General features: G+C 59.5%; 103 protein-coding genes, 3 tRNA genes and 1 riboswitch (2 of these 107 cut by a window edge). Of the genes, 50 read left to right on the forward strand and 56 right to left on the reverse strand.

What is annotated here, in order from left to right:
- The 6 genes from hutX to mscL form a co-directional block, all read right to left on the reverse strand.
- Positions 1 to 425 carry the 5' portion of a heme utilization cystosolic carrier protein HutX gene (hutX, locus tag ACI3K0_RS10480; RefSeq protein ID WP_183823389.1) on the reverse strand. Its footprint begins 106 nt before the window's first position, so the window shows 425 of its 531 coding nt (coding positions 1-425); its start codon is at positions 423 to 425; its stop codon lies beyond the left edge, outside the window.
- Between the two features lie 27 nt (positions 426 to 452).
- Positions 453 to 1808, reverse strand: a complete 1356-nt coding sequence (gene hutW, locus ACI3K0_RS10485) for a heme anaerobic degradation radical SAM methyltransferase ChuW/HutW (protein ID WP_183823391.1) — start codon at positions 1806 to 1808, stop codon at positions 453 to 455.
- A gap of 147 nt (positions 1809 to 1955) precedes the next feature.
- Positions 1956 to 2768, reverse strand: coding sequence for a polysaccharide deacetylase family protein (locus tag ACI3K0_RS10490; protein ID WP_183823393.1), 813 nt, complete (start codon positions 2766 to 2768; stop codon positions 1956 to 1958).
- A 98-nt stretch (positions 2769 to 2866) separates the two neighbouring features.
- Entirely contained in the window at positions 2867 to 3901 is a 1035-nt protein-coding gene (gene galE / locus ACI3K0_RS10495; RefSeq protein WP_183823395.1) for a UDP-glucose 4-epimerase GalE, read from the reverse strand.
- 155 nt (positions 3902 to 4056) lie between these two features.
- Positions 4057 to 5232 (reverse strand): pyridoxal phosphate-dependent aminotransferase, encoded by a 1176-nt coding sequence (locus ACI3K0_RS10500; protein ID WP_404945308.1) that lies wholly within the window; start codon positions 5230 to 5232, stop codon positions 4057 to 4059.
- Positions 5233 to 5347: 115 nt separating this feature from the next.
- Entirely contained in the window at positions 5348 to 5779 is a 432-nt protein-coding gene (gene mscL / locus ACI3K0_RS10505) for a large conductance mechanosensitive channel protein MscL (protein WP_148144440.1), read from the reverse strand.
- Between the two features lie 209 nt (positions 5780 to 5988).
- Here mscL and ACI3K0_RS10510 point away from each other — a divergent pair, with 209 nt between their 5' ends.
- Complete coding sequence (locus ACI3K0_RS10510) at positions 5989 to 9501, forward strand: PAS-domain containing protein (RefSeq protein WP_404945309.1); 3513 nt, start codon at positions 5989 to 5991, stop codon at positions 9499 to 9501.
- 208 nt (positions 9502 to 9709) lie between these two features.
- On the forward strand, positions 9710 to 10951 hold the full coding sequence (locus ACI3K0_RS10515; protein WP_148144442.1) for an OpgC domain-containing protein: 1242 nt from the start codon (positions 9710 to 9712) through the stop codon (positions 10949 to 10951).
- 74 nt (positions 10952 to 11025) lie between these two features.
- On the opposite strand, the gene ACI3K0_RS10520 is transcribed toward ACI3K0_RS10515, so the two are convergent.
- The 4 genes from ACI3K0_RS10520 to ACI3K0_RS10535 form a co-directional block, all read right to left on the reverse strand.
- On the reverse strand, positions 11026 to 11994 hold the full coding sequence (locus ACI3K0_RS10520) for a bile acid:sodium symporter family protein (protein WP_404945310.1): 969 nt from the start codon (positions 11992 to 11994) through the stop codon (positions 11026 to 11028).
- A 116-nt stretch (positions 11995 to 12110) separates the two neighbouring features.
- Positions 12111 to 12884 (reverse strand): amino acid ABC transporter ATP-binding protein, encoded by a 774-nt coding sequence (locus ACI3K0_RS10525; RefSeq protein WP_404945311.1) that lies wholly within the window; start codon positions 12882 to 12884, stop codon positions 12111 to 12113.
- Entirely contained in the window at positions 12881 to 13561 is a 681-nt protein-coding gene (locus ACI3K0_RS10530) for an amino acid ABC transporter permease (RefSeq protein WP_404945312.1), read from the reverse strand. The genes ACI3K0_RS10525 and ACI3K0_RS10530 overlap by 4 nt, the downstream gene beginning before the upstream one ends.
- A 142-nt stretch (positions 13562 to 13703) precedes the next feature.
- The gene (locus ACI3K0_RS10535) at positions 13704 to 14489 is read right to left on the reverse strand and encodes an amino acid ABC transporter substrate-binding protein (RefSeq protein ID WP_206825069.1); all 786 of its coding nucleotides are present in this window, start codon (positions 14487 to 14489) and stop codon (positions 13704 to 13706) included.
- Positions 14490 to 14869: 380 nt separating this feature from the next.
- Here ACI3K0_RS10535 and ACI3K0_RS10540 point away from each other — a divergent pair, with 380 nt between their 5' ends.
- From ACI3K0_RS10540 to ACI3K0_RS10560, 5 genes are all read left to right on the forward strand, one after another.
- Positions 14870 to 15181 (forward strand): AAA family ATPase, encoded by a 312-nt coding sequence (locus ACI3K0_RS10540; RefSeq protein WP_404945313.1) that lies wholly within the window; start codon positions 14870 to 14872, stop codon positions 15179 to 15181.
- A gap of 44 nt (positions 15182 to 15225) precedes the next feature.
- Positions 15226 to 16155 (forward strand): AAA family ATPase, encoded by a 930-nt coding sequence (locus tag ACI3K0_RS10545; protein WP_404945314.1) that lies wholly within the window; start codon positions 15226 to 15228, stop codon positions 16153 to 16155.
- Positions 16155 to 16805 carry a DUF4276 family protein gene (locus ACI3K0_RS10550; protein WP_404945315.1) on the forward strand — a complete coding sequence of 217 codons (651 nt, stop codon included), beginning with the start codon at positions 16155 to 16157 and terminating at the stop codon, positions 16803 to 16805. The genes ACI3K0_RS10545 and ACI3K0_RS10550 overlap by 1 nt, the downstream gene beginning before the upstream one ends.
- A 332-nt stretch (positions 16806 to 17137) precedes the next feature.
- Positions 17138 to 17686 (forward strand): ATP-binding cassette domain-containing protein, encoded by a 549-nt coding sequence (locus ACI3K0_RS10555; protein ID WP_404945316.1) that lies wholly within the window; start codon positions 17138 to 17140, stop codon positions 17684 to 17686.
- Positions 17683 to 18486, forward strand: coding sequence for an ABC transporter permease (locus tag ACI3K0_RS10560; RefSeq protein WP_404945317.1), 804 nt, complete (start codon positions 17683 to 17685; stop codon positions 18484 to 18486). Before ACI3K0_RS10555 ends, ACI3K0_RS10560 begins: the two co-directional genes overlap by 4 nt.
- Before the next feature lie 137 nt (positions 18487 to 18623).
- Here the strand turns inward: ACI3K0_RS10560 and ACI3K0_RS10565 are convergent, their stop codons facing one another.
- From ACI3K0_RS10565 to ACI3K0_RS10575, 3 genes are all read right to left on the reverse strand, one after another.
- The gene (locus ACI3K0_RS10565) at positions 18624 to 20840 is read right to left on the reverse strand and encodes an FAD-dependent oxidoreductase (RefSeq protein ID WP_404945318.1); all 2217 of its coding nucleotides are present in this window, start codon (positions 20838 to 20840) and stop codon (positions 18624 to 18626) included.
- A gap of 154 nt (positions 20841 to 20994) precedes the next feature.
- Positions 20995 to 22203 carry an acetyl-CoA C-acetyltransferase gene (locus ACI3K0_RS10570; protein ID WP_183823411.1) on the reverse strand — a complete coding sequence of 403 codons (1209 nt, stop codon included), beginning with the start codon at positions 22201 to 22203 and terminating at the stop codon, positions 20995 to 20997.
- 65 nt (positions 22204 to 22268) lie between these two features.
- Complete coding sequence (locus tag ACI3K0_RS10575; RefSeq protein WP_183823413.1) at positions 22269 to 24062, reverse strand: acyl-CoA dehydrogenase C-terminal domain-containing protein; 1794 nt, start codon at positions 24060 to 24062, stop codon at positions 22269 to 22271.
- Between the two features lie 459 nt (positions 24063 to 24521).
- Between ACI3K0_RS10575 and ACI3K0_RS10580 the strand changes: the two genes are divergently transcribed.
- The 4 genes from ACI3K0_RS10580 (at position 24522) to ACI3K0_RS10595 (ending at position 32352) form a co-directional block, all read left to right on the forward strand.
- A complete protein-coding gene (locus tag ACI3K0_RS10580; RefSeq protein ID WP_404945319.1) occupies positions 24522 to 28406 on the forward strand; it encodes a peptidoglycan-binding protein in 3885 nt (1294 codons plus the stop codon).
- A 331-nt stretch (positions 28407 to 28737) separates the two neighbouring features.
- Entirely contained in the window at positions 28738 to 29664 is a 927-nt protein-coding gene (locus ACI3K0_RS10585; RefSeq protein ID WP_148148286.1) for a sulfite exporter TauE/SafE family protein, read from the forward strand.
- Positions 29664 to 30464: a TIGR02186 family protein gene (locus ACI3K0_RS10590; RefSeq protein WP_183823417.1), complete on the forward strand. Its 801-nt coding sequence runs from the start codon at positions 29664 to 29666 to the stop codon at positions 30462 to 30464. Before ACI3K0_RS10585 ends, ACI3K0_RS10590 begins: the two co-directional genes overlap by 1 nt.
- An 85-nt stretch (positions 30465 to 30549) precedes the next feature.
- Positions 30550 to 32352: a chloride channel protein gene (locus tag ACI3K0_RS10595; protein WP_183823419.1), complete on the forward strand. Its 1803-nt coding sequence runs from the start codon at positions 30550 to 30552 to the stop codon at positions 32350 to 32352.
- 48 nt (positions 32353 to 32400) lie between these two features.
- On the opposite strand, the gene ACI3K0_RS10600 is transcribed toward ACI3K0_RS10595, so the two are convergent.
- On the reverse strand, positions 32401 to 33189 hold the full coding sequence (locus ACI3K0_RS10600; protein WP_183823421.1) for a DUF4394 domain-containing protein: 789 nt from the start codon (positions 33187 to 33189) through the stop codon (positions 32401 to 32403).
- 287 nt (positions 33190 to 33476) lie between these two features.
- On the opposite strand from ACI3K0_RS10600, the gene ACI3K0_RS10605 reads away from it, so the two are divergent.
- The 4 genes from ACI3K0_RS10605 to ACI3K0_RS10620 all read left to right on the forward strand — a co-directional run bounded on the left by ACI3K0_RS10605 (position 33477) and on the right by ACI3K0_RS10620 (position 36283).
- Complete coding sequence (locus tag ACI3K0_RS10605; RefSeq protein ID WP_343062449.1) at positions 33477 to 34028, forward strand: sigma-70 family RNA polymerase sigma factor; 552 nt, start codon at positions 33477 to 33479, stop codon at positions 34026 to 34028.
- Entirely contained in the window at positions 34025 to 34750 is a 726-nt protein-coding gene (locus tag ACI3K0_RS10610; RefSeq protein WP_183823423.1) for an anti-sigma factor domain-containing protein, read from the forward strand. The genes ACI3K0_RS10605 and ACI3K0_RS10610 overlap by 4 nt, the downstream gene beginning before the upstream one ends.
- A gap of 102 nt (positions 34751 to 34852) precedes the next feature.
- The gene (locus ACI3K0_RS10615; protein ID WP_183823425.1) at positions 34853 to 35770 is read left to right on the forward strand and encodes an alpha/beta fold hydrolase; all 918 of its coding nucleotides are present in this window, start codon (positions 34853 to 34855) and stop codon (positions 35768 to 35770) included.
- Positions 35771 to 35845: 75 nt separating this feature from the next.
- Positions 35846 to 36283 (forward strand): universal stress protein, encoded by a 438-nt coding sequence (locus ACI3K0_RS10620; RefSeq protein WP_183823428.1) that lies wholly within the window; start codon positions 35846 to 35848, stop codon positions 36281 to 36283.
- Here ACI3K0_RS10620 and ACI3K0_RS10625 read toward each other — a convergent pair.
- The 3 genes from ACI3K0_RS10625 to ACI3K0_RS10635 all read right to left on the reverse strand — a co-directional run bounded on the left by ACI3K0_RS10625 (position 36274) and on the right by ACI3K0_RS10635 (position 40110).
- Positions 36274 to 36609 (reverse strand): hypothetical protein, encoded by a 336-nt coding sequence (locus tag ACI3K0_RS10625; RefSeq protein ID WP_183823430.1) that lies wholly within the window; start codon positions 36607 to 36609, stop codon positions 36274 to 36276. The genes ACI3K0_RS10620 and ACI3K0_RS10625 overlap by 10 nt on opposite strands.
- Positions 36610 to 36658: 49 nt before the next feature.
- On the reverse strand, positions 36659 to 37390 hold the full coding sequence (gene pdeM / locus ACI3K0_RS10630; protein WP_394353665.1) for a ligase-associated DNA damage response endonuclease PdeM: 732 nt from the start codon (positions 37388 to 37390) through the stop codon (positions 36659 to 36661).
- 164 nt (positions 37391 to 37554) lie between these two features.
- Entirely contained in the window at positions 37555 to 40110 is a 2556-nt protein-coding gene (locus ACI3K0_RS10635; protein ID WP_183823432.1) for a ligase-associated DNA damage response DEXH box helicase, read from the reverse strand.
- Between the two features lie 95 nt (positions 40111 to 40205).
- On the opposite strand from ACI3K0_RS10635, the gene ACI3K0_RS10640 reads away from it, so the two are divergent.
- Both ACI3K0_RS10640 and ACI3K0_RS10645 read left to right on the forward strand, forming a co-directional pair.
- Positions 40206 to 40709: an Rrf2 family transcriptional regulator gene (locus ACI3K0_RS10640; protein WP_183823434.1), complete on the forward strand. Its 504-nt coding sequence runs from the start codon at positions 40206 to 40208 to the stop codon at positions 40707 to 40709.
- 28 nt (positions 40710 to 40737) lie between these two features.
- Positions 40738 to 41199 (forward strand): carboxymuconolactone decarboxylase family protein, encoded by a 462-nt coding sequence (locus ACI3K0_RS10645; protein WP_183823436.1) that lies wholly within the window; start codon positions 40738 to 40740, stop codon positions 41197 to 41199.
- A gap of 10 nt (positions 41200 to 41209) precedes the next feature.
- Here the strand turns inward: ACI3K0_RS10645 and ACI3K0_RS10650 are convergent, their stop codons facing one another.
- From ACI3K0_RS10650 to ACI3K0_RS10660, 3 genes are all read right to left on the reverse strand, one after another.
- The gene (locus ACI3K0_RS10650; protein WP_183823439.1) at positions 41210 to 41854 is read right to left on the reverse strand and encodes a YitT family protein; all 645 of its coding nucleotides are present in this window, start codon (positions 41852 to 41854) and stop codon (positions 41210 to 41212) included.
- Position 41855: 1 nt separating this feature from the next.
- A complete protein-coding gene (locus tag ACI3K0_RS10655; RefSeq protein ID WP_246436058.1) occupies positions 41856 to 42434 on the reverse strand; it encodes a YitT family protein in 579 nt (192 codons plus the stop codon).
- Between the two features lie 200 nt (positions 42435 to 42634).
- Complete coding sequence (locus ACI3K0_RS10660; RefSeq protein WP_404945376.1) at positions 42635 to 43564, reverse strand: methyltransferase; 930 nt, start codon at positions 43562 to 43564, stop codon at positions 42635 to 42637.
- Between the two features lie 142 nt (positions 43565 to 43706).
- On the opposite strand from ACI3K0_RS10660, the gene ACI3K0_RS10665 reads away from it, so the two are divergent.
- Together ACI3K0_RS10665 and ACI3K0_RS10670 are read left to right on the forward strand one after the other, a co-directional pair.
- Complete coding sequence (locus ACI3K0_RS10665; RefSeq protein WP_183823443.1) at positions 43707 to 43973, forward strand: DUF6460 domain-containing protein; 267 nt, start codon at positions 43707 to 43709, stop codon at positions 43971 to 43973.
- Positions 43973 to 44458, forward strand: coding sequence for a CAP domain-containing protein (locus ACI3K0_RS10670; protein ID WP_183823445.1), 486 nt, complete (start codon positions 43973 to 43975; stop codon positions 44456 to 44458). The genes ACI3K0_RS10665 and ACI3K0_RS10670 overlap by 1 nt, the downstream gene beginning before the upstream one ends.
- On the opposite strand, the gene ACI3K0_RS10675 is transcribed toward ACI3K0_RS10670, so the two are convergent.
- On the reverse strand, positions 44459 to 45550 hold the full coding sequence (locus ACI3K0_RS10675; RefSeq protein WP_183823447.1) for a quinone-dependent dihydroorotate dehydrogenase: 1092 nt from the start codon (positions 45548 to 45550) through the stop codon (positions 44459 to 44461).
- Positions 45547 to 45894, reverse strand: coding sequence for a DUF952 domain-containing protein (locus ACI3K0_RS10680; protein ID WP_183823450.1), 348 nt, complete (start codon positions 45892 to 45894; stop codon positions 45547 to 45549). Before ACI3K0_RS10680 ends, ACI3K0_RS10675 begins: the two co-directional genes overlap by 4 nt.
- 131 nt (positions 45895 to 46025) lie before the next feature.
- On the opposite strand from ACI3K0_RS10680, the gene ACI3K0_RS10685 reads away from it, so the two are divergent.
- The 3 genes from ACI3K0_RS10685 (at position 46026) to ACI3K0_RS10695 (ending at position 48143) form a co-directional block, all read left to right on the forward strand.
- Entirely contained in the window at positions 46026 to 46436 is a 411-nt protein-coding gene (locus tag ACI3K0_RS10685; protein ID WP_183823452.1) for a hypothetical protein, read from the forward strand.
- Between the two features lie 197 nt (positions 46437 to 46633).
- Positions 46634 to 47281, forward strand: a complete 648-nt coding sequence (locus ACI3K0_RS10690; RefSeq protein WP_183823454.1) for a response regulator transcription factor — start codon at positions 46634 to 46636, stop codon at positions 47279 to 47281.
- 199 nt (positions 47282 to 47480) lie between these two features.
- Positions 47481 to 48143, forward strand: a complete 663-nt coding sequence (locus ACI3K0_RS10695) for a helix-turn-helix transcriptional regulator (protein WP_183823456.1) — start codon at positions 47481 to 47483, stop codon at positions 48141 to 48143.
- 45 nt (positions 48144 to 48188) lie between these two features.
- On the opposite strand, the gene ACI3K0_RS10700 is transcribed toward ACI3K0_RS10695, so the two are convergent.
- Positions 48189 to 49076, reverse strand: a complete 888-nt coding sequence (locus ACI3K0_RS10700; RefSeq protein WP_404945320.1) for a transporter substrate-binding domain-containing protein — start codon at positions 49074 to 49076, stop codon at positions 48189 to 48191.
- Between the two features lie 68 nt (positions 49077 to 49144).
- Here ACI3K0_RS10700 and ACI3K0_RS10705 point away from each other — a divergent pair, with 68 nt between their 5' ends.
- The gene (locus ACI3K0_RS10705; RefSeq protein WP_183823458.1) at positions 49145 to 51094 is read left to right on the forward strand and encodes a glycosyltransferase family 2 protein; all 1950 of its coding nucleotides are present in this window, start codon (positions 49145 to 49147) and stop codon (positions 51092 to 51094) included.
- A gap of 50 nt (positions 51095 to 51144) precedes the next feature.
- Here ACI3K0_RS10705 and ACI3K0_RS10710 read toward each other — a convergent pair whose 3' ends face one another.
- Positions 51145 to 52197, reverse strand: a complete 1053-nt coding sequence (locus ACI3K0_RS10710) for a glycoside hydrolase family 5 protein (protein WP_183823460.1) — start codon at positions 52195 to 52197, stop codon at positions 51145 to 51147.
- A 341-nt stretch (positions 52198 to 52538) separates the two neighbouring features.
- On the opposite strand from ACI3K0_RS10710, the gene ACI3K0_RS10715 reads away from it, so the two are divergent.
- Complete coding sequence (locus ACI3K0_RS10715) at positions 52539 to 52739, forward strand: KTSC domain-containing protein (protein WP_183823462.1); 201 nt, start codon at positions 52539 to 52541, stop codon at positions 52737 to 52739.
- A 216-nt stretch (positions 52740 to 52955) separates the two neighbouring features.
- Here the strand turns inward: ACI3K0_RS10715 and ACI3K0_RS10720 are convergent.
- A tRNA-Gly gene (locus ACI3K0_RS10720) sits at positions 52956 to 53029 on the reverse strand.
- Between the two features lie 120 nt (positions 53030 to 53149).
- Positions 53150 to 54241 carry a 2'-deoxycytidine 5'-triphosphate deaminase gene (locus tag ACI3K0_RS10725; RefSeq protein WP_183823464.1) on the reverse strand — a complete coding sequence of 364 codons (1092 nt, stop codon included), beginning with the start codon at positions 54239 to 54241 and terminating at the stop codon, positions 53150 to 53152.
- Between the two features lie 77 nt (positions 54242 to 54318).
- Positions 54319 to 54396: riboswitch (SAM riboswitch) on the forward strand.
- 47 nt (positions 54397 to 54443) lie between these two features.
- On the opposite strand from ACI3K0_RS10725, the gene ACI3K0_RS10730 reads away from it, so the two are divergent.
- Positions 54444 to 55622, forward strand: a complete 1179-nt coding sequence (locus tag ACI3K0_RS10730; RefSeq protein ID WP_183823466.1) for an O-succinylhomoserine sulfhydrylase — start codon at positions 54444 to 54446, stop codon at positions 55620 to 55622.
- A 219-nt stretch (positions 55623 to 55841) separates the two neighbouring features.
- Positions 55842 to 56234, forward strand: coding sequence for a Co2+/Mg2+ efflux protein ApaG (gene apaG, locus ACI3K0_RS10735; protein ID WP_112458352.1), 393 nt, complete (start codon positions 55842 to 55844; stop codon positions 56232 to 56234).
- 10 nt (positions 56235 to 56244) lie between these two features.
- On the opposite strand, the gene ACI3K0_RS10740 is transcribed toward apaG, so the two are convergent.
- From ACI3K0_RS10740 to ACI3K0_RS10750, 3 genes are all read right to left on the reverse strand, one after another.
- Complete coding sequence (locus ACI3K0_RS10740) at positions 56245 to 57231, reverse strand: Hsp33 family molecular chaperone (protein ID WP_183823468.1); 987 nt, start codon at positions 57229 to 57231, stop codon at positions 56245 to 56247.
- A 191-nt stretch (positions 57232 to 57422) separates the two neighbouring features.
- On the reverse strand, positions 57423 to 58340 hold the full coding sequence (argF, locus tag ACI3K0_RS10745; protein ID WP_183823470.1) for an ornithine carbamoyltransferase: 918 nt from the start codon (positions 58338 to 58340) through the stop codon (positions 57423 to 57425).
- A 50-nt stretch (positions 58341 to 58390) separates the two neighbouring features.
- The gene (locus ACI3K0_RS10750; RefSeq protein WP_404945321.1) at positions 58391 to 59587 is read right to left on the reverse strand and encodes an aspartate aminotransferase family protein; all 1197 of its coding nucleotides are present in this window, start codon (positions 59585 to 59587) and stop codon (positions 58391 to 58393) included.
- A 404-nt stretch (positions 59588 to 59991) separates the two neighbouring features.
- Here ACI3K0_RS10750 and ACI3K0_RS10755 point away from each other — a divergent pair, with 404 nt between their 5' ends.
- Both ACI3K0_RS10755 and ACI3K0_RS10760 read left to right on the forward strand, forming a co-directional pair.
- Positions 59992 to 60531 (forward strand): GcrA family cell cycle regulator, encoded by a 540-nt coding sequence (locus ACI3K0_RS10755; protein WP_148148312.1) that lies wholly within the window; start codon positions 59992 to 59994, stop codon positions 60529 to 60531.
- 199 nt (positions 60532 to 60730) lie between these two features.
- Complete coding sequence (locus ACI3K0_RS10760) at positions 60731 to 61165, forward strand: PACE efflux transporter (RefSeq protein ID WP_183823474.1); 435 nt, start codon at positions 60731 to 60733, stop codon at positions 61163 to 61165.
- 70 nt (positions 61166 to 61235) lie between these two features.
- Here ACI3K0_RS10760 and phoB read toward each other — a convergent pair whose 3' ends face one another.
- From phoB to phoR, 7 genes are all read right to left on the reverse strand, one after another.
- A complete protein-coding gene (phoB, locus tag ACI3K0_RS10765; RefSeq protein ID WP_112458346.1) occupies positions 61236 to 61919 on the reverse strand; it encodes a phosphate regulon transcriptional regulator PhoB in 684 nt (227 codons plus the stop codon).
- A 29-nt stretch (positions 61920 to 61948) separates the two neighbouring features.
- Positions 61949 to 62662: a phosphate signaling complex protein PhoU gene (gene phoU, locus ACI3K0_RS10770; RefSeq protein ID WP_148148314.1), complete on the reverse strand. Its 714-nt coding sequence runs from the start codon at positions 62660 to 62662 to the stop codon at positions 61949 to 61951.
- Between the two features lie 47 nt (positions 62663 to 62709).
- Positions 62710 to 63525, reverse strand: coding sequence for a phosphate ABC transporter ATP-binding protein PstB (gene pstB / locus ACI3K0_RS10775; protein ID WP_148148315.1), 816 nt, complete (start codon positions 63523 to 63525; stop codon positions 62710 to 62712).
- A gap of 12 nt (positions 63526 to 63537) precedes the next feature.
- On the reverse strand, positions 63538 to 64854 hold the full coding sequence (pstA, locus tag ACI3K0_RS10780) for a phosphate ABC transporter permease PstA (RefSeq protein ID WP_148148316.1): 1317 nt from the start codon (positions 64852 to 64854) through the stop codon (positions 63538 to 63540).
- Positions 64851 to 66335: a phosphate ABC transporter permease subunit PstC gene (pstC, locus tag ACI3K0_RS10785; protein ID WP_148148317.1), complete on the reverse strand. Its 1485-nt coding sequence runs from the start codon at positions 66333 to 66335 to the stop codon at positions 64851 to 64853. The genes pstA and pstC overlap by 4 nt, the downstream gene beginning before the upstream one ends.
- Positions 66336 to 66499: 164 nt before the next feature.
- Complete coding sequence (locus ACI3K0_RS10790; RefSeq protein ID WP_148148318.1) at positions 66500 to 67534, reverse strand: substrate-binding domain-containing protein; 1035 nt, start codon at positions 67532 to 67534, stop codon at positions 66500 to 66502.
- A 192-nt stretch (positions 67535 to 67726) separates the two neighbouring features.
- Positions 67727 to 68980, reverse strand: coding sequence for a phosphate regulon sensor histidine kinase PhoR (gene phoR / locus ACI3K0_RS10795; RefSeq protein ID WP_210303630.1), 1254 nt, complete (start codon positions 68978 to 68980; stop codon positions 67727 to 67729).
- Between the two features lie 193 nt (positions 68981 to 69173).
- Between phoR and ppk2 the strand changes: the two genes are divergently transcribed.
- Positions 69174 to 70052: a polyphosphate kinase 2 gene (gene ppk2 / locus ACI3K0_RS10800; RefSeq protein WP_148148319.1), complete on the forward strand. Its 879-nt coding sequence runs from the start codon at positions 69174 to 69176 to the stop codon at positions 70050 to 70052.
- 28 nt (positions 70053 to 70080) lie between these two features.
- On the opposite strand, the gene ACI3K0_RS10805 is transcribed toward ppk2, so the two are convergent.
- Entirely contained in the window at positions 70081 to 71316 is a 1236-nt protein-coding gene (locus ACI3K0_RS10805; RefSeq protein ID WP_183823476.1) for a hypothetical protein, read from the reverse strand.
- A 247-nt stretch (positions 71317 to 71563) separates the two neighbouring features.
- On the opposite strand from ACI3K0_RS10805, the gene ACI3K0_RS10810 reads away from it, so the two are divergent.
- Positions 71564 to 72520, forward strand: coding sequence for a nitronate monooxygenase family protein (locus tag ACI3K0_RS10810; protein ID WP_183823478.1), 957 nt, complete (start codon positions 71564 to 71566; stop codon positions 72518 to 72520).
- Between the two features lie 115 nt (positions 72521 to 72635).
- Positions 72636 to 72711, forward strand: a tRNA-Thr gene (locus tag ACI3K0_RS10815).
- 77 nt (positions 72712 to 72788) lie between these two features.
- On the opposite strand, the gene ACI3K0_RS10820 is transcribed toward ACI3K0_RS10815, so the two are convergent.
- The 3 genes from ACI3K0_RS10820 to ACI3K0_RS10830 form a co-directional block, all read right to left on the reverse strand.
- Positions 72789 to 74609 (reverse strand): hypothetical protein, encoded by a 1821-nt coding sequence (locus tag ACI3K0_RS10820; protein ID WP_183823480.1) that lies wholly within the window; start codon positions 74607 to 74609, stop codon positions 72789 to 72791.
- 97 nt (positions 74610 to 74706) lie between these two features.
- Positions 74707 to 75858, reverse strand: a complete 1152-nt coding sequence (locus tag ACI3K0_RS10825) for a ceramide glucosyltransferase (RefSeq protein ID WP_404945322.1) — start codon at positions 75856 to 75858, stop codon at positions 74707 to 74709.
- A 157-nt stretch (positions 75859 to 76015) separates the two neighbouring features.
- On the reverse strand, positions 76016 to 77131 hold the full coding sequence (locus ACI3K0_RS10830; protein WP_404945323.1) for an NAD(P)/FAD-dependent oxidoreductase: 1116 nt from the start codon (positions 77129 to 77131) through the stop codon (positions 76016 to 76018).
- Positions 77132 to 77363: 232 nt separating this feature from the next.
- On the opposite strand from ACI3K0_RS10830, the gene ACI3K0_RS10835 reads away from it, so the two are divergent.
- From ACI3K0_RS10835 to nadE, 4 genes are all read left to right on the forward strand, one after another.
- Positions 77364 to 78317, forward strand: coding sequence for a D-2-hydroxyacid dehydrogenase (locus tag ACI3K0_RS10835; protein WP_404945324.1), 954 nt, complete (start codon positions 77364 to 77366; stop codon positions 78315 to 78317).
- Between the two features lie 154 nt (positions 78318 to 78471).
- Positions 78472 to 78732: an acyl carrier protein gene (locus ACI3K0_RS10840; RefSeq protein ID WP_148148326.1), complete on the forward strand. Its 261-nt coding sequence runs from the start codon at positions 78472 to 78474 to the stop codon at positions 78730 to 78732.
- Between the two features lie 16 nt (positions 78733 to 78748).
- Positions 78749 to 80302, forward strand: coding sequence for a class I adenylate-forming enzyme family protein (locus tag ACI3K0_RS10845; protein WP_183823490.1), 1554 nt, complete (start codon positions 78749 to 78751; stop codon positions 80300 to 80302).
- A complete protein-coding gene (nadE, locus tag ACI3K0_RS10850) occupies positions 80299 to 81297 on the forward strand; it encodes an NAD(+) synthase (RefSeq protein ID WP_183823492.1) in 999 nt (332 codons plus the stop codon). Before ACI3K0_RS10845 ends, nadE begins: the two co-directional genes overlap by 4 nt.
- Before the next feature lie 12 nt (positions 81298 to 81309).
- On the opposite strand, the gene ACI3K0_RS10855 is transcribed toward nadE, so the two are convergent.
- Positions 81310 to 82419, reverse strand: coding sequence for a hypothetical protein (locus ACI3K0_RS10855; protein WP_183823494.1), 1110 nt, complete (start codon positions 82417 to 82419; stop codon positions 81310 to 81312).
- 108 nt (positions 82420 to 82527) lie between these two features.
- On the reverse strand, positions 82528 to 82920 hold the full coding sequence (locus ACI3K0_RS10860; protein WP_183823496.1) for a PRC-barrel domain-containing protein: 393 nt from the start codon (positions 82918 to 82920) through the stop codon (positions 82528 to 82530).
- A gap of 231 nt (positions 82921 to 83151) precedes the next feature.
- Here ACI3K0_RS10860 and ACI3K0_RS10865 point away from each other — a divergent pair, with 231 nt between their 5' ends.
- The 3 genes from ACI3K0_RS10865 (at position 83152) to pgi (ending at position 88027) form a co-directional block, all read left to right on the forward strand.
- The gene (locus tag ACI3K0_RS10865; RefSeq protein WP_183823498.1) at positions 83152 to 84846 is read left to right on the forward strand and encodes a long-chain fatty acid--CoA ligase; all 1695 of its coding nucleotides are present in this window, start codon (positions 83152 to 83154) and stop codon (positions 84844 to 84846) included.
- A 199-nt stretch (positions 84847 to 85045) separates the two neighbouring features.
- Positions 85046 to 86293, forward strand: a complete 1248-nt coding sequence (locus ACI3K0_RS10870; RefSeq protein ID WP_148148332.1) for an alpha/beta hydrolase — start codon at positions 85046 to 85048, stop codon at positions 86291 to 86293.
- Positions 86294 to 86401: 108 nt separating this feature from the next.
- Entirely contained in the window at positions 86402 to 88027 is a 1626-nt protein-coding gene (gene pgi, locus ACI3K0_RS10875) for a glucose-6-phosphate isomerase (protein WP_183823500.1), read from the forward strand.
- A gap of 75 nt (positions 88028 to 88102) precedes the next feature.
- Here pgi and ACI3K0_RS10880 read toward each other — a convergent pair whose 3' ends face one another.
- The 4 genes from ACI3K0_RS10880 to pyrC form a co-directional block, all read right to left on the reverse strand.
- Complete coding sequence (locus ACI3K0_RS10880; protein WP_183823502.1) at positions 88103 to 89029, reverse strand: carbohydrate kinase; 927 nt, start codon at positions 89027 to 89029, stop codon at positions 88103 to 88105.
- 57 nt (positions 89030 to 89086) lie between these two features.
- A complete protein-coding gene (locus ACI3K0_RS10885) occupies positions 89087 to 89782 on the reverse strand; it encodes an orotate phosphoribosyltransferase (RefSeq protein ID WP_183823504.1) in 696 nt (231 codons plus the stop codon).
- 147 nt (positions 89783 to 89929) lie between these two features.
- Positions 89930 to 91111: a GGDEF domain-containing protein gene (locus ACI3K0_RS10890; RefSeq protein WP_183823506.1), complete on the reverse strand. Its 1182-nt coding sequence runs from the start codon at positions 91109 to 91111 to the stop codon at positions 89930 to 89932.
- Between the two features lie 127 nt (positions 91112 to 91238).
- Positions 91239 to 92279: a dihydroorotase gene (gene pyrC / locus ACI3K0_RS10895; RefSeq protein WP_183823508.1), complete on the reverse strand. Its 1041-nt coding sequence runs from the start codon at positions 92277 to 92279 to the stop codon at positions 91239 to 91241.
- A gap of 248 nt (positions 92280 to 92527) precedes the next feature.
- Between pyrC and ACI3K0_RS10900 the strand changes: the two genes are divergently transcribed.
- Positions 92528 to 93451: a tetratricopeptide repeat protein gene (locus tag ACI3K0_RS10900; protein WP_183823510.1), complete on the forward strand. Its 924-nt coding sequence runs from the start codon at positions 92528 to 92530 to the stop codon at positions 93449 to 93451.
- 4 nt (positions 93452 to 93455) lie between these two features.
- Here the strand turns inward: ACI3K0_RS10900 and ACI3K0_RS10905 are convergent, their stop codons facing one another.
- The 4 genes from ACI3K0_RS10905 to ACI3K0_RS10920 form a co-directional block, all read right to left on the reverse strand.
- Positions 93456 to 94496 carry a 4-hydroxyproline epimerase gene (locus ACI3K0_RS10905; RefSeq protein WP_183823512.1) on the reverse strand — a complete coding sequence of 347 codons (1041 nt, stop codon included), beginning with the start codon at positions 94494 to 94496 and terminating at the stop codon, positions 93456 to 93458.
- Positions 94497 to 94703: 207 nt separating this feature from the next.
- Positions 94704 to 94780 (reverse strand) — tRNA-Arg (locus tag ACI3K0_RS10910).
- 135 nt (positions 94781 to 94915) lie between these two features.
- Positions 94916 to 96412 (reverse strand): HAMP domain-containing sensor histidine kinase, encoded by a 1497-nt coding sequence (locus ACI3K0_RS10915; protein ID WP_183823514.1) that lies wholly within the window; start codon positions 96410 to 96412, stop codon positions 94916 to 94918.
- Positions 96413 to 96561: 149 nt separating this feature from the next.
- Positions 96562 to 98574, reverse strand: coding sequence for a methyl-accepting chemotaxis protein (locus tag ACI3K0_RS10920; protein ID WP_404945325.1), 2013 nt, complete (start codon positions 98572 to 98574; stop codon positions 96562 to 96564).
- 476 nt (positions 98575 to 99050) lie between these two features.
- Between ACI3K0_RS10920 and rpmH the strand changes: the two genes are divergently transcribed.
- From rpmH to yihA, 4 genes are all read left to right on the forward strand, one after another.
- Complete coding sequence (gene rpmH, locus ACI3K0_RS10925; protein WP_112458319.1) at positions 99051 to 99185, forward strand: 50S ribosomal protein L34; 135 nt, start codon at positions 99051 to 99053, stop codon at positions 99183 to 99185.
- 24 nt (positions 99186 to 99209) lie between these two features.
- Complete coding sequence (rnpA, locus tag ACI3K0_RS10930; RefSeq protein ID WP_148148342.1) at positions 99210 to 99602, forward strand: ribonuclease P protein component; 393 nt, start codon at positions 99210 to 99212, stop codon at positions 99600 to 99602.
- Positions 99602 to 101407, forward strand: coding sequence for a membrane protein insertase YidC (gene yidC, locus ACI3K0_RS10935; RefSeq protein ID WP_404945326.1), 1806 nt, complete (start codon positions 99602 to 99604; stop codon positions 101405 to 101407). The genes rnpA and yidC overlap by 1 nt, the downstream gene beginning before the upstream one ends.
- Positions 101408 to 101541: 134 nt before the next feature.
- A complete protein-coding gene (gene yihA, locus ACI3K0_RS10940; protein ID WP_210297746.1) occupies positions 101542 to 102189 on the forward strand; it encodes a ribosome biogenesis GTP-binding protein YihA/YsxC in 648 nt (215 codons plus the stop codon).
- 16 nt (positions 102190 to 102205) lie between these two features.
- Here yihA and ACI3K0_RS10945 read toward each other — a convergent pair whose 3' ends face one another.
- Positions 102206 to 102643: a hypothetical protein gene (locus ACI3K0_RS10945; RefSeq protein ID WP_206825025.1), complete on the reverse strand. Its 438-nt coding sequence runs from the start codon at positions 102641 to 102643 to the stop codon at positions 102206 to 102208.
- 203 nt (positions 102644 to 102846) lie between these two features.
- Here ACI3K0_RS10945 and argB point away from each other — a divergent pair, with 203 nt between their 5' ends.
- Positions 102847 to 103734: an acetylglutamate kinase gene (gene argB, locus ACI3K0_RS10950; protein ID WP_148148346.1), complete on the forward strand. Its 888-nt coding sequence runs from the start codon at positions 102847 to 102849 to the stop codon at positions 103732 to 103734.
- 49 nt (positions 103735 to 103783) lie between these two features.
- On the opposite strand, the gene ACI3K0_RS10955 is transcribed toward argB, so the two are convergent.
- On the reverse strand, positions 103784 to 104686 hold the full coding sequence (locus ACI3K0_RS10955; RefSeq protein ID WP_183823522.1) for a DMT family transporter: 903 nt from the start codon (positions 104684 to 104686) through the stop codon (positions 103784 to 103786).
- Positions 104687 to 104791: 105 nt separating this feature from the next.
- Between ACI3K0_RS10955 and ACI3K0_RS10960 the strand changes: the two genes are divergently transcribed.
- A complete protein-coding gene (locus tag ACI3K0_RS10960) occupies positions 104792 to 105505 on the forward strand; it encodes a pyrimidine 5'-nucleotidase (RefSeq protein ID WP_183823524.1) in 714 nt (237 codons plus the stop codon).
- Between the two features lie 120 nt (positions 105506 to 105625).
- Positions 105626 to 106261, forward strand: a complete 636-nt coding sequence (locus ACI3K0_RS10965) for a hypothetical protein (protein ID WP_183823527.1) — start codon at positions 105626 to 105628, stop codon at positions 106259 to 106261.
- 83 nt (positions 106262 to 106344) lie between these two features.
- Here the strand turns inward: ACI3K0_RS10965 and ACI3K0_RS10970 are convergent, their stop codons facing one another.
- Complete coding sequence (locus ACI3K0_RS10970; RefSeq protein WP_183823529.1) at positions 106345 to 107205, reverse strand: LOG family protein; 861 nt, start codon at positions 107203 to 107205, stop codon at positions 106345 to 106347.
- Between the two features lie 138 nt (positions 107206 to 107343).
- Between ACI3K0_RS10970 and dapD the strand changes: the two genes are divergently transcribed.
- From dapD to ACI3K0_RS10985, 3 genes are read left to right on the forward strand one after another with little or no spacing between them, the layout of a single operon-like run.
- On the forward strand, positions 107344 to 108204 hold the full coding sequence (gene dapD, locus ACI3K0_RS10975) for a 2,3,4,5-tetrahydropyridine-2,6-dicarboxylate N-succinyltransferase (RefSeq protein ID WP_183823531.1): 861 nt from the start codon (positions 107344 to 107346) through the stop codon (positions 108202 to 108204).
- Between the two features lie 14 nt (positions 108205 to 108218).
- The gene (gene dapE / locus ACI3K0_RS10980) at positions 108219 to 109415 is read left to right on the forward strand and encodes a succinyl-diaminopimelate desuccinylase (RefSeq protein ID WP_183823533.1); all 1197 of its coding nucleotides are present in this window, start codon (positions 108219 to 108221) and stop codon (positions 109413 to 109415) included.
- Positions 109399 to 109995, forward strand: coding sequence for a hypothetical protein (locus ACI3K0_RS10985; RefSeq protein WP_183823535.1), 597 nt, complete (start codon positions 109399 to 109401; stop codon positions 109993 to 109995). Before dapE ends, ACI3K0_RS10985 begins: the two co-directional genes overlap by 17 nt.
- A gap of 56 nt (positions 109996 to 110051) precedes the next feature.
- On the opposite strand, the gene truA is transcribed toward ACI3K0_RS10985, so the two are convergent.
- From truA to def, 3 genes are read right to left on the reverse strand one after another with little or no spacing between them, the layout of a single operon-like run.
- A complete protein-coding gene (gene truA, locus ACI3K0_RS10990) occupies positions 110052 to 110807 on the reverse strand; it encodes a tRNA pseudouridine(38-40) synthase TruA (RefSeq protein WP_183823537.1) in 756 nt (251 codons plus the stop codon).
- Entirely contained in the window at positions 110807 to 111754 is a 948-nt protein-coding gene (gene fmt, locus ACI3K0_RS10995) for a methionyl-tRNA formyltransferase (protein WP_183823539.1), read from the reverse strand. Before fmt ends, truA begins: the two co-directional genes overlap by 1 nt.
- A gap of 56 nt (positions 111755 to 111810) precedes the next feature.
- Entirely contained in the window at positions 111811 to 112326 is a 516-nt protein-coding gene (def, locus tag ACI3K0_RS11000) for a peptide deformylase (protein ID WP_148145961.1), read from the reverse strand.
- Between the two features lie 112 nt (positions 112327 to 112438).
- Here def and ACI3K0_RS11005 point away from each other — a divergent pair, with 112 nt between their 5' ends.
- Positions 112439 to 113412, forward strand: the 5' portion of a protein-coding gene (locus ACI3K0_RS11005) for a DNA recombination protein RmuC (RefSeq protein WP_183823541.1). The gene runs 229 nt beyond the window's last position; 974 of the gene's 1203 nt are visible here — the first part of the coding sequence; its start codon is at positions 112439 to 112441; the stop codon falls past the right edge of the window.

The raw sequence follows: 113412 nt of genomic DNA on the forward strand, positions 1-113412 counted from the left end.
AAGATGGTCTCGCCTTCGGCATTGAAGAACTGGATCGACCTGGTTTCCATGCCCATGAAGAGGCGGCGGACAAAGAAGATCGCGGCGCAGTTTTCCGGGCGCAGATGGCCGGAAAGGCCGCCCGGTCCGCCGTGCAGATTATACATGCCGTGGCCCATCTCTCCCTTGGGCACAGGGCCGGAAAACTCGATGATGGCGTCTTTCGAATGGCAGATGAACATGACGTCGCCCCAGTTGGCGATATCCGTCAGCACATCGATGAAATGGTGTCCGTCGATGCGGGTCACGCCTTCCGGCAGGCATTCGAGCACCGTCTGAAACGGGACGCCATATTGCGCCGAAAGCGCTTCCAGCACGCCGTCCGGCTTTTCGGCGATGGCCTGTTTGATCTTGATGATGGCTTCGGCTTGGTCGAGATCGGACATGTCCCTGCTCCGTTTCAATGAGTTCGTTCAGGCCGCATCCCGTGAAGGGCCCAGTTCAAGGGTTAAAATGTCGTGGAGGGCGGCAATCAGGTTCGAGTACCAGAAGCGGCCTGCGGTGGTGAGTTCGACGATACCGCCCGCAAACGACAGGAGGCCCGCCCCCTGCCACTGGGCGATAAGCGGCTCCAGTACCGGCGTCATGGCGCGACCGGAAGTCCGGTCCAGCTGGCCGAGATCGAGATGCCCGACCTCGAAACCTGCCGTCACCAGCGTGCGCAGGGCGGAAAGCTCGTCGGAAATCATCATCATGCCGAGCGATTTGCGGCCTGCCCTCATGTCGTCGCCATAAACCGCCAGATCTCCGCTCAGGCCGTAACCGACCGGACCGATGGAACCGCCGGCGCCGGAACCGAAGGCGATGCAATCGGCGCCCTGCTTGATCAACAGGTTATAGAGATTTCTCTCGCGCGTGGTGCGGGCCCAGTGGTTGTTACTGATCTGACGCCAGTTCCTGCGCCGGAAGAAATCGGCTCCGGTTCGGTAGAACGCGCCGATCTGGTTCAGGCTCGGCGTTGCCGGAAACTTTCCTGCCTCGATCGCCTTGAAGAGCGGCGTGGTCGGAATGAGATTCAATCCATAAAGATCAAGCCCATCGGGACCGATATCGACGGCCGTCTCCAGATCCCGCTGCCACACATCCAGCGTCTGCCCCGGCAGCCCGTAGATGAGGTCGATCACCACAGCGGCGCGATCCTGGTCGCGCAGATATTCGAGGAAGCGGACGGCCTCTTCGCGGCTGGAGCGACGTCCCTGCCGCTTCCTCACATCCGTATCGAAGGTCTGGACGCCGATCGAGAACCGGTTCGCCCCGGCCTCCAGGCAGGCATCGATCTTGTCCGGGGTGAAATGGATGATCCGGCCCTCAACGGTGATCTCGCAATCGGGCGCGAGCGGCAGCTCGGTGCGGACAGTCGTGATGATCCGCGACAGTTCCTCCGCGCTCAACGCCGTCGGGGTGCCGCCGCCGAGATAGACGGCGTGGATCGGGTTGTGGCGCAGGGCAGTGGTTTGCGCCTCACGCCTGATTTCCTCGATCACCAGTTCGGTATAATCCGCCCCTATCTGCGGCACGTAGGCATTGCGGTAAAAGCCGCAGAACAGGCAGTGGTTGGCGCAGAAAGGGACGTGGATATAGGCGAGCCGCTTGCCCGGTTTAGCCGGCTGAGACTGGAGCTCAAGCCAGACATCCTGCATCTCTTCCGGCGGCAGACGCCGCTTGCCGCGAAACGGCATCACCGCCCCCCGCCGGCTGAATGCCTCACTGAGCGGATCGAGCCCGGTTCCGGCCGCAAAATAGCGTGCCAAGTCCTCACTCGATGCCATGCCCAAACTTCTCCGCTGATTACCGATCGTCAATATGACGGCAATCTAGAGGCTGGAGACATGGGGCCACTTGCTGCAGATCAAGTGACTTGAGGATTTAACTCATGTTTTAGAATCGGGTGCGATGGCGCAGCAGATGCGAACCGCTCAAAACAGGCCGGGGCGCTGCCCGGTCGTATCGTTGTCGCCGATAGTTTCGACATCGGCGAGCCGGACGAATTCAACGCCGCGGGCCTTGAGCTTCAAAATAGCATTGGCGACACCCTGCCCTGCCGCATGGGTCGGCTGGTTGATGTGGGAGATGATGACATCCCCGTCCTTGGCTGCCGCAATGCGCTTCTCGGCGGCGCCTGCGCCAAGCAGCGAACCGTCATCGCCGTTCAGCGAATAACCGGCGACGCGATAGCCCATCTTGCGGATCTCATCGATCGAGCTCGCATCGTATTTCGCCGTCGCCCCCCGGAACCAGCGGGGCGCCGAAAAGCCCGCAGCAATCACCGCTTCCGCCCCCTTGCCGACTTCCCGCGATACGGCTTGTGGTGATCCGGCGGACGGGATGCCATAGACGGGCACGGCGACATCGATCGCCGGAATGTGGTTCTCGCCGTGGTTCTCGATCTCGAACAGGTCCGGATTGGCGAGAAAGACCGCAACTGTCTGCGGATTCTTTCTGAGCCAGCGGGCGGTGACGAAGATCGTGGACGGGATACGCTCGCTGATCAGCGTCGACAGGATGCGCTCATCGACGGCACCCATGCATGCGTCGAAGGTCAGAGCGACACGCGACTTGGCGCCGGCCTCACCCTTGGCAAGATGCAGGCGCGGCTCAACCAGTTTTACCTTTGGCAAAACGGCTGACGGCGATTGTGCGGCGGCCTTGGGGATATCCGAGGCATAGGCCGGCAAGGCGGCAATACCGCAGAAAAGAAGAACGAGACCGGCTGTCAAAGAGAGGCGCATGATATCCGTCGGATCAGATTGTTTGCGCTTCCCTTACTCCTCAAGCAATCGCTTATCCATAATCATTTCGGCATGACACCCCTGTCGTTGATCGCGCATCAGAAGCGCACGGCGGCCAGACGCTGGTGGAGCGAGCGGAGATCTTCCACCCGGCGACCGGCCAATTGCCCTTCCCAGGCGATCGCGGTCTCGACGATCAGGTCGAGATCGTCATGGCGCGGCTGCCATTCGAGAAGCCTGCGGGCGAGCGTCGAATTGGCGACGACGCTTGCGGCATCGCCCGGTCGGCGCGGACCGTAATGAACCTCGAAGGACTGGCCGCTGACACGCTTGACCGCGTTCAGCACTTCCAGAACCGAATACCCCCGGCCGTAACCGCAATTGGCAATCAGCGGCTCGCCACCGCGGCGCAGATAGCTCAGGGCCTTCAGATGCGCCTCGACGAGATCGGTGACGTGAATATAGTCGCGCACGCCGGTGCCATCGGGTGTGGGATAGTCGGTGCCGTAGATATCGACGCCAGGCCGCTCGCCAAGGGCTGCTTCACAGGCGAGCTTGATCAGATGCGTTGCACCGACGGTGGAAAGACCGGTGCGACCGAGCGGATCCGCACCGGCGACGTTGAAATAGCGCAGGGCGACGAAGCGGAAATCATAAGCCGCAGCGGCATCGCGCAGCATCAGTTCCGACATCAGCTTGGACTGGCCATAGGGGTTTTTCGGCAACGTCATCGCGCTTTCCAGAACCGGCGTGTCGTCCTTCTGGTCGCCATAGACGGCAGCGGTGGAGGAAAAGACGAAATGCCTGATGCCGGCCTCGATCGCGGCAGCGGCGAGAAGCCGGGTCTTGCTGGTATTGTTTTCATAATAATCGAGCGGATGGGCGACGGACTGCGGCACGACGATCGAGCCGGCGAAATGCATGATCGCCTCGATCTGGTTTTCCGCGAAGACCTGGGCTAGCAGGGCCTGATCGCCGACATCGCCGAGATAAAAGCGCGCCGCATCCGGAACCGCCCAGCGGAAGCCGGTCGAAAGCCGGTCAAGCACGACAACGTCTTCCCCGGCATCCAGCAACGCCCAGGCCATATGGCTGCCTATATACCCCGCACCGCCTGTTACCAGCACTGCCATGAACAACTTCCCTGCCTTTTGTTTTTTGCAGGAAAGCATTGCGGCGCTTGATCACCGGTTACTTATGAAGGGGTGACCCAACTATATCCGATGACGTGGATAAGGGAGGTTTTCGGGGATATTTCGAATTTTATCGAATAGCCCCGGCAACTGTCTCAGAGCGCCTTGATATAACCCGCGAGCCGGTCGGCGGCCTCTTCGACATGCTTGGGATTGCGCAGGAAGCAGGCGCGGAGAAAATTCTCGCCGCCCTTGCCGAAGGCCGATCCCGGTGCGAGTGCCACGCCGATCTTGTCGAGGATATCGAGTGCCGCCGCGCGGCTGTCAGTGATGCCATCCACTTTCAGGAACGCATAAATCGCCCCTTCGGGCTTCAGCGTCTGGACACGGTTGGTGGCGATCAGCCTGTCGCAGAGAATGTCGCGAGAAACGCGGGCGCGCTCGATATTTTCCTCAACGAAAGCATCCCCTTCATTCAGCGCCACGACGGCGCCACGCTGCATGAACTGGGCGACACCGGAATTCGAATACTGGATGAGGTTCTCGATGACCTGCCCCAATTCCGGCGGGGCGACCAGCCAACCGACGCGCCAGCCGGTCATCGACCAGTTCTTCGAGAACGAGTTCGCATAGATGATGCGGTCGTTCGGCTCCGCGATATCGAGGAAGGACGGAGCCCTCACCGCGCCGCCGTAATAATAGCGGGAATAGATTTCGTCGGCGATGATCCACAGGCCGTGTTTACGCGCAAGCCCGAGGATGCTGGCCAAGTCTTTCTTCGTCGCGGTCCAGCCGGTCGGGTTGGACGGCGTGTTGACGAACAGGCCCTTGGTCTTCGGCGTGATCATTGCTTCGAGCCTATTCAGGTCGAGCGACCATTTACCACCGGTGAACTCAAGCGGCAGGCCGGTAGCGACAGCGCCGGAAAGCTCGATTGCGGAAACGATGTTCGGCCAGGTGGGCGACAGATAGATCATCTCGTCGCCCGGTCCGCAGATCGCCTGCACGGCCATCATGATGGCATGCATGCCGGAACCGGTGACGTAAAAATGCTCGGGCGGCAGCGAAACCGCGAAATGGCGAGTGTAATAATCGGCAAGCGCCTGTCGCAGCTCGGGAATGCCGCGCTGCCAGGTATAGAAGGTCTCACCACCCAGAAGCGCGTCGGATGCTGCGCGGTTGATGAAATCCGGGCTTGGCAGATCGCCCTCACCCGCCCAAAGCGGGATCAGATCGTCACGGCCGCCGATGCGGGCATGGGTAATGATCTCGACAATGCCGCTTTCAGGAGCAGCAAGAGCGCGGGAACTGAGGGAGCCAAGCAGAGACATGCGGATTTCCTGTTTTTCGTGTGCCTTTCATAGCGCAGAAAAGTCCGGAAATCCCATGAGTTTCCTTGAGCCTGCAATTCATTGTTCTGATGAGTTGCAGGCTCAAGGCGTCTCGTTACTTCGTCTTCAAGATATCGCGGATTTCCGAAAGAAGCTGGATATCGGCCGGCGGCGGTGCAGGCTTTTCATCGACCGGCTTCTTTTCTTCCATGGCGCGCAGCTTGTTCACACCCTTGACCATCAGGAAGATGATGAAGGCGAGAATGACGAAATTGATCATAACAGTGATGAAGCTGCCATAAGCGAAGACAGCGCCCTGCTTGCGCGCCTCTTCCAGCGACGGAGCCGTGACGGCGCTCGACAGCGCGATGAAGTAATTGGAGAAATCGAAACCGCCGCCGGTGATCGCGCCGACGACCGGCATGACGATATCATTGACAAGCGATGTAACGATGCCGGTAAAGGCGCCGCCAATGATGATACCGACTGCCAAATCGATAACATTGCCCTTTGCAATAAATGAACGAAACTCGCTGACTACAGACATGACTTGACCCCTCTCTCGGTTGCCGTCGTGCTTAACATAGCGTTTCATCAGATACTGAAAAGATGCAAAAAGCCAAGGGTTTAAACCTGACAGATCCTCAGAGAAGCTTCGACCGCATTGAACTTTTTGACGAGGCTTCGCCGATTTCCAACGCTTCGTCTTTCGCTTAATCTCATCTCCTGTCCGCACGTGCCTGCGGGGGAGGAAACATGCTTCAAGGCTGGGTCATTCTTGTCTCGGCATTCGCCTATATTCTGCTGCTTTTTGCGGTGGCGAGTTACGGCGACAGAAAGAGCCGGCTTTCGGGTGTTCCCAAAGGCGGGCGACCGCTGGTCTATGCCTTGAGCCTTGCTGTTTACTGCACCTCCTGGACCTATTTCGGCGGTGTCGGCCTTGCTTCCCAGCGCGGGCTGGAATTCGCCGCGATCTATATCGGGCCGATCCTGGCGTTCACGCTCGGCATGCCGATCATTCGCCGCATCGTCGAACTGGCCAAGGCGGAAAAACTCACCTCGATCGCCGATTTCATTGCCGCCCGTTACGGCAAGAACGCCACGGTAGCAGCGATCGTCGCCGTGCTCGCGCTGGTCGGCACTGTGCCCTATATCGCGCTGCAGCTGAAAGCAGTGTCCAGCTCCGTCGCGGTGATGGTCAATCCATCCGATTTCGGCATCGGCAGCGGCAACCTGCATTTCATCGATCTCGCGCTGATCGTTACCCTGCTGATGGCCTGTTTCGCCGTCGTCTTCGGCACTCGCCATACGGATGCGACAGAACATCAGGACGGGCTGATCCTGGCTGTCGCCATGGAGTCCCTCGTGAAGCTGGTCGCCTTCGCGACAGTCGGGATCGCCGTCGTGTTCTTCATGTTCGACGGATGGTCGGATCTTGCGGCCAGGGCATCAGAAAGCCTGCTGGTTGCATCCGCTGCATCCTATGAAACGCCGGTCAGCCGATGGGTGCTGGTCATTCTTTTGTCGGCGTTCGCAATCGTCATACTGCCGCGGCAGTTCCATGTCACGGTGGTGGAGAACCGAACACCGCGGGAACGCCGTGCCGCCGCTTTCCTGCTGCCGGTCTATCTCATCGCCATCAATATCTTCGTGATCCCGGTGGCGGCAGCCGGGCTGATCACGTTCGGCGGCATGGGCGATGCCGACCTGTATGTTCTGACGCTGCCGCTCGAAGCCGGGCTTCCCTTCGTCACGCTGATGACCTTCATCGGCGGTTTTTCGGCAGCAACGGCAATGGTGATCGTGGAATCGGTGGCGCTGTCGATCATGATATCCAACGATATCGTGCTGCCGCTTTTCCTGCGTCGCAAGCTCGCCTCGCATGCCGGCGCAAGCCAGGACCTCACCCGCACGCTTCTCAATATCCGCCGTGCGGCGATCTTTGCCGTGATGCTGCTCGGCTACGGTTATTACCGGATGGCCGACAGCCAGTCGGGGCTGGCGTCGATCGGCCTGCTCGCGTTTGCCGCCATTGCGCAGATCGCCCCTGCCCTTCTCGGCGGGCTGATCTGGCGGCGGGCCAATGCGCGCGGCGCCATTTTAGGCCTTTCCTTCGGCTTCCTGTCCTGGGCCTATCTCCTGTTCTTGCCGAGCCTTGGCGGACCGGACAACTCCCATATCGCGGCGGCCGTGCTGAATTTCATCTTTCCCGGCGCTGCGATCTTTTCCGGGCGGGAGATCGATCCTTTCGTCACGACGACGATATTCAGCCTCGCGCTCAACACGATTGCATTCGTGCTCGGTTCGCTGTCGCGAAATCCACGCCCGGTGGAGCGATTGCAGGCGGGGATTTTCGTCAAGCGCCAGCCGCGGTCACAATTTGCCACGCGCGGCTGGAAGACCCGCATCAGCGTAGGTGACCTAAAGACCGTGATCGCCCGCTATCTTGGCGAGGAGCGGATGCTGCGCTCCTTTTCCAATTACGAGAAGACTGCCGGGCGCCGTTTCCGCGACGACCAGCAGGCAGATATGGCGATGATCCATTTTTCCGAACAGTTACTTGGAAGCGCAATCGGCTCGTCTTCGGCGCGGCTTGTGCTTTCTCTTCTGCTGCAGAAGGTGGAGGACACCAATTCCGACACGGCCTGGCTGCTCGATCAGGCAAGCGAAGCGCTGCAATATAACCAGGACATGATGCAGACGGCGCTTTCCCACATGGACCAGGGGATTGCCGTGTTCGACAGTTCCGACCGGCTGACGGTGTGGAACCGGCGGTTCCGCCAGTTGCTGGATCTTCCCGAACAGGCTGGACAGGTAGGCTTCGAGCTTTCCGATATCGTCGCGCTTTTGGCCGAACGCGGCGATGTGAGCGAGAAGGACAAGCAGGCTATTACCAGCCAGTTCAAGGATCTCGGAACGACCTTCTCGCTGATGGTGCATGGCGGTGAGCGGATCATCGAAGTGCGCAGCAATCCCATGCCGGATGCGGGTTTCGTTGCAACCTTTACCGACATTACCGCGCGTGTTGCTGCGGATCAGGCGCTGAAACAGGCAAACGAGACGCTGGAGCAGCGGGTCGGGGAGCGAACTGCGGAGCTTACCCGCGTCAACCGCGCACTCGGCGAGGCTCGGGCTTCGGCCGACGAGGCGAATGTCAGCAAGACCCGCTTCTTTGCCGCCGCCGGTCATGACATTCTGCAGCCGCTCAATGCCGCCCGGCTTTATTCCTCGACGCTGGTCGAACGACTGGCTGGCGCGGACAAGAATGCGGCAATCGCCCGCAATATCGACAGTTCGCTGGAATCGGTCGAAACAATCCTTGGCGCCGTACTGGACATTTCGCGGCTCGACACCGGCACGATGAAGCCCCGTTTCAGCTCGATAGAGCTGGACGATCTGTTCAAGCGGATCGACACGGACTTTTCGCCGATGGCGCGGGAGAAGGATCTCAAATTCGTCGTCATGCCGACCTCGCTGAAAGTGGTTTCCGACGCCAACCTGCTGCGGCGACTGGTGCAGAACCTCGTTTCCAACGCGATCAAGTACACGGTCTCGGGCAAGGTAATCGTCGGCGCGCGTCGGCGTGGCGACAAGGTAATCATCGAGGTGCTGGATTCAGGCATCGGCATTCCGTCATCAAAATTCCGCACCGTGTTCAAGGAATTCGCCCGGCTGGAGGATGGCGCGCGGACTGCAAGCGGATTGGGGCTGGGGCTTTCCATCGTCGACCGGCTGTCGCGGATGCTGAGCCATCCGGTACAGCTTGCCTCGCAGCCCGGCCGCGGCACGAGCTTCCGCGTCGAGATCCCGCGAGACCTTGCTGCGCCGAACGCTGCTTCGGCCAGAGTTCGACGCGAGCGTGCAAAACCCGCCAATGTGTTGAATGGATTGCGGGTGCTCTGCGTCGACAACGAACCGCAGATCCTCGAAGGCATGAGCCTTCTGATCACCGGCTGGGGCTGCACGGTCGGCCAGGCCCGCTCGCTTGCCGAGATCGATACGATCATCAAGGGCCGCGAACCGCCGCCGGATGTCATCATCGCCGACTACCATCTCGACGACGGTTATGGGATCGAGGCAATCCTTGCGCTGAGGTCCCATTATCAGACCGCAATACCGGCGATGCTGATCACGGCCGACCGGACACCGGAGGTTCGGGCAGAGGCCGAGCGGCATGGCATTGCCGTGCAGCACAAGCCAGTAAAGCCTGCGGCAATCCGCGCTTATCTGACGCAAAGCGCCGGTTTGCGCCGGGTCGCCGCCGAATAGTTTTCCACATCCACTGACAAATGCCGTTCATGTGACAGTCATCACGGACTGTTTACGGTTGAAATGTCTGAACGTCGGCTAATACCGATTCTTGCCGGAACTCTCCGGCTTCTCGCGACGTTTAGGCGCGTGACTTCCTGGCCCGCAGAGGCCTTACGGACCGAGGGGCTGGCACCATCGGAACCGGCAGAGACGGAGACCGCGACCGATGAAGCGCTTTGAAATCATTGACGGAATGCGAGGGTACTTCCTCGTGTTCATGGTACTCAACCACCTTATCTTTGCTGGTGGATACCTGCTTGTAAAAATCAATCACAACCAGCTCGCCTTCGTGGAGGACGCTCAGGGTTTCGTATTCCTTTCCGGCCTGATGATCGGCATGGTTTACGCCCGCAAGATGATGAAGGCCGGATATGCGGCTGGTCGTTCGGCGATCTATAGCCGCGCGTTCGAGCTTTATCGTTATGCGATGGGCATCGTGATCGCGGTCATGGTGGCGCAGATGGTGCTGCCGGGCGCCTATTCGATCTGGTTCAACTGGTTGGGCTACACGACCTTCGACGATCCGCTGCGTCTCGCCGCGATCGCGACCTTCCTGTACCAGCCGACCTTCATGGACATTCTGCCGCAATACATCATCTACATGCTGTTTGCGCCAATGCTGATCAAGCTCGTGCTGGAAGACAAATGGCACTATGTGGTGGCCGCATCGATCATGCTGTGGATGGCCGGCCAGCTTGGCCTGCACCAGTTGCTCACCATCCCGCTCAACGAGCTGGTCATGGGTGCCGATGATCAGGGGCTGCGCGTTTCGTTCAACCTGTTCGGCTGGCAGATCGTGTTCTTCTCGGGTCTGGTGCTCGGCGCGCTGACGTCTTCGGGCAAGATCAACTGGGGTAATGTGCTGTCGCCCGACAACACCTTCATCCCCAAGGTGGCGCTGGTGCTGGTGCTGTTCTTCCTGCCGCTGCGCCTGATTACCGCCAATGAGCTGATGCCGCCGCACATGATCGGCAAGTTCGCCTCGATGGAAATCCGTGCAGATTTCGGTCCGGTCTATCTGTTGAACTTTGCGGCGATGGGTCTGCTCGTCACCTGGCTGATCGTTGCCGGCCCGAAGCACAAGGCGGCATGGGTTCGCGCGATTGCCTCGGCACTGACCTGGGTGTTCACTCTGCGTTTCCTGCGCCTGCTCGGCCGCCATTCGCTTTATGTCTATGTCTGGCACGTCGCCATCGTTTACTTCGTCTATTATTTCGACGGCCGTTCGCCGGAGCTGGACGAACTGACAAAAACGGCGATTGCGGTCGTTGCGGTTGGACTTCTTGCAATCCCGGCCGTCTGGCGGGAACGCGACAAGTATCTCGGCACCGCGGAGCCGGCACCGGCCAAGACCCGCGACCCGAAACCCGCCGCTTCCACCGGCCAGCAGCAGATGGTCGTGCGGTAAAGCTAAGCGCATGGAAAAATTGAAAAGGGCGGCCCGGGAGCCGCCCTTTTTTTATGGAAAGCGTTCCGCCTTCTTCAATGCGGAATAACCACCCGGTTGGTTGCCGCATCTGCATCGGCATCTTCCTTGCCGGCAAACCAGTTAGCGAGAAGCGCGCCGGAAATGTTGTGCCAGACGGAGAAGATGGCGCTCGGGACTGCGGCGAGCGGCGAGAAGTAGGCGGTGGCAAGGGCTGCACCCAGGCCGGAATTCTGCATGCCGACTTCGATTGCGAGCGCCTTGCGCTTGTAGAAATTGAGGCCGAGCGCCTTGGCGCCGAAATAACCAAGCAGATAACCTAGGCCGTTATGCAGCATGACGACGGCGAAGATCAGCAGGCCGGACTGGGCGATCGCGCCCTTCGATGCGCCGACAACAGCCGCGACGATCAGAATGATGCCGACGACGCTGACCAGCGGCAGAACCGGGATCGCGGCACGCACGAGGCCCGGGATCAGCTTCTGCGCCAGGAAACCGAGCGCCAGCGGCAGGATGATGACTTCGAGAATGCTGACGAACATCGCCCAGGCATCGACCGGCAGGTACTGGCTGGCAAACATCCAGACCAGAAACGGCGTGACAATGGGGGCCGCCAGCGTGGTGACGCTGGTGCAGGCAACTGACAGCGCGACATCGCCACGAGCAAGATAGGTCATGACGTTGGACGAGGTGCCGCCCGGGCAGCAGCCGACGAGGATGACGCCGGCGGCGACTTCCGGCGGCATCGGGATGATCTTCGTCAGCAGCAGCGCAAGTGCCGGCATGATGGCGAAATGGGCAACGACACCGATCGCCACTTCATAGGGGCGGCGGGCCAGTTCGCGGAAATCATCGACCGAGATGGTGAGGCCCATGCCGAACATGATGATGCCGAGAAGGGCGACGATCCACGGCGCCACTAGCTTGAATGTATCGGGAAAAAAGAAGCCGAGGACGGCGAAGAGGATGACCCAGATTGCGAAGGTCTTGCCAACGAAAGCTGAGAAGGTTGCCAAGGATTTCAAGAATGCACTCCCGAACGAAACAAAGTGTCCGCGGTCTAGTTCTCTCAAGCCCGGCGTCAAGGCCGATTTGACGAATATCAGTTCCCCATCCGTCCGTTTCGGCCCCGATTACCCGATCAGATCCCCTCCCCGTAGCCCGATTGCACGGCAGCGCTGATGGAGGAAACGAAGCGGCGGGTGCGCTCGTGTTCCGGTGCGCCGAAAACGCGATCGGCCGCCCCTTGTTCGACGACCTTGCCGGCTTCGAGGAAGACTGCATGATCGGCGACGCGGGAGGCGAGGCGCAGGTCGTGGGTGGCAATGACCATGGTCGTGCCTTCGGCTGCAAGCTTGCTGAGGACCTCGACGACTTCCGTCGCCAGTTCCGGATCAAGCGCCGAGGTGGGTTCGTCACAGAGCAGCACGCGCGGCGACATGGCGAGCGCGCGGGCGATCGCCACGCGCTGCTGCTGGCCGCCGGAAAGGGTCGAGGGCCATGAGTCGACCTTATGCGCCATGCCGACCTTGGTGAGCAGTTCACGCGCCCGGGCTTCTGCCCTCTCACGCGGCCATTTCAGCACCGTGACCAGGCCTTCCATGACGTTTTCGAGCGCCGTGCGGTGGGGGAAAAGCTGGAAGTTCTGGAACACCATGCCGGTCTGGCGGCGGATTTTTTGAACTGCATCCCAGCCGACCTTTTTGCCGGGAGCGAACTCGATTACCGCATCACCTAGGCGGATCGTGCCGGAGGTCGGGATTTCAAGCAGGTTGATGCAGCGGAGCAGGGTGCTCTTGCCGCCGCCGGACGGGCCGACGAGTGCGGTGACGCTGCCCTCGGCGACGTTGAGGCTGACATCGTCGATGACCTGCAGATCGCCAAAGTTCTTCTTGATATGGGAGAGCTCGATCATCGGTTGGCCTCCAGCATGCCGCCATATCTCGAAAAGCGCCTTTCCAATCTCACCTGCAGGGCCGACAGGACGGAGCTGAGCGCCAGATAGATGATGGCGGCCTGGATATAGAGGATCAGCGGTTCATAGGTGGTGGCGACGATGCGCTGGGCTGCCTGAAACAGTTCCGGCACGGTGATGGCGGCGGCAAGCGACGTATCCTTGACCAGCGAGATGAAGGTGTTGGAGAGCGGCGGCACGGCAACGCGGGCGGCCTGTGGCAGGATGGTGCGGGCCATGGCCTGACGCCAGTTCATGCCGATCGAATAGGCCGCTTCCCACTGGCCCTTGGGTACCGAGGCGATGACGGCACGGATGATTTCGGACGAATAGGCGCCGATATTGAGCGTGAAGCCGATCAGCGCCGCCGGGAAGGCATCGAGCAGGATGCCGACGCTGGGCAGGCCGTAAAAGATGACGAAAAGCTGGACGAGCAGCGGCGTGCCGCGAATGACCCAGACGTAGAACCTTGCGATCAGCACCAGCGGCTTCGGGCCGAACAGGCGGGTAACGGCGGTGATGAGACCGAGCGTCAGGCCGAAGGCGAAGGAGAGCAAGGTCAGCGGCACGGTGAATTTCACACCGGCCCAAAGCAGGGTCGGAAATGAATCCATCATCAGTTGAAGCCAATGCGGCACGGGCGAAGTCCTTACTCTCTAACGCTCTATGATCATTAACACGAAAACGCCCGGCCAAGGCCGGACGTTCGGGGTCAGCTTTCGCCAAATCCTAGCACGGTTCAAGTGCAGGAGGATCGGACGAATATCTCTCGCATATCTCTTACTTGGAGACGTCCTGACCGAAATATTTCTCGGAGATCGTCTTGTAGGTGCCGTCGGCCTTGATATCGGCCAGCGCCTTGTTGACCTCGGCCACCAGTTCGTCGTCACCCTTGCGCAGCAGGACGCCGGAATAGCTGGCTTCAGCCTGTTCGGCGACGATCTTGACCGGTGCGTCGGCCTTCTGCTTCTTGAAATCGAAGAAGGAAAGGCTGTCGTTCAGCGTCGCATCGGCCCGGCGGGTAAGAACCAGCTGGATCGACTGATCGAAACCATCGGTGCCGACGAGTTCGGCGCCTGCGGCCTCGGCCATCTTGCCGTAATTGCTGGTGAGCGACTGGGCGGCCTTCTTGCCCTTGAGGTCGGCAAAACCCTTGATATCGGTGTTGTCGTCACGGACGATCAGCACGGCCTTGGAGGCGATATAGGGTTCGGAGAAGGCGTATTTCTGCTTGCGGGCATCGGTGATGCCGACCTGGTTGATGACGGCGTCGTAACGATCCGCATCGATACCGGCGATCAGGCCATCCCACTTACCTTCGACGAACTGCGCCTTCACGCCGAGCTTCTTGGCAACCGCTTCGCCGATCTCGACATCGAAGCCCACGAGCTTGTTCGATGCGTCGTGGAAGGTGAAGGGGGCGTAGGTGCCTTCCGTGCCGATGCGGATGACGCCGGCCTTTTTGATCTTGTCGAGGTTTTCGCCGGCAAAGACCGGAGCGGCAAAAGCAGCCTGCACGAGCAGGGCGGCGGCAACAGCCTTGAGAGTGGTTTTGACGAGGTTCATTTCGGTATTCTCCAACGAATGAGTTGCCGTGGTGATCGCAGAAAATAGGCGCGTTGTGAGGAAAGAAAACCGCCGCCGAAAGCGGCAAATGCGAATATTTTTTGCGTCCTCCACGGGCGAATGCTCGAAATGCGGATTTGTCGCAGGGATTCAGGTGGCTCCATCAGGTGCGGTTGGGCTGTCGGTAGGAAGTCAGATTTTGGCGTCGGGTGCCTTGGGTGCTGGCTCATGAGACACTTATGTAACTCAAGCAGGATTTAACTGCCGCGCAATACCTCAACCCGAAAGCGTAAATAACTGAAACTCCCAATTTCTCATACTTTTATTTTGTCTTTCAGCAGGTTAAAACTTGATGATGATGTGATTGCAGGTGATAAGCGATGGCGCGAATAGAAGGCTTCCGTGTCCGAAATTATAAGGCGCTGCGGGATGTTACACTGGGCAGATTGTGGAACCAAAGAAATGAGGAGCCCTTAAGCCCACTTACAGCGGTTATTGGTCGAAACGGCGTTGGCAAAAGCACACTTTTTGATTCGTTTGGCTTTCTCTCCGACTGCTTGCGCCTTGGCGTGGAAGAGGCATGCGATGCGAGGGGACGAGGTGGATTTGAACGTATCCGCTCTCAGGGCGTCACAGAGCCGATTGAATTCAATATCTACTATAAGGAAGACAACCTCTATCCAGACCTATAACCTATGAGGTAGCGATCGATCTCGATAAAAACCGACGGCCGTATGTGGCACGCGAAAGGCTTCGCCAGCGTCGTCGGGGACAATCGTCAGGTTGGCCTTTCTCGTTTCTCATCCTTAACTCTGGAAGAGGACTTGCTTGGAAAGGCGAAAATCTGGGAGTTCAAGAGTCAGATCAAGAATATACTCTTGATGATCTGTTGGGATTGATTGACGATGATAGCTCAGAAGAAAAGGCTGAAACCGAGCTTGTTGAGCTTGATGATATAAGGCGCCTTGGAGTGGCAACGCTCGGCTCCTTAAAGCAACATCCACGAATTTCGGCTTTCCGCCGTTTCATTGAGGGCTGGCATCTTAGTTACTTTACGCCGGATGCCGCGAGAGGCTTGCCTATGGCCGGTCCACAGCGACATCTGAATGTTCATGGCGACAATTTAGGTAATGTTGTCCAATTTATGGAAAGGGAACACCCGCGCCTTTTCAAAGACGTTTTGAATAGAATTTCGTCAAAAATACCTGGAATAAAAAGGATCGACACCCACAAAACGGAAGACGGAAGATTATTACTTCGCTTCAATGATCAAGGCTTTAAAGATCCGTTTTTTGCTCACCAAATGTCTGACGGAACACTCAAGATATTCGCATATTTGCTGTTGCTGGAAGATCCCGAGCCGCCGCCATTTTTGTGTATCGAGGAGCCTGAAAATGGACTGTATCACAAATTACTCAGTGCATTGGCTTACGAATTTCGCGAACATGCAACAGGCAGAAAAAATAGCTCTCAGCTGTTTGTAACAACTCATCAACCTTATTTTGTCGATGCGCTTTCCCCACAAGAAGTGTGGGTAATGCGCAAAGGAACAGATGGGTTTTCCAACATCAACCGCGCAAGTCACAATAATATCGTGCGTAGCATGGTGAATGAAGGCCTTCCTTTGGGTGGGCTTTGGTACAGTGACTACTTGGACGCTCAGTGATGAAGCATTTTGAGTTTATGGTCGAAGACTCATCAGGAAAAGTGGCGCTAGAGAAAATTCTACCAAAACTTATTTCCCATGATACCACTTACAATATTCATTTTTATAAGGGCATTGGTAGAATCCCTTCCGGCCTTTCCGCATCCAGCGACCCGCAAAAGCGCATACTTCTTGATCAACTCCCTAGGATATTAAGAGGCTTAGGAAATGCATTCTCCAACGATCCGCCAGACTATAGGCGCTTCGCAGTAATAATCTGTGATCTTGACAATCGAGATTTAAAAGAATTCGAGAGCGAGCTGATTACCCTCGTAAACGCCTGCACCCCCAAGCCAACCACACTACTTTGCCTTGCTATAGAAGAGGGCGAAGCTTGGCTTCTAGGCGATCCAGATGCTGTCATGGAAGCCTACCCCAACGTAAACAGAGGCGAATTGATGCGTTACGAGCCTGATTCCATATGTGGGACTTGGGAATTCTTGGCTGATCTGACGATCAAGGGTGGCGCGCGGGCACTGAAGTCACTGGGCTATCAAGAGATCGGCAAAGCGAAGCACTCATGGGCAGAAAACATTGCCCCGCACATAGACGCAAACCGAAATAGATCGCCAAGTTTTCGTGATTTCGTTGCGAAGATTTCCGGTATCTAAATATGTCGAAGAGCTGCACACCACCTGCCCGTGTTTTACGGATCGCCCCTTAAAATCTCGCGTCCTTCTCCGTTTTTTTGGCAGCTGGCTTGATGGCGCCACACAGTTTCGCCAACGCGCGGAATCCCTTGTTCTTGCTTAGCAGAAGAAAGATAGTGCCTACCCTCGATATAGTAAAGTAAAAGATCAGATGATTTTGGTCCGCCGACCACTTCCTTTCCACCACATCAAACCGACGTCACGACATATTGCGCCCCCACGCTTCCGGTGCCATTACCAAACCCATGCAAAACCCCGCGATAAGACTGACGGCCAGGGGGCTGAAATTCCAATTGGTTGGACCGATCGAGCTTGAAGTCTCTGCGGGGCGGTGTCTCGCGGTAAGCGGGCCTTCGGGGGCGGGAAAGAGCCTGACATTGCGGATGATTGCCGATCTGGTGCCGCATGAGGGGGAGTGTTTTGTCGATGGGCTGGCGGCTTCTTCCATGACCGGGCCGGCATGGCGGCGGATGGTGCGGTATGTTTCTTCCGAACCCGGCTGGTGGGCGGCAACGGTTGGCGAGCATTTTGCCGATGCCAAGGCGCAGGCCGACGGCATGAAGCGGCTTTTTCTCGATGCCTCGCTGCTAGAGGCGCCGCCGGAGCGGCTTTCGACCGGGGAGCGGCAGCGGATGGCATTTTTGCGCGCGATCGAGGACCTGCCGAAAGTGCTTTTGCTGGACGAGCCGACTTCGGCGCTGGACCCGGCTTCCGTGAAGGCGGTGGAAGAGATCGTCAAAGAGTTGATGGCCGATGGATGCGCCGTGGTGCTGACCTCGCATGATCCGGAACAGGTGGAGCGGCTGGCCGACCATGTGATGACGCTTGCGAGGCCGCAATGAACGGTCTCGTCTTCGGCCCTTTCGAGCTGGCATTTGCGGCGTTGCTGGTTCTGGTCAACGCGGTGTTGTCAGTGGCTTTCAGCCTCGGCATTCACCGGTCCATCCTGATCGCGGCGCTGCGAATGGTGGCGCAGCTTCTGCTGGTCGGTTTCGTGCTGGGTTTCATCTTTACCAGCGCCGACCATTGGCTGAGCCTTCTGGTTCTTTTCGCGATGCTGGTGGCAGCGACTTTCGAAGTGGGGTCACGGCAGCGCAAGAAGCTGATCGGCTTCTGGCATTACGGGCTTTCCGGCATTGCGGTCTCCGGCGGCACGATGCTGATCGCGGCCTTTGCGCTGATGACGGTGGCGGGATCGGAAGACTGGACTGCACCAAGGATCGTCATTCCGATCTTCGGCATCATTTTAGGCTCGGCGATGAGCGCCAGCAGCATCGCGCTCAACAACATTTTCGAAGGCGTGTCTTCCCAGCGGGCAGCCATCGAGGCGCAGCTTTCGCTCGGGCGCACGCGCCGAGAGGCGATGGCGCCGTTGATGCAGCGGGCGATCTATGCCGGCACGCTGCCGGTGCTGAACCAGATGGCGGGCGCCGGGCTGATCACGCTGCCCGGCATCATGAGCGGGCAGATATTGGCCGGGGCCAATCCGCTAATTGCGGCGCAATCTCAGATCTTTCTGATGCTGCTCCTCTGCGCCGCCTCGACGGCCAGCGTGGTGACTGCGGTCTGGCTCGCCGCCAAAAGCCTGAGCGACGAGCGGGAGCGGCTGAGGCTCGACCGGTTCAGGGTGAAGAAGGGCTGAACCTCGCATCAGGAGCGGCCTTGAGGCACGATCAGGTCTCGGCACTTCACGTGAATTGAAGGGTCTTTCCAGCCCAATGGCTTGGGCTGGCTGGATTCCTGTGACAGGCACAGGAGTGAGGGAAGAGGCCCGTGGCCTCAAGCCGCCTTGCCGACTTCGGCATAGGGGGTGAAGCGCTCGTAGAAGGTTTCGCTCCTGGCGGCCATGTCCTTCAGGAGCGGGGTCGGGGCGAAGTGATCGCCGTATTGTGACGCCAGTTTTTCGGCCAGCGCGACGAAGGTTTTTACGCCCATGCCGTCTATATAGCTCAGCGTGCCGCCCGTGTAAGGCGCGAAGCCGAAGCCGAGGATCGAGCCGACATCGGCTTCTCTGGGGTCGGTGACGATACCTTCTTCCACTGTGCGGGCGGCTTCCAGGGCTATCGTGACGAGGAACCGCTGCTTGAGGGTTTCAACGTCGATTTCTGATGCCGGTTTCTGGGGATAGAGGTCCTTGAGGCCGGGCCAGAGGGACTTTTTGGCCGGTTTGGCCGGGTAATCGTAAAAACCCTGGCCGTTCTTGCGGCCGCGGCGATCCAGCACGTCGACCATCTTGTCGATCAGGTCCATATGCTCGGGCTTGACCGAGTTAGGGCCGAGATCGGCGATCGAGGCCTTCATGATCTTCTGGGAGAGATCGACGGCGACTTCGTCGTTGAGCGAGAGCGGGCCGACCGGCATGCCGGCCATCTTGGCAGCATTCTCGATCATTGCGGCCGGCACGCCCTCAGTGAGCATGTCATAGGCCTCGTTGATATAACGGAAGACGCAGCGGTTGACGAAGAAGCCGCGGGTATCGTTGACGACGATCGGGGTCTTCTTGATTTTCGCGACGAAATCCAGCGCGACCGCCAGCGCCTTGTCGCCGGTGTCTTTGCCGAGGATGACTTCCGTGAGCATCATCTTTTCCACCGGCGAGAAGAAATGCACGCCGATGAACTGGTCCGGGCGTTTCGAATTTTCCGCAAGGCCGGTGATCGGCAGGGTGGAGGTGTTGGAGGCGAAGACGGTGGTGGCGGGGATGACGGCCTCGATCTGTTCGATGACGGCCTTCTTCACCGCACGATCTTCGAAGACGGCTTCGATGACGAGGTCGGCATCCGAGAGGGTTGCGTAATCGGGCGTGGGGGTGACGAGCGAGAGGAGCTTTTCGCCCTCCTCCTTCGTCATGCGGCCCTTGGCAATGCTGTCTGCCACCAGTTTTTCCGAGACGGACTTGCCCTTGTCGGCTGCGGCCTGATCGCGATCGATGAGGACGACAGGGATGCCGGCGGCGGCGGTGACATAGGCGATCGAGGCGCCCATGAAGCCGGCGCCGACGACGCCGACCTTTCTGAACTCGCTCTTTTCCACACCGGCCGGGCGGCGGGCGCCCTTGCCGAGTTCCTGCATGGAGATGAACAGCGAACGGATCATCGAGAAGGCTTCGGTGGTCTGCAGAACTTGCGTGAAATAGCGCTGCTCGACCTTCAGGGCCGTATCGAAGGGAAGCTGCAGGCCTTCATAGACGCATTTGAGGATGGCGAGCGCGCCGGGATAATTGCCGGCGGTTTCGCGGCGCAGGATTGCCGGGGCTGCGGGCCAGAGCTGGGCAGCCTGGGGTGTCCAGACGCCGCCGCCGGGGGCCTTGAAGCCTTTTTCGTCCCAGGGGGCGACGGGCTTGAGGCCGTCCTTGATCATCTGTTTTGCGGCGGTGATCAGCTGATCGGGTTCGACCACCTGATGGACGAGGCCCATGGCCTTGGCGCGCGCAGGCGCAAGCGACTGGCCTGTCGTCATCATCTGCAGGGCGGACTGGGCATCGGTGAGGCGCGACACGCGCTGGGTGCCACCGGCGCCGGGGAAAATGCCGACCTTGACTTCGGGCAGCGCCAGCTTGACCGATTTCGAATTGGAGACGACGCGGCCGTGGCAGGCGAGCGACAGTTCCAACGCGCCGCCCATGCAGGTGCCGTTGATGGCGGAGACCCAGGGCTTGCCGCTGGTTTCGATGGCGCGGAACAACCAGCTCATGCGGCCGGCGGCATCGAAGAGTTTTTGGGCGGCGGCCTGCGGGTCTCTGGCGCGCTCGTCCTGAAGCATGGAGAACATGCCGCGGATCATGGTCAGGTCCGCGCCGCCGGAGAAGGTGGACTTTCCGGAAGTGAAGACGACGCCCTTGATGGCAGCGTCCTCGACGGTCTGTTTGAGGATCGCCTCGAGTTCGTCCATGACTTCGACGGTGAAGACGTTCATCGACTTGCCGGGCATGTCCCAAGTGATGAGGGCGATGCCATCTGCGTCGGTTTCGACGGTGAAATTGGTGTAGGTGCTCATGGTGGGATTTCCTCTTCCCTGAAATCTGGCCTGAAATTCTGGCGGTTGGGCCCCTCCCCCTTGTGGGGAGGGGTTGGGGAGGGGATCTTCATTGTCGTGAGACCCCTCCCGCCTGCCGGCCACCCTCCCCACAAGGGGGAGGGTTAAGACCCTCTCAAACCCGCTCGATCACCGTCGCCGTGCCCATGCCGGCGCCGATGCAGAGGGTGACCAGTGCGGTGTTCAGGTCGCGGCGTTCCAGTTCGTCGAGAACGGTGCCGAGGATCATCGCGCCGGTGGCGCCGAGGGGGTGGCCCATGGCGATGGCGCCGCCGTTGACGTTCATGATGTCGTGGCTGATATCGAAAGCCTGCATGTAGCGCAGGACCACGGCGGCGAAGGCTTCGTTGAGTTCGAACAGATCGATATCGGAAATCTTCATGCCGGTGCGGGCGAGAAGCTTTTCGGTGACGTCAACCGGGCCGGTCAGCATCAAAGCCGGGTCGGAGCCGATATTGGCGAAAGCGCGGATACGGGCACGCGGCTTGATGCCCATGCTCTCGCCACCCGCTTTCGAGCCGATCAGGACGGCAGCAGCGCCATCGACTATGCCCGACGAGTTGCCGGCATGGTGGACATAGTTGATCTTCTCGATTTCCGGATGGGCCTGAATGCCGACGGCTTCGAAGCCGCCCATTTCGCCCGGCATCTGGAAGGAGGCGTTGAGGGAAGCGAGCGCCTGCATGTCGGTTCCCGGACGCATGTGCTCATCGCGGTCGAGGATGATCAGGCCGTTCTGGTCTTTTACGGGAATGACGGAGTTGTTGAAGTAGCCGGCATCCCAAGCTTTTCCGGCGCGTCTCTGGCTTTCGACGGCATAGGCATCGACGTCATCGCGGGAAAAACCGTATTTGGTAGCGATCAGATCGGCCGAGACGCCCTGGGGCATGAAATAAGCCGGGAAGTTGACCGAAGGATCCATGTACCAGGCGCCGCCGGACATGCCCATGCCGACGCGGGACATCGATTCGATACCACCGGCGATGACGATGTCGTCCGAACCGGCGGCGATCTTGCCGGCGCCGAAATTGATGGCGTCGAGGCCCGAGGCGCAGAAACGGGAGATCTGCATGCCGGGGGCTTTGGTCGAATATCCGGCCTCGAAAGCGGCGGCCTTGGGGATGACGGCGCCACTATCCATCACCGGATCGACGCAGCCCATAATAATATCGTCGACGGTTGCCGTATCGAGATTGTTCCGGTCGCGGATGGCTTCCAGCGTTTTGGCGGCGAGGCGGACGGAGGGGACCTCGTGCAGGCTGCCATCCTTCTTGCCGCGACCGCGCGGCGTGCGCACGTGATCGTAAATGAAGACTTCGGTCATGGTGTTGTCTCTCCCGTTTTCCCTTTCAGGGCGGCACTTCGGAGCGCCTTGTCCTTAGAAATGGTTCAGAATGCTTCCGCAGCCAGTTCCATCACACTGTCGCTGCCCGCCTCGATGCGCACCTTGCGCAACGCAGTTTCCGGCATGATCTTTTCCATATAGAAACGCGCGGTCACCAGCTTGTTCTTCAGATACTCCTCGCGCGGGTCACCACTACCAAGCTTTTCCTGAGCGGTTTTTGCCATCCTGGCCCACATATAGCCCAAGGTCACGAGGCCGAAGAGGTGCATGTAATCGGTAGAGCCAGCGCCGGCATTGTCCGGCTTGGCCATGGCGTTCTGCATGAACCACATGGTTGCGGCCTGCAGGTCGTTGAGGCCCTTCTTCAACGCCTTGGTATAGGGAGCCATCGTTTCGTCGGCGCGGTTTTCCTCGCAGAAATCGCCGATTTCCTTGAACATGGCCATAACGGCGCGGCCGCCGTTTAAGGCCAGTTTGCGGCCAACCAGGTCGAGCGCCTGGATGCCGTTCGCGCCTTCGTAGATCATGGTGATACGGGCATCGCGGACATACTGGCTCATGCCGTGTTCCTCGATGTAGCCGTGACCGCCGAAAACCTGCTGGGCCATGACGGCGTGGTCGAAACCCTTGTCGGTCAGCACGCCTTTGAGGATCGGCGTGGCGAGGCCGAGAAGGTCGTCGGCGTTCTGGCGTTCGGCCTCATCCGGCGAGCGGTGGGCGATGTCGGATTTCAGCGCCGTCCAGAGCAGGAAGGCGCGGCCGGCTTCGTTGAACGACCTGATCGTCATCAGCGAACGGCGGATATCCGGGTGGACGATGATCGGATCGGCCTTCTTGTCCGGGGCCTTGGCGCCGGAGAGCGAACGGCCCTGGATGCGCTCGTTGGCGTAAGCCACGGCGTTCTGGTAGGCGGTCTCGGCGATCGACAGGCCCTGCAGGCCGACGCCGAGGCGGGCCTCGTTCATCATCACGAACATGGCCGACAGGCCCTTGTTCTCCGCGCCGATCAGGTAACCGGTGGCATCATCATAGTTCATGACGCAGGTGGAATTGCCGTGGATGCCCATCTTTTCTTCGAGTGCGCCACAGGTGACGCCGTTGCGGGCGCCGAGCGAACCGTCTTCGCCGACCATGAATTTCGGCACGATGAACAGCGAGATGCCTTTGGTTCCTTCCGGTGCGCCTTCGATGCGGGCGAGAACCAGATGGATGATGTTGTCGGTCATGCCGTGTTCGCCGGCGGAGATGAAGATCTTCTGGCCGGAGATCCTGTAGGAACCATCACCCTGCGGCACGGCCTTGGTACGCAGAAGACCGAGATCGGTGCCGCAATGGGGTTCGGTGAGGTTCATGGTGCCAGACCATGTGCCCTCGACCATTTTCGGCAGATAGGTGGCCTTCTGCTCATCCGAACCATGGACAAGGATGGCGGCGATCGCGCCCTGGGTCAGGCCCGGATACATCATCAGCGACATGTTGGCCGACGACATGTATTCGCCGACAGCGGCGTGCAGCGTATAGGGAAGCCCCTGCCCTCCGAATTCTTCCGGCACGGCCAGACCGATCCAGCCGCCCTGGCAATATTGATCGTATGCTTGCTTGAAACCCTTCGGTACGGTGACCGAGCCATCATCCCTTCGGCTGCAGCCTTCCTGATCGCCTGACAGATTGAGCGGAAACAGTGCTTCCTCAGCCACCTTTGCCGCTTCACCGAGGATCGCCTCGATCATGTCCGGCGAGGCATCGGCGAAACCGGGCAGGTTGCCATAGCGCTCAAGGCCCAGAACATCGTTGAGAATAAAAAGCGTATCAGTGGTCGGGGCCTTATAGATTGGCATCGATGAGCATCCTCCCTGTCATCTTCATCGGCAGCACCACTCCTTCTGCGCTTCGTTTCCGAAAGCGTCCCGATCAAGGGCCGCTGCGCTGACACTGCCAATTCTTGCATTCGTCATTTAATTGACGTGCGCGTAAACGTCAATTGGTACTCACACGCAATTTATGAGGCACAGGCTCCGAGATAGGGCGGGCAGGTGCGAAGTCAGCCGCGGCATAAATATTAGAATGTTGTGAAATAATTAAAATCTGGAGCACCTTTAACGGGTTGTTTACCATGTTTGCAGAGATAGTAGGCGATCTGACGGTTCGGTGCGTTTGCTTCGAAAAGCGTTCAAACCGTCACAATGGCAAGTCTTGCGTAAGGTTTCTCTAATATTCAGTTTTACTCATGGAGGAATACCTCCGGGGGAAACGTTCAGAGTCGGACCGGCAGGATCAACGTCGAAACGAGCGAGCACATGAACGGATCACGATCGGCACATCCCCGTCACGGCGACCGAGACCGCTCGTCGCTGGATGCGCTGAGCCGCACAATCGAGGGACTGGAAGCACGCATCCAGGGCCTGATGGCGGGTGGACGCGCGCCATCGCAGACACCGATCCAAGCACAGGTAGTCGCACCGCAAAGAGCCATTGACGACAATCGACAGCCGCGTATGCCGGCCGGGCCTGATCCGCGTGCGAAGGCGAGCCCCGTCGATGCGGGCTACGCGGAGCGTGCGCGCGACCCGCTGGCGGAAATCCGCGAGCGGCAGCGCATGCTCGAACAGGCAGGCCAGAGCAGCCGCCGTTTTGAAAACAGTGCAGCAATGCCTGCAGCACCCGCTCGCACCGAACAGCGCACCGGCACCCGCCGCGAAGACATTCGCCAGCCGGCGGTTGCCACGCGCGTGGCCGAGGCCAACCAGCGCCGCGCCGACATTCGTGAATTTACCGAGACGCTTTCCGGCCTGAGGCATGATCTCAAGCGCGACATTTCCGAAGGCGTATCGCACGAGATGCGGGCGCTGAAGGATGAAGTGCGTGCGATCCGCGCCCAGGCAGAGGACTCGCGTTTCACGCAGGATGTGCAGGCGGACCTTGCACGGCTGGCCCAGGGCATCGACCAGCTTGCGATGCAATCCGCTCCAGGCGCTTCGGGCTTGCGTTCCGAATTCGAGGATTTGCGGACCGTCATGGACGGGCTTGCCCGGCAGGAATCGCTGCGGCAGATGCAGGACCAGTGGGTAGGGCTGGAAGAACGCCTTCAGGACGCCGACACGAGTGCGCTGCGCGAAGAACTGGTGGCGCTTGCCTACCGGGTCGACGAAATTCGCAACCAGCTCGGCGTGATGGCGGACAGCCCGACCATTCGCGCGCTGGAACAGAAGCTGCTGGCGCTTGCCGGCATGATGGAACAGCTCGGCTCTCGCATGAAGCCGAATGACGCGGCGATCACCGAACAGTTCAGCCAGTTGGACCACAGGCTGGACGAGATCAGCCGCGCAATTGCCGCCAATTCCCGAGCCAGCGCTGCCAATGCGCAGGACGAGCTTGCGATGCAGCGGCTGCAAGACCGGCTTGAAGACCGGCTGGCCGGGCTGATGGAACAGGTGGAAACGATCGGCCGCTATACTGCCGACCAGAGCGCCACCGACGGTCTTTCCATGCGGATCGAGCTGCTCGCCGGCAAAATCGAAGACATGGCCGAGGAGCAGGCAACGGCACAGCTGCAGGAGCGTATCGAACAGCTTTCGGTGCTGGTGCAGCAGATGCATGTTCCCGGCCAGCAGGAAGACGTCACCAACTACCTTTCCGACATTTCGCGCAAGATCGATGCGCTGGACACGAGTTTTGGCGCCGAGGGGCTTGGCGAGCGGCTCGATTATCTGTCGCACCGGGTTGAGGAGATGGAACAGCAGCCGCGGCCCCTGCATGCCGATGACGGCGCTTTCGTGCGGATCGAGGACAGGCTTAGCGCGATTGCAGCGCAACTGGACGAGGCAACATCCGCTCCACGCAATGACGACGAGGCGCTGCGCGGGCTGGAAGCCCAGATTGCCAATCTTTCGACGCTGATTTCGCAGCCGAGCAGTACGCCCGCCGCATGGCCGCCGGAATTCGACAGCCGCATGGCGGCGATCGAAGGCTATATGGCGACCAATGACGAATATATCGTCGAGGCCGCCCGGCAGGCGGCCGAAGCGGTGGTCGAGGCCTATTCACGTAATCTGAGTGCCGGCGCGCCCGGCACAAGCGGAGACATGGCGGCACTTGCAGCCCTTGCCGACGACCTGAAGCATCTCGAAGAGCTGACGCGCGGTTCCGAAAGCCGGACACACCAGACGTTCGAGGCACTGCACGGCACGCTGGTGCAGATCGCCGAACGGCTGGACCAGCTGGAAGGCCAGTTTGCGACTGCGCCTGCCGTGTCCTATCGAAACGAAGAGCCTGTTCGCCAGCCGGCCTTTGCGGCTGCGCCGATCCAGCGCGACATGCCGGTGGCGCGCGAGGCGGCACCCGTTGCGATGCCGCCCGTTTCAGCCGAAGCGGATCGTGAACTGGCCAACCTCGACATGCCGCGCACGGAAGCCCGGTTGAGAGAGACCAGCGCGATCGGTTCCACCATGGCCGATCATGTTCCGGCGATGCTCTTGCCGGTCGATGCCGAGACGGACATTGAGGACGAAGAAAAGCCTGCGAAGAAGAGCCTGCTCGGCGGGCTGGCCAAGCGCCTTCTCCCCGGCTCGAAGCAGGACAAGCCTGCCAAGGCACGCACCTTCGTCGACCCGACGCCATCGATCGATCCTTCGGCAGACGATGCCGTGGTTGCCGGCGACATGCTGGAGAGCGAAGGCGAAAACGACCTTCTGGAGCCGGGTTCAGGTGCACCAGACGTTCGCAAGATCCTCGAGCGGGTGAGAGCCAGCCAGGCAGCGGGAGAATTCGGCAGCGAGCGGGGTGGCGATCGCACAGGCGACCGCGCCGACTATATTGCTGCTGCCCGCCGGGCCGCAAAGGCCGCCGCGCAGGAGGCCGATCCTTCCCAGATGGGCTCGCTTGCAAAGGCCAAACCCGCCAAGGCGAAGCCTGATATCGGCAAGGCAGAGAAGGAAAAGGGCGCATCGGCCTTTTCGCGCCATCGCCGGCCGATCCTGATGGCAGTCGGCGCCGTGCTTCTGGCGCTGATGGCAATGCCGCTGATCAAGACCGTGACGAGCGGCAGCCCGGCACCGCAGGTAGCTTCGGTCGAGCAGCCGGTGATTGCGGCCGCTCCCGAGGCAAGCGCGCCGACGCCTGCCGCTCTGGTTCCGCAGACGCCGGCGGCTTCCGAGGCTCCGGTCTTACCGCAGAGCGCTGCGCCCGAGATAACTGCTCCGCCGGTGGAGCAAATGGCAAATACACCCGAGGCTGCAGCGCCGCAGGCAAGCGATTCGGATGTGGTTGCGGAAGCTCCGGCGGAAGACCTGCCGGCGGCACCGATCGCACCGGTCGAACACGCCTCGATCGCCGTGCCTGCCGGTATCGAGCCACAATCGATGGCCGATGCGGCAGCGGCCGGTGACGCCAATGCGCTGTTTGAAATCGGTGCACGCTTCAGCGACGGCCGCGGAGTTACGACCGATCTCGGCGAAGCCGCCAAGTGGTACAAGCTTGCAGCCGATCGCGGTCTTGCGCCGGCTCAGTATCGGATGGGCAACCTTCTGGAGAAGGGAACCGGCGTCGAGCGCAATCTCGGCGAGGCGATTTCCTATTATCGTCAGGCGGCGCAGGCGGGTAATGCCAGCGCGATGCACAATCTCGCGGTTCTTTACGCTTCGGGGGCTGCCGGCCAGCCGGACTATGCGGCGGCCGTCGAGTGGTTCCGCAAGGCAAGCGAGCACGGCGTTGCCGATAGCCAGTTCAACCTCGCGATCCTCTATGCCCGCGGCAACGGCGTGCGCCAAGATCTCGAAGAGAGCTACAAGTGGTTCGGCGTAGCTGCCAGGGGTGGCGATACGGACGCTGCCGCCAAGCAGGAAGAGGTGGGCAAGGCGATGCGCAAGGAGCAGCTGGAAAGCGCTCGCGCCAAGCTGAATGCCTGGACCGCCAAGCCGCTCGACCCGAATGCCAATGCAGTTAACATTCCGGACGAATGGGTTTCCGGCAAGAAACTGACCACTGCATCGATCGACATGACCAAGGCGATCCGCAACATCCAGGCCATTCTCAACAAGAACGGTTTCGATGCCGGCACGCCGGACGGCAAGATGGGCGCCAAGACGGTTGCGGCGATCAAGGCGTTCCAGAGTTCGATCGGCCAGGAGCCGACCGGCAAGGTGGACGACGCGATGGTGCGTGAACTTCTCAAGCGGAATGGATAAGCTCCAGTCGCCGGACCGGAGACGGCATGTCCGTTTTCGGTCCGGCTTTTTTGGTGCGCCCACGCATATCTCCAATCACGACTAAAACGACCGGGTTTGCGGTGACGCGGCATATTCGCCACGCCGCTGAGAAAACGGCCGAATCAAAGGCTTGCGATACCCTGACGCGCCCATGCGGGTTTGACAGCCTGACGCCTGCGCAGGCATGTGGAGCAGACATCTTCATGCCTTGTTCACCCGGCATGTGAGACACTTTCCCACCACCTCATCAGACAAGCGAGAAATCGCCTGCTGGACGAGGTTGTTCTGTTTCGCCTTGTCGGGGTCAACCGTGACGATCTACCTGCCCATAGCAGAGCTTTCGGTGAATATTTTCATCATCCTCGGCATGGGTGCGGCCGTCGGTTTCCTGTCCGGCATGTTCGGCGTCGGCGGCGGGTTTCTGATCACGCCGCTCCTGATCTTCTACAATATTCCGCCCGTCGTTGCGGTCGCGACCGGGGCGAACCAGGTGGTCGCGTCCTCGGTTTCCGGCGCGATCACGCATTTCCGGCGCGGCACGCTGGACATGAAGCTCGGCACGGTGCTGCTTGTCGGCGGTCTTGTCGGGGCGACGGTCGGCGTGTGGATCTTCTCGTGGCTGCGCAGCATCGGCCAGCTCGACCTGTTCATCTCGCTTCTCTACGTCGTGCTTCTGACGACGATCGGCCTTTTGATGCTGCAGGAAAGCCTGCGCGCCATGCGAAAGGCGAAGCTCAACCAGCCGCTTCCCTTGAAGCGTCCCGGCCAGCATAACTGGGTGCACCGGCTGCCGCTGAAGATGCGGTTCAAGAAGTCGAGGATCTATCTTTCGGCCATTCCGGTGGTGACGCTCGGTTTCCTGATCGGCATCCTCACCTCGATCATGGGTGTCGGCGGTGGCTTCATCATGGTGCCGGCGATGATCTATCTGTTGCGCATCCCGACCAATGTCGTTGTCGGGACGTCGCTGTTTCAGATCATCTTCGTCACCGCCTATACGACCATGGTGCAGGCGGCGACCAACTATTCCGTCGATATCGTGCTTGCCTTCATCCTGATGGTGGCGGGTGTTATCGGCGCACAGTACGGCGTACGCGTCGGGCAGAAGCTGCGCGGCGAACAGCTGCGCGCTCTTCTGGCGCTGCTGGTTCTGGCGGTCGGCATCCGACTTGCCGTCGGCCTGTTCATCCGCCCGCAGGATCTCTATTCGGTTGCAGTCGGAGGGATCGGTTACTGATGTTTTGCCGTCTCGCCCTCCTCTTCTCGCTGCTGCTGATCCCTGCGACCAACGGATTTGCGCAAATCCCGATGGGCGAGGCTTCGACCGCCAAGGAAGGGCTCGATATCGGGGTTTCGACCAACGAGATCGCGATCGCCTCGGATTTTCGCGGGGCCGACCTAACCGTGTTCGGGGCGATGACAAATCCGGACGAACTACTGCTCGCGATCGGCAGCTATGACATCATCGTCACGCTTGAAGGCCCGCGCGACTATGCCACCGTGCGCAAGAAGGAGCGCATCTTCGGCGTCTGGGTGAACACGGATTCGATGATCTTCGAGCAGGTGCCGGAAAGCTATTCGATCGCCAGCACCCGCCAGCTCGACGACCCCACACAATTGCCGCCGATCAATACGGCGGGTGTCGGCATCGAACATCTGGCGCTCAATCCGATCGGCTATATCCGCGATGTCGGCGAGCTTTCCGATTTCCGCGAGGCTTATCGACGACTGAAGCTGGCTGGAGGCCTTTACCAGAAGGAAGCGAGCGGCGTTCGTTTCGTCTCATCCAGTCTGTTCCGCGCCTCGCTCAGGCTGCCGGCCAATGTTCCGGACGGGGTGCATATCGTGCGCGCCTATCTGTTCAAGAGCGGTACGCTGCTGACCCAGCGCGAAATTCCGCTCCGGGTGGTCAAGACCGGCCTCGAACAGGCGATCACCGACACCGCTCATAACCAGCCGTTTGCCTATGGCCTGCTCTGCGTGCTGATTGCGCTGGTAACCGGCTGGGGTGCCAGCATCGTCTTCCGCAAGGATTGATCACCTCCGACCTGTTGCCGCCGTCTTTGCTTCGGCGAAACCTACACTAGTTAGCGATCGATATCGCAAACCCAGACTGCCCAAGATGTTGAAACGCCTCCTCGACCGCCTGCCAGATCGATTGCCCGATTGGCGCCACCTGCTGCATCCGACCCAATTGCGCATATTGATCAGGCGCAGCGAATTCGGCCTGATCGCGATGGCGGCTGTGGTCGGCGTGCTTGCCGGGCTTGCGGTGGCGGCGATGAGTTTCATCGCCCATGAGGTCCAGGTGCTGATCTTCGGGATCGGTCCCGACGAGAGGCTTAGCGCGGCAACCTCGCTCGATCCGATGGTGGTGCTCTGGGCACCGGCCGCAGGCGGCGTGGTGATGGGGATCGTGTTCCTGATCCTAAAGAAGTGGCGCAAAAAGCCGATGGTCGACCCGATCGAGGCCAACGCGCTGCATGGTGGCCGGTTGTCGCTGACGGACAGTATCGTGGTTGCGGTACAGAACCTGATCTCCAACGGTTTTGGCGCCTCGATAGGACTGGAGGCAGGCTATACGCAGCTTTCGTCCGGTATCGCCTCGAAGATCGGTCTCATTTTGCAATTGCGCCGCTCGGACATGCGCATTCTCGTTGGCTGCGGGGCGGCAGGCGCAATCGCTTCGGCGTTCAACGCACCACTGACGGGCTCTTTCTACGCTTTCGAGCTGATCATCGGCACCTATACGATTGTCAGCCTTGCGCCGGTGGTCGTCGCGGCACTGGCCGCGACCTTCGTGACACGGCTTTTCGTCGGCGACGAATTCATGATCGATATCGGCGAGATCGGCACGGTCGTTCCGGCAGACTATCTTCCAGCCGTCATGCTCGGGATTGTGTGTGCGGGCTGCGGCATCCTGCTGATGAAAGGTGTCTCGAAGGTTGAGGAGCAGGCGCGCAAAAGCTCGATCTCCCCCGTCTTCCGTCCCGCGCTCGGAGGACTGATCGTGGGGCTGCTGGCGCTGATCGATACGCGGGTGCTTTCGGCCGGACACGGCGCGCTGCACGAAAGCCTCAACCAGCACATGGCGATCGGGGCGGTGATCGGACTTCTGCTGCTCAAGTCCGTTGCATCGGCAATCACCATCGGCGCCGGCTTCCGTGGCGGCCTGTTCTTCGCCTCGCTGTTTTTAGGCGCGCTTATCGGAAAACTGTTTGCCTATTCGACGCCGTTCCTGTTTGCCCATGCAACGCTGACGCCGGTCATCTATGCGGTGGTCGGCATGAGCGCGATGGCAGTGGCGGTGATCGGCGGACCGCTGACGATGACGTTTCTGGCGCTGGAAGTGACCGGCGACTTTCCTATCACCGCGCTGGCGCTTGCGGCGGTCATCACGTCATCGGTCGTTGTGCGCACCAGCTTCGGCTACTCGTTCGCGACGTGGCGTTTTCACCTGCGCGGCGAAGGAATCAGAAGCGCGCATGATATCGGCTGGATCCGCAACCTGACGGTGGACAAGCTGATGCGCTCCGATGTGAAGACGGCGCAGGCGGGAATGACGCTCGACGAGTTCCGCAAGGATTTTCCGATCGGTTCAACCCAGCGCGTGATCGTAATCGACGAGACCGAAAAATATGTCGGGATCATTCTTACCCCGGAAGTCTATTCGGCAGCGACCGAGGGCGGCGAGGAGAAACCAGAGCTCTCCTCTTTCATCCGCTACAAGAACGACGTGCTGCTTCGAAGCATGAATGCCAAGCAGGCGGCTGCAATGTTCGACCGGACGGAGGCGGAAGCGCTGGCGGTGGTGAACAACCAGATCGAGCGCAAGGTGGTCGGGCAGCTTTCCGAAAGCCACACGCTGCGGCGTTATACGGAAGAGCTGGACCGGCGGCGGCGCGAAATGTCAGGCGAGATTTAGAGGCAGGCTGAAGCGAAGCCGGAACTCCGCCCCAACCTTTGCACATGATTACATGGCCGGGAGGATGACGATGTCGCGCACCTCGTTTTCGGTGCCGGTGATCGGGCCGATTTCGGTGGCCGCACCGGTCTCAAGATTGACGGTATAGAGCGTCTTGTTTGCGGCCAGATAAGCAGTATTCTTGCCGCCGTCCTCACCGTGGATGTCGAAGGCGTATGTTGCCGGCATCTGCTTGATGCCCAGCTTGCCGATCGCCTTCAGGGTGCCGTCATTCGGCTTGGTCTGTTGGATCAATGCGCCGATGGTGGCATCGATATTGTACATCGCCGTCTTTTCGGGTTTGCCGATCGAATTGGTGTAGGACGCCGCGACGATGTTCGGGGTTTCGCCCTTGTGCATATCGCCCTCTTCAAAAGCCAGAGCACGATCGACCGTGACTGCTCCGGTATCCGGGTGGACACGATGGTTGGTGGTGCCGGTCATGAAGCGCAGACGGTCGGCCATCGGGTTGAAGTCGACGACGACCGGCGCTTGCGTCATGGCCAGCATCTTGTCCATCTTGGCGACTTCCGTGGCCGCGCCGGTTTCAAGGTTGATCGAGACGATCGCGTGATCGGGCGTGACGCCGATGACCGTCTTGTTGCCGGGGCGGAAATCGATGCCGACCAGCTTGTCGACGCCGGTGACATCCATGGTCTTGGTCACTTCCGGCTTTGCGGTGTCGAACATGACGAGCGTCTTGTCACCGGTGAGGCCGAGGACCGGGGCCGCCATTGCAGCGGCAGCAGACGCGGCAAGCATGGTGGACGCGACGAGCGCGGTGCGAAGGGTTTTCATTTTGTCTCTCCCGTTGTGTTTCCAGCATGATGAAGAGCGGTAGGGCACACGGCCTCTGAAGCACTCCCGATGTGTAGACACATGGCGGGACGCCTTTGGATGCAGCCGTTGAAAATATTTATTTGCCGCGCATCCATTTCCGCATCGGGCGTGTCTTCCATATGCAGTCTCAGGATGACTGCGGGAAACGTGAAACTCTGGACGAGCGCATGTCCGTCGCTAAAACTGCAGAGATGGAATATTCGCAACTGCGCGATTATTCGGGGAGAGAGGACAGCCTGGCCTTGGTGACAGACCAATCGACGGACTTCAAGGCGGCGCTTGCCGCCTGCGCCAAGGGCGACCGGCGCGGGTTGCGCGACATATTCGATGCAGAGGCCGGCCGGCTGGTGACGGTGGCACAGCGGATCGTCAAACGCCGTGAGCTTGCCGAAGAAGTCGTGCAGGAAGCGTTCATTCGCATCTGGACACATGCGCATCAGTACAGGCCAGAGCAAGGGTCGGCGCGCGGCTGGATCTACGCGATCGTGCGCAACCGGGCGCTCAACATGCTGAGAGACGGGAGCCGGGAAGACCTGATCACGGAAGATCAACTGGAGACCATTCAGGACGCCGAGCAACTGGAACAGATCATGGCGGCGTGGCACAGGCTCGACCATAACAGCCGGCTGAAAGAGTGCCTTGGCCGCCTGGAAGAGACGAGACGGCGCGGCATATTGATGGCCTATGTGAGCGGATATACCCACGGGGAAATTGCCGGTCGGCTGAAACTTCCGCTCGGCACGGCGAAGTCTTGGATAAGGCGCGGACTCCTGACGCTGCGGGAGTGCATGGCATGAAGTTCGCTACCGAAAATGTTGCCCATATCGCCGACGAATATGTGCTTGGTCTGCTGAGCGAAACAGACGTGGCGGAGGTGGAAAACGAGATCGAGCGCAATGCCACGCTTGCCACAGCCGTTGCGGAAGCGCGCGAGCGATTTTTGCCACTCGACACCAATGTCGATCCGGCCGCCGTGTCTCCGGTTCTGTGGCAAGCCATCGAGGCCCGGCTGCCGGAACAGGCCGCGGTGGAGGTGCCATCCATCGCCTCCGTTTCGCCGAGAGTTCCGACAGCGGGTAATGACAATGTTCGCTCCGGCTGGCGGTCGGCGGCGATTTCAGCGATTGCCGCCTCGCTGATCCTGGCCGTGGGTCTGGTGTGGAGCGTGACGCGCACGATCGAGCCGCTGGTCGTAGCAGTGCTTGTCAACGAGGCCGGCGAGGTTCAGGCGGTGGTCGAGGATTTCGGAAACGATACGGCCAGCATCCGGCTTCTGGCGGATTTCAGTGTGCCCGAGGACAAGACGATGCAGGTCTGGACGCTTCCTTCGCGTGAGATGGGGCCAATGTCGCTCGGCCTGCTGGAAGATGCTCATTCCGCACGGCTGAGCGGGTCGACGCTGCCGAAGCCGCAGGATGCGCAGCTTTACGAAATCACGCTGGAACAGGCCGGGGGATCGCCGACCGGGCGACCGACCGGGCCCATCCTAGCCAAGGGGTTTGCCAAGCTGGCGCGTTGACACCGTGCTGCCGGAAAGGCGCAACCCCTGCCTTGGGATAATTGCGTGGTCGATTTGCCCGACTATTCTCCGCCTTGCGGGGAAGTCAGCCGGGAGGATCGCATGGCCGAAATCGCGCAATCGACATCCCGCCCAACCGGGATTTCGACAAGCCTGACCTGCCGGGACGGCGTGCCACTGAACGGTCATATCTGGCCAGCGCGAGGAAGGCCCATCGCTCGCGTGATCATCAACGCCGCCACCGGCGTGCTTGCCCGTTATTATCACTATTACGCGGACTTCCTTGCCGGCGAAGGGTTCGATGTATTGACCTATGACTATCGCGGCATCGGTCTGTCGCGGCCGGAAACCCTGCGCGGCTGCGGGTATCGCTGGCGGGACTGGGGCGAGCAGGATTTCGATGCGGCGCTGCGGTTCATGACCAAAAGAGCGCCGGAACTTCCGTTGATGGTAGTGGGGCACAGTATCGGTGGTTACCTGCCGGGGCTTTCTACCGAAGCGCACCGGATAGACCGGATGCTGACGATGGGGGCGCAATATGCCTGGTGGGGAGATTATGCGGCAGGGCATCGATCGAGGTTGTTCTGGCGCTGGCACATGGTGATGCCTGCCTTGACCGCGATCTACGGGTATTTTCCCGGCAGGAAGCTCGGCTGGCTGGAAGATCTTCCGGCTGGTGTCGCCAATGAATGGAGCTTTCGCGGGCCGCGAATGGAGCGGACGCATCCGAAGCATGAACGCGAGGCTGTGCTTTCGCGATTTGCCGCCGTCACCGCGCCGATCCTGGCGATCTGCGTGACCGATGATGATATAGGTTCGGCCGCGGCGATCCGGCGGACGCTTTCCTATTATTGCAATGCCGAGCGGATCGAAGCCAGTCTATCGCCATCGCATTACGGGCTCGATGCAATCGGGCATTTCAGCCTTTTCCACTCCCGCCATGCCGGCGGTTTCTGGAAGGATACGCTCTCGTGGCTGAAGGATGGCGTGAACCCCTTTGGGAGCAGCGCTTCGGTTTGAGACAGGTCAATGTGCGACAATCGGCCGGTGCCAAGATGATCTCGACCAGGGAGGTCACCCAAGGAGGTCAACAAAATGTTCAAACATATCCTCATCCCGACCGACGGTTCGCCGCTATCGACCCAGGCACTGGAAAAGGCGCTCGATTTTGCGCGCGAAAGCAATGCGAAGGTGACGGTGCTGGCGGTGATCGAGCCGCTACAGGTGTTTACCGTCTATCCCGTCGGCATGGACATCGCCTATGCCGAATACGAGCAGCGCGCGAACGAACAGGCAGACGGCATTCTGGCCGATGCGAAAGCGGCCGCCGCACAGCGCGATCTGACCTGCGAAGCGATAAAGCTCCAGAGCGTCGATCCGGCCGGATGCATCGTCAAGACAGCAGAAAAATATGGCTGCGACGCGATCGTGATGGCATCGCACGGACGTTCGGGCTTCAAGGCATTCATGCTCGGTAGCGTGACGATGAAGGTGCTTGCCGGATCGAAACTGCCGGTGCTTGTTTACAGGTAAGAGAACAGACGTTCGGCTACATCCAGCGGCAAGAAAAGAATGATAGTGGAGGTTCCGCTGTCATCAAATCGACAGTCGGTTATGGCGACGCTCACATATTGGAGCGCACCTCCCTCAAGATAGCCAGCGTGGACATGCCGACCGTCGTTGCATTCCAAACTGAACTCGGCTTCTCCATCCTCGGCGCGGATGAATGCCCATGTCCGCCCGCTGCCGGGTGGGAGCTGGAGGAGGCTGTCCCATACCGATAGCCGGCCACCCAAGAAATCTTCTCGGTTGACCCGCAGGATGATCAGATTGGACCGATATCCGACTGCAGCGATCAACACTAGAACCGCACAGAGGAGGGCCACTACCTTCGCCGTTTGATTCATATCAGCCCATCAGGCTGCCGTAGCGCACCGAATAGATGCGATCGCGGCCGAGGAGATGGGCGACAAGCGTTTCCTGCTTGAACAGGCCCTGCATGGCCCGATGGCGGAGATCGAGGCCGCCGGTGAGAACGCCGAAGGCCGGCATGAGCAGGCGGTGGCCGTCGCTGGCGAAACACGGGCGACGAACCGACTTTTCGCGGCGCCGGACGGTAGCGGCGGGATGGAGGTGCCCGGCAATCTCGCCCTTTGCCGAAATCAGGCTGGGTTCGTGGCGAAAAACCAGCCCCCCATAAAGAAGTTCGTCGCTCGAGATGCCCGGCAGGTCTGTGGTTCCGTCGGGATCGTGGTTGCCGTTGATCCAGATCCAGTCGCGGCCGCGCGCCATGTCCGTGATCATTTTTCTCAGGTCCGCAGGCAGGTGTTCAGAGCCGCTGCGATCATGGAAATTGTCGCCGAGCGAGACGACGAGTTTCGGCTCATAGCGGGCAATAACGGCGTTGAGGATATTAAGCGTGGCGATCGTGTCATAGGGCGGCAGCATCATGCCGCGGCGGGCGAAGGCCGCGCCCTTTTCCAGATGCAGGTCGGAGACGACGAGGGTCTGCGTTTCCGGCAGGTAAAGGCCGCCCAGCGGATCGCAGACGGCGGCGATGCCGTGGACAAGGATTTCCTCGGCGCCGGTGGGTTGGCCTGTTACGATGGTGCGGGGGCTAAGCCCGAGGCGGTGCATCAAGGTCGTTTCGTCTTTCCTGTCAATGTCGAGGGCTGCCCCTCACCCGCCCTGCCGGGCACCTTCTCCCCGTACTGACGGGGAGAAGGAGACTTGTGGCACCCGTACAGCCCCGATCCGCTACACCGAGCAGGGCAAGTCCCCTCGCCCCGCTTGCGGGGAGAGGGTTAGGGTGAGGGGCGATCGCCAACCGAAACGGTGGACAATCCAGCCTCCGCAATCAATTCATCCGCCGCCTCCTGCAGCACCGCATCCTGCGCCTCGCCCGGTACCTGCTCCTTGCCGATCTCCAGCATGATCGGCACCGCCAGCGGCGAGACGCGATCGAGGTCACGGTGGGTGATATGCCCCTTGATTCGGGACAGCATATCGCCGAGACGACCGATATCCAGAAGCCCGGAAGCGGCATCGCGGCGTGTCGCCTCCAAAAGCACGTGGTCCGGCTCGTGGGAGCGCAGCACGTCGTAGATCAGGTCGGTCGAGACCGTGACCTGACGGCCGGTCTTTTCCTTGCCCGGATGACGACGTTCGATCAAACCGGAAATCACGGCGCAATTGCGGAAGGTGCGCTTGAGCATGTAACTTTCGTCGAGCCAGGCTTCGAGATCGTCTCCCAACATGTCCTCATCGAAGAGGTCGGAGAGGCTCAGGGAGCCATCGGCGATCATCGCGCCGAGATCGTTCAAGCCCCAGATGGCGAGCGAATAATCGGTGGCGACGAAGCCGAGCGGGCGGGCGCCGAGGCGTTCGAGACGGCGGGTGAGCAGCATGCCGAGCGTCTGGTGCGCCAGGCGGCCCTCAAAGCAGTAAGCGATGAGGAAGAAGCGTTTGCCGCGCGGAAAGGTCTCGATCAGCAGCTCGTCCTGTTTCGGCAGCATGGAGCGTTCGAGCTGGATATTCAGCCAGTCGCGGACCTGGTCGGGTAGGCTGACGCGGCGATCCGGATCGGCCAGCATGGCGCGGACCTGGTCGGCCAGATAGGTGGTGAGCGGAAACTTGCCGCCGGCATAGGCGGGGATTTTCGGATCGAGCGAGAAGGCGTTGGAGACGAGGCATTCGTTTTCGCGGATGCCTTCGAAGCGCAGGACTTTACCGGCAAACAGGAACGTGTCGCCCTGGACCAGCTGTTCGAGAAAATATTCCTCGACCTTGCCGAGCGACATGCCTCCCCTGCCTAAAGTTCCCTTGGCATTGCGTTTGACGAGACGGACATTGAGTTCAGCGGCTTCGACGATCGTACCGAGGTTCATGCGGTACTGCTGGGCGATCTGCGGATTGGAGACGCGCCAGCGGCCGTCCTCTTGTCTGCGTATCCTTGCATAACGCTCGTAGGAGCGCAGGGCGTAACCGCCGGTGGCGACGAAATCGACGATGCGCTCGAACATTTCCCAGGAGAGGTTCGCATAGGGCGAGGCGGAGGTGATCTCATCGTAAAGTTCGACCGGATCGAAAGGTTCGGCACAGGCCATGCCAAGCACATGCTGGGCCAGAACATCGAGAGCACCCTCGCCTACCGGCGGCGTATCCTGCGCGCCGAGATAGTTGGCATCAAGGGCTGCCTGGCACTCCATGACTTCGAAACGGTTGGCGGGGACGAGTATCGCCTTCGACGGTTCGTCCATGCGGTGGTTGGCGCGGCCGATGCGCTGGGCAAGCCGCGAGGCGCCCTTCGGCGCGCCGACATGGACGACCAGATCGACATCGCCCCAGTCCAGCCCCATGTCGAGCGTCGAGGTGGCGACGACAGCGCGCAATCTGTTGTCGGCCATCGCCGCCTCCACCCTTCGGCGCTGGCTGGCATCGAGCGAACCGTGGTGGAGGGCGATCGGCAGATTGTCCTCGTTGATGGTCCAGAGCGACTGGAAGAGAAGTTCCGCCTGGAAGCGGGTGTTGACGAAGATCAGCGTGGTCTTGTGGCGCTTGATCTCCTCGTAGACCTCCGGGATGGCGTAGGTGGAGACGTGGCCGGACCAGGGGATGCGGGTTTCAGTGCCTAAAATGGTGATGTCGGGGGCGGCACCGCCGGTGACATGGACGAGGCCGGCGGGAGGTGCCGGATGCTCTCCCTGAGGGACCAGCCAGCGCTGCAGGTCCATCGGGTCGGCGACGGTGGCGGAAAGGCCGATCGTCTGCATTTCTGGCGCGTGCTTGCGGAGACGCGCGAGGCCGAGCGAGAGGAGATGGCCGCGCTTGGAGGTGACGAGTGAATGAAGCTCGTCGAGCACGACATATTTCAGGTCCTTGAAGAAACGTCCGGCTTCCTTGTTGGCAAGCAGAAGCGCCACCTGCTCCGGTGTGGTCAGCAGAATATCGGGCGGGGTGAGCTTCTGGCGCTGGCGCTTGGATTGCGGCGTATCGCCGGTGCGGTTTTCGACGGTAACCGAGAGGCCCATTTCGGTGACGGGCTTCATCAGGTTGCGCTCGATATCGACGGTCAGCGCCTTCAAGGGCGAGATGTAAAGCGTGTGGATGCCGGTGAAGGCGGAACCGGGCGGGATATTTCCGCGGGTGACGAGATCGGTAAGCGAGGGCAGGAAACCGGCAAGCGTCTTGCCGGCACCGGTCGGCGCGATCAGCAGCATGTTCTCGCCGCCCTGCGCGCGGGCCAGAAGTTCCAGCTGGTGCGCGCGCGGTTGCCAGCCCTTTTCACCGAACCATTTGAGGAACGGCGTGGGCAGGGTCGCGGCCTGATTGCCGGAGGGTTTGGTTTCGACGAGATCCACGGAATGAAAGATAAGCTTTCATCAGCGGAAATGAAGGCCTATTGACACGGCCCCGACGATCATGGATAAATTTTATCCGTGATAAGGAGATGGAAATGAAACTGAGTGACGGCGTCGAACAGGCAATCCACTGTGTGGGCATGCTCTCCGGCCTTTCGGAAGGTGGGGTTCTGTCTGCGGCGGCGCTTGCCGAATTTCACGGCGTTTCGACCAGCTATCTCCTGAAGCACCTGCAGGCGCTTTCCGGCGCCGGTATCGTTGCCACCATGCCCGGTCCGAAAGGCGGCTACCGGCTGGCGAAAACACCGGACCGGATCAGCCTGCTCGACATCGTGCTGGCCGTGGAAGGGCCGGCACCGGCGTTTCGCTGCGCGGAGATCCGCCAGCGTGGGCCGAACCCGCTGCCGGGGCGGTATTTTACGAAACCCTGCGGAATCAATGCGGCGATGCTGAAGGCCGAAAAGGCCTATCGCGCCGAACTTGCCAAGGTGACGATGGCATCGATCCTGGCGGAGCTTGCAGCGGACGATGACGGCGGGATCGCCGCCCGTGGCTGCGCCTTCATGGAAATCAACGAACGCAAATCGGCCCGTGGATAGGGCCCGAAACCCTCTAGGAGACACGATCATGCACCCGCGCTTCAACTTTTTCAAAGCCTCGCCCGACGCCTACAAGGCGGTGATGGATATCGAGAACTACGTGCAGGCTTCCGGCCTTGAGCGCCGTTTCATTCACCTGATCAAGCTTCGCGCCTCGATCATCAACGGCTGCGCCTTCTGTGTCGATATGCATGTGAAGGAAAGCCGCCATGACGGGCTATCCGAACAATGGATCAACCTGATGAGCGTGTGGTGGGAATCGCCCGTTTATGACGACAAGGAACGCGCCCTGCTCGGTTGGGTCGACTCGGTCACGAAGATTGCCGAGACCGGTATTCCGGACAGCACCTATGAGCCGCTGAAGGCGCATTTTACCGAAGAGGAGATGGTCAAGATCACCGTGGCGATCGGCGCAATCAACATCTGGAACCGGCTGGCCGTCGGCTTCCGCTCGCAGCATCCGATCGACAAGGTGGCCAACGCCGCCTGAGGCCCGTGGATCAGCGGACGATATATCTATCGGTGCGGTGGTTGATGGCGAGCGTCAGGTTGAGCGTCACCGCCGCAACGATGGAACAAGCAATGACGAACGGGCTTGCGACGAAGAAGGACAGGAAGAGCACGACGCAATCCAGCCCGAGTTGCACGAAGCCGGCCCGCCAGCCCAGCCTGTCCTGCAGATAGAGCGCCAGAATGCCGAAACCGCCGAGCGAGGCGCGGTGGCGGAAAAGAACGAGCATGCCGCAGCCGATCAGAAGGCCGCCGAAAAGGGCGGCGGTGATGGGCTCGATGCTGTCGAAGGTGATAAGTTTCGGCAGGATGCCGGTGAGCACGGAGGTGAGTGCGACGGCGGCGAAAGTCTTGACCGTGAAGGCGAGGCCGAGGCGCTTATAGGCCAACCAGTAGAAAGGCAGGTTCAGCAGGAAGAAGGCCGTGCCGAAGCTGATATCGACGGAATAACGCAGGAGGAAACCGAGGCCGGCCGTGCCGCCGATCAACAGATGGGCTGCCGCAAGCATGGTGACGCCGAGCGCCGCCAGCATGGAGCCGGCAACGACGCCCTGAATATCCTCGATGATCGAGTGCTTTTCCGTTGACGAGGCCCAGAAGCCGATCGGGCTTTTCTTGTCCGCCGCATCCGCCATGTCAGCGCACCGCGATATACCGGTCGGACCGGTGATTGATGGTCAGAAGCAGGTTCAAGACGACAGCGCTCAGAAGCGACCAGAGGACCGTCATCGGGCTGACGACAAAGAAGGCGGCGGCCATGACGCAGAGATCGAAACCGAGCTGGACAAGGCCTGCCGGGATCTTGAAACGGTCCTGGATATAGATGGCGAGAATGCCGATGCCGCCAAGCGAGGCGCGGTGGCGATAAAGACCGAGCAGGCCGAAGCCGATCAGGATGCCGCCGAGAAGGGCCGCCCAGAACGGATCGAGATGCTGGATGACGATGAATTTCCGCTCAAGCTCGGTGATGAAGGAGACCATCAGGATGGCAATGAAGGTCTTGAAGGAAAAGCCGAGGCCGAGGCGTTTGAACGAGAGATAGTAGAAGGGCAGATTGACGACGAAGAACAGGACGCCGAAGGGGATATCGAAAGCATAGTGCAAAAGGAAGGCGACACCTGCGGTGCCGCTCGTCAAGAACCCCGCCTGGCTCAGGAAATAAAGTCCAAGGGCCGCGACCATGGCGCTGATGAACAGGCCCTGCGCATCCTCCATCTTCGTGTGGCGGGCCGGATCTAGGCTATAAAAGCCCAGCCGGCGCTTCTGCGCGCTCTGTTGGTCGGCCAAATTGTTCCCCTTAATCCGTTCCGGGTTTCGCGCCGGTTTTTCAGCAATTGTGCATTGCGATAGCGGCTTCATCAAGCGTCATCAACAACGCGTGAGCGCTCCAGGCAAAATCGCAAGAAAACGCCGGTTCAGGCGGCTTTGCGCGACAGAAACAATATGCCCCTGACCGGTTTTCCGGCATCCATGCGAATGGTGGTGCGCTCGATCTCCAGAAGCTCCAGCCGATGATGGGCGAGCAGCAGCCGGATATGGGCTTCGGAATGGGCGTAACGAAGGCTGTCGCGCAGCACGAAGCCCTCCTCTTCGCCGGCATCCTCCACCGAGAAGGCGAACAGGCCTCGGGGTGCGAGCAGATCGGCGACCAGCGGGAAGACGGTTTCCAGCGAGCCGAGATACATCAGAACGTCGGCGGCAGATACGAGATCGGCGCGATGTTTTGGGAGATCCGGGCCGAACAGGCCGCTTTCTTCGGCCGAAAGGCTGAGGTCGGATTGGCCGAGATGATCGTAAAGCGCTTTTTCCTCGGCCTTGGCGAGCATGTTGGTGGAGAGGTCAAAACCCTCCAGACGTGCCGTATGCTCTTTGATCTCCGCGCCGAAAAGCCCTGTGCCGCAGCCAAGATCGACCGTCAGGGCGAAGGGTGCATGGGGAAGCACGAGTGCGGCGAGCTTGCCGGGGACGGAATAATCGAGCTTTTCGACCAGGGCTGTGTCGAAGCGCTCGGCATATTCATCGAACAGACTTTCGACATAGCGGCTCGGTGGTTGATCCGGCGCTTCCTCGGCGCCGATGACAGCCAGTTTCAACGTTGCGCCGAACACGTCTTCGGGTTCGAGTTCCAGCGCGCGACGATAGGCGTCTTCCGCCGTCTCCAGCTCCGCCTTCTCGCGATATTCACCCAAACGGAACCAGCCTGCGGCCCAGCCGGGCGCCAGTTCCAGCGCCTGTTCCATCAGTTCGGCAGCGGCAGCGAAGTCGCGACCTTCCGCCAGCATGCGAGCGTAATCGGCACGACGGTCGGCGATCACATCGCCGGAAGAGAACTGGCTCATCGATATTGTCCTGAAATCATGCCGCTCATCGCCGAAGCCACAAAAAAACTCAAGTTCTATTTGAGAGGCGAAGATGAATGCTTATCTGACGGTTGCAGGCGCTTGTCGCCGCAGCTATGGCATTTTGAAGCAACGGAGACGGTCAAGAATGGCGGATGGTGTGAACAGGTTTCTCGGCGACTCGATCGGCCGGACGATCATCAAGCTGATCGTGGTCTGCCTGATCGTCGGTTTCGTGCTCGCCTTTTTCGGCTACACGCCGAACAATATCATCGGCAGCCTGCGCTACCATTTCTACGATATCCTGCATAACGGATTCGATGCGCTGGGCGACATCGGCAATTACCTGCTTCTCGGCGCGATCGTGGTCATCCCGGTTTTCGTCGTTCTTCGCCTGATAAGCTATCGCCGCTAATGACTGTTTCGCTCAACACTTCGCGACGGGGCTTTCTCGTTCTCTCCGGCATGAGCCTCGCGCTGGCCGGCTGTTCCACCACCGCTGTGATGACGCCGACGCCCGGCTCGCAGGATGACACGGTTGCAGCGCTGCCCATGGTCAACAAGCTGCGCGCCGCCAAAGGACTTTCGGCACTTTCGCTCGATACATCGGCTCGCAAGGCAGCAGGTATCCAGGCGATCCGGATGGCGAAGGCCGAAGAGATGAAGCACCTGATCGGCTTCGGCGACGATTTCGGCGCACGGATGAAAAAGAGCGACGTGGCGCTGCCGGCAGCTGAAAACATCGCGGCCGGGCAGAGATCGGTGGAAGCCGCCGTGCAGGCCTGGATCGACAGTCCCAAGCATCTGGAAAACATGCTCGGGAACTATCGCGGGCTGGGCGTCGCCATGGCGCCGTCCAAGGACGGCAGGCCCTATTGGGCCATGGTCCTTTCCGGCTGATCAGATCGGCTGCGAGGCCCAGTGATCGACGCGGGTATCGCGCAGATCCCGTATCGAAGCGATGCCGTCGCGATCGAGCAATTTCGATAGACCGCGGTTGATATCGCCCGGAAGAGCCGGACCCTCATAGACCATGCAGGAATAGACCTGCACCAGATCGGCACCGGCGCGGATCTTTTCCGCTGCATTCTCGGCGCTTCCCACACCACCGACACCGATGATCGGCATATCCGGACCGATGCGCTTGCGTATGCGGGCAAGCACCGCCGTCGACTTGGCGAATAGCGGAGCACCGGACATGCCGCCGGCCTGTTTCGCCTGATCCTGATCCTTCAGGCCTTCGCGCGAAAGCGTGGTATTCGAGACGATCAGGCCGTCAAGATCATGAGCCAGCGCTTCGGCGGCTACATCATCGAGACCTTCTTCTGTCAGGTCCGGGGCGATCTTCAGGAAGACCGGCAGGCGTTTTCCGGCACGGTCCGCCTCTTCATTGCGGGCAGCAAGCACGGCGGAAAGAAGCGCCGCCAGGCTTTCACGCGCCTGCAGGTCACGCAGGCCGGGTGTATTGGGCGAGGAAATGTTGACGGTGAAGTAGGTCGCCAGCGAATAGAAACGCCGGATGCCCAGAACGTAATCGGCGATGCGATCGGCGCTGTCCTTGTTGGCGCCGATATTGACCCCAACGATGCCCTTTGCGTTGCCACGGGCGCTGAGGCGCGCGAAAACTGCGTCATGGCCCCGATTGTTGAAGCCGAAGCGGTTGATAACGGCGCGATCCTCGACCAGGCGGAAGAGCCGCGGCTTGTCGTTACCCGCCTGCGGCTTCGGCGTCAGCGTTCCAACCTCGGTAAAACCGAAGCCGATCTTCAAAAGCGCATCCGGCACTTCGGCATTCTTGTCATATCCGGCGGCAAGACCGACCGGGTTTTCGAAGCGGATGCCGGCAACCGTCTGCGCCAGACGCGGATCGGGCTTTGGCGGACAGACCGGCGAGATGCCGCTCTTCAGCGCGGTGATCGACAGGTTGTGGGCGATTTCAGGATCGAAAACGAAAAGGCTACGGGAGGCAATTCCCGCCAGGCGGCCGATCATGGCATTTTCTCCGGAAAGGCATGCTGGCCGTCAACGCCGATCAGGAGTGGCATCTCCCAGATCACCGCCGAAAGCGGCAGGCTGCCATAAAGGTGAGGGAAAAGATCGCCGCCACGGGACGGCTCGAATTTCAGGTCTTCGCCAAGAGGCCGCGAATCCACCGCGACCAGCATCAACCCGGTCACGCCGGCGAAATGCAGTCTTGCCGTTTCGCGCGCCTGGGTGCCGGTGGAAAAATGGATATAACCGTCACGGTGGTCGATCTCGGCCCCTTCGAAGACACCCCTCGCCTTGGCTTCCCGCCAGATGGTTTCGGGCACGATCTTGTAAACGGTATCCGTCATCACACATCTCCATTGAGATTTAGGGCTTGTGAGAACTTTGAGGCCTGCGAACCCGTTAGAGCAGATAAGCGGCGTTGCGGATCGTTTGCCGCAAAGGCGGCGAAAAGTCCATTACTATCGGAGGAGACAAAATGCGCATTTCGGCAATCAGCATTGCCGCCGCTTCTCTGACCGGCGCCTTGCTCGTTTCAACAGGGGCAGAGGCACAGCAGAGGTTCCAGCTGGAGCAGACGGACCAGGGCATCGTGCGGCTGGACACGGAGACCGGGGCGATCACCACCTGCACACAGGAAAACAACGAGTTGACCTGCCGGATGGCACCGGACGAGCGCGCGGCCTATGAGAAGGAACTCGACCTCCTGGAAAAACGCGTAACGGCGCTCGAGGAACGTATCAGCCAGACACCGCCCGGACGATTGCCGAGCGACGCGGAAGTCGATCGGTCGCTATCGATCATGGAGCGCTTCATGCGAACGTTCATGGGTATCGTGCGCGAATTTACCGGAGAGCCGAACCCCGCGCCGCAACCGGACAGGACCTGACGTGCATCACTGCGCGACATGGTGGGTTGTCGCATAATCGATACAGATCCGTTGGCCTTCTACTCGCGGAAGATGTGCAGCAGTCAAAGGCCACTCTTGTTTCGGCTCATCAACAGCGTTACAAATTGACGCAGGCCTTGAGGAGGGCCCGGGATTTCAATCTCAGCACAACTATGCCTTTGGGAGGAGGCGTGGGAATGCAGACACTCAAAATCATCATCGCAGACGATCATCCCCTGTTTCGCGGCGCGCTCGTGCAGACGCTTCAGGCCATGGCGGAGGATGTAACCATCATCGAATGCGGCGAGTTTTCCGCCGCGCTCAAGGCAGCAGACGAACATCCGGATGCCGACCTGATGCTGCTTGACCTCGCCATGCCAGGGGTCAGCGGGTTTTCGGGGCTGATGACATTGAGGGCGCAGTTTTCGGCGCTTCCTATCGTCATCGTTTCGGCAACGGACGACAGCGGCACCGTGCGCCGGTCGATAGAGCTGGGAGCATCCGGCTTCATTCCGAAGTCATCCGGACTCGACGACATCCGCATGGCGGTAAAGACCGTGCTCGACGGCGGGATATTCTCACCCGGCAGCGACACCAGCCAGCCGGAGGACGATCCGATGCTGATCGAAATTCTCGACCGGCTGAAGACGCTGACACCACAGCAGAACAGGGTGCTGACCATGCTTGCCGAAGGCCTGCTCAACAAGCAGATCGCCTATGAACTTGGCGTCTCGGAAGCGACGATCAAGGCGCATGTCTCGGCAATCCTTCTGAAGCTCAATGTCGACAGCCGGACCCAGGCTGTGATCAAGCTCGGCAAGATCAACATGGCCATGGTGGCGTAAGGAGAAAAAGGATTTTATTCCTCTTCGAGCTTTACGTGCAGGTGACCTTCGGCTAAAATCAGGCGTGCCGGAGACGCTCTTTGGCATTGACGCAGAAGCCGGGATCGGTGAGCGCGTCACCTCTGATTGAAGGCTGCATGGCGCCCCTCTTCAAGCGGTCGCGGACTGGAGCCTTGTAAAGGCCGGGGCACGGGCGAAAATGCTGTCACATGACGCCATATGGAACGCGATCGACAGGCTTGCCGAACGTCATCAACTGACGCCATCCGGGCTTGCGAGGCGGGCTGGACTGGATCCTACCTCGTTCAATCGTTCAAAGCGTCTGGGGCCTGACGGGCGGCTGCGCTGGCCTTCGACGGAATCGATCTCGAAAGTACTCGATGCAACCGGGGCCACGATCGACCAATTCATGAGCTATCTGCCCGCTGGCGGCCGCAACCAGATACCCGAGGGTAATTTTCCGCCGCAGGCCGGCAATATTCCGCTGCTTGGCTTTGCCCAAGCGGGAGCAGGCGGCTTTTTCGACGATGGTGGATTTCCGGCCGGACAGGGCTGGGATGTCGTCGAGTTTCCCGTAGATCCGTCACGCAGGGTGGGCGTCTATGCGCTCGAAGTGCAGGGGGAATCGATGATGCCGCTCTATCGCGACGGTGACGTGCTGATTGTCGAGCCGGGGGCGCAGGTGAGACGCGGTGACCGCGTCGTGTTGAAAACCAAGGAGGGTGAAGTGATGGCCAAGGTGCTGGCACGCCAGAGCCCGAAAAGCGTCGAAGTGATGTCGCTCAACCCGGAGCATCCCAACCGGACCTTTGATCTTGCCGATGTGGAGTGGATGGCCCGCATAATCTGGGCGAGCCAGTGAGGTCCCTGCTTTCTCGGTTACGGGAGACAGGAACAAATTCCCAGCTCAATATAACCCGTTTGGAAAATAGCGCAGATAAAGATCCTGCAGCCTGCCGTTACGGGACAGCTCGGCGAGTGCCTGATCGAAGGCCGAGACCAGAAGCGGGTCGGTGCGACGCACCATGACGGACAGGCCCTCGCCCAGGAATTTTTCCGAAAGATAAGGGCCGTCGAAAAGCATGCAGCATTTTTCAGAAGCGTCGCTGGCGACCCAGAAGGGCAATCTCAATCCATCGGAAAAAACGGCGTCGATCTTTTTTTCCTTCAAGGCCGTAGTCATTGCCTCACCGGTTTCGAACGGCACGGCGATGATGCCTGGAAAAAATGCCTTGAGCATCGCCTCATGTGCGGTTTCCTTGACTACGCCGACACGACGCCCGGCGAGTGCTGCAGCAGTGTCGCCCGGTACGTCGGCCGAGCGGCTTTTGGCAAAACGCGCCGGGATGCCGATATAGGAGCGGGAGAACAAAAAACGCTCCCGCCGGTCCTGATTGACCGCGATGCCCGCCATCACCGCCTCACCGCCATTGGCCTCCAACGTCCTTTCCAGTTCGTCGAACGGTATGGACTGGATTTGGCATTTGGCCTCGAGCTTCAGTTCAGCGCAGATTTCGCGGGCAAGATCGACGTTGAAACCGGATAGGCGTCCCGTCTGGTCGGTGAAGTTGAAAGGCGGAAAATCAACGGTTGTCAGAATGCGCAGGCGAACGATCGTCGACAGATCCGGGCGAGCCACGCGTTCGCGGCTGTCGAACATCAGCGGCAGGCGATTTCCGCTTTCGGATGCAAGGCTCGTCCCGGGTGATGCGAAAGCGGCCACCAACATCACGAAAGCTGCAAAGAGATCGCGCGCCCCCCGCCAAACTAGGGATGTAATCATCCGGTGCCTCATTATGATCGTCTGCGGGTCAGGCAGGAGCGCCCCTATCGGGTGCTCCTTGGGGACGGTGTAACAGAACCATGCGCTTCGGGGAATATCCGCCGCAGGGATCGGCGGTCTGTGACGATGAGCCTGCCACGAGCTTGCCGAACGGCGGTTCAGAGGGCCGGCAGGCCAATGACCAAGAGTTTCGCGGCGACACCGATCCGGATCCTCCGGAAGCTGAGGCCGCGGTTCTTGCCGCTCTCGGTTTCTCCAAGCCGATGATTGCCCGAATGCGCGAGCGGGCGCTGCGTCACGGCACGTCGATCGAGGCCGAGCTGCTGCGCTCCGGCGAGGTGCGCGAAGAGGCTTATTACGGCGCGATCGCGCGGTTGCTGCGGTTGCCTTTCATCGACACGATCGATCCCCGTCTTGTGCAGGACGCAATGACGCTGGACAGCCAGCTTATACGTCCGACCATGATCCGGCTTGCTCATCGCAGTCGGGCGCCGGAAACCGTCATCGTGCCGGAGGCGGCGCGACTGGCAGAACTTGCCGCAGCCCTGACCACCATGCCCATGCTCGGCCGGAACCTTGCCATCACGACACCAGGCGCCATTCGCAAGGCGGTGTGGGCTGCGGGAGCCGGACGGCGCGGGCAGGAAACGACCAACGGGCTTTTCGAGCGGCAACCAGCTTTCTCCGCCCGGACGGTGCTTTCGGGTAAGCAGGGATTTTTCGCAGGTGCGTTCGTCGCCGGAACGATCGCGACCTTCCTCATCATACCGGTCGTGACGCTTCTCAGCCTGCATATCATTCTGTCGCTGACCTATCTTGCTTCGCTATTGCTGCGGCTGACGGCGCTTGCTTTGAAGATGCATCTGCCGAGCCCTGCTACCAGGTTCAACCTGAAAGCCGGCCCGTTACCGCGCTACACTGTCATGGTGGCGCTTTACCGAGAAGCCCCCGTCGTCGGCCAACTCATAGCCTGCCTCGAACGGCTCGACTGGCCCCATACACTCATCGATATCAAGCTCGTCTGCGAAGACGACGACGCCGAGACGATTGCCGCGCTGACCGCGCTTGAACCTGGACCACAGTTCGAAATCGTCATTGTGCCGCCAATCGGTCCGCGAACCAAGCCAAAGGCACTTACCTATGCGCTCTCTTCGGCACGGGGTGAATTTCTGGCCATATATGACGCGGAAGACCGGCCGCACCCCCTGCAACTGCGCGAAGCGCACGCAACCTTTGTCAACGGGCCGCCCGAACTGGCCTGCCTGCAGGCGCCGCTGATCATTGCCAATGCCCGGAAATCACCGCTCAGCGCCCTGTTCTCGCTTGAATATTCCGCACTGTTCAGGGGCCTATTACCAATGCTCGCCAGACGACGAATGCCCCTGCCGCTCGGAGGAACGTCCAACCATTTCAAAACCGAAATATTGAAGAAAGTCGGCGGCTGGGATCCATATAATGTGACCGAGGACGCAGATATGGGGCTGCGCCTCTATCGGCTCGGCTACCGTTCGGACGTGTTGACCTGCCAGACACTGGAGGACGCGCCGGTACAGGTTTCCGTCTGGATGGCGCAACGCGCCCGCTGGTATAAAGGCTGGCTGCAGACATGGCTGGTGCTGATGCGCGATCCGGCGAGGCTGATGCGGGAGATGGGCCTGCCCGCTTTTGTGACTTTCCAGCTGATGGTGGGCGGGATGCTGATCTCGGCATTGCTTCACCCCTTGATCTTCGTTTTCCTCTGGCTCGGGGCATCCGCCATGCTCGACGCACCCAAAAACGACCTGCCACTCGGTGTCGTCTCGCTGTTCGTCATGGATTTCGTCAACATCCTCGGAAGCTACCTGATCTTCCTGGGATTGGGGGTCGGGTCGATGATCGACCATGAAAAGCGGCAGATCGGCTGGCGATGGGTGATGGTGCCATTCTACTGGCTGATGATCTCGGCTGCAGCCTGGCGGGCGGTGATCGAACTCAAGACCAATCCGTTCCACTGGAACAAGACACCGCATGCGCCGACATCAACGGACTGAAACCGCATGACGACAATTTCCGTCGAATGCATCCAGACGTTCTACCGGCCTCACGGACCTTCGAGCAGGATCTTCATGCGCGGATCATCCGGCGTTGCGCCCGAAAAGTCCTGCGCATCGGGTCCGCCCGGATCGATCGAATACCAGAAGCCCTGATCAGGCGTATGGTAGCCTTTCTGTCCGGCATAGACACCAAACCAGGTGTAGCCGGTCCAGACATCGGAGTTGGCGGCAAAATATGCCAGAAGGTCTCGCAGTTCCTTATAGCAAGCCTCATTCTTGGCCACCGCGAATTCGCCGAGAAACAACCGCATCCTGTTGGCGCGCGCCCATTCCGTCGACTCCACCAGAACTGTGGCACCTGATCCAGGATTGCAGGTCTGTTTCTGTCCGGCACTGTAGTCGTCAAGATAACGGTGAACGTCGATGACCAGATTGTTGCCGGGATCACGGACGAGCGGCCCGAGCGGTTTTCCAAGCGGTTGCCCCGTCCAGGACAGGTCATGGGCGAAACCGTATCCATCCAATAGGATCGTGTTGGTCGCGCCGGTTGCGCGAATATCCTTCAGCACCGTATTGTAGGTCGCAGCAAGCTTGATGCCGTCCACATCGTGCGGCTCATTCATGATGCCGAACATGACGCGGGGATTTGTCTTGAATTTCATAGCGAGCCTGACCCAGAGATCAGAGAAATGGGCCGCCGAGACTTCCTGAGCCTCGCCTATGATGACCTCGTTCTTCGGTTGCCTGTCGAAATTGAGGTCCCGGCGCATGAAGTTATGTACATCGACGATGACCGTGGCCCCAGCACCCGTCAGAAAATCAACCTCCCGTTCAAGCGCCGCAAGCACGGTTGGATCGAGATCTCCGCCGAGCCTTGGCTGAATCCATTCCCAGGCGAAAACCAGTCGGAAAACGCGCATGCCCTTTCCCAGGTAATATTTCATTCCCTCATCGGTCGCCCAGGTGGTGGACTGGGTATAATAACCGTTATTCCCGACGAGATTGACGCCACGCCCGAATAGAAGGTTCGTCGAAGCAGCCGATACCGGGAAGCTCAAAATTGCGATGAGGAGACCAAGGAATGCGGCAAACTTCTGCATGGAAATCCTTTTCCCGAAATAACGTGCGTCGTAAGAATTGTCTGGCGTCATCCATCACATCAATATGCGAAAGATGCCGCACGTATTCTCAAAAATCAAAGTCGAACCAAATTTCCGATATACACACTACACCAATGGAAACGGCCTCGCGTATTGTCACGATGATCTTCCAGACCCGCAACACAACAATCATTTATTTTACTTGAATTTCATTTCCCAATCGCAGTCCTACACATGCAGGCACTGCCAAACATCTTGATAGATGAATTCATCATTATTGACTCGATGGCATGCCCGACTATTTTCAATGCAGGGAGGCCGGCGAAACAGGATGGGAACTCATGCGTATCCATCTCAGATCAAAGCTTATCGATTCCGTCGAGTATGACGAAATGTCGTTCCGCATGACGGTATTCATGTCCAACGGGCAGGTTCGCGAGTTTTGCGAGGTTCCCGCCGTTGTCATCGCCGATCTGTGTGATGCGAGTTCGCCCGGTGGCTACTATATGCGCGCGATCCGCAACCGCTATCCGACGCCATGAATAATCGTTGGCTCCGCCTCAGGCTTGCCGGGTGGATCAGTGAAAGTTCGTGACAGTCGACCTTTGCCGGAAGCGCGTTGACTGGCCTTCTTATTGGGCTGCGCCAGCAGAACGAACCATCTCACCCAAGCCGAAGATACGGCTTCAAAGACGTCTTATGCCGGGAGGCTCATCATCAGGGGTATAGGCAGCTTTGGCCTTGGCGGGAAAGGTGGCTGGAGCGGGTGAAGGGAATCGAACCCTCGTATTCAGCTTGGGAAGCTGCTGCTCTACCATTGAGCTACACCCGCTTGCGCGTGCAGGTTTCCAACAACGGATCGCGGCTGTCAAGGCCGGCTGGGTTGTCTGCGGCATCGGGATTGGTCGGGCAGATACGGTTCGAAACGCCCAACCGGGATCGAGCGTGATGCTCAGCCGCGGAAATGTTTCGACAGTTTCAGGCCCTGAGCCTGATAGTTCGAGCCGAGGCCCGAGCCGTAAAGGCCTTCCGGAGCCTGCAGCATATGCTCGTAGACGAGGCGTCCGACAATCTGGCTGTCTTCGAGGATGAAGGGCACCTCGTGGCTGCGGACCTCCAGGACGGCGCGGCTGCCTCGTCCGCCTGCGGCTTCGTGTCCGAAGCCCGGATCGAAGAAGCCGGCATAATGGACACGGAATTCGCCGACCAGCGGATCGAAAGGGGTCATTTCGGCGGCATAAAGCGGCGGCACATGCACGGCCTCGCGGGAGACGAGGATGTAGAACTCATCCGGATCGAGGATCAGCTCGTTGCGGCCGCGGCTGTAGAGCGGCTCCCAGAAATCGAAAACATCGTGCTGGGCCTTCTTGTCGACATCGACTACGGCCGTGTGATGCTTGCCACGATAACCGATCAGGCCATTCGCATCACCCTTGAGATCGATCGACAGCGCGATACCGCCGCCGGACACGTTCGGCATCGAGGATGCGACCAGCGTTTCGGTCTCGTGCAGATGCAAGAGTTCAGGTTCCGACAGGAGGGCATTGCCGATGCGGAAGCGGATTTGCGACAGGCGCGAACCCTGTCGGGCGACGATCGGGAAAGTGCGCGGCGAGATTTCGAGATAGAGCGGGCCGCGGTAACCGACCGGGATCTTGTCGAACTCCTGCGCATGATCAGTGATGACGCGGGTGAAGATATCGAGACGGCCGGTCGAGGATTTCGGATTTGCCGACGCCGACATATTTGCCGGCAGATCGAGGCTTTCCATCAGCGGCACGATATAGACGCAGCCGGTTTCCAGAACCGCGCCCTCCGACAGATCGACAACATGCAGCTTCAACCGGTCGAGCTTATCGGAAACGAGGCTGTTTGGACCTGGCATGAAGGAGGCGCGCACGCGAAATGCCTTGGCACCCAGACGAAGGTCCAAGCTGGCCGGCTGAATCTGATCGCGGTCGAGATCCCGTTCGGAGAACAGCCGTCCCGTTTCGAAGAGCGCCGCAATTGCGCGGTCCGCCAGAATTCCCGTGTCGCGAGCCATGATCGTTTCTTTCAAAATTTGGCGGTGACAAAACCAAATGCAGGGCATTGACGCAAGCGAATGCGAGGCGTAAGCCAGCTTTATCCCGTGGTGATTTGCCGGTCGGCTTGCAGCCACGTTAAACAAGTGGCTAAAAAGACCGGGTTGCTAAAACCGGTCTGCTTTCGCGGCCGGTTTTTTTTGTTTTGGATTGAGGACTAGCATGACAAACAAATGGCGCCCGGCAACTACACTCGTCCACGGCGGTACGCTGCGTTCGCAATATGGCGAAATGTCTGAAGCGATCTATCTCACCCAGGGCTTTGCCTACGACAGTTCGGAAGCCGCGGAAGCGCGCTTCAAGGGCGAGACCGAAGGTTACATTTACGCCCGCTACGGCAGCCCGACCAATGACATGTTTGAAAAGCGCATGTGTGCGCTGGAAGGTGCGGAAGAAGCCCGCGCCACGGCATCCGGCATGGCCGCCGTTTCCGCCGCCCTGCTCTGCCAGCTGAAGGCCGGCGATCATATCGTTGCAGCCCGCGCGCTGTTCGGCTCATGCCGTTGGGTGGTCGAGACGCTCGCACCGCGCTACGGCATCGAATGCACGCTCATCGACGGCCGCGATCTCGCCAATTGGGAGAAAGCGATCCAGAAGAATACCAAGGTGTTCTTCCTCGAAAGCCCGACCAACCCGACGCTCGAGATCGTCGACATTGCCGGCGTGGCAAAGCTTGCCAACCAGATCGGCGCAAAGGTGGTGGTCGACAACGTGTTCGCCACGCCGCTTTTCCAGAAGCCGCTGGAACTCGGCGCCCACATCGTCGTCTATTCGGCCACCAAGCATATCGACGGCCAGGGCCGCAGCCTTGCCGGCGTGATCCTTTCCGACAAGGAATGGGTGGACGAGCATCTGCAGGATTATTATCGCCACACGGGTCCGGCCATGTCGCCGTTTACCGCCTGGACGCTGATCAAGGGACTTGAGACGCTACCGATCCGAGTCAAGGCGCAGACGGACAACGCCTCGCAGATCGCCGACTTCCTGGCAGAGCACAAGCATGTCGCCAAGGTCATCTATCCGGGCCGCAAGGACCATCCGCAGGCCGACATCATCGCCAAGCAGATGAGCGGCGGATCGACGCTGGTCTGCTTCGAGCTGAAGGGCGGCAAGGAAGCTGCCTTCAAGCTGCAGAACGCGCTGGACGTGGTAACGATCTCCAACAATCTCGGCGACACCCGCAGCCTGATCACGCATCCAGCAACAACGACGCACAAGAACCTCACCGACGAGGCGCGTGCAGAGCTTGGCATTTCGCCCGGCACCGTGCGCTTCTCGGCCGGCATCGAGGACGGCGAAGATCTGCTTGAAGATTTTGCCAAGGCTCTGGCTTCTATCTGAGGTCTTTTCGGCCCGTCGATATGGTGAATCCGGTTTTCGGATTCACCCTATCAGTTATCCCTAATTCCAAGAACAGATCACAGTTTCTCGCGTAAACCGCGAGTTTTCTTGACGTTCGATGCCGTGTGTACGATATGCGGGGATGTAGATTCCATGTTCTACGGCGTGGTTGACGTGCAAGAAACGATATCCGGCGCTGTAGTTTTGAGGTATTTGTCCATGTATCGCGCCCGGACAAGAGACATAGAAGTTGCCGTCGAGCCGTTCTATCTGGAGGAGCAGTCCAGTCCGGAAGAGAGCCGCTATGTCTGGGGCTATCGCATTGTTATCGAGAACCACTCGATCCATACGGTAAAGCTGGTTCACCGCTACTGGCATATTACCGACCAGAACGGTCTGGTCGACGAAGTGGACGGGCTTGGCGTCGTCGGAGAACAGCCGCGCCTGCAGCCGGGCGACAGCTATGAATATTCATCGGGCTGCCCACTGGACACGCCATCCGGCATGATGTTCGGCTATTACGACATGCAGACGGAAGAAGGCGAGGTCTTCAAGGTCGACATCCCCGCCTTCTCGCTGGATTCACCCGGGCTGAACCGGGTGCTGAATTGAGCCCTGCGGCTCAGGCCGGAGCGAATTCCGCCAGTTCGTAACGATAGGTCGTCGAGCAGAATTCGCAGGTGACGGCGATCTGGCCGTCTTCCTGGCTTGCCTCGATTTCCTCCGCCGTGAAGCCGGCGAGCACGCCCTTGATCTTGTCGCGCGAGCAGCTGCAACGATCGAAGACCGTCTGCGGTTCATAAACCCGCACGCCACGCTCGTGGAACAGGCGATAGAGAAGCCGTTCGATCGCGACCTGCGGATCGGTCAGCTCGTCAGTGTCGATCGTCTCGACCAGCGAACGGGCTTCATCCCAGGCATCATCGGTGACGCTGGTATCGCGTTCGTCGCCATCACCGCCGTGGAGATCCGGATGACGCATGCGCTCCGGCGCCTGGGGTAGGAACTGGGCGACCAGACCGCCTGCCCGCCAATTATGACGCGGCTTGCCGTCCTCATCGCGGTCGAAAAGCTCGGCCACGGCAAGACGGACACGGGTCGGTATCTGTTCCGACTGACGGAAATAGACGCCGGCAATCTCTTCCAGAGACGAGCCGTCCATCGGCACGATGCCCTGATAGGGCTGCATGCCCTTGCCCTGATCGATGGTGAAGGCGAGTACGCCCTGACCAAGAAGCTCCGGCGGCGAGGTCTTGCCATCCTTGACGGCAGCAGCCAGTGCATCCTCGTCGTAACGGGCATAGGCGCGAAGCGCATCCGGCGTGGAGAAATCAGCCACGAGAAGATCGACGGGTCCGTCGCCCTTGGTCTGAACTGTGAACTTGCCATCAAATTTCAGCGAAGTACCGAGCAATGCCGTCAGCACCAGTGCTTCTGCAAGCAGCCTTGCAACCGGAGCCGGATAATCATGGCGACCCAGAATGGTGTTGAGAAGCGGCCCAAGCTGCACCGCACGGCCACGAACATCCAGGCCCTCGACCTGGAAGGGAACAACCCTGTCGTCTCCGGCAAAGTGGAGGTCCTTCAGTTCCACGGTTGCTTCCGCCATCATCTTACTCCTTCACACCGATCGTCTCGGGCCTTGTCCCCGACCTTTACACAAACAGGCCGGCAAGCGGAACCGCTGGGCCGCTCGAAAATGTCGGGGATGTCTGTTGAAGCGCCGGCACCAGGCACTGCGCGTTTGAAAGCCGACAAATGGTGCCGGCTTCAAGCCAATTCAAGAGCCAGAAGACAGGCTCAGATCGCGCCGAAGCACCAGGCCAGAATGGACTTCTGGGCGTGGAGGCGGTTTTCAGCCTCGTCGAAGACGACCGACTGCGGGCCATCGATCACGGCGTCGGTGACTTCCTCGCCACGATGGGCCGGCAGGCAGTGCATGAACAGCGCATCGGCCTTGGCCTGCTTCATCAGCGCTTCATTGACCTGATAGGGCTGGAAGATGTTGTGGCCGCGCGCCTTGTGTTCCTGGTTCATCGAAACCCAGGTATCCGTGACCACGACATCGGCGCCGGCAACCGCGCGCTCGACATCGTGGGTGAGCATGATCTCGCCGCCGTTGTTGCGCGCCCAGTTCAAGAACTTGTCATGCGGCTCGGAACCCATCGGAACGGCCATATTCATGCGGTAACCGAAACGGGCCGAACCTTCGACGAGCGAATGCAGCACGTTATTGCCGTCGCCCGTCCAGGCAATCGTCTTGCCGGCGACGGGACCGCGATGTTCCTCGAAGGTCATCAGGTCGGCCATGATCTGGCAGGGATGGGTGTCGTCTGTCAGCGCATTGATGACCGGCACGGTGGCATGTTCGGCCAGTTCCAGAAGGCGCTTGTGATCGGTGGTGCGGATCATGATCGCGTCGACATAACGCGACAGAACCTTGGCGGTGTCGCCGATCGTCTCGGCGCGGCCGAGCTGCATCTCGGTACCCGACAGGAACAGCGTCTCGCCGCCGAGCTGGCGCATGCCCACATCGAAGGAGACGCGGGTGCGGGTGGACGGCTTCTCGAAAATCATGGCCAGCATCTTGCCGGCCAGCGGCTTGTCAGCCGTGCCGGCTTTGGTTGCCAGCTTTCGCACCTTTGCATCATCGAGGATGGAGCGCAGGTCACCCGCCGACACAGCGGAAAGATCGAGAAAATGCTTGGGAGATGCCATTACCTTGTTCCCTAACGGAGGGAACCGGAAGGCGCCCTCTCTACGTATTCTTAAGCGGATTTCTTCAGCTGGTCAGCCGACAGCGTTTCGGCAGCACGCTCGATACGGCGAAGACCTTCGCGCGCTTCCTCGGCGGTGACGACAAGCGGCGGCAGAATGCGGACGACGTTATCGCCTGCCATGACGGCCAGCATATGCTGATCGCGCATTCCGGAGATCAGGTCGCCGGCCGGCACCTTTGCCTTGATGCCGAGCAACAGGCCCTCGCCGCGAATATCCTCGATCACGGTCGGGAAACGATCCTTGAGCGCAGCAAGGCCCTGACGGAAGACGAGTGCGACATCGCGAACGTTTTCCAGGAAACCGTCGGCGAGCACGATATCAAGCACCGCATTGCCACAGGCCATGGCCAGCGGGTTGCCACCATAGGTGGTGCCGTGGATGCCGGGCTTCATGCCGGATGCGGCTTCTGCCGTTGCAAGGCATGCGCCGAACGGGAAGCCGCCGCCAATACCCTTGGCGATCGCCATGATGTCAGGGGTGATGCCGGCCCATTCATGGGCAAAGAGCTTGCCGGTACGGCCGACGCCGGTCTGAACTTCGTCGAGGATCAAAAGAAGACCCTTTTCGTCGCAGATGCGGCGCAGCTCGCGCATGAATTCCTTCGGAACCGGACGCACACCGCCCTCGCCCTGGATCGGCTCGATCAACAGAGCGCCGGTGTTCTCGTTGATCGCAGCGTTCAGCGCATCGAGATCACCGAAGGGCACCTGATCAAAACCCTGAGCCTTGGGGCCGAAGCCTTCCATATATTTTTCCTGGCCGCCGGCTGCGATCGTTGCGATCGTCCGGCCGTGGAAGGCACCTTCAAAGGTGATGATATGGAACTTTTCCAGGTGCCCCTTGGAATAGTGATAACGGCGGGCCGTCTTGATTGCGCATTCCAGCGCTTCCGCACCCGAATTGGTGAAGAAGGCCTTGTCCGCAAAGGTTGCGTCGACCAGACGGCGCGCCAAGCGCTCCTGCTCCGGGATTTCATAAAGATTGGACAGATGCCAGACCTTCTCGGCCTGCGATTTCAGCGCTTCGACCAGATGCGGATTGGCATGGCCGCAGGACGTGACAGCGACACCCGCACCGAAGTCGAGATATCGCTCGCCGCTTTCCGTCACAAGCCAAACGCCTTCGCCACGCTCAAAGCGCAGCGGGGCCCGGGCAAAGGTGTCGAAAAGCGCAGATTCAGCCATGGCGGCTCACTCCTAATGCATCCGATTGCGGATATTCAAAAAATCAAAATGCCGCCCTCGGGGCGGCCGCGGCACTATCGCCACTCATCCATGTGATGTCAATAAAACTCACGGAAATCTGGGGCTTCAAGGCATTTTGCTGCAAGGACGCAACCCTGCCGACAGCTGTGACAAAAATGACTCTCCCGGAAAGCAAGTTGGGGAAAACCGGGAAATCGATTCGTGGCGATTCCGGGGACTCTTGTCACGGAGTCTGCGGACCTCTAGGTTAAAGATCAATTACTAGACTGCATGCGGCGGAACTAGTCACCAAAAGCATAGATATAGTGCCTGTTGCGAGATGTATCGCGCGACATTGGTGAGGGATTCTGCATGCCACCAACGTTCAAAGGCGGAGAACGGGCATGAACTGGACGGACGAGCGCGTTGAAAAACTGAAAAGGTTGTGGTCGGAAGGCTTGAGCGCCAGCCAGATCGCCGCACAACTTGGAGGCGTAAGCCGCAATGCCGTGATCGGCAAGGTCCATCGCCTCAACCTGCCGGGCCGCGCAAAGGCGGGCGGCACAATCGCGACGAACCGTACGGCAAAGCGCCCAGCAGCAACTACTTCCCGTCCCCAGCAGACATTCGCCACCCGTCCGGCAGCACGCCCGGTCGCCCGTCCGGTCGGCGCAACCGCGCTCAAGGAAGAGGTCGAGTTCGAGGCTTCGCAGGAACTGGTCTACCGTCCCGCTTCCAACGTTGTCCTGCCGATTTCCCGCAAGCTGGCGCTGACCGAATTGACCGAACGCACCTGCAAGTGGCCCGTCGGCGATCCGCTGACGGACGATTTCCACTTCTGTGGCTGTGAGTCCCCGGATAATTCGCCTTACTGCACCTACCATGCGAAGCTCGCCTACCAGCCGGTCAACGAGCGCCGCCGTCCGAGCGCTGCACGGGCGTAAAGTTCGGCACCATAAACAACGATCAAGCGGGCTTCGGCCCGCTTTTTTGTTTGCCGTGCTGCGGGTTCTGCAAGGCAGCCTTGCCCGCCTGCGCCTTGCCTCCTGCGCCACAAACACCTATCTGAAAAGGCGTGAGGACGACCTCCCCCAGAATGGGCATTGATGCCGGGACGACCCGGATAACCCAATGGGGTATAAAATGCGCACGACACGCGACCGTATTCGTCACGCAATCAGCTTCGAAATCATCGGGCTTGCGATTTTCACACCGCTCGCCTCTTTCGTCTTCGGCATACCGGTCGAACATATCGGTGTCGTCGGGATCGTTTCGGCAACGCTGGCGACCGGCTGGAACTATCTCTACAATCTCGGCTTCGACCACCTGATGCAGACGTATCGCGGCGGTACGCAGAAAACCATGGCGCTGCGCGTTGCACATGCCGTGCTGTTCGAACTCGGACTGCTGATCGTGCTCATGCCGTTCATCGCTTGGTATCTGGGCGTGAGCCTGATGCAGGCGCTCGTGATGGATATCTCGTTCGCCCTGTTCTACCTGGTCTATGCGTTCTTCTTCAATCTGGCCTACGACCGGATCTTTCCGCTGCCTGAGTGGCAGGAAGAAGCCAAGGCCTGAAATGCTTCAGCCCGAGGCGGATGACCGCACTCGGGCTGAGAAACCTGCATTCCAGATGCTATCCCGCGTATCAGGATTCCATCGAATAGCCGGCACCGCGAACGGTGCGGATGACATCCTGCATGTTGGAGAAGTTCAGCGCCTTGCGCAGGCGGCCGACATGCACGTCGACGGTGCGTTCGTCGACATAGATATCGTGGCCCCAGACGCCATCCAGAAGCTGGGAGCGCGAGAAGACGCGGCCAGGCGAGACCATGAGGAATTCCAGGAGACGGAATTCGGTCGGGCCAAGGCGTACTTCACGGCTCTTGCGATGAACGCGATGGGTCTCGCGATCCAGTTCGATATCACCGCATTTCAAGACGCTGGAGAGAACCTCGGGCTTGGCACGGCGCAACATCGCCTTGACACGCGCCATCAGTTCCGGCGTCGAGAACGGCTTGACGACATAGTCGTCGGCACCGGTCGCCAGACCGCGAACACGTTCGCTTTCCTCGCCGCGCGCTGTCAGCATGATGATCGGCAGGCGCTCGGTCTCTGGCCGCATGCGCAGGCGCCGGCACAATTCGATGCCGGAAACGCCTGGCAGCATCCAGTCGAGAACCAGAAGATCCGGAGCACGCTCCTGAAGCCTGATTTCGGCCTCATCACCTCTCAGAATGGTTTCGACCTCGTAGCCTTCGGCTTCGAGATTATAACGGAGGAGGACGCTGAGCGCCTCCTCGTCTTCCACGACCGCAATTCTCGGCTGCATACTAGATACACTCCATCAGACAGGCAAAATCAGTCAGCAATCGCGCCGACGGTGTTCGCCGTATCGTCCTTGGGACGCTCGCCTTCCGGCACAGCACCCGTCGTCATGTAGTAGATGGTTTCCGCGATGTTGGTCGCGTGGTCACCGATACGCTCGATGTTCTTGGCGCAGAACAGAAGATGCGTGCAGGTGGTGATGTTGCGCGGATCTTCCATCATGTAGGTCAGGAGTTCGCGGAAAAGCGACGTGTACATGGCGTCGATTTCTTCGTCGCGCAGGCGGATCGCTTCTGCCTTTTCGGCCGAACGGCTGGCATAGACATCCAGCACTTCCTTGAGCTGTACAGCCGCGAGATCGGAGAGGTGTTCCAGACCGCGGGCGAGCTTGCGGGGAACGCCATGGCCCTGAACCGCAATGACGCGCTTGGCGGTGTTCTTGCCGAGATCGCCGACGCGTTCCAGATCGGCTGCGATGCGCAGCGTCCCGATGATTTCGCGCAGGTCGGCAGCCATCGGCTGACGCTTGGCGATAGTGACGATCGCCTTGTCCTGGATCTCGCGCTCGGCGTGATCCAGGATCACGTCGTCGGAGATAACCTTCTGGGCCAGGGCAGAGTCACCATTGACCAGGGCGCGCACGGCATCGCCGCACATCTGTTCCGCAAGGCCACCCATTTCCGAGATGCGGCGGCGCAGATACTTCAGTTCTTCGTCGTAGGCCGACAGGATATGACTTGATACCATCTCTTTGTCCTCAAAATCCGTAGCAGCGGGCAACAGGCAACGGCCAATCAGCCGAAGCGGCCCATGATGTAATCCTGGGTGCGCTGGTCATCCGGATTGGTGAACATCTTGTCCGTGTCGTTCTCTTCGACCAGCTGGCCAAGGTGGAACATGGCGGTACGCTGGGATACGCGGGCGGCCTGCTGCATCGAGTGGGTGACGATAACGATCGTATAGTTGGCGCGCAGTTCGTGGATCAGTTCCTCGACCTTTGCGGTGGCGATCGGGTCGAGCGCCGAGCAGGGTTCGTCCATCAGGATGACTTCCGGCGAAACTGCAACCGCACGGGCGATGCAGAGACGCTGCTGCTGACCACCGGAGAGACCGGTCCCGCCTTCATGAAGACGATCCTTGACTTCCGCCCAGAGGCCGGCGCGCTGAAGGCTGGCTTCGACGATCTGGTCCATATCCGCCTTGTTGCGGGCCAGACCATGGATGCGCGGGCCGTAGGCGATGTTTTCATAAATCGACTTCGGGAACGGGTTCGGCTTCTGGAACACCATGCCGACGCGGGCGCGAAGTTCCACGACATCGATTTCCTTGTCGTAGATATCATCTTCATCAAGGGTGATCTTGCCGGTGACGCGGCAGCCCTCGATCGTGTCGTTCATGCGGTTGAGCGTGCGCAGGAAGGTCGACTTGCCGCAACCCGAGGGGCCGATCAGCGCCGTCACCGTGTTTTCGCGGACATTCAGGTTCACGTCGAAAAGCGCGCGCTTCTCGCCGTAATAGACTGATACGTCCTTGCCAATCATCTTGTACGCGACTTCATTCATCTTCTTGTCCAGCGCCTTCTCAACTGCTGCTTCTGACAACATATTCATTGTGTCGATCTCCTACCAACGGCGTTCGAAGCGCCGACGCAACAGAATTGCACCAACATTCATGACCACGAGGAACAGGAGCAGGATGATGATCGCTCCCGAAGTTCTTTCGACGAAGGCGCGTTCCGCCTCGTTTGCCCACATGTAGATCTGCACCGGCAGTGCTGTCGACGGATCCATCGGCGTCGTCGGATAGTTGGCGACGAAGGCGACCATGCCGATCAGGAGCAGCGGTGCGGTTTCGCCGAGAGCATGCGCCAGGCCGATGATCGTACCGGTCAGGATGCCCGGCATGGCAAGCGGCAGGACGTGATGGAAGATGGTCTGCATCTTCGAGGCGCCGAGGCCGAGAGCCGCCGCACGGATCGATGGCGGAACCGCCTTCAATGCAGCGCGGGTGGCGATGATGATCGTCGGAAGCGTCATCAGCGTCAGGACCAGGCCGCCGACCAGCGAAGCCGAGCGCGGCAGGCCCATGAAGTTGATGAAGACCGCCAGACCCAAGAGACCATAAACGATGGAGGGGACGGCCGCGAGGTTGTTGATGTTCACCTCGATCAGGTCGGTGAACTTGTTCTTCGGCGCGAATTCCTCGAGATAGATCGAGGCGGCAACGCCGATCGGCAGCGCCAGGACGAGCACGATCAGCATCATGTAGAAGGAGCCGATCAAGGCCACGCCGACGCCGGCAGCTTCCGGACGGCTGGAATTGCCGTTAACGAAAATGCCGGTGTTGAAGTGCTTTCCGAGGGCGCCGGATTCCGCAAGCTGGTTCATCCAGCCGACCTGCTGGTCGGAAACCTTACGGTTGTTTTCCGACACGGAGAGATCGATCTGGCCCTTGAATGCGCTGTCGATATCGCCGGCGGCAAGCAGCGAGACCGTCTGGGTCGTGCCGATGATCTGTGGGTTGGCGACAACCATGTCACGCAGCTGGCCACGAACGCCGTCCGAGATCATCTGGTTGACGGCGCGCAGACCCGAACGATCGGTTTCGGCAACGCCGAGCACCTTGGCGACGGCATTACGGGCGATGAGCGGGTAATTGGCCGTCACCAGCTTCTGCGGATCGGTGGCGCGCTCGTTATCCTTGTCGATGATCTGTTCGGAGAATTCGACCGGAACGGTGATCATCGTCTGCTGGAAGGCGGTATATCCCTTGGAAACGACCGACCACAGAAGCAGCGCGAGAAAAAGAAGCCCGAAGGACAGGGCGGCGATGCCATAGGCGCGGAAGCGACGTTCTGCGGCGTAGCGGCGCTTGATGCCGATATCGCGACGGGCGGGCTTCGCCAGGACGCCGGCGGGGGAAGAAACCACGTCGGTCATTCGTACTGCTCCCGGTATTTGCGCACGATGAAGAGCGCGTAGATATTGAGGCAAAGCGTGATCACGAAGAGCGTGATACCCAGTGCGAAGGCGACGAGCGTCTGCGGCGAGGTGAATTCAAGGTCGCCCGTCAGCTGGCTGACGATCTTGACGGTCACCGTCGTCATCGGCTCGAATGGATTGAGCTGCATGCGGGCCGCCACACCGGCAGCGAGAACCACGATCATGGTTTCACCGATGGCACGGGAGGCGGTCATCAGGAGAGCGCCGACAACACCCGGCAGAGCAGCCGGCATGACGACCTTCTTGATGGTTTCCGATTTGGTTGCGCCGAGACCGAGCGAACCGTCACGAAGGGCGCGGGGCACTGCGGTGATGATGTCGTCCGACAGCGAGGAAACGTAAGGGATCAGCATGATGCCCATGACGAAACCGGCCGTGAGAACCGACTGCGCCTGGATGAAGTTGGCGAAATCACCGGTGGCGATGCCGTTGATGCTGGAGGAAAGATCCCGCAGGAACGGACCGACCGTGGTCAGCGCGAAGAAGCCATAGACGATGGTCGGGATACCGGCGAGAACTTCGAGCAGCGGCTTGGCGATCGAACGAAGCTTCGGCGAGGCATATTCCGACATGTAGATTGCCGAGAACAGGCCGACCGGTACGGCCACGAGCATTGCGACGAAGCCGATATAAAGCGTGCCGAGCAACAGCGGGATCAGACCGAACTGGCCCTCAGAGGCGCTCGCACCGGCTGCAGCGAAACGCGGATCCCAGACGGTGCCGAAGAAGAACTCCCAGGCAGGAACGCGGCCGAAGAAGTGGCCGGCTTCCGTCAGCATCGACATGACGATACCGATCGTCGTGATGATCGCGATCGACGAAGCGACGACAAGCGCGCCAAGGATGACACGTTCGACCCTGTTGCGGGCGCGGAAGCGATGCGAGATGCGGGTATAGGAAAGACCTGCGCCAATCAGCGCAACGATCAGCACAACAGCCGTCATGACACGGTTGCTGATCTTGTTCATCGCATTGAGGTCGCCGGCGGATTCGACCATGTACGGTTCCGGATCACCGGCAAGCGCAACGCCCTTGGCGCCGAGCGCGCTTCGAAGTTCGGCAGGGTTGCTGCCGACCCTGTCGATCTCGTCCAGCGTCAGGATATCCATGCCGCGGGCAAGCGAGTTGACCATGCCGAAAGCGAGACCCTGCTCAGCTTCTGACCTGGCCTTCACATCCTCGGGGAAACCGCCGCGAATGGTGGAATTGATGTAGAGCGGGCTGGCAATCAGCCAGGCAGCCAGAACGATCGCGGCCGGCAGGACGGCGCAGATCGCGACGAACGAGCCATAATAGCCGGGACGAGAATGGAGTTTGGAGGACAGTCCGCCAGCGATCGCCAGCGCATGTCGGGTCCCAACGACATAACAGACGATCGCAATGATCGCCAAAATCAACAAGATCAGTGGTGTGCTCATCAGAATCCCCCGGCCTACCGCCATCGGCGGCAGCCACTACCGCACAATTCCCATCACCGGAACCGAATTGGTCGCAAATACCCAGTTAAAAGGTCGCCCTGCGAAGGCGCCGGCCGAATGCCGGATAAGAGACCGGCGCCGCCGAAGCGGCGCCGGATCAAGCATTACATGGTCTTGCCGGCTTCGAAGTCCTTGCGGACCTGTTCGCGCTGATCGTCCGGAGCGGCAACCAGGCCGTATTCGGCGAGCGGGCCTTCCGGGCCAACCATGTCGTCAGAGATGAAGAACTCTACGTATTCCTTCAGGCCCGGGATAACGCCCAGGTGAGCCTTCTTGACGTAGAAGTACAGCGGACGGGAAACCGGGTACTTGCCGGAGGAGATCGTCTCGGTCGAAGCGACGACGTCCGAAACAGTTGCAACCTTCAGCTTGTCCTTGTTGTTTTCGTAGAAAGCCAGGCCGAAAACGCCGAGGCCGGTCTTGTTGGCAGCGATACGGGCCAGCGTTTCGGTGTAGTCGCCGTCGATGTCGACAGCAACGCCGTCCTTACGGACTGCAACGCACTTGGCAGCAGCCTGCTTGGCATCGGTGATGGCAGCCTTGATGACGTCGGTGGCGCCGGCTTCCTTGCAGCCTTCAGCCATGATCTTCTCTTCGAAGACTTCGCGGGTGCCGTGCTTGGAGCCCGGGATATAGGCAGCGATCGGGCCCTTCGGCAGGGTAGCGTTGATGTCCGACCAGTTCTTGTAAGGGTTGGCGACGAGCTTGCCGTCAACAACAACTTCAGCGGCGAGAGCCTTGTAGAGATCCTTCGGCTCGATCTTCATGTCACCGTTCGAGCTATCAGCGGCAAATACGATGCCGTCGTAACCGATGCGGATTTCCTGAACGTCGGTAACGCCAGCTGCCTTGCAGGCTTCGGCTTCGCTCTTGTTGATCTTGCGCGAAGCATTGGCAACGTCGATCGTGCCTTCACCAACGCCCGAGCAGAAAGCCTTCAGACCGCCGCCGGTGCCGCCGGATTCAACAACCGGAGCCTTGAAGTTCGGGAAGGTTTCCGCGAAAGTTTCAGCAACGATCTTGGCGTACGGCAGAACGGTGGAGGAGCCGGCAACCTGGACCTGGTCGCGAGCGGCAGCAGCGCCGGCGAATGCGACAGAGGCCACGAGGGCAGCTGCAGAAAGTTTCAACATGTTCATCGATCTCTCCCATGATGGGGTTTGTGAAAGCTTTGATCGCCGGCTTTCGCACCTGCCGGCTTCTTGCCCGCTCCTATTAGCGGCCGTTGACCTCAGCTTTTATGTCACTTCGATGAAACATTTGTGACAAATTAAATGTCTGATTTCACTACATAATACTGTTGCACGCCTGTGCAGTACGTATGTTTTATGTCAGAATCTGACGGTAAACTCGGATCCCTTGCCCAGTTCTGACTTCACGATGAGGCGGGCGCGGTGTCTGGTGAGGATATGCTTGACGATGGCGAGTCCCAGGCCGGTGCCCTTTTTCGACCGACTGTCGGCAACGCTAACCCGATAAAAACGCTCGGTAAGTCGCGGAACATGTTCAGCAGGGATGCCAGGACCGCGGTCGACGACACTGACTTCCACCGGCTGGGATGGCTCGTTGCGCAGGAAGACATCGACGAACTTGCCCTCCTGACCATATTTGCAGGCATTCTCGATCAGGTTCTCGACGACTTCCACCAGTTCGTCGCGATCCCCCAGGACCTCGACCTTTTGTTCCGGCAGATGAAGGCGGATTTCGACGCCAAGCTCCTCCGCCAGCGGCAGCAGCGCATCACGGACATGGCCTATAACCGGACGAAGATCGACTGACTGGTCAGGCGCGATATGGGATTTCAGTTCGAGCCTCGAAAGCGACAGGAGATCGTCGACAAGGCGGCTCATGCGGGTCGATTGATCCAGCATGATGCCGAGAAACCGTTCCTTGGCGGCATCATCAGAACGCGCCGGCCCCTGCATGGTCTCGATGAACCCGCGCAGCGAGGCAAGCGGGGTGCGCAATTCATGGCTGGCATTGGCGACGAAATCGGACCGCATGCGATCGAGCCGGCGAAGTTCGGAGATATCCTTGAACGACAGGAGGAAGAGTTTTTCCGCACCGAAAGCGTCCAGCGGCTCCATTGCCGCGATGCGCAGGAGGTAGACGCGCTCGGAGGGGAGCCTTTCAGAATGCTCGATCTGGTTCGGCTCGCCGGTTGCGATCGTCTCCTTGACCATGTCGAGAATACCCGGCGAGCGCAGGCGCGCCGAGAGATGCGAGCCGATCGGCAGCAGGCCAAGCGCCTTTTCCGCCGCCTTGTTTTCCCACAAAACGATCGCCTCGGCATTCAACAGTAGGACCGGGATATCGAGAGCGGAAAGCGTCGCTGTGATACTGGGCAGTGGATCGGACGCCAGCTCTTCTTCCTCAAACTTCTCCAGTTCCGCGACGGGCATGACGACCGGAGGCCGGGCCGAAACCGCCAGGACAAGAATCAGCCAGACCAGAGCAACCCAATACCAGGGCAGACCTGCGGCAATCGCGGCCAATGCAGACACCGTCAGCAACAAGAAGAGACGCCATTCTCTTCTCATCGCGGCGATAAGACCTCCGCCTGCCTGCTCTGCACTCGACGCCATGACAACCCCAACTGGATCCCGGGCCACATCCCGGCATTTTGCTTGCTAAACATGTGGTCATATAAGCCTTCCATGACACTTGTGCATCAGGGTCTATGGAAAACCTATGCCGGAATGCCACCTTTCGGATAGCGTGCCGCCATGGCGCAGCGCGTCGTCATAAGAGATACCGAGGACAAAGAGGAGAGCAGGCATGTCAACGGGTGAAAGCAGGACGGTCGATCTGACAATCGGGGGAAAGAAACGGCGATTTGACATAGACAACCCAACCCTGCCGGACTGGATCGACGACCAAGCGCTTTCTTCGGGCGATTATCCCTATGACGACAAGCTGAACCGGGACAAATACGAAAAGCAGCTTGAGAAGCTGCAAATCGAACTGGTCAAGATGCAGTTCTGGATGCAGGCGACGGGCAAGCGGATGGTGGCGCTGTTCGAAGGCCGGGACGCGGCCGGCAAGGGCGGCACGATCTTTTCCATCCGCACTTATCTCAATCCACGTTCGGCGAGGGTCGTCGCTCTGACCAAACCGACGGAGACCGAGGCGGGGCAATGGTATTACCAGCGCTATGCAACGCATTTCCCGACCAAGGGCGAGATCGTTCTTTATGACCGTTCCTGGTATAACCGCGCCGTGGTCGAGCCGGTCATGGGGTTCTGCACGCCGGCGCAATATGACAGCTTCATGCGGGCGACGCCGCGGTTTGAAAAGCTGCTGGTTGAAGATGGCGTGCATTTCTTCAAGTTCTGGCTCGATATCGGCCAGGAAATGCAGCTGAAGCGCTTTCACGACCGACGCCATGATCCGCTGAAGATCTGGAAGCTCTCGCCGATGGATATCGCCGCGCTGACGAAATGGGATCAGTACACCGAAAAACGCAACAAAATGCTGGAAGAGACCCACACCAAGGAGGCGCCCTGGGCGATCCTGCGGGCCAACGACAAGCGGCGTTCAAGGCTGAACGCGATCCGCCACATCCTTCTGTCTCTCGACTACGAAGGCAAGGACAAGGATGCCATCGGCGAGATCGACGACAAGATCCTCGGGTTCGGGCCGAAGTATCTCAAATAAAGACGATCCGGCAGGCGAAGCTGCCGGGTCACTGACCCGGCAGAGCGCGAACGGAATAGATAAAGACCGGGCGATCGGCACCCTGAATACCGGTGTTAACGATGATGCGGCCGGGCGCATTGGGCGCCATCGTGCGGTCGAAGCTTACCTTGAACAGCGCGTCGAGCTTTTCCTGCGTTGCCGTGAAACGGTGGCGCGAACAGCTGCCGAGGCTGCCGAAATCGCAGCGGACCGAAATCTGCGAGTGCTGGTTTGCTGCCGACTGGATGGTCAGCGCCAGCGTGGAACTCTTGCCGGCAAGCTCGCGCAGGATTTCCACCGGCACTTCGATTGCGACATCTCCTGAGGCATCCGGCGTGGCAGAGGTGATCTTGAGCGCCTGCGCTTCGGTGGCCGTTGCGATTTCCGCCCTGGCTTGAGAACCTGCGGTAAAGGCCGTTCCCTGCTGCGGCTGGAAGATGGAAACCCATTCTTCTGAAAAACCTCCGCGCGAGGACAGCACGGATGGCCCCTGCCCCGAGGACTGAAGCGCCGACGGACGATTGGCGCTGCGCACAGCATCCTCGATCATCGATTGCACCATGCCCGACTGATAGAAGATGAAGCAGCCAGCAGCGACAATGCCCAGCGTTATGATCCATGTGATCAGATGAGACAGAAAGCCACGTTTCTTCCGGCCGCGGCGTCCAGCCGGAATTTCGGCGGATGGCTTGGCCTTACGGCCTTTGCGCCCCTTCGTCCCGGTGGCCGCTGCAACCTCGTCGACAGGAGAGGCTTCCGGTGGCGTGCCGGGCACCTGTTCGGATCCATACCCTGCCGGCGCGATATCCGGGGCCATCGAGGGCATTTCGGAGTGACGGTCTGCGGTCGCTCCTGATCGGGTTACACCACCAAGTGCAACCGCCTCAGCCACGTGGGGAGCGGGTGCACGCGGTGCGTCGACAGATACGGAGACGTCGGGGACAACGTGTGATGTGGTCTGGCGGACAGGCGCATCGATTTCGACAAAGGGATCGACATCGGGAGCCGGAACAGGCTGGGCCGACTGCGCCAGGCGGTCGATCTCCTCGTTCTCGATCTCGCTGATCTTGTCTTCCAGCCGCTTTCGCTGCTGCATGATGACGAGATTATCGGTGACGCCCTGCTTGCGCAGGCCGGCATCAAGTGCCTGGCGGGCGGACTGATAGATCCGGGCGCGCACCTGGCCATCACCACGTTCGGCGCGATCCAGGGCATTTCTTATGGCTGTTTCCAGGCCGCTCACTGCCGGTCCTTCCGGTTCATTCCAACTGGCGAGCGTAATCGTGTCACGCTCCGATTTTTAACCTCTCGGTAACGTCTCAGGCGCCGAACTGCAAGAAGGCGACCCAACTCATCCCGTGATGAGACGGCCGAAACATGGTGGCAAATCCATGGCGGGTAAGTTCGATCCGCTAAACCGAGGCGACTTCCCCCCGTGAAATTCATCTGATACACCATCTTACGTAAAGGTAATTCGGGAGGTTACTTTCATGCTTCCAGCGGTCCTCAAGGACAGGCTGCGGCTGCCGGTCGTGGCATCGCCGCTCTTCATCATATCGCATCCGCAACTGACGCTGGCGCAATGCAAGGCGGGTGTCGTCGGGGCTTTTCCGGCGCTCAATGCGCGGCCCGAAAGCCAGCTCGACGAATGGCTGGCACAGATAACGGAAGAACTTGCAGCGTATGATGCCGCCAATCCCGACAAGCCATCGGCACCATTTGCCGTCAACCAGATCGTCCATACGTCGAACAGGAGGCTGGAACACGATCTGATGATGTGCGTGAAGTACAAGGTGCCGATCGTGATCTCCTCGCTCGGCGCCGTGCCGGAGGTGAATGCCGCCGTGCATTCTTATGGCGGCATCGTGCTGCATGACATCATCAACAACCGGCATGCAAAATCTGCCATCCGCAAGGGTGCCGACGGTTTGATCGCAGTTGCGACCGGTGCCGGCGGCCATGCGGGCACACTGTCCCCCTTCGCACTGGTACAGGAAATCCGAGAATGGTTCGACGGACCGCTTCTTCTGGCCGGAGCGATCGCTACCGGTGGCGGCATTCTAGCGGCCCAGGCCATGGGCGCCGACATGGCCTATATCGGCTCGCCCTTCATCGCTACGGATGAGGCACGCGCTTCAGAGGGCTACAAGCAGATGATCGTGGATTCGACCGCAGCCGATATCATCTATTCCAACTATTTCACCGGCATTCACGGCAATTACCTGAAGGGGTCGATCACAGCGATGGGCATGGACCCGAATGCACTGCCTGAGGCCGATCCGTCGAAGATGGATTTCGACAAGGCGACCACCGGCGCGAAAGCCTGGAAGGAAATCTGGGGGGCTGGCCAGGGTGTGGGCGCGATCAAGGCAATCGAACCGGTGGCAAAGCTCGTCGACCGGCTGGAGGGAGAATATTTGCAGGCCCGTGAACGGCTCGGACTTTAGCCCCACCAGACCTGTTTGAGGAAAAACGACAGGATCGCGAAAACCGGCTTGAAATCGGAATTGGTTGCCTGTATCAGCGCATCACTCGCAGATTGGCGCCAGTCGCCACTGCCGGGCCGCTTTAGCTCAGGTGGTAGAGCACATCATTCGTAATGATGGGGTCGCAGGTTCGAGTCCTGCAAGCGGCACCATTCTTCCTATGTCAATAGAGTGATTTTGTTCTCGTTTCATTGAAGCGCGAATCTTTATTTACGCGACCAAGACCGGGTCAATGGTCTTCGCCTGCGAAACGGCTGCCTACCTGATACGTTTTCAAATGGTCAATCACTCGCGTTTCGATTTCGGCTGTCGCGCGATCGCGGTCGCGCAGGTCCACCGCATAGGTATTTCTCAAGAGATACCAGAATTTCCGCAGCTCATCAGGCGACAGCCTTGATCGGCCAGGGACGAACTGATCGGCAAAATCGCCGCGGCTTTTGCAGACGAAACATCCGGCCATGTAATCCGAGCGGCCGAAGACATAGACCGGTTTTTCGTGCAGCAGCGCTTCCGCGCCAACACCCGAATTGATGACGCAGACAGCTTCAGCCTTCGGAATGATGGCGTGGATGCTCGAATAGACCTGTCGGATCGTGCCTCTGGAGACGAGTTCGCCGAGATAATGCGAGACTTCCGGCGTCGTGCACAGGGGATGCCGCTTGATGACGACGGCCATGCCATGAGCCTGCGCTGCCCGGACGACGTCATCCACCATTTCGAACAGGTCGAGATAGGCCAGTTGGCTGACGGCATCGCCGATCAGTTGCAGCGCGACGAAAATGAACTTTTCCGGCAGTTCCTCGACATTGGAGACATCCGCCTGCCGGTATTTCGACAGATTGCCGCCGATGACGCGCTGCCTTTCACGATAGAAGAAGTCGCTCGCGGCCTCCTGGGACACATCCGCTGCGTGCAGTTCATCCAGCGTCATGGTCGAAAATCTTGACCAGCCTGCATAGCCACGTGGATCGAAGCTGAACAGGGACGGCCGGTCGGTCTCCTTGAAATGCAGGCCGAAATCCGTTTCGGAGACGGTGTGATAGGCGAAGAACGGGGCTGACATATTCAGCACGCCATGGGTCCGCAATCTGCTTCTGACCGCATAGGGTATTCCATGCTTGTCGAGTGCCTTGACTATGCCGGAAAGGGCAAAGCGGATGTCCGAGCGAAAGCCGGGATAATCGATCTTGTTTCTTCGAAAAGCGGCGGCCGGCAAAAAGATGACGAGCAGGTCAGCAACAACAGCCAGCCGGCTACCGCCGGCACGGGCCAGGATATCCTCATGGGCTTTGCGGATCACATGACGAAAACCCACGGTCTCATCCACGATAGATTGCAGCTCCGCAGAGAGTTTTTGTGTCTTTGTCATTCCTGACAGATGGGACGAGGAGACGAAATGCAGGGCGCCATCAAGATCGAAAAGGCTAAGCCTTGCGGTCACCACATCGCCCATATGCCACCGGGCTAGAGTTCGATCATTTTCGATATGGACCAGCTGCGTGGTCAGATGCCTGATGGCACCGGCGAAAATGTCCTCTCGATCACAGGCTTCCGCGGAAAGGGCCGTCGATAGGGCCAGTGTCAGGTCGAGATAGCCCGGCTCCGCCTGCATGAAGGCCAGTCCGTCTTCGGCAAGTCGTTCGTGATAACGTTGCTGATCGGAATCGTTCACTCCCGCAGGCTCGTTTCCGCCCTTCATCTGACGCTGAGAAGCTGCGCGCAGAAGTACCGCCGCCCCCGGGGAGAGGCGCGGATCGCCAAGGATTTCGGCCAGCCGCCGAGCGTGACCGGGCTCCACCACTCTGGTGATGTAAGTCGATATGCTCCAAAAGGTGAGCTGCTTCTTCCTTACACGGCGGATGAATAGATTTTCCGCCGCTTCGGGTCGGTCGGCATGGTATTCGATCAGCATCCGGCCCTCGAAGAGAAGAGCCGACAGCTTTCTCAATGAGACAAGCGGAGGCATGAAAAACGCGGCAGCGCCAAGCAGGATGCGCATCATCCGCAGGTTTCTGCCTGCCCGCACTCTCCTCTCGATATCCCCGATCATCGCGCCTGCCCTGAGCCGTAAACTGCCTGAGCAGACGGTATAGAGCGGTTCGCAACCAAATGGGAAGCTCGCGGAGATATTGACCTTAGTCCCGGCTTCAATGGGGCGGGGACGCAGAACTCAGCTCGCTTGTCTCGGTGCCGATCGTCATCGTGTTGCCGCGCCAGTCGAATGAACCGCTCAGCCAGCTTTTCATCCAGATTGCGGGTGACAACACATCGCGTGCAAGCATAGCAGGAAGCGTCCAAACCGAGAGGTGCCAGTTCTTTGCCAGGATCAGAGCGAGCTCGGGAAGATAGACCGCAGTGAGGACGGCAAGGGTGATCATCGAGAATGAGGGGGAGCCTGTCGACAAGGCTGCCGCAGCAAGCGCCAGTAGAAGCGGCGGCAGGCAACCGAGCAGGATTTCCGGCACGAAGAAGGCCGGAAAGGTGACCCGGCGCAGGCGCGCCCAACGGGCTTGTCGAGACCATATCTGAGTGAGTTCGCGCCTGCCGAGCGGCTGTTCGAATGGCGAGGCGACAAGATGGACCTTGCGGCCGAGACGGCGCACCAGCTTGGTCGCGGCAGCGTCCTCAGCAATTTCGGCACCGAGTGCGGCGATGCCGCCTTCCGCATCGAGCATCGGCTTGAACCACAACATGCTCTTGCCCTGGGCAAATCCGAGGCCAACTGCTTCGCCGGCATATTGCCAGCGTGCCTGCTGGGAGTTCAGGAAAGCGCATTCGATTTCTGCCCAGAAACCTTCCGGGCGAGAGCCGAGCGGAGTGGAGCAAACAAGACCGGTGTTCGGTCGACGCGCCGCCATGAGATGGCCAATATAATCGCGCGGCATCAGAACGTTGGAATCGGCCAGGACAACCCAGTCGTTCACCGCAGCACGCCAACCCTTGACGCAATTGTTGAGCTTCGGATTGGCGCTGACGCGGTCGTCGCCAATCAGCAGGCTTGCCTTGATTTCGGGATGCCTCGCCGTGACCTCCTTGACCGTCGGAATGACCGTGTCACGCGCATCGGCAACACAGAAAATCAGCTCGTAGTCCGGCCAATCCAGATCGAAGGCGCGTTCTAGCGTCAGGGGGGTGAAATTCTCGATGCCGCAGGCCGGGATGACGACGGAGACAGGCGGCTTTTCGGTGAGCGCTGGTGCCGGGCTGCCTCTGCGCGACAGGCGACCCATCGCAATGCCGATACTGATGCCGTTGGCAGCGATCAGTGCACCGGAAACAAGGCCTAGAATAAGCGACATCACAAGCGATCTCCGTTGGGCCTCGATATATCAGCGTCGGGCTCCGCCTTCATGGGGCGCGGCTCATCGGGCTTGGCGAAGGAGCCAAGCACGGACGGATGTCAGGGACATGACACAAGGGCGGATGCCGAGGCTGACCGGTCCATACCCACGACTTTTATTCGGAAATCAGCCTCCAGACCTCATCGGCGATGGCAAGCGACGAGGTGAGGCCAGGAGATTCGATACCGTATAACGCCACGTAACCCTGATGTCCCGCAACCTGCGGTCCCTGGATGATGAAGTCGCCGCCGCCACCGCCTTCGGGGCCTACCGTCTTTGGCCGCACGCCGGCATAGGCCGGCTGCAGCGAGGCATCCTTCAGATGCGGCCAGTATTTACGGATCGCGGCATAGAATTTTTCCGAGCGGGCCGGATCGACATCGTAGTTTGGGGCTTCCACCCATTCGACATCAGGCCCGAACCGCGCCTGTCCGGCGAGATCGAGTGTCAGATGCGTGCCGAGGCCACCCGGTTCCGGTACCGGATAGATCAGCCGACTGGCCGGTGCCTTGCCAGACAGGGCAAAATAATTGCCCTTGGCGTAGGAGCGATGCGGAATTGTTGCAGGATCAAGCCCTGCCAAGTTTTCAGAGACCGACCATGCCTCAAGCCCCGCCGAATTAACAACCAGCCGTGCGTTCGCGGTGAAAGGGTCATTGCCGCCAACGGAGAGATTTAGCCCATTGGCTGTCAATTCGCCGGAGAGAAGCGGAGAGTTTACGACAATCGTGCCGCCATGAGCCTCGATATCGGCAATATAGGCATCCATCAGGCCGTGGCTGTCGATGATGCCGGTCGACGGCGAAACGAGCGCCGCATGGCCGGTAATCTGCGGCTCGAGTGCATGCAGTTCCGCGGCATCGATGAGGTAGCAATCGTCGACGCCGTTGGCTGCAGCCTGTTTCAGCAGCTTTTCCAGATAGGCGACCTCATCGGGGTCGGAAGCGACGACAAGCTTGCCGCATTGGCGGTGCGGGACATGGCGCGCGCGGCAATAGGCATAAAGCGCATCCCTGCCCTTGACGCAGAGTTCCGCCTTGCGGCTGCCGCTTGCATAATAGAGCCCGGCATGGATGACCTCGCTGTTGCGCGAGGAGGTGATGCTGCCAGTCAACGGCTCGCTTTCGAGAACGACGACCTCACGCCCCGCCATCGCCAGCCGGCGGGCAATAGCCAGACCGACGACACCACCACCGACGACCACGCAATCGAGGTCGAGAACTTCCCCCATGCAACTCCCCCATACAGGTCAACTTGGCCGTTCTTCGGGCTTTCACGAAAGCCCGAATGTTGTAGGACTACATTCCTCAAACAGGCGCGCGCCGAATGCAAGCCGGAACTAAAGCGTGTCGCGATCCTTCGGATTCGCTCACACGCTTTAGATTCTTGATTTGTCGCATGTCTTCAGCGCAAAACCGCTGCACACTTTTGCGCGACATGCTTTACTTTTTTGGGAGGCTCCAATGACGAAGATTGTTTTCCTCGATCGCGACACGATCGGTCCTGCGGTGACGATCACCCGGCCGAGCTTTCCCCATGAATGGGTCGAATATGGCAAGACGCCGGAGACAGAGGTGGCGGGACGAATCCGCGAGGCGGATATCGTCATCACAAACAAGGCACCGGTGCGCGAAGCGTCGATCAAGGCTGCGCCGAAGCTGAAAATGATCACGGTCGCGGCGACCGGCTACGACGTAATCGATCTCGCCTTCGCCAAGGAGCGCGGCATCGTGGTTTCGAATGTGCGCGGTTATGCGGTCAATACCGTGCCGGAGCATACGTTTGCGCTGATCTTTGCGCTACGCCGCTCGATCGTCGGCTTTCGCGAGGATGTGATTGCAGGCGAGTGGCAGCGCGCCAACCAGTTCTGCTTCTTCAACCATCCGATCCGTGATCTGGCCAATTCCACGATCGGCATTTTCGGTGGCGGCACGCTGGGCCAATCGGTGGCACGGATCGCCAAGGCGCTGGGCATGAAGGTGATGTTTGCCGGACGCAAGGGTGCAGCCAAGGCGGCGGAGGGCTATACGCCGTTCGAAACGGTGCTCGAAGAGGCCGACATCATCACGCTGCATATGCCGCTGAAGCCCGAGACGCGCGATCTGATCGGTATCGAGGAATTCCGCCGGATGAAAAGGCATCCGCTGATCATCAATACCGCAAGGGGCGGGCTGGTGAATGAGGCCGACCTTGTGACGGCTCTGGATGAGGGGCTGATTGCCGGCGCCGGGTTCGACGTGCTGACCAAAGAGCCGCCGGCAGCCGACAATCCACTTCTGACCGTGCTCGACCGGCCGAATGTAATCCTCACCCCGCATGTCGCCTGGGCGAGCGACGAGGCGATGCAAGCGCTCTGGGCGCAGGTAATCGGACATGTCGAGAATTTCGAAAAAGGCACGCCGTCCAACGCTCTGTAAAGTATCGACCTGAACATTTTCGGGAATGTATCAAAGTGGAAATGCGGGCTTAGCGAAAGATTCAGGTGTTTGATGCAGGGTCAGACCATGGGTAATAGTGGCCGCGCGTGTTGAAACCGCTGAATAGGCCACTCTCTGGGGAAGGCTTATTCTGATGACCGACAAGTTCAACGCTCCCGTGCGGGAATTCATTGCGGAAAACTTTCTGTTTCGCGCCGATGCTGAACTCGACGACAATCAGTCATTGCTGGAAAGCGGCGTGATCGATTCCACCGGCGTGCTCGAAGTCATCGCCTTTCTGGAGCAGACGTTCGGCATTTCCATTGCGGACGATGAGATCGTTCCGGAAAATCTCGACAGCATCGCCAACATGACGCGATATCTGGCATCGAAGCTGCCGGCCGCGGCGGCTTGAGGCCAGCGGACCGGCCATGCGTATCGAGGATCATCTTCGCCAAAGCGCCGGTCGTTTCGGATCGAAGATGGCGCTGATCGCCGGCGGGACCCAGCTGTCCTACGGGGAGTTGGACAGACTATCGGACTATCTGGCGGCAAGCCTGGTCGCGAACGGTATCAAGGTCGGCGATCGGGTTTTGATGATTGCCGAAAATTCGGCCGAGGCGGTCGTCGCATTCTTCGCCGCGTGGAAGGCCGGGGCGGTACCCTGCCCTCTCCATGCCTCGATCAAGCAGGACAAGCTGCGCGCCATCATCGAGAGTACAGAACCTTATACCATCCTTGCGCAGGCCCGTTTCCTGAGCTTGGTGGACAGTGCACTCAGCGGTGCGGATCATGTTCCTCTCAAAATTGCATTCGGCACCCTGCCAACGAGCGCCACCGAAGATTGGCTGGCCTATGAGGCGATTGCCACTCATGACGGCAAGGCCGAACTGCCGCGACAGGTGGACAGCGAAGCGCTGGCGCTTCTGATCCACACATCGGGTTCGACCGGCACGCCGAAGGGCGTGATGCACAGCCATGCCAGCCTGCTCGCGGCCTGTGGCGCGATTATCGACTATCTGGAAAACCACTCCGACGACATAATATTGAGCGTGTTGCCGATCTCCTTCGGTTACGGGATCACCCAGATCCTGACCATGGTGATGGTCGGTGGAACACTGGTTCTGGAGAAGAGCTTTGCCTTTCCGCGCAAGACGCTTCAACGCCTCGCTGAAGTGAAGGCAACCGGATTTCCGCTGGTGCCGCCGATGGCGGCGTTGATCACGGGCATGCAGGATCTACAGCCGGATTTCCTGCCCCAGCTACGCTATATCACCAGCGCTGCCGCCGCCATGCCTCCGTCTGTCAGCCAGAGTCTTCGTGCCCTGCTGCCGGACACTCAACTGTTTCTGATGTACGGCCAGACGGAATGTATTCGCGCGACCTATCTTCCGGCGGAAGAGGCCGATCGGCGGCCGCTCTCCGTCGGCCGGGCCATTCCGGGAACGCGCGCCTTGATCATCGATGAGGACGGTAGTGCGCTCGGCGCCGGCGAGATCGGTGAACTGGTGATCGAAGGACCGCATGTAATGAGCGGCTACTGGAGAGACGAGCTGAGTTCGTCCACCAAGCTGCTGCCCGTTGCCCATGGCAGACGGCTTCATACCGGCGACCTGTTCAGGGCCGACGAAGACGGCTTTCTGTATTTCGTCAGCCGGCGCGACGACATCATCAAGACCCGCGGCGAGAAGGTCAGTCCACAGGAAGTGGAGCGGGTTCTCTACGCGCTTCCCGGTATTCGAGAGGCGGCTGTCGCCGGCGTTGATGATCCGGTGTTCGGCCAGTTGATCCGCGCCTATGTCGCGCTGGAGCCTGATGCCGAACTTTCCGAAAAGGATATCCTGCGCCACTGCGCGGCTCATCTCGAAGATTATATGGTGCCGAAAAGCGTCGAGTTTCGCGACGCACTGCCAAAGACCAGCACCGGTAAGATCCGCCTTACGGCCGAACAATCCGCTCCCGATATCGAGGACAATGTCGCATGACAAACGCCCCTGCCCGCTTGAAACCGACCACATCGTTTTCCGCAAAGAACCTCGTGCTCGATGCCGAGGCGGAGATCGAGCGCATTTGCGAATGGCTGCGCCTGACGGTACTGAAAGACCTACGCAAGCGCGGTGCCGTGCTCGGCCTTTCCGGCGGCATCGATTCCAGCGTGACGGCCGCGCTTTGCGCCCGCGCGCTCGGCAAGGGCAAGGTGACCGGCGTGTTCATGCCGGAACATGACAGCGACCCGGACAGTCTGCGGCTCGGCAAGGCGCTGGCGGAGGCGGTTGGCATCGAAACGGTACTGGAGGATATCGGCCCGTCACTCGCCGCCCAGGGCTGCTACGCCCGCCGTGACGGCTTTATCCGTCAGGTCGTGCCGGAATTCGGTGACGGCTGGGGCTGCAAGGTGGTGCTGGAGGATGCTCTCACGGGGCGCGGTTACAACATCTCCTGGCTGGTGGTCGCCAATCCGCAAGGCGAGCAGAGCCGGCACCGGATGCCGCTCGACGTCTATCTCGGCATGATCGCCGCCGCCAACATGAAGCAGCGGACGCGCAAGCAGATCGAATATTATCATGCCGACCGTCTGAACTTCGGCGTTGCAGGCACTCCGAACAGGCTCGAATACGACCAGGGGTTCTTCGTCAAGAACGGCGATGGCGCGGCCGATTTCAAGCCGATCGCGCATCTCTACAAGACCCAGGTCTATCAGCTGGCGGAAGCGCTCGGCGTGCCGGAAGAGATCCGCCGTCGCCCACCGACGACCGACACATGGTCGCTGCCACAGGGACAGGACGAGTATTATTTCTCGCTGCCCTATGACCGGATGGATATCTGCCTCTATGCGCTGGATAACGGTATTTCCCGCGAAGAGACCGCGGACGCCGCGGGGCTTACACCGGATCAGGTGGATGCGGTCTGGCGCAATATCGCCTCGAAGCGCAAGGTTGCCGATTACCTGCACGCCCCGCCGCTGACGATGCTCGACTAAACCCGATCGGGCTCAGTCGAAATCGTCGCCGATCAGGCGCATCCAGTTTTCTCCGGCGAGCCCGCTGATCAGGGCTTCGCCGGCCTTGATCGGTTCCAGCAGGCTTTTGTCCTTTGCATGGGCGACGAAAAAAGCGCGGCCGTAAAACAGCGTCTTCCGGCTGATGAGTTCGGGCGTCAGCCAAGGATGGCCGGCGCCGCGGATAGCGACACAGCCCGCGGCATCGGCATGTGCAAACAGATCGTCGACCATTTCGCCGGCGATATTTGGTGCGCAGACGGCCTGCAGTAGCCAGCCAATCCCGCGCGGGCGACCGTAATAGACGTAACAACCGACCAGCTCGCCGCTGCGGGACTCGGCGATACGCCACGAGGGCTTACCAAACTGGCGCTTTTCCTGCGCATGATCCATGAACCAATCCAGCGACGCTCGGTTCCACTGCGGGCGCAGGGGAAAGAGTTCGGAGAGTTTCAGCACCGCTTGGGTAAAATCTTCCCGCGATGCATCCCAGAAATTTACGCGCCCTGCCCCATGGATCGGCGGCGCCCGAAACGCCTTCACTCCCATGCGATCGATCATGCCGTCTGACAGTGATGCAACGGGGCGGAGAAAACGCGCAGCTTTCAGCCCGCGCTCGGCAACCTGAACGGCCGTGCCTGCAGGGCGCAGGATTCGCAGCCAGTTGAGACTGTAAGCTATATCCAAAGGCAGGGCGAGCTTCTGCCACATGCCGAGCGCCAGGGCATTGGCGGTTTCCGTCAGTGAGATATCCTGCGGCCCGGTGAGGAAGGCACGCAGGAGACGGGCACCTGCCAGTGGATTCTGCTCATGCCGATCCACCATCATGGAGCCGGCAAAGGCCGCGCGGATGGGGCGACCGTTTATTTCGAGGCGGGATGGAAATACACCGATGAAGCCCTGCACACCGCCGCTTTTGTCGATGAAAACCTTGGAACGAATTTCCTCGTCGTACCAGGGATGATCGAAGAGCACCTCGCGCAGATACTGGATCATCGAAGGACGTACAGGCTGCGAACCACGGAATGTCTTCTGGAAAAGTTCTGCCACGGCAGGCAGATCCTCCCGCTCCAGATCACGCACTCCGCCCGCCTTTTCCGCCATGACAGCAATCCCCGTTGGCCAAACCGCCTTGGCGGGACCGTGCCAGAATAGGCTTAAGCAAACGAAAAGAGGCCCGCGTGGGGCCTCTCTCAGAACGATCAGATCGGATTACATCCAGTAAGGCGGAACGCCGTAATAGTCGTAAACCTTCCGGTCATTTGCTCGATAGAAACTATCGTCGTCGAGATCGTGATATTTCGGAGCACCGGTAATCTGATCCTTGGTCAGGTCGATGCGGTAACCGTCGAGCTGTTCGTCATAGTGCAGCTTTTCCCATGGCAGCGGGTAATAGTCATCGCCGATGCCAAGGAAACCGCCGAAGCTCAGGACCGCATAACTGACACGGCCGCCGCGCTTTTCGAGCAGAATGCGTTCGATCGAGCCGATCCGCTTACCGTCGGCGCCATAGACTGCAGTGCCCTCAACCTTATCACTGGCGATCAGCGAAGGCGTATCCTTCACATACGGATCCTGACCTGCACGGGGTTCCTGATGCAACATGACGTACCTCCTTTGATCTTTTCGTCATGTGAATAGAACTTCCCCCCACGGCAATCGTTCCCGAAAATCTTCTCGGCCTGCGACAATTGACGCTTACGTTAAAGTCATCTAGCTGTTCGAGAATGGACCAGTCTTTTCCGGTTCCTGTGAATGACCTAATATAGGCTTTGGAGAAGTGGAGGACTTTTCCATAGCCTTCAGGTAAGGGCAACGAGCATGGAGGATGCTCTCATGAACGAACAGGTGGCGAGAGCCCCGACGAACCCGCGCAAGATCTGGCTGAAGTCCTATCCGCCCGGAGTGCCCGAAGAGATTCCGCCGCTGGCTCATCGCTCGCTCGGGCAGCTTTTCGAGGAGAGTTGCGCCCGTTATGGTGACCGGCCCGCCTTCACCAGCATGGGAAAATCGCTGACATTCCGTCAGTTGGAGGCCGAAAGCCGCAGAATAGCCGGCTGGCTTCAGGCCAAGGGGCTGGAGAAGGGCGACCGCGTAGCGGTGATGCTACCGAACGTCCTGCAGAACCCGGTGATCGTCTACGGCATTCTTCGCGCCGGCTTGGTGGTCGTCAACGTCAATCCGCTCTATACGCCGCGCGAGCTTGAATATCAGCTGAAGGATTCCGGTGCGAAAGCGCTGTTTCTGCTGGAGAATTTTGCCGCAACCGCGCAGCAGGTGTTGCCTGCGACAAGCGTCAAACATGTCGTCGTTGCGACGATGGGCGACATGCTGGGCGTCAAAGGGCATATCGTCAATCTGGTCGTGCGCAAGGTGAAGAAGCTGGTACCGGCATGGTCGCTGCCCGGCCATTCCAGCTTCAGGACCGTACTCAATGAAGGCGCAGGAACGACGCTGAGGTCGATTGACGTCGGCCCGCATGATGTCGCTTTTCTTCAATATACCGGCGGAACAACCGGCGTATCCAAGGGCGCCATCCTCACCCATGCCAACCTTCTCTCCAACAAGGAGCAGATGGGAACATGGCTGGAAACCGCCTTCCTCAACAAGCCGCGCCCGGAGCAGCTGCAGTTCCTCTGCGCGCTGCCGCTCTATCACATCTTCGCACTGACGGTGAATTCGCTGATGGGGGTTGCGACCGGCAGCCATAACCTTCTGATCGCCAATCCGCGCGACATCCCGGCCTTCGTCAAGGAATTACAGAAACACCCCGTTCACATCTTTCCGGGACTGAATACGCTGTTCAATGCGTTAATGAACAATGCCGACTTCCAGAAGCTCGACCACTCGTCGTTGATCCTCGTCTTCGGCGGCGGCATGTCGGTGCAGCGGCCGGTCGCCGAGCGCTGGCTGGCAATGACCGGCTGCCCGATCACGGAAGGGTACGGACTTTCCGAGACCTCTCCCGTCGCGACCGCCAACCGGCTGGATACCAAGGAATTTTCCGGCATGATCGGCCTGCCGGTCTCGTCGACCGAAATTGCGATCCGGGACGATGACTGCCATGATGTCGAACTTGGCGATGTGGGCGAAATCTGCATTCGCGGCCCACAGGTGATGGCGGGCTATTGGAACCGGCCGGATGAAACCGCAAAGGTGATGACGCCGGACGGCTTTTTCCGCACCGGCGACATGGGCTACATGGACCGCCAGGGCTATGTCAAAATCGTCGACCGCAAGAAGGACATGATCCTGGTTTCCGGCTTCAACGTCTATCCCAACGAGGTCGAGGAAGTGGCGGCGATGCATCCCGGCGTGCTGGAGTGTGCAGCAGTCGGCATTCCCGACCCGAATTCCGGCGAGGCGGTGAAACTGTTTGTGGTGAAGAAGGACCCGAACCTGAGCGAGGCGGATCTCAAGGCCCATTGTGCCGCGAACCTGACCAACTACAAGCGGCCGCGCGTCATCGAATTCCGCGATCTGCTGCCGAAATCCAATGTCGGCAAGATCCTGCGGCGGGAGTTGCGGTAAGCACCTTATTTCCGCGCAATTCCGGACGCAAAACCGGTTTCCACTTTTGCTGGCATTGCTCCAGCGCCGTTGCAACACGGCGACAGGTCAGAACCAAGAGTGACTTGTCGCTGTCATCTCCTCCGTTTAGCAGTGGACGGCACCTTCGCGCTCAACTACTCACGAGCTGTGGTGCCGGGGATAAGCTGTTGGAGTTCGCTTGCAAAACCGTGCCGGATTTTCGTTTCGCCTGATTGCCGTTGCTTCGCTCGTCGCTGCGCTTTCGAGCTGCGCCGGCAGGCCCGAAGGCGTGCTCATTCCGACTGCTACTGCGTCCGTTCCCGATACCTCGACCGTCGATGTGCTGGTGGCGACAACCCGCAAGCCGACCGAAGCGCCCGGCATCCTGTTCTCCGGTGAACGCGGACGAGAACCCTCCGTCACTGAAATCAAGGTTTCGATACCGCCCGACAGCGCACGTGAAGTGGGTCAGGTGCAATGGCCGAAAAAGCTTCCTGCCAACCCCGCCAAGGAATTCGCCACGCTTTCGGTCACCCCGCTGCAGATCGGCGGTGCGCGCAACTGGCTGCATCATAACCTGCCCAAGAGCCGCAGGGTGATGGTCTTTGTCCACGGGTTCAACAATCGCTACGAGGATGCCGTCTATCGCTTTGCGCAGATTGTTCATGATTCCAATACGGACGTGGCGCCGGTACTTTTCACCTGGCCGTCGCGCGGCAGCATCTTTGCCTATAACTACGACAAGGAAAGCACCAACTATTCCCGCGATGCGCTGGAGAACATGCTGCGTCAGCTTTCTACCGATCCTGCGGTCGGCGAAGTGACGATCATGGCGCATTCCATGGGGTCCTGGCTCACGGTCGAGGCGCTGCGCCAAATGGCAATCCGCGACGGTCGCGTGGCGCCCAAGATCCAGAACGTCATTCTGGCCTCGCCGGATCTCGATGTCGACGTGTTCGGCCGGCAGTTTGCCGAGCTTGGTCCCAAGCACCCGCACTTCACCCTTTTCGTATCGCAGGATGACCGGGCTCTCAGCCTGTCCCGGCGGATCTCCGGCAATATCGACCGGCTGGGCCAGGTCGACCCGACTGTCGAGCCGTATCGCAGCGAATTCGAGAAAGCCGGAATCGTTGTGCTGGACCTGACCAAGCTCAAGGGCGGCGACAGGCTGAACCATGGCAAGTTCGCCGAAAGCCCGGAAGTGGTGAAGCTGATCGGAAACCGGCTGATTGCAGGGCAGACCGTGACCGACAGCGATGTCGGGCTTGGCGAACGACTGGGGGCTGTGGCGCTCGGCACCGCACAAACCGTGGGCGGCGCAGCGAGTGTCGCCGTCAGCACGCCGATTGCGATCTTCGACCCGGCAACACGGCGCAGTTATAACGATCAGGTCGGCCGTTTCGGACAGGCAGTCGGCAACACGGTGGAGACGGCCGTCGGCCAGTGAAATGGACAATTGACTGAGCCGTTACGCAAAAGACGCAACGGTGACGCTTGATTTGAACAAGAAAGCGAATAGGTTCCCCTGCATCATTCTGCAGAATGCGAGGAAATCATGCAGACCATCGTCCAAGAGCTCAAGGCAACCGCAGACGCTACCAAGGCGACGGACATTCGTGCCGCTTTCGCCAGGGATGCGGGCCGCTTCGAAAAATTCAGCGCCCGCTTCGATGATCTCACCATGGATTATTCCAAGACCGCGGTGAACGAGGAAATCCTCACGCTGCTTGAGAAGCTAGCCGATGCCGGCGGCGTGGCGAAGAAGCGCGAGGAGATGTTCTCCGGCGTCGCCATCAACTTCACCGAAGACCGCGCAGTGCTGCATACGGCGCTACGCAACCGGTCCAACACGCCGGTTCTGGTCGACGGCAAGGATGTCATGCCGGACGTCAATTCCGTTCTGGCAGCGATGGGCAAGTTTGCCGATGGCATCCGTTCCGGCGCCTTGAAAGGCGCAACCGGCAAAAAGATCACCGATGTCGTTAATATCGGCATTGGCGGTTCGGACCTCGGCCCGGTCATGGCAACGCTGGCGCTCGCTCCTTACCATGACGGCCCACGCGCGCATTTCGTTTCCAATGTCGATGGCGCGCATATTGCCGATACGCTGAAGCTGCTCGATGCGGAGACGACGCTGTTTATCGTTGCGTCCAAGACGTTCACGACGGTCGAGACGATGACCAATGCGGCCACGGCCCGCAGGTTCATCGCGGACAAGCTGGGCGATGCCGCCGTAGAGCATCACTTCTGCGCCGTCTCCACCGCGCTCGAGAAGGTGGCGGCCTTCGGCATTGATGCAGAGCGGGTCTTCGGCTTCTGGGACTGGGTCGGCGGCCGTTATTCGATCTGGTCGGCTATCGGCCTGCCGCTGATGATCGCTATCGGGCCGGACAATTTCGGCAAGTTTCTTGATGGCGCACATGCGATGGACAAGCATTTCCGCGAGGCACCGGTTCGTGAAAACCTGCCGATGCTGCTGGGCCTGATCGGCTTTTATCATCGCAACGTTCTGGGTTACCCGACCCGCGCGATCCTGCCCTATGACCAGCGCTTGCTCCGCTTCCCGGCCTATCTACAGCAGCTCGATATGGAATCGAACGGCAAGGGCGTGACGATCGACGGTACGCCGGTCGAGGGCAATTCCGGCCCGGTCGTCTGGGGCGAGCCCGGCACCAACGGCCAGCACGCCTTCTACCAGCTGATCCACCAGGGCACGAGCATCATTCCGGCCGAGTTCATGATCGCGGCAAACGGATTCGAGCCGGAGCTTCGCCATCAGCACGACCTGTTGATCGCCAATTGCCTGGCGCAGTCGGAAGCGTTGATGAAGGGCCGTACTTTCGAGGAAGCGAAAGCCCAGCTGACCTCCAAGGGTATGGAGGACAAACAGGCCGACTTTATCGCGCCACACCGCGTGTTTACCGGCAACCGTCCGTCGATCACCTTCGTGCATGACAAGCTGACGCCGTTTGCCTTCGGCCGCCTCGTAGCGCTCTACGAGCACCGCGTTTTCGTCGAAGGCGTGCTGTTCCGCATCAACTCCTTCGACCAGTGGGGCGTGGAACTGGGCAAGGAACTGGCGACTGGCCTGCTTCCGGTCGTCGAAGGCAAGGAAAGCGCCGCCGGCCACGATTCCTCGACTCAAGGGTTGGTGAAGACGCTGGCTGGCCTGAAGAAGTAAGCTCGTTACAATCAAACAAAAAGCCCTCCGGAAGGACGTTCCGGAGGGCTTTTTTATTCGCTGCGGAAGGCTCGATTACAGCCCGATCTCGTTTGCAAAGGGTGGATTTGCCCCCGCCCGCGAAACCGTCACGGCAGCTGCCTTGGCGCCGAGGGCGAGTGCCTTAGCAATCTGGTCTTCGGTGAGGCTTGCGACCTGGGCCTTGGTCAGCAGGTTCTGCATCTTCAGCGACGCGAGAATACCGGCATCGAATGTGTCGCCGGCGCCGACCGTATCGACGACCGTCACCCGTTCACTCGGAACCGTTACCTTGTGATCCGCCGTATAGCCGACAGCACCTTCGGCACCGCGGGTGACGACAACGAGCTTTGCGCCGTGATGCAGCCAGTGGCGGGCGAGCGTATCCTCGTCGCCTTCCAGGCCGAACCAGGCGAGATCCTCATCCGAGAATTTTACGATATCCGACATGGCGGCCATGCGTCGGATACGGGCGAGATGAGCCGCCTTGTCCTTGATAAAGCCGGGGCGGATGTTCGGATCGAGCGAGATGACGCGCTTTTCATGCTCGCGCAGCATCAGCGCCTCGTAGGTCGAGCCGCAGGGTTCGGGGATCAGGCTGATTGCGCCGAAATGCAGCGCCTCGCATTCGTCTCCGATTGCCGGTAGGTCGGCCTCGGTGATCATGCGGCCAGCGGTGCCTTCGTCGTAAAAGGCGTAGGTTGCATGACCATTCACCAGCTTGACGAAAGCGATGGTCGAGGGCCGCGAGGCGATGGCGCAATAGCTGAAGTCGACATTGCTCTTGCGCAGCGTCTCGCGCAGGATGTCGCCCATCATGTCATCAGCCAGACCGGTGAAGAAGGCCGTCGGGACACCCAGACGGCCTAGAGCAATCGCGGTGTTGAAGACGGCGCCACCGGCATAGGGCGAAAACGCCGGTTCGCCGAGCGTCGTCTCACGCGGCAACATGTCGATTAAAGCTTCGCCGCAGCACAGGATCATCGATTTCCTCCCGAGATCATTGTTTCGCCCATCGATACCTGAGCTTTTATATCATTGCTAGAGCGAAAGCTCAGCTACACCACCATTGCGACCCGACCACGCCAATGGCGCGTCGAGGAAGGATTCGACTTCCGTAAAGGTCTTTTCGTCGAACAGCTTCTGCTCACGGGCAACAGCCAAAACGTTGCGCCATGTGGCGATGTAATTGAACTGAACCTTGCCATTGGCAAAACGCTCGGCGACCTGCGGATACATGTCGTAGAAGAACAGCGACATACCATGGTCAACCACGCCGCCTGCTGCGCGGATGGCGTCGATGAAGGTGAACATGCCGCCGCCGACCGTGACGAGGTCTTCGATGACGAGGACACGGGCCCCCTCCGGCAGATGGCCTTCGATCTGCGATGCACGACCGTGGCCCTTGGGCTTCTTGCGGACATAGATCATCGGCAGGCCGAGGCGTTCCGACAAAAGGGCAGCGAACGGAATGCCCGCAGTTTCACCACCCGCGATACAATCGAACTTCTCAAAGCCGGCTTCGCGCAAAGCGGTGGCTGCGGCAAAATCCATAATGGTGGAGCGAACACGCGGGAAGGAAAGCAGCTTGCGGCAGTCGATATAGACGGGGCTCATCATGCCGGAGGAGAACTTGTAGGGCTTGTCAGCGCTGAAATGCACGGCTCCGATTTCCCAGAGCATCTTTGCCATCAGTTCGGCCATTACGTTCCGGTCGGTAAATGTGGTCTGGATCATGCGCCCGCTCCTTAATCGCTGCTTTTCTTTATTCGCAAGTCCGAACGCGAAACTGCTGCAGATTTTCGCTGGACATTGCTTCAAACCACGCGCCGCAATAGCAGCATGGTGTCAGATACGCCAGCGGATAGATTAGTGATGAAATTTTCAGGCTGAAGTGCGGCTGTCAGGCGCAGGGGGAACCGACCGCAGGTAGGATGCGATCTCGACACGATCGCGACCGGCATCCTTTGCTTCGTAAAGAGCGCCATCAGCAAGATTCAGGACCGTTTCGAACGGCAAACCTTCCGGGGCACCCACTGACACGCCCGCACTTACCGTGCAGCGAAGGAGTTTTCCGTCTATGGCGATGTCCCGGGCCGCAAAACGCATACGCACCGCGTTGGCGATCCTTTCAGCGCGACCGGACATGACTTCGCCGACAACCATGGCAAACTCCTCGCCACCCAGCCGTGCTGCGGATCCGGCCGGAACCATTTCCGACAGCATGTCCTGCGCAAAAAGTTTCAGAACCTCATCGCCTGCGGAATGGCCGAACCGGTCGTTGATCGACTTGAACCGGTCGATATCGAAGACGATCACGGCGGTCGACGCATTCAGCTTGCGTCCGCCATACTGATCGAACAAGGCGCGACGATTGATGAGGCCGGTCAGGGCATCGGTCATCGCCTCATGCCGGTGAAGGGCAGCCATACGCCACTGATGAAGCGCCAGCGACAAGGCGCCAATGCCGGTCATGCCCGCGATGCAGATGCCGATATTGAGATTTTCCGCCCAGTTTACCGGCGGTTCACCCAGGCTCAGGCGGCCATCCGCAATGAGAACACCGGCACAAAGCGCGAAGGAGAAACCGCTGACACAATAAAGAACGACCATGCCAAGCAAAGGACCAGGAGCCTCTTTGCGTGCCGTCCAGTATTGGCACCCCGTGCCGACAAGAAGGGTGGCCGTCAGGACATTCATGATGATCAGGCCGAGCCCGTCGAGCCCGACGAGAATTAGCGGCATGCCAAGGGCAAGGCTGACAAAGGACAAAGTGCCGGCCAATCGCCAGGGTGACATTCCCGTACGGAATTGCACGGATGCCGCGTAAATTGTGGAAAATCCGCTCATGAACAGAGCGTAGGCTATGGCGGCAGGCGTAACACCTGATCGGGCCGTGAACGTGCTGTAGACAATAATGCCGGCCACAACGAGGCAAAGCGAAATTACCAGCGTCAAAAGGAAAGAGTCCGTCCGGCGGGAAAACCAGGTGCCGAACAAGGTGACCATCAGACATGCAGCGGATACGCCGAGAGCAAGCAGAAGAGACTGATAGTCGAGCATCATGCCGGAATTCTCTTCGAAGATTTATTCAATAAACGAGCAGAAGCTAAGATGAGAATCTCTCCAGATTATTACCTTTGGAGAGCTACAACTCGAATAAATATCAACCCGGCAGGAACAACCAGTAATTTCAGTCTAAGACATTCCAGAAGATCTGGAAGCCCGGGTCGAAAACGGTGATTGCACCGGCGCCGGTATCGCGTTTTGCAGGAAACTCGACCTGAACGTCCTGCTTCTCAAGCGTGATCTTCTCTTCGTTCGGCTGAAGCCCGTACCATGCCGGACCATTCAGCGATGCAAAGGCTTCCAGCGTTTCCAGAGCATTATCCTGCTCGAAGACATGAGCAAGGCAGCTCATCGTGTTCACCGAAGTATAGATGCCGGCGCAGCCACAGGCACATTCCTTCAACGGGTCGACATGCGGCGCGGAATCCGTGCCAAGGAAGAAACGATGGTCGCCGGATGTCGCAGCGGCCCGCAAGGCTAGGCGATGGCTCTCGCGCTTGGCGACCGGCAGGCAGTAATAATGCGGGCGGATGCCGCCGACCAAAATGTCGTTGCGGTTGATGATCAGGTGATGCGTAGTGATCGAGCCTGCAAGGTTCGCCTTGGACGACTTGATGTAGTCGATACCGTCCGAGGTGGTGACATGCTCCATCGTTACCTTCAGTTCCGGAAGCCGCTTGCGCAGCGGATCAAGCACCGTCTCGATGAACACCGCCTCGCGATCGAAGATGTCGACTTCGGGCGTCGTGACCTCACCATGCACGCAAAGCGGCAGGCCGATCTTCGCCATGCGCTCCAAAACCGGCATGGCCTTTTCCAGATCACGCACGCCGCCATGGGAGTTGGTCGTGGCGCCCGCAGGATAGAGCTTCACGGCAGTAATGAGACCGCTCTTCTTGCCTTCCTCCACATCATCCGGGTTCGTATGCTCCGTCAGATAGAGGGTCATCAGCGGCTCGAACCTATGCCCTTGCGGCAGGGCAGCCATGATACGTGAGCGATAAGCTGTGGCATCGGCCGTGGTCACGACCGGGGGAACGAGGTTCGGCATGATGATCGCACGGGCAAAGTGACGGCTCGTATCGCCGATCACGCCCTCCAGCACTGCGCCATCCCGCAGATGGAGATGCCAATCGTCGGGGCGGCGAATCTGGAGCGTTTTCATGGAGCTGTTCCGCTGAGTGTTTTGGGGATGCCGATCCCGCTTAACATCAAAGCAGACGCAAAGACAATCTCACGCCCATTCCGAGAACACCGGAACATCCAATCGATGCCGACAATATCACGCTAAACTTCACGAAATCGTGCGGATTACAGAGGCTCTGAAAGGACACTCGATGCGAATACGCGGAACAAGCACACGAGTGCTGCGTTCATTAAGCAATCTGAAAGTGTTTTGAGTCGGAGCGAACAATGAAATCCCGGACTCTGAAAGTCAACAAGGGTTTTGCGATTACCACAGGTGCCGCTGTCGCGCTTCTTGCGCTGACTGTCTCACCTGATGCTGCCGAGCGCAACAACCTCCTTCTTGCCTCGGCGCAGCAGGGTGATTGCGATCGCCTGGCAGGCAGCCCTTACGACCAACAGCGCAACGGCGATTTTGCGCCTGTCAACATTGCCGACATAGGCAATCAGGCCGTTCAGGCATGCCGCATCGCTTTCGATACGACAGGGAACCCGCGTTTCGCGTATCAGCTGGGCCGAGCGCTCAATAGCGTCGACCAGCCCGATCAGGCGATGAATGCCTACAGCACGGCGGTAAAGGATGGTTACGCGGCTGCCATGGTGAACTATGGCATGCTTATGGGTCGTCTCGGCGACGACAAGGCTGAGTTTGCGTATTATCAGCAGGCTGCCGACAGCGGCAATACACTTGCCGCGTATAATCTCGGCGTTGCCTATCGCGATGGTCTGGGCACGCAGCCGGATGTCGACAAGGCGCTTCAATGGTTCGAGAAAGCTGCCGCTGACGGCGATGACACGGCGGCGTTCAATATTGGTGCCATCTATGACGAAGGCCAACTCGTCCAGGCTGACGACCAGACTGCAATCGCCTGGTACGACCTTGCTGCGCAGCGCGGCAATACTGACGCGATGATCAATCTTGGCATCATGTATGAGACTGGCGAAGGCATTGCGGCCAATGCAGAAAAAGCTGCCGAAATGTATCGTCAGGCTGCAGAAAAAGGCGATATGTTCGGCGCTTCCAAATACATGCAGTTCCAAGAACTGGGTGTTGTGCCTGCTCCTAACCACCAGGGCGTCGAGGGCGTAAGCTCGCTGGTGCTGAAACAAGGTGATGTCGAAGCGCCTGCCAAGATCGGCAGCGAGATCTGATAGATCAGATTATCTCGCCGGCAGAAGGTCCCCAAACGTCGGTCATTGCAAAACCATCGGCCAACGGATCGAACGGGTCGAGTGCGACCTGATGCAGGCCGAAGGTAAACCCTCGACCGGCGATCGTCGGGATGATGGCGGGCTTTCCCGCAACCTCGGTTTCGGCGGAAAGTCCCACTTCGAACTGCGTCCCAATAATCGAGCGTGATAGGAACATATCACCCACCGCCACCTTGCCGCGGGCGTGCAACGTTGCCAGATTGGCGGAGTTGCCTGTACCGCATGGCGAACGATCAGCCCTGCCCGGCCACATGGTCGTGCAGGTACGCACCGTGCCATCGGCTTCCGTATCGCGGAACATTACATAAGCGACGCCGGAGATTGCCGGGATTTCCGGGTGGGCCACAGGGATCTGGCGGTTGATCAGATCCTTCAGAATCATGCCGGCCTGCACGAGGGCAGCGGCATTCTTCTTTTCGATGGTGAGGCCGATCTGGGATACGTCGACGAGACCGTAAAAAATGCCGCCATAGGAAATATCGAGCGTGATCTCGCCCCATTCCGGCGTCTGAAGCTTCACGTCCAGCTCATGGACGAAGGACGGGACCATTGTGAGCTTCACCTTTTCGCACCGGCCGTCGCGGCAAGTGGCGACAGCCCGTACGAGGCCAGCCGCCGTTTCCAGCGTGACGACGGTTTCCGGTTCCTTCATCTCGACGATACCGGCCTCCAGCAGCGCCGTGGTGGCGCAGATCGAGTTGGAACCGGAGCTGGCATGCGCCTGATCCGGCTGCAGGATGATGAAGGCGGCATCAGCATCCGGATGTTTTGGCGGCAGGAGAAGATTGACGGAACCGATCGGGGTGCCGCGCGGCTCAAGGCAAAGGAAGCGGCGCAGTTCCTGCCCCTTGGGATCGGAATTCATCCATTCCAGCTGCTCGGCAACGGTATTGCCCGGGATTTTAGGAACCCCGCCAATCGCCACGCGACCGATCTCGCCTTCCGCATGAACATCCAGCAACTGGATCGTACGCTTCCATCTCATCTTCCGAACTCCGCATGGATCGCGGTCGATTCGACGACTGCGACGTTTCCCAATCACAAGTTCGCATTGGATAGCGCAAGGCATATGCCATGCCTATTGGCATTGTCAGGAATCAGATGAGGAAAATGCGACTAAAAAACGAAAAAGCGCCGGATCGAAAACCGATACAGATGCACTTTAATTCTGATTTTCAATTGAAAAGTGAAATGGCGCACCCGAAGAGATTCGAACTCCTGACCCCCAGATTCGTAGTCTGGTGCTCTATCCAGCTGAGCTACGGGTGCGTCTGTCAGCGGTGTGTTCCGCTGGCGTGGCGATCCTCTAAAGGGTGCCGAGAAGGATTGCAAGCGATTTTCCCTGGCTTGATGTCATTTTATCTTCGCAAATTCATCAAGCCGTTGTTTTCAAATAATAATTACTCACGCCCTGGCGCGATAGTCCTCCAAAGAGACCGGACGGTCGGGAATTTCGATACGGAATTGCGTGCCCGGACCTGGTTTTTCAACGAGCGCGATCGTACCGCCATGCGCCAGCACCAGCTCGCGCGCAATGACCAACCCCAACCCTGTTCCGCCAGAACGTGCAGAGCCCCTGAAGGCCGAGAAGAGATTCTCCCGCGCCTTGCGCGGCATGCCCGGCCCGGTGTCATCAACGGTGATGCTGACGACGCTGCCGAGACGATGTGCCGTCAGTGTGACACGCCGCACAGCTTTGGGATCATTGGCATCATGCGTGAGCAACGCCTGGACGGCGTTACGGCACAAATTGTGGACCACGCGGAAAATCTGCTCCCCGTCGCAATCGACCTCCACGCCTTCCGAGATCTGTTCGACGAATTCTATGCCCGAGTCAGGATCGATGGCCAGCATGTCACGCACTTCCTGGCACAGGTCGGTCAGGTTTACCCGGCGGCGGCGCGGAGCAGCTTCCGATGCCTGACCATAGGCCAGGACCTCGTTGGTGTATCCGACGGCCCTGTCGATGGTGCGTAGTAGTTTTGGCGCAAAACTTCTGACCATCGGGTCTTCGACATCCGTCAGGCGGTCCGACATCAATTGAGCGGAAGCAAGGATGTTGCGCATGTCGTGATTGATCTTCGATACAGCCAGACCAAGATCGGCAAGGTTCTTCTGTTGCTTCAAAGTCCTTTGAAGCTCGACCTGCATTGCCGCAAGATGCCGCCCTGCGACGGCCAGCTCGCCGCGAGAACGATCGGCGGAGAAAACCCGGGAAGGGTCATCGGGCCGCTCTGAAAAAAGCTGCATATTGTGTGTCAGTCGCCGGATCGGTGAGATCATCATGCGATTGATTGCGAGGAATATAAGCACTGCCGTGATCAACGAAATCAGCAAGGAGATGAGAAACATCATCTTCGAGTAGATCAGCATATCCTTGCGAAGGGCGTTATCAGTCATGACCAGTTCGATGATCATATCGCTTTCACCAACCGGACCGAAAACACGCATCACCCGGTTACCACCGAACACAAGCGTATCCAGCGCATCACGCATGGAGCTCAGCATAGACGTGTGAGCAAGATCGTATTGAGCGTCGATCTCCGGCGGAACCTCGATTGCGGCCAGAAGCCGGGACGTTCCATCCTTGCGCAACGCGATGACCTTTGTTCCGGTCGCCAGCAGTGTGTCGTCCTGTACGGCACGCGGCAATTCGGCAGGCTGCAACCCGTCGATCACGATTCCCGCGGCGGCGGCAGTATCCAGGCGATCACGAAGCCAGTTCATGCGCATGCCGGAGATCGATGGCATGAAAATCAGGATTTCTGCCATCATGACGAATATCACCGTCAGCCAGAGCAACCGCCCGGAAAGACCGCGCAGGATGGTCGGCATCGGCTCCGGTCCGGCGCCGTCCGGCCATGTCCCCTGACGTTCCGAGGTGTGAACCTCGCTATCCATACGGATCTCCAATTTCAGCCACGGGTTTCAACTCCGCGTGTATGCGACCATTTTACCGCGTCACCAAGATTTGAACACCCCGCGCAAACGCAAAAGGCGGAGGCAAAAGCCGCCTCCGCCTTAAATTTCGGTAATGTTCAGGCTGGAATTCAGAATTCTTCCCAATCAGCAACGCTCGCCGCTGCTTTGGCCGAGCCACCTCCGCCCAAGGCACGGCTGAGAGCTGCGGTCAGTTTTCTTGCCGGGGAAGCTTGCGGGCGATGAGAGGCTTCGGCCGGCACAAGACGAGGCAAGCGGCTATCTTCCTCGGCAATCCTGAAGTGCGATACAAGACGATAAAGTGCATCGGCTTCAGTAGATAGCTTGCTGGTCGCAGCAGAACTTTCTTCAACCATGGCGGCATTCTGCTGGGTGACATGGTCCATCTGGTTGACCGCGGTATTTACCTCGGCAAGACCGGTCGCCTGCTCCTTCGATGCCACGGCGATCGAATGGATATGGTCATTGATGCGGCTGACGCGCGCTTCGATTTCCGACAGGGCTGCTCCGGTCTTCTGAACCAGTTGAACGCCGCCTGCGACTTCCTCGCCTGACTTGCCGATCAGCGACTTGATATCCTTCGCCGCGCTGGCGGAGCGTTGTGCGAGTTCGCGGACCTCCTGGGCGACGACGGCAAAGCCTTTGCCTGCTTCCCCGGCCCTCGCCGCTTCCACACCCGCATTCAGAGCCAGAAGGTTGGTCTGGAACGCGATCTCGTCGATGACATTGGTAATCTGGGCGATCTCACGCGAGGCCTGCTCGATTCGTCCCATCGCTTCGATGGCATTGCGAACGACCGCGCCGGACTGGATCGCGCTTTCCTTCGCCTCGCCGACCATGGTGGTCGCTTCATTGGCCCGCTCGGTCGAGGTCCTCACGACGGAGGTGATCTGATCGAGAGCGGCCGACGTTTCTTCAAGGGCTGCCGCCTGCTGCTCGGTGCGCTTCGACAGATCATTAGCGGCACTGCTCAGTTCGGACGCGCCGTTATTCATGGCACCGGTGGCATTGCGCACCTTACCCATGGTGGACTGAAGTGTCTGCATCGTACTGTTGACGTTTTCCTGCAGTTCGGCAAATGCGCCCTTGAAATCTCCCCGCATGGCGTCGGTGAGATCGCCATCGGAAAGGCTTTTCACGACGCGGCGCGTTTCCGATACGCCGGCATCGATGCTTTTGACGAGCTGGTCGATATTGCGGGCCACACGGTCAAGGCTTTCGACACCCCATTGCTTATCAATGCGACAAGTGAAATCGCCCTCGGCTGCAGCTTGGACAACGGCAGACATACGCGTCTGCAGATCGTCACTCTTTGCCTTCAAACCCGCCTCGGCATCGGTCATGCGGGCAACTTCCAAGCCGTTCGTCTTGAAGACTTCGACGGCTGCGGCCATGTCGCCAATTTCGTCCCTGCGGCCGGAAAATGGCACGGCGGCATCATAATCACCGTGAGCAAGGCGCCCCATCGAAGATGTCAGCTTAAGGATAGGACCGCTAATCTGGCTGCGTCCAAGATAAAGGCCAAAGCCCAGGCCACCGCCGACACCGAGAATGGCAACGAGAAGAACGGAGTAGAAGATCAGGTTACCGAAGGACGTCATCTCTGCGCTTAACACGTCCAGTTCGGCAACATCTGAGGCAACGACCTTGTCGATCTCCCCCTGATAGGCTTTGCGGTTTGCGCGGTTGGCGTCGTTGTTACCCTGAACATTGGCAGCCTGCGGCCCTTCGGTCGCGCCGAGGCGCACCGTTTCGGTGCGGAATGCCTTGAACTCTGTGAAACCTGCCGTGAGCTTGTCGAATTGCGCCTTCTGCGCTGCTGGAACGACAGCGGCCCAATCGGCAATCAGCTTTTCCATGTCGGCGAGACTTTTCGTCACGCCTTCACCAAAAGGCTTGGCGGATGAGACATCCTTCGCCGCATACATACCGCGAGCGTCCATAACCACCGCGGTCACCAGGCGGTTGAGCCGCTCGCCCTTGTAGACGCGATCAGCGATATTAGCGTAGGCGCTCTGCTTGTCATGGTATTCGCTCACCGCGAATACCGACAATCCGGCAATTGCACATGCGACAAGGCTCATCAACCCTACGAGAAGGTTGATCTTTACTCCAATTTTCACGGTAACGCCCTCCAAAGACACCAGAACAGCGCCAAGATCAGCCGCTATTCTTGATGACTGTGAAAATTAGCATAAAATCGTTAATAATGGCTGATCGAAAGCACCACCCGACTTTAGACGCGCAAGCAAAATTCTCCCGCTCGCATGACTTATTTCGCGATATATTTTCTCACGACTTGAGCCATTGCCCACAACATAGAAAAAACTTCGCCAAAAACACAACCAAAGAAACTACGCCTGACGCGAGCTATATTAATAATTGCATTCGTAATCGCTTAAATAATGGATGGCAAAACGGCGGCTTTCCGGTCATCCGGGGCTTGCGGATTGACTTTCGGGCTTAACCTGAACTATATGCCCGCGCGCTCAGGCAGCGGCTCGCAACCTGCATATCCGCATGCCAGCGCATTTTCCGAAACGCTCTTGCTTCGATAGAGGCAATCTTCAAGAAGGGCCGCACACCGCGGCATTAAAAAATGAAGCGTACCTACCAACCGTCCAAGCTTGTTCGCAAGCGTCGTCATGGTTTCCGTGCCCGCATGGCTACCAAGGGTGGCCGCAAGGTTCTTTCGGCTCGTCGCGCACGCGGCCGTGCCAGTCTGTCGGCCTAACGGCCGACTTGCCCGGACCGGGCAGTGACGACGAGTAAAGACAAGAAAAACACTGTCGGGCGGCTGAAAAGCCGGCCGCAGTTTCTTGCTGTTCGGAAAGGCGAAGCACGCCGCGGGAGAACCTTTCTCCTTGAAGTTCTCGACCGCAAGCAGCCCGATGAGCCGCCACGTGTAGGCTTCACCGTTACCAAAAAGCACGGAAACGCCGTCGAGCGGAACCGGATGCGCCGGCGCCTGAAGGAAGCGGTGCGCAAATCCGCCGGATTTGCAATGGAAAATGGACACGACTATGTGATCGTCGCGCGCAGGGAGGTGCTCGGCATTTCCTTCTCAAATTTGACCGAACAACTTGCAGCACGGATTGAAGGCAGGCAAAAGCCCAAGTCTGTCTCAGGAACCTCCTCCAGGAAAGCATGATGGAAAAAAACCGAAATTACTTCATCGCGATCGGCCTATCGGTCGTCATCGTCCTTGCCTGGCAGTTCCTTTATATGAACCCGCGCATGGAAGCGCAGCAGCGTGCCGCTGAAGCCCAGCAGGCACTGCAGCAGCAGCAAGCCGCGCAAAACCCGACCCCATCGCCGGAAAACGCCGGTGCTACCGCGACGACCGGCAACCTTCCGGGTGCAGGTCAGGCCGAAGCGACCGCGACACGCGAGCAGGCGCTTGCCAAGTCAGAGCGAGTCGAAATCGATACTCCGGCCGTTTCCGGCTCGATCAACCTGACAGGTGCGCGCTTCGACGACCTGAAACTGCGCGAGTATCACGAGACCGTCGATGACTCGAGCCCGCTCATCACGCTCTTCTCGCCCTCCGATACCAAGGAAGGCTATTTCGGCGAAATCGGCTACATCGGCAGCGACACGAGCGGACAGACGCCGGGTCCCGGCACGAAGTGGACACTCACCAGCGGCCAGAAGCTGACCACGACCACACCGGTGACGCTTTCCTTCACCAACGACAAGGGCATCTTGTTCAACCGGACGATTTCGATCGATGATCACTATATGATCACCGTATCGGACAAGATCGAGAACCCGGGCTCTGAAGCCGTAACGCTCTCGTCCTATGGCCGCATCACCCGTAACAACAAGCCGGTCACACCGTCCGTATGGGTCATTCATGAGGGCTTCCTCGGCGTTTTCGGTTCCGACGGCAGCCTGAGCGAGCATACCTATTCCAACGTCGAAGAAGATGCAGTCACGAGCGCCAAGGCAACCGGCGGCTGGCTTGGCATTACCGACAAATACTGGGCCGCGACGATCGTACCGCCGCAGGCATTGCCTTATGAAGGCCGATTCACCCACTTCACCGATGGCCAGCCGCGCTACCAGGCTGACTACAAGAGCGATGCGCTGACCATTCAGCCCGGCCAATCGACTGAGCTGAAGAACATGGTGTTCGCAGGCGCCAAGCGCGTTCCGCTCGTCGACCGTTATGCCGAAGAATACAAGATCCCGCATTTCGACCTTCTTATCGACTGGGGCTGGTTCTACTTCATCACCAAACCGATGTTCCAGCTGATGGACTTCTTCTTCCGTCACGTCGGCAATTTCGGTGTTGCGATCCTTCTGACGACCATCGTCGTGAAGCTGATCTTCTTCCCGCTGGCCAGCAAGCAGTATGCTTCGATGGCCAACATGAAGCGCATGCAGCCGAAGATGGAAGAACTGAAGGCCAAGCACGGCGACGACCGCATGGCGCTGCAGCAGGCAATGATGGCGCTCTACAAGGAAGAGAAGATCAACCCGATCGCCGGCTGCTGGCCGGTGCTCCTGCAGATCCCGGTCTTCTTTGCGCTCTACAAGGTTATCTACGTCACGATCGAGATGCGCCATGCACCGTTCTTCGGCTGGATCCAGGACCTTTCCGCGCCGGACCCGACCTCGCTGTTCAACCTGTTCGGTCTTCTGCCCTACGACGTGCCGCACTTCCTGATGATCGGTGTCTGGCCGCTCGTCATGGGCATCACGATGTTCCTGCAGATGCGCATGAACCCGACGCCGCCTGATCCGACGCAACAGATGATCTTCAACTGGATGCCGCTCGTCTTCACCTTCATGCTGGCATCCTTCCCGGCCGGTCTGGTGATCTACTGGGCCTGGAACAACACGCTGTCGGTCACGCAGCAGGCCGTGATCATGAAGCGCCACGGTGCCAAGATCGAGCTCTTCGACAATCTCAAGGGCCTGTTCAAACGAAAGCCTGCGACAAGCAAGTAAATCAGGAAAACCCCGGCATCGACCGGGGTTTTCTTTTGAGGGCGGTATGGCGCATCTCACCCGAGATGCTTGACATCTGACGCCAAAACCCGGATGCGATCTATTTTCCAGAAGATGCAGAGATAGAAAAACGAATGACCACCAACGACAAGCCTCTGTTCGGTCGCCCCTGGATCTTCATCCGTGGTGTGCCTTCGATGAAGTTCCTGCCGCCGGAAGGCCCTCTGGAAGTTGCCTTCGCAGGTCGTTCCAACGTGGGCAAATCATCGCTCATCAATGCTCTGGTTGGCCAAAAAGGCTTGGCGAGAACCTCCAACACACCCGGTCGGACGCAGGAACTGAACTATTTTGTGCCCGATGGATATTCGGGTCAGGAGGGCGACCTGCCGCCAATGGCTCTCGTCGACATGCCGGGCTATGGCTATGCGCAGGCGCCAAAGGAAATGGTCGATAACTGGACGAAACTCGTCTTCGACTATCTGCGCGGACGTGCGACGCTGAAACGCGTCTATGTACTGATCGACAGCCGGCACGGGCTGAAGAAGAATGATGACGACGTTCTGGACCTGCTCGATAAGGCCGCCGTATCCTATCAGATAGTGCTGACCAAGACCGACAAGATCAAGGAACCGGCCGTGCCGAAGCTGATCGAGGAAACGCTCGAAAAGATCCGCAAGCGCCCGGCTGCGTATCCGTTCGTTCTTTCCACATCATCGGAGAAAGGAAAGGGTCTGGACGAGTTGCGAGCTGCGATTGGCGAGGCCGTAACGCTGACAATCTAAACGCCGGCGGGCATGCTCAGAGTGCAAGCCATCCCGACTGGAAAGCCGCGTAGGTCACGATACCGAAAACCAACATCACGCACATTGCACGCCAGAAGCTAATCGAGTTCCAGCATCTTCCTGCAACGGCCAGTTCGCGGCTGAAGCTTCTCTTTGACACAAGAACCGGAAAATGTGCCTGAAGCCTAAGTCGCGCTTTGGGATCGTTATACGGCTCGTCGTAATCCGAAAGATTGTCTTCCCACCGCCGGACCGTTGCCGCAAAAGAGGGATCGCGGGCCATACGCTCCTCGATGCCCCGGCGAGCCTCGGGAGGCAATACGCCCAACACATATTCGCCCGCGAGAACTTGATCTCGTGAACGGTCACTTTCGCTCTGGTTCGGAGTCGTCATAAGTCGCGCGATCTTTTTCCGGTGTGTGTTCTGTGTCTTTTTATTTGGGTACGCAAACAATGCACGAACACCAAAACAGGGTCGGCTTCTCGTTGTCTTCTGTCAACACGCCCGGCATCACTAAACGGTGGGTAACGCGCCTGCGCAATGCGTCATAAAGACAGCAGGGCCACGACGCGGTTATTCCGAAAACTTTGTAGTGATTATTCCTTCTGACAAAAACTTGCGCTAAAAGCGCCCCACCTTTGATGTGAGGGATTTTCATGACGACGTCGGACAGCGAACTCCAGGCCAAACTCCTTGCTCAGGCTCTGCCTTACATGCAGCGCTATGAGAACAAGACGATCGTGGTGAAATATGGCGGCCACGCGATGGGCGACACCGAACTTGGCAAGGCTTTTGCCGCCGATATCGCGCTTCTAAAGCAGTCCGGCGTCAACCCGATCGTCGTGCATGGCGGCGGCCCGCAGATCGGCGCAATGCTGACCAAGATGGGCATCGAATCGAAATTCGAAGGCGGCCTTCGCGTCACCGACGCCAAGACGGTCGAGATCGTCGAGATGGTACTTGCCGGCTCGATCAACAAGGAAATCGTCGCGCTGATCAACCAGACCGGCGAATGGGCGATCGGCCTGTGCGGCAAGGACGGCAACATGGTCTTCGCCGAAAAGGCGAAGAAGACCGTCATCGATCCCGACAGCAATATCGAGCGCGTGCTCGATCTCGGCTTCGTCGGCGAAGTGGTCGAAGTCGACCGCACGCTGCTCGACCTGCTCGCCAAGTCCGAAATGATCCCGGTCATCGCACCGGTCGCTCCCGGCCGCGATGGCGCGACCTACAATATCAATGCCGACACGTTTGCGGGCGCGATTGCCGGTGCGCTGCATGCAACCCGCCTGCTCTTCCTCACCGACGTTCCGGGCGTGCTCGACAAGGACAAGAACCTGATCAAGGAACTGACCGTCGCGCAGGCGCAGGCGCTGATCAAGGACGGTACCATTTCCGGTGGAATGATCCCGAAGGTCGAGACCTGCATCGACGCGATCCGCTCCGGCGTACAGGGCGTCGTCATCCTCAACGGCAAGACCGCCCATTCGGTGCTGCTCGAGATCTTCACCGAACGCGGCGCAGGCACGCTGATCGTGCCCTGATCGCGCACGAGATCGAATGATGAAGGCGCCGCAAGGCGCCTTTTTCGTTTCAGCCTGCCAGAAGCCCGAGAATGCCCGCCACGATCAGCAGGCAACCGATCACTTCAATACGGTTGATCCGCTCGTGGAAGAGGAAATACGAGGCCATGAAAGTGAAGACGAGTTCGATCTGGCCGAGCGCGCGGACATAGGCCACCTGCTGCAGCGTCATGGCGGTGAACCAGCAGGCCGAGCCGAGGACGCTGGCAAGGCCGACCAGCGATGAAGAGCGCCATGTCTTCAACACCGTGACGATCTCGCCCTTGTCCTTCCATGCCATCCAGACCAGCATGAAGATCGTCTGGAAGGTCGTGACGCAGGCAAGCGTCATTGCCGCCTGCATGATCGAATTGGGGCCATCGAGCGACAGGGACGCGCTGCGATAGGCGACGGCAGAAATGCCGAAGACGGCACCGGAAGCGATGCCGACCAGTGCCGTACGGCTGGCCAGCGCCGTGACGGTATTTTTCCATGACAGCGGCATGCGCGCCATGGAGATCAGCATCACGCCGATGACGCCGGTGATGATCGCGCCGATCGCGCCAACCGTCAGCTTTTCGCCGAGCAGGATGAAGCCGAAGATCGCCGCCTGAACGGGCTCCGTCTTCGAATAGGCGGTGCCGACGGCGAAATTTCTGAGCGAGAAAAGATGGACCAGCATGATGGTGGCAAAGATCTGCGCCAAGCCGCCGATCACCACCCAGATTGCAAAGGTCCAGTTGATCTGAGGGACCGCAAAACCTGCGAGCTGGTGGAGCAGCACGACATAGAGGATCGCTACCGGAAAACCGTAGCCGAAACGGACGAAGCTCGCGCCACGGGTGCCGAGCCTGCCCTGAAGATGCTTCTGCAATGCCGATCGCAGGTTCTGCAGGAAGGCGGCAGCAATGGTGATGGGGATCCAGAGTTCCATGTTTCAGCCGGTATCATGCAGGCGGATTTGTCGCCAAGCCGCAAGCGGCGGCGAGCCGTCGCCTTTTCGATTTTCTTTATCAGCAAGGCAGTGCATAAGCGGGATATGGACAAGAAACCCAAGATCTCAGCCGACGCCACAGATTTTTCAAAGATCCGCGATTGGGTCTTCGATCTCGACAACACGCTCTACCCGCATGACATCAATCTCTTCGCCCAGATCGATGTGAACATGACGGCCTATGTGCAGGAACTGCTGCAGCTTGAGCGAGACGAAGCACGCGCATTGCAAAAGCGCTATTACCACGAGCACGGCACGACGCTTCAGGGCCTGATGCTGAACCATAGCATTGATCCGGACGGATTTCTGGAAAGGGCGCATGCGATCGATTATTCGATACTGGTCCCGAACCCGGATCTGGGAGATGCGATCAAGGCGCTGCCCGGCCGAAAGTTCATCTTCACCAACGGCAGTGTTCCGCATGCCGAAGCGACAGCCCGCGCGCTCGGCATCCTCGACAATTTCGACGATATTTTCGATATCGTCGCGGCGGGTTACGTCCCAAAGCCGGCGGGTGAGACCTATGACAAGTTCGCCAGCCTTCATCGGGTCGATACGGCCAATGCCGCCATGTTCGAAGATCTGCCGCGTAACCTCACCGTTCCGAAAGCGCTCGGCATGCGGACCGTTCTGCTCACGCCGCGCAATCTCGACGACGTGCTGATCGAGCGCTGGGAGACGTTTTCCGACGAGGACGATCACATCGATTACGTGACCGATGATCTCGCCACATTCCTGAAGGGGATCGTGCAGGGCTGAGGCTTGAAGTCCTGGCCCAGCATTACAAAGAATTCATCCACATTACGGGAGTTTAAGTGGTCGCCGGGGCTTGGCGGCCATAGCTTGAGGTCATCGAAATAAAAGGGAAGGAAACTCTCGATGACCGCCAAGAAGATCGTTATTGCGACGCTCGGAGCCGTATTGGTCGCAGGAGCCGCAATCCCGGCATTCGCCGCACCCGAACGGCCTGACCGCGGACCAGGCGGCCGGCATGGCTCTCACGCCATGATGCGTGGCGCGATGATGAAGGACGTGACCTTCGTTCGCCTTTTGAAGAGCGCCGATACCAACAAGGACGGCAAGATCTCCAAGGAGGAAATGGCCGCCAGCCAGGAGGCCCTGTTCAACCAGATCGACGCCAACAAGGATGGCAACATCACGCGCGGCGAGCTTGTCGACTATCGCATCGCCAAACGGGAAGAGTTCGCCAAGAATAATCCGCGCCCGGAATTGGCTGAAAATGCCGAGCGCAAGGATGGCGATGGTCCGCGGCATGAACATGCCGACCGCGACGATCGACGCCATGACGGCCGACACGGCGAATTCCGAAAGGCCCGCTTCGAACGCCACGGCGGCATGGGCGGCGGTCGCTTCTTCCGGATGATCGATGAAGACCGAGACAACAAGATCACCAAGGCCGAAGCTTCTGCTGCCAGCGACAAGCTGTTTGCCAGCATGGACACCAACAAGGACGGCGTAATTTCCATCGACGACCTGCCGGACCGCCCCCTCTAGTTCCCCGCCCCCCGCATAACGGAACTAGCCCGGCAGTTGTCGACAAAGGCCCGCCTCTCCCCCGAGGGGCGGGTCTTCTATTTTTATTTCTCGTAGAAATCCTGAATGACTTTCCAGGCTTCGTCGGCGGTCTCGACGAAATTGATCAGCTCGATATCTTCCGGCGCGATCGTGCCGAAATCGGCCAGCGCTTCGAAATTGATGATGCTGCGCCAGAATTTTTCAGCAAACAGGATGAGCGGAATGCGCTCCATGCGCTTGGTCTGGATCAGCGTCAGCGCCTCGAACATTTCGTCCAGCGTGCCGAAGCCGCCGGGGAAAACAGCAACCGCCTTCGCCCGCATCATGAAATGCATCTTGCGGATGGCGAAGTAGTGGAAGTTGAAGGAGAGTTCAGGCGTCACATATGGGTTCGGCGCCTGCTCGTGCGGCAGCATGATATTGAGGCCGATCGTCGGCGCGCCCGCTTCCGTTGCACCACGATTGCCCGCCTCCATCACGCCGGGTCCGCCGCCGGTGACGACGACATATTCCTTGTGGTCGAACTTCGCCGAATATTCCCCGCAGAGCGCGGCAAATTTACGCGCTTCGTCATAATAGACGGAGGCCGCCTGGAGATTGTTGTGCTGGGTCTCGTTATGGGCTGCCCAGGGCTTCTCACCGGGAGCGGGAATACGCGCGCCACCGAACAGGACCACCGTCGAAGCGATCCCCTTTTCGGCAAGGATCATCTCAGCCTTCAGAAGCTCCAGCTGCAGACGAAGTGGCCGCAACTCCTTGCTGCAGAGGAAATCCTCATCGGCAAAGGCCAGACGATAAGACGGAGATTGCGTCTGCGGTGTCTTGGGCTGGGCAGCGGCAGCGTGCTTGTCGGCCGTGCTGTCCTTCAGCGGTTCCCACACCTTATCCTCATTTCCCCGCGCTTCTGACCTTCTCTTCGACATGCTGATGCTTCCTTCCCGCGCCAACCGTGGTTGACGCCAATTCACATTGACGCTTGAGTGGCGGTCGCTTAGAGCAAATGGGACCAAATGACCACCTTCCCAGCCATCACGATACCGCGTGACGTTTAAGGATCTTCCATGAGCAGCTTCGACCTCGCCGCCCTCGAAAAGACAATCGAGACCGCTTTCGACAACCGCGACAGCGTCACCGTCTCGACCAAAGGCGAAATACGCGATGCCGTCGAAACCTCGCTCAACCTGCTCGACGGTGGCCAGGCCCGCGTCGCGGTTCGCGGCGAAGACGGCACCTGGGCTGTCAACCAGTGGCTCAAGAAGGCCGTTCTCCTCTCCTTCCGCCTGAACGACATGGAAGTCGTCAAGGGCGGTCCGGGCAACTCCACCTGGTGGGACAAGGTTCCGTCCAAGTTCGAAGGCTGGGGTGAAAACCAGTTCCGTTCCGCCGGTTTCCGCGCCGTGCCGAATGCAGTGGTACGCCGTTCGGCCTATATCGCCAAGAACGTCGTGCTGATGCCGTCCTTCGTCAATCTCGGCGCTTTCGTCGATGAAGGCACGATGGTCGATACCTGGGCAACCGTCGGCTCCTGCGCGCAGATCGGCAAGCATGTGCATCTTTCGGGCGGCGTCGGTATCGGCGGCGTGCTCGAGCCGATGCAGGCCGGTCCGACGATCATCGAAGACAATTGCTTCATCGGCGCCCGTTCGGAAGTCGTCGAAGGCTGCATCATCCGCGAGGGCTCGGTTCTCGGAATGGGCGTCTACATCGGCAAGTCGACCAAGATCGTCAATCGCGCCACCGGCGAAGTGACCTATGGCGAAGTCCCGCCCTATTCCGTCGTCGTCGCCGGCTCGATGCCGTCGGGCAATGCAACGATGCCCAACGGCCTCGCGGCTCCGCATCTCTACTGTGCCGTCATCGTCAAGACCGTCGATGAGAAGACCCGTTCCAAGACGGGTATCAACGAGCTGCTGCGCGACTAATAGAGACCCATCCGATGTCTGTTTCCGATCCGATTGCAAACCTGCAAACGCTGATCCGTTGCCCTTCCGTCACCCCGGCGGAAGGCGGCGCGCTTTCGGCACTCGAAGCGATGCTTGCGCCTCTCGGCTTTACCGTTGAGCGGATGATCGCGACTGAGCCGGGTCTTCCCGACGTCGAAAACCTCTATGCTCGGCTCGGAACAGACGGGCCGCATCTGATGTTCGCCGGCCATACGGATGTCGTGCCGGTCGGCGATGAAAGCGCGTGGAGCCATCCACCCTTTGGGGCAGAGATCGCCGATGGCGAGATGTTCGGCCGCGGAGCGGTCGACATGAAGGGCGGCATCGCCTGCTTCATCGCAGCTGTCGCCCGTCATATCGAGAAGCATGGCGCGCCAAAAGGATCGATCTCCTTCCTGATTACCGGCGACGAGGAAGGTCCTTCCGTCAACGGTACGGAAAAGCTTTTGAAATGGGCCACTGACAAGGGTGAGCGCTGGGATGCCTGCCTGGTCGGCGAACCGACCAATCCCGACATGCTCGGCGACATGATCAAGATCGGCCGCCGCGGTTCCGTGTCCGGCAAGGTCACGGTGTTCGGCGTGCAGGGCCATGCGGCCTATCCGCATCTGGCCGACAATGCAGTTCGCGGTCTTCTGCCGCTTGCTTCGGCGCTGATGGACCCGCCCTTCGACGCCGGTACCCCGGAGTTCCCGGCGTCCAATCTGGAAGTGACGACCGTCGATGTCGGCAATCCTGCCACCAATGTCGTGCCGGCCAAGGCAGGCTTCGCCTTCAATATCCGCTTCAACGACACCTGGACGGCCGATACGGTGAAGGCCGAGATCCTGCGCCGGCTGGACGAGGCTGCCTCCGACCAGACGCTGCGGCCGGATCGCCAGCCGACCAGGTACGAGATCACCTGGGCAGAGCGGCCGAGCCATGTGTTCCTGACCCGCAACAACGCGCTGATCGGCTCGCTTTCTTCCGCCGTCGAAGCCGTGACCGGCAAGCAGCCGGCGCTGTCGACCACCGGTGGGACGTCTGATGCGCGGTTCATCAAGGATTATTGCCCCGTCGTCGAATTCGGCCTTGTCGGACAGACCATGCATATGGTGGATGAGCGTGTCGCCCTTGCCGATCTCGAGACGCTGACCCAGATCTACGGAACCTTCCTCTCCCGCTGGTTCGGCGATGCCTCCATTTCCTGAAGTCAAATTCTACATCAGCGGCCTCTGGCTGCTTTTCAAAGGTGATGCGCAGGGCCTGCAGCGGCTCGACATGACCGATCGCGGCATGATGCGGTCGTTCTGGGCCTTCGTCTGGTGCCTGCCGGCCATGTTCGTCTATTGGACCGGGATGCGGTTCGCCTTCCTCTCTGCGAGCACGGAAGGAACCAAGGCAGGTCTCGGTTTTTATCTGAGGCTCTTTATGGTCGAGGCGATCAACTGGATCCTGCCGCTTACGCTGCTCGGCGTTCTTTGCCTGCTGCTGAAGACCGAACGCAAGTTCACCGCCATCGTGGTGGCGACCAACTGGCTTTCGGTTCCGATATCCTATGCCTATGCGGTGCTGACGCTGCTGCTGTTTCTCGTGCCGTTTGCAGCTGGCCTCATCGCACTCGTGCAGCTTGCCCTGCTGATCGCGACGATTTTCGCCATTTCCCGCTTCGTGCGTCAGATTTGTGGACCGGAGCCGCTTGTGGTCGCAACAACCATGCTGGTGCTGCTGGTGCCGGGTCTCATCGTCGCCGACCTGCTGCAATCCTATCTCGGCGTGTCGCCCTACTGATTTATGCCAGCGCAATTCCGGACGCAAAACCGGTTCCCGCTTTTGCTGGAATTGCTTCAAGCATCGCCGGGATAATCGACCTTCATGAAATAGAGGCCTTCCGGTGGCGCAACCGGGCCGCATTCCTTGCGGTCTCGCGCTTCAAGCGCTCTGCGCACGTCGTCAGGTGACATCTTCGCTTCACCGGCGAGCTTCAGCGTCCCGGCGAAGGAGCGGATCTGATTGTGCAGAAAACTTTGCGCGCTGGCGCGGATTTCGATCAGGTCGCCGGAGCGTGTCACATCCAGCCGGTCCAGCGTCCTCACCGGGCTTTTGGCCTGGCAATGGGTGGAGCGGAAGGTGGTAAAGTCATGGTGACCGACGAGCATCTGGGCGGCGGCGTGCATCGCCTCGTGGTCGAGTTCCTTCGGCACCCACCAGGCCTGACCAGCCTCGATCGCCAGCGGTGCCGGGCGACTGATGATGCGATAGAGATAATGCCGCTTCACCGCCGAAAACCGCGCATCGAAATCATCCGAGACCTGCTGCACATCGATGATCGAGACACGCTCGTTCGCCATCATCAGATGGGCATTGAGCGCATTGCGCAGCTTGAACGGTTGCCACTCGCGGGTCAGATCGGCGTGGATGACCTGGCCCCTCGCATGAACACCTGAATCGGTACGGCCTGCCCCGCGAACAGATACCGTTTCGCCGGTGAGCGACAGGATGCCGTTCTGCAGGGCAGCCTGTACGGAATGGCCGTTTTCCTGCATCTGCCAGCCGACATAGGATGTGCCGTCATATTCGACGGTCATGCGGAACCGCGGCATCAGGCAGCCCCGACCGGAAGTTTGGTGCCCTTGGGCAGATGCGTGCCGCGCAGGAAATCGGCCGCATCCAGCGGCTTGCCGCCCGCCTTCTGCAGGCGGGTGAGCTTCACGGCGCCCTCGCCGCAGGCAACGATCAGCGTATCGTCGAGAAGCTCTCCGGCGGCACCGCTTCCTTCTCCGATGGCAGAGCTGAGAACCTTGATACGTTCAGGCTTGCCGTTGATCTCGGCTTCGAACCATGCGCCCGGGAAAGGCGAGAGACCACGGATATGGTTATGAACGTCACGCGCCGGCTTGGAGAAATCTATGCGGGTTTCGGCCTTGTCGATCTTGGCGGCGTAAAGGACGCCCTCTTCCGGCTGCGGCGTCAGCGGCAGGTCGTCGGCTTCGAGCTTTTCCATCGCCTCGACCATGGCGCGGGCGCCGACGAGCATGAGCTTGTCATGCAGTTCGCCGGCCGTCATCGCTTGCGTGATCTCAACTTCTCTCGTCAGCGCCATCGGGCCGGTATCAAGTCCCTTTTCCATCTTCATCACGATCATGCCGGTCTTCTCGTCGCCGGCCATGATGGCGCGCTGGATCGGCGCTGCACCGCGCCAGCGCGGCAAGAGCGAAGCGTGGCCATTATAGCAACCGAGCTTCGTGCCTTCGAGGATCGCCACCGGCAGAAGCAGGCCATAGGCCACAACGACCGCGACATCCGCGTCGAAATCGCGAAATGTCTGGCGATCTTCTTCCGCCTTGAAATTCAACGGTGTGAGAACCGGAATACCGAGCAGTTCGGCGGCCTGATGCACCGGCGATTTGGTCAGATCAAGCCCGCGGCGACCGGCCGGGCGCGGCGGTTGGGTGTAAACCGCAACGATCTCGTGGCCGGCCTGCTTGAGGTTCTGCAATGTCGGCACGGAAAAATCCGGCGTGCCCATGAAGATGATGCGAAGTGACATGGGACTTCTCGCGCCTCGCGGACGCGCCTTCCGTTTTCAGTCAGGTAGACCGAGACCTAAACAGCCTTGCCCTTGGCAAGCTTGGTGAACCTCTTGATTACCATGTCACGCTTCAGCCGCGAGATGTGGTCGATGAAAAGCACGCCGTTCAGATGGTCGATCTCATGCTGCAGGCAGGTGGCAAGCAAGCCGTCCGCTTCGAGCATATGTTCCTTGCCGTCGCGCCCGACATATTTCACGCCGATCGTAGCCGGTCGCTCGACCTCGGCATAATAATCCGGGATCGAAAGGCAGCCTTCTTCGTAAACCGAGAGCTCATCCGAAGATTTGACGATCTGCGGGTTGATGAAGACCTGCGGGTTCTTCTCTTCGTCCTCGCGCGACACGTCGATTACGAGCATTTGCTTCGGCACGCCGATCTGGATCGCGGCGAGACCGATGCCCGGCGCGTCATACATGGTTTCGAGCATGTCATCGGCGAGCTTGAGAAGCTCGGCGTTAACGGTTTCGATGGGCGCCGAAACCTGCCTAAGAAGCGGATCGGGAAGGATGATGAGCGGCTTGATTGTCATGCCGCCCCCATAGCGCATCTTTTGCGTCGATGGAACAGGTATGCAGCATGCTTCTTGGCGTATGTTCACGTTTTGATCTTTCGTTGCTAATGCAATCTGCTAGAGTGGCGCCATGAGAGAGATCCTTGCCCATATCCTGCCGCCTGATTTTGTACTACCAATCCTGCTCATAGGAGCAGTTCTCGCCGTTCTGGCGGTCATCATCGCGCTTTTCGCCATCCTTCGCGGCGGCCGCCAACGCGAAGAGATGACGCAGCGCACGATGGATGCGGAAGCGCGCCTGGCCGAACTGGTGCGGATGCAAGGCGAGATGCACGGGCGTGTCGCCGCCATGGCCGAGACGATCACCAGCCGTCAGGCCGAACTCAATCATGCCGTCAACCAGCGGCTCGATGGCATGACCCACAGGCTGGGCTCGACGATTACCGAACAGACCAAATCGACGCATGAAAACCTGCGTAAGCTGCAGGAGCGGCTGGCCGTCATCGATGCGGCACAGAACAATATCCAGACGCTGGCCAAGGATGTCGTTGGTCTGCAGGCGATCCTTTCCAACAAGCAGACGCGCGGAGCATTCGGCCAGGGCCGGATGGAGACGATCGTGGCCGACGGCCTGCCGCACGGGGCTTATTCCTTCCAGTCGCCGCTTTCCAACGGAACGCGACCGGATTGCGTGATCCGTATGCCGAACGGCGCACCGCCGCTGGTGATCGACGCCAAATTCCCGCTCGAAGCGTGGACTGCGTTTCGCGAGGCCGCCTCGCCCGACGCGCGGCGTGCTGCCGCCCAGCAGTTCCGGCGAGATATGGACGTCCATATCAGGGACGTCTCGGAAAAATACCTGATTGCCGGCGAAACACAGGATACCGTGCTTCTTTTCGTGCCGTCGGAATCGATCTTTGCCGAGATCCACGAGCATTTCGATGCGGTGGTGCAGAAGGCTCAGCGCTCCCGCGTGGTGATCGTCTCGCCCTCACTGCTGCTTCTATCGATCCAGGTCATTCAGGCCGTGCTGAGAGACCAGCGAATGCGCGAGCAGGCGCATCTGATTCAGGGCGAGGTCGGCCTGCTGATGGAGGATTTGAC

The sequence above is a fragment of the Rhizobium sp. ZW T2_16 genome, assembly GCF_044987325.1.
Lineage (GTDB): Bacteria > Pseudomonadota > Alphaproteobacteria > Rhizobiales > Rhizobiaceae > Neorhizobium > Neorhizobium cellulosilyticum.

What these genes read in the sequence shown, in the direction of transcription:
- phoB (WP_112458346.1), bottom strand. Translation starts at nt 61,919, where the DNA reads ATGCAGCCGAGAATTGCGGTCGTGGAAGACGAGGAGGCGCTCAGCGTC.
- yihA (WP_210297746.1), top strand. Translation starts at nt 101,542, where the DNA reads ATGACCACCAACGACAAGCCTCTGTTCGGTCGCCCCTGGATCTTCATC.
- galE (WP_183823395.1), bottom strand. Translation starts at nt 3,901, where the DNA reads ATGGCAGTGCTGGTAACAGGCGGTGCGGGGTATATAGGCAGCCATATG.
- ACI3K0_RS10540 (WP_404945313.1), top strand. Translation starts at nt 14,870, where the DNA reads ATGGCGCGAATAGAAGGCTTCCGTGTCCGAAATTATAAGGCGCTGCGG.
- ACI3K0_RS10710 (WP_183823460.1), bottom strand. Translation starts at nt 52,197, where the DNA reads ATGCAGAAGTTTGCCGCATTCCTTGGTCTCCTCATCGCAATTTTGAGC.
- ACI3K0_RS10880 (WP_183823502.1), bottom strand. Translation starts at nt 89,029, where the DNA reads ATGATCCTGTGCTGCGGCGAAGCTTTAATCGACATGTTGCCGCGTGAG.
- ACI3K0_RS10750 (WP_404945321.1), bottom strand. Translation starts at nt 59,587, where the DNA reads ATGGCTGAATCTGCGCTTTTCGACACCTTTGCCCGGGCCCCGCTGCGC.
- ACI3K0_RS10790 (WP_148148318.1), bottom strand. Translation starts at nt 67,534, where the DNA reads ATGAACATGTTGAAACTTTCTGCAGCTGCCCTCGTGGCCTCTGTCGCA.
- ACI3K0_RS10510 (WP_404945309.1), top strand. Translation starts at nt 5,989, where the DNA reads ATGCTTCAAGGCTGGGTCATTCTTGTCTCGGCATTCGCCTATATTCTG.
- ACI3K0_RS10690 (WP_183823454.1), top strand. Translation starts at nt 46,634, where the DNA reads ATGCAGACACTCAAAATCATCATCGCAGACGATCATCCCCTGTTTCGC.
- def (WP_148145961.1), bottom strand. Translation starts at nt 112,326, where the DNA reads ATGACAATCAAGCCGCTCATCATCCTTCCCGATCCGCTTCTTAGGCAG.
- ACI3K0_RS10865 (WP_183823498.1), top strand. Translation starts at nt 83,152, where the DNA reads ATGAACGAACAGGTGGCGAGAGCCCCGACGAACCCGCGCAAGATCTGG.
- ACI3K0_RS10640 (WP_183823434.1), top strand. Translation starts at nt 40,206, where the DNA reads ATGAAACTGAGTGACGGCGTCGAACAGGCAATCCACTGTGTGGGCATG.
- ACI3K0_RS10580 (WP_404945319.1), top strand. Translation starts at nt 24,522, where the DNA reads ATGAACGGATCACGATCGGCACATCCCCGTCACGGCGACCGAGACCGC.
- ACI3K0_RS10515 (WP_148144442.1), top strand. Translation starts at nt 9,710, where the DNA reads ATGAAGCGCTTTGAAATCATTGACGGAATGCGAGGGTACTTCCTCGTG.
- ACI3K0_RS10965 (WP_183823527.1), top strand. Translation starts at nt 105,626, where the DNA reads ATGACCGCCAAGAAGATCGTTATTGCGACGCTCGGAGCCGTATTGGTC.
- dapD (WP_183823531.1), top strand. Translation starts at nt 107,344, where the DNA reads ATGAGCAGCTTCGACCTCGCCGCCCTCGAAAAGACAATCGAGACCGCT.
- ACI3K0_RS10525 (WP_404945311.1), bottom strand. Translation starts at nt 12,884, where the DNA reads ATGATCGAGCTCTCCCATATCAAGAAGAACTTTGGCGATCTGCAGGTC.
- ACI3K0_RS10855 (WP_183823494.1), bottom strand. Translation starts at nt 82,419, where the DNA reads ATGGCGGAAAAGGCGGGCGGAGTGCGTGATCTGGAGCGGGAGGATCTG.
- pstC (WP_148148317.1), bottom strand. Translation starts at nt 66,335, where the DNA reads ATGAGCACACCACTGATCTTGTTGATTTTGGCGATCATTGCGATCGTC.
- ACI3K0_RS10675 (WP_183823447.1), bottom strand. Translation starts at nt 45,550, where the DNA reads ATGATCGGCCGCCTGGCGGGAATTGCCTCCCGTAGCCTTTTCGTTTTC.
- ACI3K0_RS10840 (WP_148148326.1), top strand. Translation starts at nt 78,472, where the DNA reads ATGACCGACAAGTTCAACGCTCCCGTGCGGGAATTCATTGCGGAAAAC.
- ACI3K0_RS10500 (WP_404945308.1), bottom strand. Translation starts at nt 5,232, where the DNA reads ATGTCTCTGCTTGGCTCCCTCAGTTCCCGCGCTCTTGCTGCTCCTGAA.
- ppk2 (WP_148148319.1), top strand. Translation starts at nt 69,174, where the DNA reads ATGTCAACGGGTGAAAGCAGGACGGTCGATCTGACAATCGGGGGAAAG.
- apaG (WP_112458352.1), top strand. Translation starts at nt 55,842, where the DNA reads ATGTATCGCGCCCGGACAAGAGACATAGAAGTTGCCGTCGAGCCGTTC.
- ACI3K0_RS10685 (WP_183823452.1), top strand. Translation starts at nt 46,026, where the DNA reads ATGCGCATTTCGGCAATCAGCATTGCCGCCGCTTCTCTGACCGGCGCC.
- ACI3K0_RS10825 (WP_404945322.1), bottom strand. Translation starts at nt 75,858, where the DNA reads ATGTCGCTTATTCTAGGCCTTGTTTCCGGTGCACTGATCGCTGCCAAC.
- ACI3K0_RS10700 (WP_404945320.1), bottom strand. Translation starts at nt 49,076, where the DNA reads ATGAGGCACCGGATGATTACATCCCTAGTTTGGCGGGGGGCGCGCGAT.
- ACI3K0_RS10830 (WP_404945323.1), bottom strand. Translation starts at nt 77,131, where the DNA reads ATGGGGGAAGTTCTCGACCTCGATTGCGTGGTCGTCGGTGGTGGTGTC.
- ACI3K0_RS10730 (WP_183823466.1), top strand. Translation starts at nt 54,444, where the DNA reads ATGACAAACAAATGGCGCCCGGCAACTACACTCGTCCACGGCGGTACG.
- ACI3K0_RS10835 (WP_404945324.1), top strand. Translation starts at nt 77,364, where the DNA reads ATGACGAAGATTGTTTTCCTCGATCGCGACACGATCGGTCCTGCGGTG.
- ACI3K0_RS10665 (WP_183823443.1), top strand. Translation starts at nt 43,707, where the DNA reads ATGGCGGATGGTGTGAACAGGTTTCTCGGCGACTCGATCGGCCGGACG.
- ACI3K0_RS10915 (WP_183823514.1), bottom strand. Translation starts at nt 96,412, where the DNA reads ATGGATAGCGAGGTTCACACCTCGGAACGTCAGGGGACATGGCCGGAC.
- ACI3K0_RS10760 (WP_183823474.1), top strand. Translation starts at nt 60,731, where the DNA reads ATGCGCACGACACGCGACCGTATTCGTCACGCAATCAGCTTCGAAATC.
- ACI3K0_RS10845 (WP_183823490.1), top strand. Translation starts at nt 78,749, where the DNA reads ATGCGTATCGAGGATCATCTTCGCCAAAGCGCCGGTCGTTTCGGATCG.
- truA (WP_183823537.1), bottom strand. Translation starts at nt 110,807, where the DNA reads ATGCCGCGGTTCCGCATGACCGTCGAATATGACGGCACATCCTATGTC.
- phoU (WP_148148314.1), bottom strand. Translation starts at nt 62,662, where the DNA reads ATGGTATCAAGTCATATCCTGTCGGCCTACGACGAAGAACTGAAGTAT.
- ACI3K0_RS10610 (WP_183823423.1), top strand. Translation starts at nt 34,025, where the DNA reads ATGAAGTTCGCTACCGAAAATGTTGCCCATATCGCCGACGAATATGTG.
- ACI3K0_RS10960 (WP_183823524.1), top strand. Translation starts at nt 104,792, where the DNA reads ATGGACAAGAAACCCAAGATCTCAGCCGACGCCACAGATTTTTCAAAG.
- pstA (WP_148148316.1), bottom strand. Translation starts at nt 64,854, where the DNA reads ATGACCGACGTGGTTTCTTCCCCCGCCGGCGTCCTGGCGAAGCCCGCC.
- phoR (WP_210303630.1), bottom strand. Translation starts at nt 68,980, where the DNA reads ATGGCGTCGAGTGCAGAGCAGGCAGGCGGAGGTCTTATCGCCGCGATG.
- ACI3K0_RS10900 (WP_183823510.1), top strand. Translation starts at nt 92,528, where the DNA reads ATGAAATCCCGGACTCTGAAAGTCAACAAGGGTTTTGCGATTACCACA.
- ACI3K0_RS10615 (WP_183823425.1), top strand. Translation starts at nt 34,853, where the DNA reads ATGGCCGAAATCGCGCAATCGACATCCCGCCCAACCGGGATTTCGACA.
- ACI3K0_RS10905 (WP_183823512.1), bottom strand. Translation starts at nt 94,496, where the DNA reads ATGAGATGGAAGCGTACGATCCAGTTGCTGGATGTTCATGCGGAAGGC.
- ACI3K0_RS10565 (WP_404945318.1), bottom strand. Translation starts at nt 20,840, where the DNA reads ATGAGCACCTACACCAATTTCACCGTCGAAACCGACGCAGATGGCATC.
- ACI3K0_RS10650 (WP_183823439.1), bottom strand. Translation starts at nt 41,854, where the DNA reads ATGGCGGATGCGGCGGACAAGAAAAGCCCGATCGGCTTCTGGGCCTCG.
- ACI3K0_RS10725 (WP_183823464.1), bottom strand. Translation starts at nt 54,241, where the DNA reads ATGGCTCGCGACACGGGAATTCTGGCGGACCGCGCAATTGCGGCGCTC.
- ACI3K0_RS10985 (WP_183823535.1), top strand. Translation starts at nt 109,399, where the DNA reads ATGCCTCCATTTCCTGAAGTCAAATTCTACATCAGCGGCCTCTGGCTG.
- rpmH (WP_112458319.1), top strand. Translation starts at nt 99,051, where the DNA reads ATGAAGCGTACCTACCAACCGTCCAAGCTTGTTCGCAAGCGTCGTCAT.
- nadE (WP_183823492.1), top strand. Translation starts at nt 80,299, where the DNA reads ATGACAAACGCCCCTGCCCGCTTGAAACCGACCACATCGTTTTCCGCA.
- ACI3K0_RS10490 (WP_183823393.1), bottom strand. Translation starts at nt 2,768, where the DNA reads ATGCGCCTCTCTTTGACAGCCGGTCTCGTTCTTCTTTTCTGCGGTATT.
- ACI3K0_RS10820 (WP_183823480.1), bottom strand. Translation starts at nt 74,609, where the DNA reads ATGATCGGGGATATCGAGAGGAGAGTGCGGGCAGGCAGAAACCTGCGG.
- ACI3K0_RS10885 (WP_183823504.1), bottom strand. Translation starts at nt 89,782, where the DNA reads ATGATCCAGACCACATTTACCGACCGGAACGTAATGGCCGAACTGATG.
- ACI3K0_RS10680 (WP_183823450.1), bottom strand. Translation starts at nt 45,894, where the DNA reads ATGACGGATACCGTTTACAAGATCGTGCCCGAAACCATCTGGCGGGAA.
- ACI3K0_RS10810 (WP_183823478.1), top strand. Translation starts at nt 71,564, where the DNA reads ATGCTTCCAGCGGTCCTCAAGGACAGGCTGCGGCTGCCGGTCGTGGCA.
- ACI3K0_RS10570 (WP_183823411.1), bottom strand. Translation starts at nt 22,203, where the DNA reads ATGACCGAAGTCTTCATTTACGATCACGTGCGCACGCCGCGCGGTCGC.
- ACI3K0_RS10655 (WP_246436058.1), bottom strand. Translation starts at nt 42,434, where the DNA reads ATGGAGGATGCGCAGGGCCTGTTCATCAGCGCCATGGTCGCGGCCCTT.
- ACI3K0_RS10590 (WP_183823417.1), top strand. Translation starts at nt 29,664, where the DNA reads ATGTTTTGCCGTCTCGCCCTCCTCTTCTCGCTGCTGCTGATCCCTGCG.
- pgi (WP_183823500.1), top strand. Translation starts at nt 86,402, where the DNA reads ATGCAGACCATCGTCCAAGAGCTCAAGGCAACCGCAGACGCTACCAAG.
- ACI3K0_RS10970 (WP_183823529.1), bottom strand. Translation starts at nt 107,205, where the DNA reads ATGTCGAAGAGAAGGTCAGAAGCGCGGGGAAATGAGGATAAGGTGTGG.
- fmt (WP_183823539.1), bottom strand. Translation starts at nt 111,754, where the DNA reads ATGTCACTTCGCATCATCTTCATGGGCACGCCGGATTTTTCCGTGCCG.
- ACI3K0_RS10755 (WP_148148312.1), top strand. Translation starts at nt 59,992, where the DNA reads ATGAACTGGACGGACGAGCGCGTTGAAAAACTGAAAAGGTTGTGGTCG.
- ACI3K0_RS10550 (WP_404945315.1), top strand. Translation starts at nt 16,155, where the DNA reads ATGAAGCATTTTGAGTTTATGGTCGAAGACTCATCAGGAAAAGTGGCG.
- ACI3K0_RS10890 (WP_183823506.1), bottom strand. Translation starts at nt 91,111, where the DNA reads ATGATGCTCGACTATCAGTCTCTTCTGCTTGCTCTCGGCGTATCCGCT.
- argB (WP_148148346.1), top strand. Translation starts at nt 102,847, where the DNA reads ATGACGACGTCGGACAGCGAACTCCAGGCCAAACTCCTTGCTCAGGCT.
- ACI3K0_RS10620 (WP_183823428.1), top strand. Translation starts at nt 35,846, where the DNA reads ATGTTCAAACATATCCTCATCCCGACCGACGGTTCGCCGCTATCGACC.
- dapE (WP_183823533.1), top strand. Translation starts at nt 108,219, where the DNA reads ATGTCTGTTTCCGATCCGATTGCAAACCTGCAAACGCTGATCCGTTGC.
- ACI3K0_RS10705 (WP_183823458.1), top strand. Translation starts at nt 49,145, where the DNA reads ATGCGCTTCGGGGAATATCCGCCGCAGGGATCGGCGGTCTGTGACGAT.
- ACI3K0_RS10645 (WP_183823436.1), top strand. Translation starts at nt 40,738, where the DNA reads ATGCACCCGCGCTTCAACTTTTTCAAAGCCTCGCCCGACGCCTACAAG.
- ACI3K0_RS10860 (WP_183823496.1), bottom strand. Translation starts at nt 82,920, where the DNA reads ATGTTGCATCAGGAACCCCGTGCAGGTCAGGATCCGTATGTGAAGGAT.
- ACI3K0_RS10595 (WP_183823419.1), top strand. Translation starts at nt 30,550, where the DNA reads ATGTTGAAACGCCTCCTCGACCGCCTGCCAGATCGATTGCCCGATTGG.
- pyrC (WP_183823508.1), bottom strand. Translation starts at nt 92,279, where the DNA reads ATGAAAACGCTCCAGATTCGCCGCCCCGACGATTGGCATCTCCATCTG.
- hutW (WP_183823391.1), bottom strand. Translation starts at nt 1,808, where the DNA reads ATGGCATCGAGTGAGGACTTGGCACGCTATTTTGCGGCCGGAACCGGG.
- ACI3K0_RS10955 (WP_183823522.1), bottom strand. Translation starts at nt 104,686, where the DNA reads ATGGAACTCTGGATCCCCATCACCATTGCTGCCGCCTTCCTGCAGAAC.
- ACI3K0_RS10715 (WP_183823462.1), top strand. Translation starts at nt 52,539, where the DNA reads ATGCGTATCCATCTCAGATCAAAGCTTATCGATTCCGTCGAGTATGAC.
- pstB (WP_148148315.1), bottom strand. Translation starts at nt 63,525, where the DNA reads ATGAATATGTTGTCAGAAGCAGCAGTTGAGAAGGCGCTGGACAAGAAG.
- mscL (WP_148144440.1), bottom strand. Translation starts at nt 5,779, where the DNA reads ATGTCTGTAGTCAGCGAGTTTCGTTCATTTATTGCAAAGGGCAATGTT.
- ACI3K0_RS10670 (WP_183823445.1), top strand. Translation starts at nt 43,973, where the DNA reads ATGACTGTTTCGCTCAACACTTCGCGACGGGGCTTTCTCGTTCTCTCC.
- ACI3K0_RS10600 (WP_183823421.1), bottom strand. Translation starts at nt 33,189, where the DNA reads ATGAAAACCCTTCGCACCGCGCTCGTCGCGTCCACCATGCTTGCCGCG.
- ACI3K0_RS10575 (WP_183823413.1), bottom strand. Translation starts at nt 24,062, where the DNA reads ATGCCAATCTATAAGGCCCCGACCACTGATACGCTTTTTATTCTCAAC.
- yidC (WP_404945326.1), top strand. Translation starts at nt 99,602, where the DNA reads ATGGAAAAAAACCGAAATTACTTCATCGCGATCGGCCTATCGGTCGTC.
- argF (WP_183823470.1), bottom strand. Translation starts at nt 58,340, where the DNA reads ATGGCATCTCCCAAGCATTTTCTCGATCTTTCCGCTGTGTCGGCGGGT.
- ACI3K0_RS10560 (WP_404945317.1), top strand. Translation starts at nt 17,683, where the DNA reads ATGAACGGTCTCGTCTTCGGCCCTTTCGAGCTGGCATTTGCGGCGTTG.
- ACI3K0_RS10695 (WP_183823456.1), top strand. Translation starts at nt 47,481, where the DNA reads ATGCTGTCACATGACGCCATATGGAACGCGATCGACAGGCTTGCCGAA.
- ACI3K0_RS10535 (WP_206825069.1), bottom strand. Translation starts at nt 14,489, where the DNA reads ATGAACCTCGTCAAAACCACTCTCAAGGCTGTTGCCGCCGCCCTGCTC.
- ACI3K0_RS10740 (WP_183823468.1), bottom strand. Translation starts at nt 57,231, where the DNA reads ATGGCGGAAGCAACCGTGGAACTGAAGGACCTCCACTTTGCCGGAGAC.